The sequence below is a fragment of the Phyllobacterium bourgognense genome, from assembly GCF_003337575.1.
Lineage (GTDB): Bacteria > Pseudomonadota > Alphaproteobacteria > Rhizobiales > Rhizobiaceae > Phyllobacterium > Phyllobacterium bourgognense.
On sequence record NZ_QPJM01000009.1, the window covers coordinates 1 to 115,064 of the forward strand.

Sequence of the window (115,064 nt, forward strand, 5' to 3'; positions counted from 1 at the left end):
TCCCAGCCCCGCCAGCTGCATCCGGCGGGAACAAACAGGATTGCGCCGGGCTTTCGGGGTACAAACCCGGCGTTCCTGCCATCTATGAAGTATTCGCCGCGCTCGCAGTTGCCCTGTACATTGAGAAGGACGACATGATGGCTGGAGGTGATCGCTGTCTCCTCTTTCTTAAGCCCGCTACGCCGGACGAGGTCGGCCTCCAGGCGGTGCCAGGTTCTCTGCTCACGGGAGGTTGTCCGGCAGTCACCGACCTTGAAGGCAGGTTGCGGCACAGCCATCGTCATGCCCGGCCCCGATCCTCATCGGATGCAGAACCCGTCCGCCCTGCCCCATATGTATCCGGTGCCCCGCCGTACCCGTTTTCTGTCTTCGGCACAGGGCATGCCATGGCGCCGTTCAGAGCGGCCAATTCCTCGCCTAACGCGGCGATGAATGCGGATACGCGGCGGCTTGTGCGGGGAGGCAGCCGCATCACCCCTTCAACGAGGCGGCGCCCCTCGCTGCTTGCTATGAATGTGATCCGCTCGTCGGCGGGAAGCGATGCCACCTCGCCGCTTTGCTTCTCATTTCCCGGCAGACCTTCGAAAAAGCGACTGACAGGCACGCCGAGGAATGTCGCGATTTCAAACAGCATGGACGCACTGATGCGGTTCTTGCCGTTCTCATATTTTTGCAGTTGCTGGGGGCTTACCCGGACAGCGCGGGCGAGCGCAGCTTGCGTCACGTCGTATTGAAGGCGGACTACGACAACCTGACGCCCGACATACAGATCAGCAGCATGTGGGCATTCGCACATAGGTGCTTGCGGGTAACGCGAGCGCGATGGCGTTTCTGGCTGCTGGACATTTCGGCGGAGCATCTATCAATCCCCGTGGAGCGAGTATGTCGCGGTACATCCCGCGAGAGCCATTAACAGCAAGCAACGATCGACTGAACTTGATCACCAAACGCACCTACCCGTTGGTCTGCCGCTACAATGCTCGGCCTATATAGCACATCGGAGACGAATAGGAACTATCGTTCCTAGAACGATGGTTCCGGTTCTGCTTCCCATCTGCCATGGACCTGAAGGAATCCATGGCGGTCAACCTGCGTCGCATTCGCCATGAAAAGAACCTGACGCAAGAGGATTTGGCAGCGCGGGCCGATTTGAGTATGCGCTATGTCGGCGCGATCGAACGCGGCAAAGTCTCGGCCAGCGTGACCGTACTTGGCCAAATAGCCGATGCGCTGGGCGTTGATCCGTGCGAGTTGTTGCGCCAAAAATCTTCGTGAAAATCGACCCCTCGTACTCATGAATTTCGATCCGGGCCACGGATAGGTGGTAAAACTGCCTAAAAGGCGGAAAGCCGTAGAGCCGGAAACCAGACTCTATGGCTTTCCGGGTCATCGCGTCTTGAGGCGCTGCATACCCTCGGCCAGCGTCCAGAGCGCGCGGTTGAGGGTCACATTCTGGTCGATGCCGTTAATGGCGCGAGTCTGACTGCGGCGAATGCGGCCCTCGGCGATGCGCCGCTGCCCGTTCAATCCGCCCCTTATCATATTCTCCTGAATGACATTGTAGGACATCCAGAGGCTTTGCGCGGCGTCCTCGCGACGACGCGGCTCGATGATCTGCTCGGGGCGGATGGGGCTTTCCTCCTCACCATAGCGGGCGACAAGGCTCGCCTCGGCCAGCACGCGGCGCTCGTCCGCCAACAGGGTGATTTCTTTCATGGTCTCACTGGCGTCGATCAGGTGCGGGAAATCCTCCGCGACGGTATAAACGCCTTCGATGATGTCATGCTGGATATTGCCTTTGTGCGGGACGCGAACGTCCTCGAACCGCTCGCCCGCAACCAGACTGTTGGTGCAGACGAAACGCAGCATCCGGCGAACATCTGGTAGCTGCTCGTTCCGTCATGCGAATTGACGATGATGACTTCAGCAGCCTCCGGCTTGCCGATGCCGTCGTCGCGGCGCAGGCGCAGCATGTGCTTGGCGTGTCCGTGACGGGTGCCGTCGCGCGGAACCGCCTGCACGGCGAAGAACGGGAACCATCCTTCCCGGCGAATACCAGAAATATTGTAGAGGGGTGTATTCCACCGGAAAACACTGCTCCGATTCCGAAAAGGACCAAACCGAGCAACATCCCGGTACAGTGCAAAGCGCCTTTTGCCCGCCCCAAGGTCGATCGTGGAACGCTTGATTGAAGAGTGACCTCAACGGCAACCCTGCCCAGATTGTAGAGTACGCCAAGTACAGCAAACGCGAGTGGCGCCCGCGGCAGATCCACCATTTTCAAAGCTGCAAACGAGAAAGCGGTAAGGGCGAGGATGATCAATTGCAAGATCGGAACCTCTATGATCCGGACCAGCGGTATAAGAAGTATAGCACCCAGAATGGAACCAGCGGACCAAGCGCTTTCAAGCTGTCCAAAATCTATTGCGCTGCCTTTAAGTTCTTCAAACACGAAGCTCGGGCCAATAACGCTTACCAACATGCCCCCGAGGTACAGAAGTGCGTAAATGGCGCCGAGTCGAAGCAGATGGCGGTCGATAAGCAGTTCTGAATCGTTTGTATTTCGTGCATCGCGAAGGGAGAGCGGTTCTCGCCGGACGAGACACATGCAGCATACAGATATCGCAAAAGCCGCAGCTATTGCTGCGAGCGTAAACGTCGGGATACAGACGTAGAGCAAGACACCAGTTAGCAATGCTGCCACCAAACTTCCTGATTGCGTCAAGAAACTCGCCATGCAGTTTGCCGTCGACAGGGGAAAACCAGCGCCAACGGATGGTATCATTGACTGAGACGCCGTAAGTGCAACGCAAACGCCGGGCTGTCTCATAATTTCCCTTTGCTTCCACTTTGCGCAAAGGAACGAGAATTTCGGCAGAGCTGATTTCTGAAATCGGCCTTGTGTGGAGGGCCGCTCTAACCTGATCAAGTAACCAGCGGTCAATGTCGCCGGGGCTTTGCCTTCGCGTTGATTTTGGCGAGAAATTCATCCGGCGATAGCGTTGAACCTGTTCGCGGCCAAAGCCCGTTTATGGATGTTGTCAAGTTTGGCCTGTTGAGAAGGATCGACCCCGCCGCCAATAGTTTTTTCGCGTCATCGCGCTCTTTGCGGGCGTCGGCGAGCGATACGGCGGGGTATACGCCAAACGAGAGCAGCTTTGCTTATTGTTATGTCGGTAAGAAAGCCGCCAGAGTTTCGAGCCGTTCGGCGTCACATTTGTGGGTGTGTTGAAGAATACCAGAAAATATACCAACAAAAATCTGGGATGTCTTGGTACTATCTGGAAGCCCATGAATGGCAAAAGCCCCACAAAACTGGGCTTTTGTGTCAATTATGGAAGCGAATGAGATGTCCTGAAATGGGTTCTTGGTGCCCCCGGACGTCGTCGCAATGCGCGGCCGCTCCCCAAAAGGTCTTAGTTGAACCAGCCAACGACTGCCGCCCAGGCCATTGTCAGCCCACGGTCGAACAATGCGATCCCCATGACAACGACAAACACGATGCCGAATGCCGTGTTACCGGTCTCGATCATCGTGATCGCCCGCTCTTTGTTCATCAGCTTCCCGTTGCAGTTCTTCCAGGCGCGGCACATGCTGCTTGGCGGGGTCGCTCTTTGTTGTATCGCCACTGGAACCTGCCATCTGCCCGGTATTCTGACCGTCTGCATCGCGGTTTTGGTCGTCACCTACCCGCGTTAACGCCGCGTTGGGAGCGCTCCCGACCGACAATCCGGTCACTTCGTTTGCCTCAGAGCCCGACGGGGATCGCTCACGCTCAGCCTTCAGCCGCTCACGTCCCACAGCCTGGAGCGCGTTCTTCAGATCCTCATCAATTTCGGCCACTTCCCGGATCAGGGCATTTCCGCTCGCGCCAAGCTCAGCGGTCTTGATCAGTTGTTTTTCGAGTTCCTGTTTCATCGCCGTGACGTTGCCCGGATCCTGGTTGTCCGCCTCAGCTCGGCTGATGGCTCCCCGGGATTGTTCGATCTCAACCAGGTGTCTGTTCGCCACCTCGGCGGCCGCAAACCCATGTCGCTCGACAGCATTATTCCATCGCAGCTTCTCGTCTTCCCGCTCATTGACGCCTAGGCTGCGGCCCGGCGCGTCGCCAGCATCACGATCGCGCTGTTCCAACATGTCGACAATTTCGCGGCGCACATTGACGTGTTCCCTCGCCGCCTTGGCAATTTCCTCAAACCCATCCTGTTCATGCGGTGGCAAAGAGCGCGCCGCCTGGAAGAGTGCAGTCTCCACGCGTCTTTCGTAGGCTTCGAATTCAGGCCGGGTCATGGGGCCAGAATTTGACGGCTGGCCTTGCCAGACCGCCTTTCTTTCGGCTCGCGCGGGGTGGGCTTCAAACCGGATTACCTGAGCCCCGGCAAAGTCTTTCTGCGTAGGCAATAGCGCGGAACTGCCGATAGAATGCCACTCCTGCTGCGCCGTTCGGGCATAGGCCTTGCTGCGAGGCGTGCGCGGGAAGCTGTCCTTATCCGAGCGTTTTGTGTCGTATCGGCGTTGCGCGGAGGCGCTTGTACCTTCGTGTTGCGTGCGACCGATCATGTTCATCGGTCGGACCTGGTTTTTCGAGTAAGCAGGGGGGCTCGCGCGATCACGGCGATCGGTCATCTCCATGTTGATGCCGTGCGCGCGCGCCTTTTCGGCCATTGTCAGCCGCCACTCCCGAAAGGCCGGGATTGTCGTCTCGATCCTGTCACCTGCGTCCGATCGCATGGCGATGATGGCGTGGACGTGAACGTGCGGCCGCTTGCCGCCTGTTTCCTCCGCCTTCGGGTCACTTGCAGCATCGTGAAGTGAGAACACATAACGGTGCCCGGCAAACTGCGTCCCCAGGAAATCCCGCGCCGCTTCTCGAAAGGCCGGCGCATCGGTTCCGGCGCGCGCCGACAGGACAAGATGCATGACATCGCGCGGTTTGCGGCTATGGAGCTGACCGCGCCATTCAAGCTGAACAAGGTCTCCCGCCCGCTTGCGGTCACCGATCTCGCGCCCCTGCTCATCGCACACCTTGCCCTTGTGTGCTTCCACCAGCGAACGCAGACGACCGCTGCCGTAATCCGTTCCATTACCATAAGCGGTGAACCGGAAGCTTGCGCTGCCGGCCACTCCGCTACGCGCGTCGTCAAGACGTCGTTGAACGATCGCCGTTGCCTTCTCGTCGGCACTCAATCGCTCGCCCCGGGCACTTCGAAGCACGGCGATACCTTCAATATCGAACCCGCTGCCATCGGGCCGCATGGTCACTGCCAAAGCGAAAGCGCGATCGCCCAGGCCCTGTCTCACGATCGCGCGCGCCCGTTCGATACCCTCCTCACCGTCACGGCGCCCTTCCGTGACGGAAATCTCGAACAACCCGATGTCACGGCTCGCGGCACGGTTCTTTAGAAGGTGATCCCACTCGCTTCCCACAGCAGACAGTTGATCGCGTCCGCGGAGGTGATCGCCACGCTCGTTCTCGACCACGACTTCGCCATTGCGGGAAACGTAATTAATCATGGCGCCCAGCCGCGAACCACCGCCGAACGAAGCCATTTTCACCACGGCCGACTGACTACCGGCGGCAAGGCCCTCAAAGCGCGCGCGCATTGGCCTTTCGGCAACAAATGGAGCGCGACCTGTCCCCGGTCGCCAAGACCTCGCCCCTCGCAACCGGCTGCCGGTCTTCGCGCCGACGGGAACTAGCGTCGCCGCGACACCTCCGCGGCGGCGCTCCTCGTCATCATCCGGCTTTCTTCGCCCGAGCGAGAGATCGTGGAGCAAGGCTGCCCGCCGCCGCTCCCATTCGGCCGTGAAGGCTCCAAGAAAGAACTCCACTACGCTCCCCGCTTTCGCAATCTCGCGCCGCGATCGGCAAAGAAGCCGATCTCGTACAGGAGTGCCGCCATGACCCGCTGAACATCATCGATCACCGCGCGCTCCTCATCCGTGCGCGGCTTTTTTTGGTTCAAGGCGCGGGCATGCTGATTGAGATTGATGCCAACTGCCCTGAGGTCAGCCAGAAGCGCGCTGAGAATGACGCGATCCTCCTTCGTGAAAAAGGGGCGAACGCCGGCGCCCTCAAGGGTCAGCGACCGCATGAAGGCGGAGACCGTCAGCTCCGCAGCCTGTGCGGCGTCCTCGATCTTTACCATTTCCATGGCGCTGAATCGGGCGTGGACGACCTTGGTCTTACGATCCGCCATGGGAACTTGGTCATTCTTATCCGATGCGGACCCGTTCACCTGACCTTCCTCAAAATCTCGCCGCAGGCCGCATCGACGGCTTGTCCGTCGATCGTCAGCAAATTTGTATCACAAATTTGCGTATCCTGCCAAAACAAACTGTACCGATTCAGTAACAATTTTTCAAGTCATCGCCTTAGATTCATCGCTGTGACTTGCTAATCGAGACCTTCCATCCGCCCGGTCTGACCGAAGCGGATTGCGCAAGCAGCACCTTACGCCAAATGCCTTACCGCTAGACAAACTCGCGCTAAGCAGTTGCTTTGTCTCTCTATATAGAGTGAAAATACATCCACTCTGTATGTGAACTCCATGCATTTGACCCGTGTATTTATGCGGTGTGGAACATATTCCACATTGTATTCCGCAAATGATTGCCGAAAGCGCTCACCCCTAAGGAGGAACATAATATATTCAGTTTTGACTTGCGCCGATCGGTCATTTCGATGCATGATGGGTTTATCGTTAGCACGAATATGGACGCGACCATGGCAAGAACCTACGCGGCGGTGAGCAACAAAGGCGGAGCGGGAAAGACAACGCTTGTCACGCTACTCCATGCATCCGACGTTCCTAGTCGTCGCCACTGCAAAAATCCGAGCCGAAGCGAATCCGTTTGATCCGATGTGGGACAGCTAATTCGCTGCAAGGCGCTGTCTGCCATCGGAAATTACGGATCGACCCGGTGAATCCGCATACTCTACCAATACACAAGAACTGGCGGCTCGGGTCAAACAGGGCTTAGCGGAGGCTTGAGCTGTAGGCGGGGAAACTCGCACGTACAGTTCTTAGGGAGGAGCGACCCGGCAACGGATCGTTCCTACCCGACAGGCAACACCGGAGCGTGAAGGCCGCAACCCATCGACGGGCGAGAAGATAAAGATCGCAGCGGCAAACAAGCTCACCTTTATCGCGGCCAAAGCCCTAAAGGATGCGCTGAACAAGTAAGTACTGCCCAGACACGAGAAGAACCGCGCCGGTACGCACTTTTTTCGAAGCTCGGCCCCCGTTTGGCCGGAACGAGATGAGTTGGTGGCCTCCTCGCCTTTCCACCTCGGTCAGTTCGACATCAATCTGGCCGGGAAAGCTCGTAGCCGCATTTAGTCATGAGCAAGCGCAAACGGGGAGAACTTTGGACCTGTCTTGCTTGTCGCCCCTTCTGGAGATCGACGGGACCAAGGAGGCCCAAGCGCGGGAAGCCCCCGCTTGGTAAGCGGGGGCCCGTCCGGCTGATCAGTCCCTCCAGGGGATGATGGCTAGCAGCGTTTCGTCATCCTGTCCGGGGTAGCGGCCGAGGTTGGCATTGAGCTTGGCGTGGCCGGTGTTGACGCTCATGGTCAGGTAGGGCTTGCCGAGCTGACTTTCTTTTTCCCAGATGCCACCGATTTCGATGTGGCGGCCCCTTGGTGTCATGCCGTAGATGCGGAAGATGGGTGCCTTTTCATTGTCGCTGGCGAAGGCCTCGCCGGTGATCTCGATGTCGAATGCCAGGGAGGCAATGTTGCCGGTGAGTGTCTTGTTGGCTTCATCGAACTTGATGTAGTTGATCAGGGTGTTCGTCATCGCTTTATCTCCTTTGTTTGCGGTGTCGATGGACACGGATAAGGACCGGCAAAGGGCCGGGATGCACCCGAAGGGCCGAAGCAAGGCGGAAGACGGGGCAGACAAAGCACAGCGGATGATTTTGTCTCGCGAGGAATGGCGACAAGCCAGGGGAAAATCATTTGTCGGCGCCGTTGCACGTCGGACAGCCGGCCTAGTGCCCAATCGATCGACACCCACAACGACAAAGGGATTGTCCAGGCTAGATGACGAAGATCTTGGTCAACGTCTCATCGTTCGATCGACACCACGAAACCATGTCGATGAGTTCGCGAACTGTGCCAGGAGGCATCTTCTAGAAAAGCGGCCGACAGTCGTAGTCTCGGAGCGACGGAACCGGACAGTCATCGGGTCGTTTTGACAATGAAGCGATCTCGATGCGATGGAGAAAAATCGTGACAGTTTACAAGTTTGCCCTCGCGGATGTGTCTTTCGAGCGTTCACCAGGGCAGCAGGCCGACATCTTTACCGGCAATGTCCTGGACCAACACCATGGTGGGCCGGTAACCGTCGGCTTTGGGCGATACGGACCCAACCAAATCCTTGAAACGACTATTGCAGTACATGACACGATGGTAATCCTGGAAGGGGGAGTATCGGTCACCAGCAATGGGGAAACGTTCAATGCAGGACCAGGCGAAATTATCGCCATGCAGGACGGGGATCGAGTAACCATCCGTTCGCACGAGGAGGGAGCAGTGACCGCTTACGTTACCTACCCCCATTGGCAGGAAGCCGAATCTTAGCCCAGGCACGTAGCGAAGTTCACTATCCACTGGTATCCGAGACTATTGTCCTTGGCCGCGACAGCGACGGCGTTAGCCCATGGCCACGCTCTCGCTTATCGTGGATGCGGTGCGCTCTCGCGCCAGCGCGGCATCGGCCCCGATCGGCCTCGTAAGCCTGGCGATACAGGTCTCCACAAGCAGCGCAAGCATGCCCATGTCCGTCTCTGTCACAGCCGGATGATGTTTGCCCGGGCCTACAAGCGCGAAAGCTAGGAGATGGTGTTCGATGCGTATCACCGGGCTTTCGCGTCGGCCCTTCAGGGTGAGTCGTTGAGCGAAGGGCAACGTGTGAGTTACGATTTGGGGCAAGATCGCAAGACTGGAAAATCGAAAGCCGAAAACGTCCGCATACTTTGAGTCGATGTTGGCCTCGAATCGAGTGGGCCCGACACGGTCTGCGGCAGCACACCGAACTTACCATAGACGTCGTGTCTGGCACCTTTTGACCCTAATGTGGCGCTTTACTTTTTGGGTATTCCATACGAGACCTTATGCGATTTTCGAAGCACGGACGTTACGATAAAGATTCATCTTAATGATTTGTGCCCGTGGGAGATGCGAGAAGCTGATGACGAGAACGGCACGGGATCGAACAGACCCGGATAGGGAAAACCAGAACAGATCTTGGGGCTCACGAACAAGATCTGGATGCAATCCGCGGATCGCCACACGGATTGGCGTCCCTCGAAATGCCGCTCAAAGGCATCACAGACGAGCGTACCTCATTCACGCAAAAGACTTGTTAACAACGGGCGGCAACCAAGGGCGGTCATTTCAGGTGCATTGTCCGGCGGATTGGCGGCCGGAAGAGCCACCCGGATTTGTACCGGGTCCAGTCGAATAAGGCCCACTTATAGCCAAACCGCCATCATTGCAATTGTTCGGCCAGTAATCGGTACTACGATCAGTGTACGATTTAGCTTCGCTCGGGGACGTCGTACTTCACCCATGTTTTCGGCCGGAACATCCACAGATTGATATTGGATAGCCTTATGTCTTTACCGACGAAACTCGTTGTCGTCATGGCGTTTGACCTTGCCGACAACGGAGAACTTGCTCCTGCCTTCGACGCTGTGCAATTTGACAGCGAAGAGCGGGCGCTGCGTAGCGCTCGCGACCTTTCCAGAAAGCATCACGGCGTGATTGCATGGTCGCGCGACGCCGAGCCAAACATTGGCGAATATGGCCCGCCAACCACCATCTTTCAGTCAGGAGAAATACCGGATATGGAATGATCTTGTCGCGAGGACCTGGTATTGTGCATCGGTTGATGACAAGCGCGCCGACGCTGGCAGCATTGTCACGGGAGGAACAGCAATCCTTGCTTAGAGAGGCCGCAACACAAATCGAGGCGTATCAAAGCCTGTTAGCTTCTTACGGTTCCGCGGCGTATGAAATCGATGAAGATATTTGTGGCAGGCTGACTACATATGCCGACCAAATTGATTTCAGCTATCTCGATGAAACGCGACTAATCCTTGTGGAGGCCGCCGTTGCGATCAGGCGGCTCAGGCTGATGCTGGGGATCCAACCTGAAAGCTCCTCGCCATGAGGAAACGGAGGCCAAGGGAAAACCAAGCTACGTGAGCGCTTGCATCCAAGGTACTGAGCTTTTTTTGTCAATCTTGCGCGAAGTCATCTGGCGCATAAGCGCGACATCAGTAAGGTTCAAAATCTGCAAACGAAACCGCTAAGCTGAAGGGCATTGCGTTCCCGGGTGCAAGTGAAGTCCCGTCCTGGTTGATACGATATTCACGAGCAGAAGTTACCGGCTCAATTCCGATCACCTGACTGTAGGGACGAAGATCGTGCCAAACTTGAGCATGGGGCAAAGTGGAAGTCTCCCAGCTCACGATTGCCTCGGTCCCGCGTCTCAAACCGCTTTTCTCGCGCCGGATCACACATCTCGCTTGGCTTTGATCACCAACTTCAAAACACCTCACGGTCGGCTGGGCCTCAAGGTCAACGTCATGGAGCGGCCCGAGCAGAGGAGTGTCGTTCAATGACACGGTTGTTCCGGAACCCACAATAGGGAAACCGAAGTTCATATGGTACAGCATAGAAACCGTTTCATGACGCCCGCCAATATTGAGGACCTCATCAGTGATCCTCAATACCGCTCCTCCAATTGGGGCCTCGATCCGGCGTTTTAACCGCAATCTTTCGCCGTTAAGCCGTGCTTGCGTAGTCTCACCTTCACAGAAAATGACCGGCTCGGCAGCATCCCAATCCTCACCATGAGACAGCAGTCTGCCAGGTGTGAAAGGCAGGTGACCGTGCAGCGGTTTCCCGTCAGCCGGTTGACGGATGTGTTCCAGTCCGCACGTCACCAGAAAACCCGAAAACAACCGTTCAAAGCCGAACCCGCCATCCCCGTGGGGATCGCGCAGGTAGGGCGAAGCAAAACCGGATGGGCTCTGCCAGGCGATCGGCGTGCCTCGCCACCACAGGGGACCGATATCAAAGCTTCGATCGCACAGCACCCAGAAATCCAGGCCGCCACCGGTGGAAAACGCCAGCGCCTGAACGCCACGTTCAGGTCCTTCATCGAGGATTATCCGACGGACAGATGCAAGCTGCCGCAAGTCCCCGACAAGGGGGCGCAGATCTTTTCCGCCTCGCACTGCCTGCCACATGGGTCAGATATCCACGGATTCAATAACGGGGACGGTGATCTCCAAGCGTCGATATGCTTCGGGAGGCGCTTCGTTTGCGAGCATGAGGGAGGCCATCAAAGTGGACATCTCGGCCTCCATTGCGGAATCATCAAGGGGACTGTTTTGTCCGGGATCCGCAACCAGATCATAAAGTCTCGTGTCATTCTCAATCATTGCGCCCGGTCCATAGTGTTCATTCATCGGCGAGCGTTCGATGACGGGGATTTTAAGAAGCGGAATGCCTTTGCTGAACTCGAACGGTTTTGACAAGGATGCATTGGACAGTTCTTCCGTGGTGAAGAAACTGGAGATGTGCGTAGGCATCAGCGTGTATTGGTTGATTTCCTGCCGTTTAAGATCTGCTGGATAGCAGTGATAACTGTATCTACCGTCCGTGACGTTGACTGCACCACCGAAATATCCAAACAACAATCCGTCCCGCGTCGGCTTGTTCAACGAGGCAAACAAGGATGGAGCCGTCATTTCGTCCGCAGGCTCCATACCAAAGAAGTCGAGAAAAGTGGCCGCGAAGTCGGTGGTTTGGGTTAGGTTACCGCACCGGGTTCCGTCAAGGGACTGTTTGCGCGGGTCATGCACGAACAATGGAATATGAACGATCTCCTGATACATGTTCATGCGGTTCTTGGCCCAGAAATCGTGTTCTCCCAGCAAGAAACCGTGGTCGGTGGTCACGACCAACGCGGTGTCCTTCCACATGTCGTGCTGATCGAAATAATCCAGCAGATCGCCCAGTAAGGAATCGCATAGGGCTACTGTTGCATAGTAGTTGGCGCGCAGTTCCTCGCATTCCTCCGGCAGTTCATCCACTCGTCCGTATCGCGGCCAATCGCGGATGGGTCCGTTCCACCCGGCGTCGAATTTGTCCTTGAACCGCTTTGGCGCATAGAAGGGCTCATGTGGATCGAAGGTTTCTATCTGCACGATCCAATCGTCAGCTTCGCGGTTCAGGTCGAGAAAATCGAACCCGGCCTTGAATACCTGCACCGACGGGAAATCTTCTTCTTCTTTGATAAACCCGCGGTTGATGATGTGTTGAGACTTGTAGTCCCGCCTCTTGGCCGAGAATTGGCGCTCATGGTACATTTCGCGGAGCCGGTCCCAATGCGGTTGCACCATTGCTTTCCAGCGGTCACCTTCCTGCCCGCGCACGAAATCATAAGAGTCATACCGGTTGTGATATGTCGCACCACCATCCTCGAAGTAATGATAGTGATCTGTGATGAGATGGCTGTAGACGCCGGAGGCAGCAAGCAGCTCCGGGAACGAATTGTCGTAAGGCTCCATCGGGCCCCAACTGCGATGAAGGAAACTCAGACGCCCGGTTAGCATGTCGCGTCGGGCTGGCATACAAGGCATGCTTCCAACGTAGTGATTGTCAAAGGTAATCGTACGTTGGGCAAGACGGTCAAAGTTCGGTGTCGGGATGCGCGTACCGCCATAGGGACCAAGCATATGGCGGTTCAGCGAATCGAAAAGCGCGAAAACAACTTTCATGATGTCATTCCTTCGGTCGGTTACTTCACCGCGCCCGTTGTCAGGCCGCGGACAATGAAACGTTGGGCAATGAGTAGCAGGAGCACGGCAGGCATCATCGAAAGTACGGATGCGGCTGCCATCTCGGTGTAGGCGATGGTATTCTCCTGGGCATATTTGCCGATGGCGACTGGCACTGTGGCGGTCTGCCGCTGGCTCAGGGTCAGCACGACGGCAAACTCATTCCAGCTGAAGATGAACGATAATATGCCGGCTGCTGCGAGACCCGGACGGACAAGCGGCACAATGACATGGCGCAGGATGCGTGGCGTTCCGGCACCATCGATTTTTGCCGCTTCGATCAGTTCCTTTGGAACGTCGCGAACAAAGACTCCCATCATCCAGAGGGCCATGGGCAGATTAAGTGTCGTATGTGCGAGAATGAGTCCCGTATAGGTATTATCGAGCCCAATTGTCCGGAACATCGAGTACCATGCACCTGCCAGGGTGATCGGAGGTACCATATGGAATATCACGGACCAGCCCAGCATGGAGTGTAGCACCCACGAGGGCCACTGCATGCACTGGAGCGAATAGGCAGCTAGCGTCGCCACCACGAGAACAAGTACCGTACTGGCACTCGCGATCACCAAACTGTTGCTGAAGTTACGGACATAGTCGGACGTGCTGGAGAAAAGCACATTCACGAAATTTGCCAACGTGGGCTGAAAGAGAAGCTGGCCCGTCAGTAGGGAGATCTGCGTCTTGAAGGCGGCTGCCACAATCCACAGGAATGGGAACAGGACTAGGGCTGCGGCTATAACCAGAAGCCCGTGTCGGAAGAGCGTCGAACGGAGGGGGGCACTGTAAGCCGCACTCATGACGTGCTCCCTTTCCGGCGCGTCACGGCAGAGACGACTATGATCATCAGCGCAATGAAGGCGAACGTCGTGATCGACATCGCCGATCCATAGCCCGGCCGGTCTTCCGTAAAAAAGCGGCGGAAAATGGTAAAGCTAACCACTTCGGTCGATGTCCCCGGCCCCCCGCCCGTCAGCAGATAGACTTCATCGAAGACCTTGAATGCGAGGATCAGACGGAAAACGAAAGTTACGGCAATTGCGGGGAGCATCAGGGGGATTGTGATGTACCAGAGACTTTGCCAGCGAGTTGCGCCGTCGATGTCGCTTGCTTCATAAACATCCTGAGGCAGGGTCTCGAGTGACGCGAGCAGAAGCAGGAAACAGAACGGCGTCCAGTGCCAGATGTCGACGACAATGATCGAAGCAAGGGAATAAGTGGCGTCCCCCAGCCAGTCACGCGGCATAATGCCAATCGCGCCTGCCATCTGATTCAGCACGCCGAAATCGAAGCTGAACATCAACTTCCAGATAGCACCGATAATGATACCCGGGACAAGTATCGGCAACAGGAATACCGTTCGGTAGAACAGCCGCCCATGGACAATTGAACTGGTCAGCAAGGCAAGGGCAAAGCCAAGAACCATCTGGACGGAAACGGCCACGGTGGAAAAGACCAATGTATTGAGGATACTTGCCTTAAAAAGTGAATCCGCAGCGAGAGATGCGTAATGCTTGAGGCCAACATAGGTCCAGCTTGAGAGCCCTTGCGCCCAATCGATGTCGTGCAGGCTGAGGACTGCCAGATTGACCATCGGCAAGATCGTCAGCGCGAGGAACAACAGGATCGCAGGCGCTAGCGTAAGATTTCTCCAAAAGCGGTCACGGTTAAGGGGCTGCAAGCTGCCATTCTCCACCAGACCTTCCGGACTGGCGGAGCGAGCATTTTCCGTAGAGGAAAGATACACTTTCAATCCTTCAGGTCAGGAAGGAGCGGAGCCTTATATCCGGCTGCAGTCATCACTTTCTCCATCTCTTTCGCCATATTGTTCAGGCCGTCGTTAACGGTTGTTTGGCCGGAGATGATTTGATTGAACCCGAGTTCGGTGATTGCCAGTATTTGAGCGGATTCGGGAATGAAAAATGGCAGTCTGGCTGTAGTCAAACCCTTGGAGAGCGCCTTCATCCATCGGTATTTTGGTTGATTTCCAAGGTCCGATTCCAGTACGGCCCGGCTGACGGGTGGCGATCCTGCCTCGGCATAAGCCATCTGTGCGTCCTTGGACTGGAACCAATTCAGAAAGGCTAGCGCAGCCTTTTGACGATCTCCGGGGATGTTCTTCGGGATGCCTCCGAGCCAATGCCCGAGCCCGGGCGATGACTGAAAGCCCGGTGCATGCGGCGGGGGAGCGAACCCGACCTTGTCAACCACGGCAGACTGGTTCGGATCGTCAAATATAGAAGCGGCCAGAACAGCAATGATGTTGCCTGCCTTGCCCGTAGCCATATTCTGGAGCACGTTGGCTTGCGTCTGGCCGGCGGTTGACGGATGTCCGGCTTCCTTGGCCAGCTTCAGGTACATCTCCATCCCCGCCTTAGTCTCCGGGCTATTGACGATAATGGTGTAGTCGCCTGCCTTCTGATCCTTCAACAGACCGCCGCCATAGCTCCAAATATATGGGAGAACGTCGTACGTGACGTCGAACGTTCCGCGCGCGCCACGTTGAACAATGCCGTACATGCTCGGGGGATTATTCAGTGCCTTGGCATTGGCAAGAAGATCGTCCCAGGTCTCCGGGACTTTCAATCCTTTCTCCGCATACAAATCGGAGCGGTAGTGAAGGATCGGAATGAACGGGTTGATCGGGACCGACATCAGCTTGCCAGTCTTCGCGTCGATCTTGTTGGTCGATGGGTCCCAGTAGACAGAATCGTCAAACGTATAGAGATCCTTGTCGAGAGCGAACTTTGGGTCGATGTCGTTCAGCGGAGACAAAAAGCCGCCCTTATACATCTCGATAAAGAAGCCGGCATTCATGATGAGAATGTCGTAGGGGCTCTCTTTCGAACGAACCGCACTCCGCTGCTTTTCCAGACTTCCTGCAAACGGATTGACGTCGAGCGAGACCGTATTGCCGGTCTTTTCCTGATATTGTCCCACAACGGTCTGAAACCCTGCGAACCAGGGTGACTGATTGATAACAATCGTAATGGGCACTTGGTCTTGCGCGTGGGATACACTCATGAACGCAAGGGGCAAGGTAAAGACCGCAATCAATGCCCCGCGTATTTTCGCACTGAAGTTCATTCTTCTCTCCTCTCGCAAGGCGCAACCACCACCCGTCTCGTATCGTTGGACACGGGGCCTCCCAGCCTATAAGTGTGGTTCACCGCACGGAGACTTGCATTTTCAGTTTTTTGTAACAACTAACTTCGAGTACAAAACCCATAGCTAAAAGTAATGGCAGACCTAGTTGTGTGGGTCTTCGACGCTGATTGTCCTGAGGGCTTGGATGACAACCGAGGCGGCTGGCGAAACCCAAGAATCCTTGCGTCTGATTATGCCTGCCGCGCGCTCGGACGTCAGCCCGGTCATCGGGAGGACAACCAGCCCCTCTCCCTCCGGGTTGGTAACGGCCGTGCTGGTTGTATAGCTGAGCGCGTCTGAACATCGGACCAAACTGATCATGAAAGCAAGCGATTCAGTTTCGACAGTGGGTTCGGGCGGCGAGACATTGCGCGACACGAACTGGGCATCGAGCCTTTGTCGCGCGCGCGTTATTCTGTTTGGCAAGACCCACGGATAAGCCAGCAGTTCCTGCAAACTGATGGAACCCTTGAATGACAGGGGATGTCCCTTTCGTGCGACGACACAAAGGTCGATAGATGTCAGGACCTCAACATCGAGGTCACTGGCATTCTGCGACCACGGTGTTTCCGATACCACGAAGTCAACTTCACCTCGGCGTAACTTCCGAAAAAGAGCTTCATCGAAACCTTCGGAAATGAAGATCTTCAACTCCGGCCGCGTTGAGATCGCCCGAGCGATAGCCTCCGGCAAATGCCTGCGCAACCATGCCGGTCCAGCCCCAATGGTCACTGTTCCGCTGTCGCCTTTTTGCAGGGCATTGAGTTCCGAGCGCGCTTCCGCCATCTGGACTTTGATACCTTGGGCGTGGCGAACGAGGTGTTTGCCGGCTTCGGTAAGTTCGACTCCTCTCGGAAAACGGTTAAAGAGCGGACTGCCAAGTTCCTCCTCGAGCAGCTTCATGCTCTTCGTGAGGGTTGGCTGCGCCACGTTAAGTTCCGCCGCGGCAAGAGTGATGCTCTTGCGCTCCGCTACCCGAAGAAAGTACGTCAACTGTCGCAGGTCCACGGGCACCTCGTACGGGATTAGCAGTTTCGCCAAAATTTCCACACTGCAGATTTATTCACTTACGTAAAGCGATCCGAATGCTGTGCAGGTCCCACCGTTGCAAGCTTCCCCCCTCGTTGCAATCAACGCCCTTGGCTGTCGGGCACGGACGCACCGGACTACGTGGCTAGACGGCAGTACGGGCCGCAGAACTATGTCCGCCAATACGTAGCAAGTCAGGAGTAGACGTGGTCGATGGTCCGTGGCCATCTCCTGAATAAGGTCCGTGAGTCGCGGCGCAAACAGCTCTCGTTTAAGAAAGTTGACTGAGCGGCTTTGCGCCCGCAATCCAGCCGTTCAGCCTGCTGCAAAAATTCCTGAAAGCTGCCGGTGACCTTATGCAGGCTGAATGTCCAGCTTTGGCGATGCTGATTTTGGCTCAGTGTCCGAAATTAGATCGATCGCGAATGGTAGCTTGTCGACGGTTCTCGCCAAAACAGGACCGTCCGCAAACGGCCCCAAGTTTGCCCGAACGACTACAATCTAGTGGTCGGGAAAAGTCCTCAGTTCCGTCGAATCCTGTGTGTCTCACATGGGCCGAGGTTGTCGAGGTTTCCCAACCTTGCACTCGAGCGCAGCCCTGTCCCAATTACCAAGTTCAGCAGCGGCGCGATACGTGCTTTCCAAAAAGGTCATGAGCATGTCTTCTGGATTGTTGGCAAGCCGGACCGCATCATACGGCAGCAGAAATTCTCCGAGGTTTTCATCGTAATATGCGGCTTCGGGAGAAATTCTTGCAGCTGCAAAACCGGTCGGCATCGGGTATGCATAGGAATAGAATGCGGGAAAGTCGATTGCACCCCCACCTGGCCAGAAGCCAGCTGACGAGACTTCGTGGCTGTAGGCCTCGCGGGTGATCTCGTCAGGCAGGGCCGGAATACCACCTGGATGTAAGGGCGCGTGGCGACCGGAGAAGCGTGTCACGGCAATGTCAAAACTTCCCCAGAAGAGATGCACAGGGCTCACCTTGCCGAGATACGCCGTACGGAAGATCTGGAGCACGTTCGTCACTGCCACACACGCCTTGAAGAACCGTGTCACAGCATTGGCATCGTAGGGGCGTTCCATCTTGTCTTCGGCGAACGGAATAGCCTCCGGAATCTCGTTCGGCCTGCCATGGAACTCCGGCGTCCCACCGAGAGTACGAATGAGATCCACCGCGCGCCCATGAAAGTAGGCGACCGACATCGGCTCAAGCGAGAACCGGGCAATGCGTCCATCGGTTGCTCGTCCGACCACCTCATGGTCGATCAGATCGAGGCTCAATTCGATCCCGCCCGGTCCATCTGGTACTAGGCCGGTCGTGAAACCGCGAGCGTCAGTGTAAAGGGTCGCATGCCAGGAATGGTTCACCCACGGTGAGCGGGCGAGCCGATATTTCCCTATGATCTGAAGATAAAGATGCAGCGCGGAACACGTACTGCGCCAAGGACCGTACGGTATATCCGGCCACGTTTCCTGGATACATTCATTCATTGGGCCAACCTAACTCGATGGATCTTGAATAGAACTTCCTTACCGCCCGTATCCATATCACCATAGATGCTGGCAAAGAGGAAGCTTCTTGCTGGCGGCGACGGCGTGAGGGCAAGGGGAGACGACCTCTGAAGGTCAGCTTGCGGAAACCGGCAAAGAGCCAGCCAGCGACTGACATTGAGTCGTTTGCCGAATATCCGCTTTAGCCAAATGTATTTCGAAAGCGGACCGGCAGATTTCGGCCCCATTCCGGTCATTCAAGAGCACTAACTCAATGATTGCTATAGGGCACTTTGACTCCCCCGCCTTGAAAGAATTCGAACCGAAGACCCACCGATTCCCTTCCAATTTTACGCTTCAATACTCTGCCTCAGCAAAGTTCGCCATTTCGCGCTGACGGCCTCGAAAGCGCCCTAGATTTGGCTTCAAACATCCTCGTGGTGAGCCTTGCCGCAACAGCAGAATCCGCCCAGTATGATACGACTAGATTCGGCAGAAAGGTCGACCTCGCTCAAGATCCCACATTGGTATGGTTCGGCGATCTCGTTCTGCCGAAGCTCGGTTAGACTGCATAAAGATAATCCCGGCTATCCAGATGACGAAGCATTTGGACGGATAAGCGCGGAGTGGATCTGGCAATCATCAGAGATTGGATCTCGCAGGCATCCTGTAGTTGAATCAACACCAACCTGCCGGTAGCATATTTTCTATTGATTGAGCATATTACAGGATAACAGTTTCGCTCTCACCTGGAAGAGAGGATGTGATTGCTCGTGGCAACTGAGAGGCTCCACTAGGTTCTTGGTCGAACAAAGGAGCCCGGAATGTCGCCCACCAAACTCACCAAATTACTCTTCGGACTTGCTCTCTCAATCTCCGCACTAACGTCGACGCAGGCGTCCGCGGATGCCACGCTGGACCGCATCAAGGGACGCGGCACGCTGACCGTCGGCGTGATCCTGTCCGGCGCGCCCTTTGGCTATATTGACCCTAAGACGCAGGCGCAGAAGGGCTTCAATCTCGACATCGCCCAGGCGCTGGCCGATGATCTCGGCGTCAAACTCGAGACGGTGACGGTGACGCCGCCGAACCGCGTGCAATTCCTGCAGCAAGGAAAGGTCGACATCCTGATCGCCAACATGCAATACACCGAGGACCGCGCCAAGATTCTCGATCACGTGCCGACGCCCTATGACCGCAGTGGTGGCGCGGCTGTAGTGCGCAAGGACAGCGGCCTGAAGGACTGGGCCGACCTGAAGGGCAAGCCAGTCTGCGTGTCGCAGGGCTCCAACTACACGCAGCCTCTGATGGAAGAATATGGTGCAGTTGTTAAGGCGCTTCCGAGCCAGCCGGAATCGCTGCTCGCGCTTCAGGGTGGCAATTGCGTTGCGGCCGTGCATGTCGGCGCAACAGTCGGCCTCCTGCTTCAGGATCGATCAGAAGAATGGAAGGACTATGCCATTCCCTTCCCCACCGAGCTGATCCCATCGGATTCGGTGATCTGGTTGCGCAAGGGCGAGAAGGATACGCAGGCTGCCCTGGATGCTGGCGTCAAGAAGCTGCACACGTCCGGTAAGCTGCTGGAATTCGCCAAGGCCAACCGGCTTTTAAACACCGAGTACCTGCAGCGGGCAAACAAGACGCTTTCCGCTAGCAAGTAAGCGGCGGCACCGGCAGAGCACATGCAGGACATCAATCTCACCGACCTGTTCGTTAGTCTGACGGGCAGGCTCGGCCTGAATTACGAATTCCTCGCGACGGGATACGAGGCGCAGATCTGGCGTGATGGCTTCATCACCACGCTCTATCTGATCGCTTTGCTCATACCTGTCAGCTTGGTGGCCGGCCTGCTCTTTGCCGCCTGCCTGACATCGGGCCGGGTCTGGCTGTCGACGCCGGTGCGGGCCTTCGTGGAAATCACCCGTAACACGCCGACGCTGGTGCAGCTGATGTTCAGCTTCCTCGTCCTCAACACCTTCGTGTCCGATCTGGTCGGCGGCGCCCAGAACAATCCGCTGTCGCCGTTCTTCTGGGTGGTCGCCGTGGTCGGCCTGCATATCGCGGCGCTGCACGCGGAGGCCATCCGCGCCGGCATCGAGGCGGTGCCGGCCTCCACCGTAGAAGCGGCGCGTGGTGTGGGCTTCAGCCAACTGCAGATCCTACAATATGTCCAGGTGCCGCTGGCCTTTCGGGCTTCTTTACCGGCGATCGTCAACAATCTGATCAATCTTGTAAAGCTGACGACGGTGGGGAATGCGATCGCGGTGAGCGAGATCACCTATGCCTCGATCATGGTCTGGACGCAGCGCGACAATGTCGTGTCGATGATGATCGTCATCCTCGCCTTCTTCAGCCTTATCAATCTGGTCGTCGCCCGTATCGGCCTGTGGGTGGAGCGCAGGCTCGCCGTTCCGGGATACGGCCTATGACGGCCGCGACGCTCTTCCAACCGCGCAGGAGCAGCAAGATCCTGCGCAATGTCGGCTTTGTAGCGCTGCCGCTCCTCGTCCTCGTCTGGTCGCTCGCCGACCTGACGCTCGGCCGCGAACTGCTCGAATGGATTCCCTATCTTGCTTCCGGCTTCGCGATGAACATCCTCATCGCCCTGTGCGCCATGGTGCTGGGCACGCTGGTCGGGGTATTGTTCGGCATTCTCGAACTGGTGCCCTACCGGCTGTTGCGCTATCCGGTCGTCGCCTATGTCCAGATTTTCCGCAACGCGCCGCATCTCGTGCTGATCTTCGCTACGACCTATATCTTTCCCTTCGAAATCGTCGTGTTCGGCAACTATTTGCCCTTCCCCGACTGGGTGAAGGCGGTAATCGGCCTTGCCATTCCGGCCAGCGCCTATATCGCCGAAATCACCCGCGGCGCTATCCTCTCCATCCCGACCACCCAGTGGGAGGCGGCCAAAGGCCTCGGTTTCTCGCGCAATCAGACGCTGCGCCGGATCATACTGCCGCAATGCCTGCGCCGTTCGCTACCGCCCTGGATGAACGTGGCCGCCTCGATCACCATGGGCACGGCGCTGGCCTCGCTGGTTGGTGTGCACGAACTACTGCATGCAGCGACCGATGCCAGCACTGCCGTGCGCCGGCTCGATTTCACTGTCATCGCCTATATCGTTGTGATGGCCGCCTTCTTCACGCTTTGCTACCCGATCGCCCGCCTGACGCGACGCCTGGAACGTCGCTTCAACGCGGCCTAAGGAATTGAGACGATGAACATATCCGCCGACAATGCGATCGTCCGCCTGGAAGACGTGCATTTGTCTTTCGGCCAGACAGAGGTGCTGAAGGGAATAGACCTCACCGTCAACAGGGGTGACGCGGTCTCCATCATCGGCCCGTCCGGCTCTGGCAAGTCGACCATCCTGCGCTGTATCAACGCGCTGGTGCAGCCGCAGAGCGGCCGCATCACCGTCAACCGCACTCGCGTCGACCAGCTGACCAGGGAGAGCGAGCGCATCGCGCTGCGCAAGCGTGTCGGCATCGTCTTCCAGCAATACAATCTGTTTCCGCACTTGACCGTCCTCGACAATATCGTGCTGGCGCCGACCCGCATTCTTGGCACCGACAGGCGCGAGGCCGAAAAGCTCGCCCGCGAACTGCTGGAAAAGGTGCGGCTTGCCGAAAAGGCAAATGCCTACCCCGGCCAGCTGTCTGGTGGCCAACAGCAGCGCGTGGCGATTGCCCGGGCGCTGGCAATGAAACCGGAACTCGTCCTGTTCGACGAGGTGACATCGGCGCTCGACCCGGAGACTGTCGGCGAAGTATTGTGGGTGATCCGCGATCTCATTCGCGACGGCATGACCAGCATTCTCGTGACGCATGAAATGCGCTTTGCCGAGGAGATCAGCGACACCGTCGTCTTTACCGAGAACGGCCGCATCATTGACCAGGGCTCGCCGGAGCAAATCTTCCACAGCGCAGACAATCCTCGTGTGCGCCAGTTCGTCAGCGGACTTTCCGGGCGTGGCCCAGTGCGCGACGGCGAAGGCATCTAGGATTTCTTCATGACCACGACAACCGCACCGCTGACCCATGCCTTTGCCGAGGCGATCGTCGCCTCCTCCCCGACGAGCAATGCCGCCGCAATTGAAGCGGCACGCACGGCAATCGTCGATTTCCTCGCCTGCACGATCGCCGGCGCGGCCGATCGCACCACCGCCGTCCTGGCCGACGCGGTCGGCGCCAACCTGCCGGGGGAAGCAATCCTGGTCGGAGCCAAGCGCCGCACCGATCCGCTGGTTGCCGCGGTAGTGAACGGTTATGCCGGTCATGTTCTAGACTATGACGACGTGCACGCCAGCGTGCGCGGCCATCCGACCACGGTGATCGTCCCCGCCCTGCTGGCGCTTGCCGCCGAGCGTGAGTTTACCGCGGACGCGCTGATCGCCTCCTATGTAGTCGGACTCGAGGCTATGGCGCGGCTCGGTCTATCCATCGGCTCCAAGCATTACGAGCACGGCTTTCATGCCACGGCGACGCTCGGCACGGTCGGCGCCGCAGCGGCGATCGCACATCTGACGCGGGCCTCGACGCAGGAAGCCGCCATTGCGCTCGGCCTCGCTGCGACGCAGTCCTCCGGGCTGCGGCTGCAGTTCGGTTATGATGCGAAACCCTATCATGCCGGCATGGCGGCGAGGTCCGGCCTGCTGTCGGCACGCTTGGCGGCGGCCGCTTTCGGCGGCGCGCCGGATTTCCTCGACAATCCAATCGGTTTCCACTCGGCCTATGCCTTCGGTGCCGAGCTCCCTGCCGCCGTGACCGAGAACTGGGGGACCCCTTGGCAGATCGTGGCGCCGGGGCTGACCCTGAAAGCCTATCCCTGCTGCACTGCCAGCCATCCCGTCGCCTCGCTCGGCATCGATCTGCATCGCGAAGGGCTTGTGGTGGACGCGATCGAAAGCATCACCTTCACCTATCCACCTGGCGCCGATGCTGCGCTGGTGGTGAGCAAGCCGACAAACGGCATCGAGGCTCGCTTCAGCCCGGAATACGTATTCTCCGCGGCGCTGATCGACGGCGCCCTGCGGCTCGACCATTTTGACGACCGGCCGGTGCAGCCGCATCTGATGGCGCTGGCCGGTCGCGCCGGCCGTCGCCATGACGAGACTGCGCCGCGCATGTCCAGCGATCCGAAGACCCGGTTCGTGATCCTCGATATTGCGCTTCGCGACGGTAGCACGGTCACCCGCCGTTTCGACGGTCTGCCGGGCGTGGCCGATCCAACCGAAAAGTTCCGCGACGTGACTGCCGGCAGCCCGGCCTTCGCCGAGATCCCCTCGCTCGTCCGCACGATGAGCAGCGCCGCCGATCTGAACCGGCTGCTGGCACTGCTCAACCAGGACACCATCTGAAAAACCAATCGACGAAAGATTTTGCCATGAGCGTCAAGAGAAAAATCCATCTCGGCCTGTTCCTGCAGGGGGCTGGCCACCACGTATCCGGCTGGCGGCATCCGCATGCCGAGGCAGGCAGCGAGAATTTCGACCTCCTGCGGCGCGTCTCGCAGATCGCCGAGGCAGCGAAGTTCGACATGGTCTTCCTGGCCGACGGGCTAACGAGCGGTGTTGATGCGCATCCTTCGACGATCGCCCGTTTCGAACCGCTGACACTGCTGTCGGCGCTGGCGCTGGTGACCGACAAGATCGGACTTGCGGCGACATCATCGACGACCTATGGCGAGCCCTATCATACCGCCCGCGCTTTCTCCTCGATCGACCACCTGAGCCAGGGGCGCGCCGCCTGGAACATCGTCACAACCTCCTACGCTCGCACCGCCAACAATTTTTCGAAGGCGCATCCAAAGCATGACGAGCGTTATGCCGTCGCGGAAGAGTTCGTCGACGTGGTGCGCGGGCTGTGGGACAGTTGGGACGACGATGCCTTCGTCAAGGACAAGGAGAGCGGTGTCTATGCCGATCCGAGCAAAGTCCACGTGCTCGAACACAAGGGCAAGTATTTCTCGGTCAAGGGACCGCTCAACATCCCGCGTTCGCCGCAGGGCTATCCGATCCTGATCCAGGCCGGTTCCTCCGGGCCTGGCCAAGACCTCGCCGCGCGAACAGCTGACGTCGTCTTCACCGCGCAGCAGAGCCTCCAAGAAGCACAGGCCTTCTACAAGAGCCTCAAGGAACGCGTCGCGCGTTTCGGGCGGCAGGGGGACGACGTCGCTGTCATGCCGGGCTTCCTGCCAGTGATCGGCCGTACGGCGAAGGAAGCTAAGGACAAGTTGGCCGAACTCGACCAATGGACGGATCTCAAGAGCGCCATGCCGCTGCTCGAAGAACGTATTGGCCACAATCTCGCCGAGTGCGATCCCGATGGCCCGTTGCCTAACCTGCCGATCTCCGACCAGCTGCGCAGCCGCGCCGAACTCTTGACGGCTCTTGCCTGGCGGGAGAACCTGACCATTCGCCAGTTGGCCCTGCGGGTCGCGGCGGGCCGTGGCCACCACATCGTACTTGGAACACCCGCGGAGATTGCGGACCGCATGCAACAGTGGTTCGAAGGCCGCGCTGCCGACGGCTTCAACGTCATGCCGCCCTTCTTCCCTGAGGGGCTGGAGGACTTTACTCAGCTGGTGGTACCGATTCTGCAGGAACGTGGTCTGTTCCGCACCGAATACAGTGGTTCGACGCTACGTGACCACCTCGGACTCGTCAGGCCTGCTTTGCTTTCAGTCTAGCTGCGAACCACCGCTCTTGAACTGAATCGAACCGCAGACTTATGAAATACGGCATTGCGAGATTGTAGTTCCGGAGGAGACCTTATGCGATTTTTGAAGTACAGATCAGGAACAAGTTGTTGAGAGACCATCTGCAATATGCCCAGTTCTGGACGTTGCACCGTTCGCAAAGAGCCCGGCGAACCCACCGACGTGCAAACCCCGCGCTAAACACAGCAGCCGTGTTTCTGAAAGAGCGGTCAAGTGTGGTCGGTTGCCGTCAACAACCAATGCGGGATCGGAGTTCTGAAAGAATCCATAGGAGCGTCAGCAACCCGATCGGCGGTCTGGCGAAGGCGTTAGTGCCGATCGGAGGGTTTGCGATCCGCTCGACGAAAAGCGGGCGTAGCCGGTCGGCATCCATGAAATCGGTGGACGTGAAATTCCCTTGGCGCCGATTTCTTCCTTCGGGAAGAAGCCGACAATCTGACAGCGTCGGGTATCTCGGGTCTTTCCAAGAATCATAAATACTTTCTCTGTTGCTCCTGACAAGACCGAGGCGGAACTCGGTTCCTACATGCTCTCAGCATGTTTGTGCACCGCTAGGTCAGTACTTGTTTTATTTGATTCAGGTCCTGGACAAATTTCATTCGTTCCGCGTTCGCAGCGGCCCTGTCGCGAATTCTGAGGATGTATGATGGGTGAATGGTAACGAGCACCGGCGGCAGATTCTCTGGATGGAAGATCATGCCGCGGTCCTTGGTAATCCGAACGTCTTACCTCTTAAATGCGCTGCAGCCGTCCCTCCGAGTGCAACGATAATCTTGGGCTCGATCAGTTTGAGTTCGCTGCGTAGCCACCAGGAGCAGCGTTGTATTTCGCCGGCATTGGGCTTCGAATGGAGCCGACGCTTGCCGCGCTGTGTGGACTTGAAATGTTTGACCGTATTGGTGATATAACAGCGATCCCGATCAATGCCAGCCATGATCAAGGATGCATTCAAAATAGCGCCCGCAGGCCCGACAAATGGGCGCCCGACGACGTCTTCCCTGTCGCCCGGTTGCTCGCCGACCAGAACGACATCTGCCTGTTCTGGCCCCTCGCCAAAGACCGTCTGAGTGGCATGCTTGTAGAGATCGCATCGTTTGCAATGTTGTGCTTGGCCGTTGAGTTCGCCCAATGATTTGGCGCTTGCTGTTTCGCCTTCTATAAGATCAGGCTTGTTCATGGCGGTTACATCGTAGTGGTGAGCAATTCTGAGTTCTAACGCGGCAGGCCTGCGCAGGTTCCCCTCGACTGTCCGGGCACAGCGGGACCTTCACGATTGCACTAGAAAATCTGCTGGTGGAGCAATTGAGACCGCAAACGCGATGCCGCGAAATTAGAAGAGCCGAAAAGATCACGACAAATGTAGTGACCTTAGTATCGAAAGCCCAGCATCATTCGCTGTCGCTTTCGCTACGGCACATGCGAATTTTCCGCCCGGTTGTTAAGACGTTCAGCATGACCTAACGCTTTGCCGCTCCGTAGGCGCGCAACTTATCGGTGATCCTGCCTTTGGCGCGGGACCCTCCTTCTTCAGGAGACGCATCATGTCTAAACAATGTCGTCCAGCACATGCTGGTCGACCGCTCGCCCGGGCCAGTGAGGACCGTTACGGGCTTTGCGTTGGGGCCGCTCACCGTGGCCTTCGTCGGAACGCACGGTTCACCGCCTTTCCAAGTGGGTATCACGGCTTTCGTACTGTACAGACTTTGTCTGCTCAGGGTGTTGCCGAAACTACTCGAATTCGACAGTGGCCATGCTCAGCGGGCTTCTGTCAGCGTTTCGTACTGCAGGCACCGCCGCTTCTGTTTGCGGTGTTTACCGCCGCAGCGTTCGAGCAAGTAACGCTGGCGCCGATGTCAGCCTATGGCGAAGGCTACGGGAGTCCGGAAGCCAGGATATCAACACTGCTCGCTGTCTTTGTCGCCGGCAATATCGCGCTGCAGATCCCCACTCGGCATGTTGGCTGAAAGACAGGAAAATCACTGGCTCCAATGAACTTCTTATTGTGGTGGTTGTGGCGATAGTTTTGACTGGCGTGCTCTTTCGTTGCTGAAAGGTACCTTCGCGCGCAAACAATACAGCGACCGCCCGGCCTATACCGGAATCGCCTCCGCTTATCAGAGCGATCTTGCCATCGAGTTTTTTGAGCCGAGATAGAACGGTGCGTCGAACATCGGAGCCGGATCAAGCGAGGCTTCAAGCCCCGGTTTTTTCAGATGCTGCTTGCGGAATGGTGGAACAGGATATATCCGAGCTCTGGTTTGAGGCGCTTTAGTCGTGGGTTTGCTTGCGCTTTTCTCGCGTTGGTCGGTTTTTGTTTGAATAGTGCGCTGACGCTTTGCCGTCGCTTCTCCTGCCCGACTGCGGGTCGCCGCTGGTTGTGTCATAGCTCATCCCTCGCATAGCTCGGTTCCGGTGATTGCTTGGTAAAGGCTCAAATCTCAAATCGGTTCCACTGCGTCCGAATAACATCAATTCGCCGGGGGTTTATTACAGCTGCCTGAGTTGCATGTTCGAGAGCTTTCCATTCAACCGGCGACCGCGCATTAGGACGATACCGATTGGTCCTCCTTCAGCGCCCGGCAAACTCACTATCCATTCTGTCAGTAGTACTCGGAACCCATCGCGACCCCTCCCATTAAGCTTCTGATGTTCTCAATGAGGAAGGAAAACCATGACAAACGGGCTTGTACATCACAGAGAACTGAACCTGGACGGCATGAAGATTTTCTATCGCGAAGCTGGGTCGACAGACGCCCCCGCCATTCTGTTGCCCCATGGCTATCCATGTTCGTCTTATGAGTTTCGCAACTACATGCCTCCGCTGGCTGACAGGTGGCGGCTAATTGCGCCGGATTTTCCTGGCTGCGGTTACAGTGATACGCCAGAGGAATTCGACTACACGTTTGACGGCTACACCGATTTTCTGGAACGTTTCACGGCGAAACTCGGACTTAGAAAATTCACGCTGTATCTCCATGACTTCGGATCACAGATTGGTTTACGGCTCGCCATTCGTCGCCCCGATTTAATAGCATCATTGATCATCCAGAATGGTGACATTTACGAGGATGTTCTGGGGCCAAAATATTCATCTTTAAAAGCAATTTGGGAAAAAACCCCTGAGCATAGCTTTGCAGAAATCAGGCAGGGCATCTCCCAGGAAGAGTTCCAACGTGAATTCCTCAACGATGTTCGACCAGAACTAGCGGCCACGATTCCTCCCGATCTTTGGACGCTGCATTGGTCGTTCATGACCGATCGACGCAAAGAAATATCAGCCCGTATCATCGCTGGATTGAAGGACAATCTGGAGTGGTTTCCTCGATATCAAAATTATCTTCGAGACCATCGGCCGCCAACGCTGATAATTTGGGGGCCACAAGATGGCTATATGCCTGAAGCCTCAGCGAAAGCATATCTACGAGACTTGCCTGATGCGGAATTGCATTTATTGGACGGCGGCCATTGGCTGCTGGAAACAAATCTCGATGAAGCTGTAAGTTTGACGCGAAGCTTTTTAATTCGCCACAGTTAGTTGCCGACTGAAGCTTTGAAATCACCATAATCTCCCGCCGTCGACGGAGCGGACGATGGGCGCGCGACCGCCTACCATTTTGCTAAAGCCCAAACTCTTTGTTCAAAATCGACGTTCGATAGAAAACCTTCCTTTGAAAATGCCGATAATACGCGAGTTTCGAACAGTTTGGATTGTAGCTTAAATGTCTGCAATCCATCTCAAGGCGGCCATTTTTCCCCAATTCGCTTTATGATAACGTCCCGAAAAGATATCAGCTGCAGACCCATTCCCTTCTCATGGTTGTACTTTGCCACTACGCAATCTTTCTGGCCAAACGGGAATGAAGGATTATTCCGGCATCGTGTGCCGGGGCTTGGTATCCAAGCGATAAGCGCGTGGGAAACGGTTGTAATCGTCAACCCATTCGGCGATGGCGCTGCGGGGAGGATCGAGGCCACAAAACAGGTTTGTTAAAGAGCTCGTCGCGCATGCGGCCGTTGAAGGACTCCACATCGCTCCAGTAGTTAAGCGAATGCCAAATGACAAGCTGAACCATATCAGACGTCCTAAGATATAGGATCATCCGGCTGCTTCTCTTAATCTTGAAGCTCTGTTTCGATGAGCCGGACCCAATAGGCGACACCGTCGGGGATGATGGTGTCGTTGAAATCGAAGAGCGGCGAATGCAGACCGGGATTGACCCCATCCTTGCCGCTGCCGATCCATCCATACGCACCAGGTACGGCCTCCAGCATGAATGCGAAATCCTCGGATGCCATGCTGGGTGCTGCCTCGATGACGCGCAGTCCCGCCCGCCCGGCAGCAAGGCGCGCCGTACCGGCTGCGAGCGCCTCGTTCGAGGTTACAGGGTAGCGGCGTTCGTAGCTGATGGTGGCAACGCAATCATGGGCGGCGGCGATGTTGTTGGCGACCGTCCTCAGGCGTGCCTCCAGTTTGTCGCCGGCGTCCTTGGAGAACCAGCGACCGGTGCCGCGGATTACCGCCCGTTCTGGAATGACGTTGTAGGCATCGCCGGCATGGATTTGCGTGACGGACAGTACCGCCGTATCCAGCGGCGAAACATTGCGGCTGACCACACTCTGCAGCGCTGAAACGACGGCGCATCCAGCCACGATCGGGTCGATTCCTTCATGCGGCATGGCGCCATGTGCTCCCCTGCCGCGGATTTCGATGTCGAAGATCGAGAAGGCGGCCATGATTGGCCCCGGCCCGGCTACGAACTCGCCCGGCGGCAGTTGCGGCCAATTGTGCAGACCGTAGATTGCCTCCACCGGAAGCCTTTCCAAAATCCCGTCCTCGATCATCCGCCGCGCGCCACCCTCGTTTTCCTCGGCGGGCTGGAAGATGAAGCGCACCGTGCCATCGAAATCGATCCCCTCGGCAAGCGATGCCGTTGTGAGCAGCATCGCCATGTGGCCGTCGTGACCGCAGGCATGCATCGTTCCGAGCCGCGTCGAGCGATAGGCTAGATCGGCCGTCTCGTTGATCGGCAGCGCATCCATGTCGGCGCGCAGGCCGATGGTCCTGCCGGAGCTTCCCTTCGTCAGCGAGGCAACGACGCCCGTGCCCGCGAAACCGGCCTCGACCGATAGTCCGAAACCGGAAAGTTTTTCGGCCACGAAGGCCGAAGTCTGCAGTTCTTTATAGGCAAGCTCAGGAATAGAATGAAGGAAATGCCGCCACTCCACGGCTTTTTGGATCGTCTCCACTGGGATCGTTAAGCGTTGCATGCGCTTATCTCCGTTTGAATATGCGCATCAATCAGAGGCTGCCAGCGGACTGAAGCACGGTGTGCCCCTCCGCCACGGTCATAAAGGTGTCGCCGTCGCTATGCTGCGGCAGACGGACGGGAACGGGCTTCTGCCCTGTGCGCCGCCGGCCAAAGCGCGGCACTGCATCCAGCAGGTTGCGGGTGTAAGGATGTTGAGGATTTTCGATAACGGCCCTGACAGGCCCGCATTCGACGATCCGCCCACGGTGCATGACGGCGATGCGGTCGCAGAGGCGCGCGACCACCGCCATGTCATGCGAAATGAAAAGATACGAAAGATTTCCGTCCTTCTTCAGGTCGGCAAGGAGATCGAGTATCTGCGCCTGGATGCTGACGTCGAGCGCGGAAACAGGCTCATCCGCGACTACGATTTGCGGATTTGGCGCCAGGGCCCGGGCGACCGCAATGCGCTGCCGCTGACCGCCTGAGAATTCGTGCGGATAGCGTTCCGCGAACTCCCGCTTTAGCCCGACCCGCTCGAGCAGATTGGCGACCGTCATGTTGATCGCCTGCCAGTCGCGTTCGCCCCGCGCGAACAGCCCTTCGCCAATCTGCCGACCGACTGTCAATCGCGGATTGAGCGAGGAATAAGGGTCCTGAAAAATCATTTGGCACTGCCGTAGCTTCTCGCGGCGCACCGGTGGCGGCAAGGTATCGATGCGCATACCCTCGATATGGAGCTCGCCCGCGGTCGGCGTATCGAGCCCGACGGCGATGCGCCCGAGCGTCGATTTGCCGGAACCACTTTCGCCGATGATCCCGAGCGTCTCGCTTCGATGGAGCACAAGGGAAACACCGTTTAGCGCATGCACGGTGCGCCGGTTGGCCGTGAAGGATTTGCGCAGGCCTTCGATCTTCAGCACGGGGTTGGACATCATGGCCGGGCCCCTTCGACTTCCGCGTCGCGCTGCTTCAACCCCTTGTCCACCGTCAGGTGCGAGGCAAGCAGCGCCTTGGTATAGTCGTGCTGCGGCGAGCGGAGCACCTCATCCACCGTACCTGTCTCCAGGATGCGCCCGCCGCGCATGACGGCGACGCGATCGGCGGTCTCGGCGACAACACCGATGTCGTGAGTGATCAGCAGGATGCCGGAGCCTGAGCGCGACTTGAGGTCGACCAGCAGGTCGAGCACCTGCGACTGCACGGTGACGTCGAGCGCGGTAGTCGGTTCGTCGGCGATCAGGATACCCGGCCGAAGCGCCAGCGCTGCAGCAATCATGATACGCTGGCGCATGCCGCCCGAAAGCTGATGCGGATATTGCGCAAGAACGCGATCCGGTTCGGGAATGCCGACATCTTCGAGCGAAGTATACGCAGTCGCCAGCGCTTCGCGCCGAGAGATGCCGTTGTGGCGCATCGGCCCCTCCGTCATTTGCCGCGCGATCGTCAGGACCGGATTAAGCGAGGTCATCGGCTCCTGGAAGATCATTCCGATCCTGGCGCCGCGCACATCCTCCATCTGCCTGCGGCCGAACGCCGAAATATCCTGCCCCTCGATCTCAATGCGGCCGCTCATTTGCGCCACCGTTGGGAGCAGCTTCATGATCGACAGCGAGGTCATGCTCTTGCCGCTGCCAGATTCCCCGACGAGAGCGAGGATTTCGCCACGAGCGAGATCGAAGCTGATGCCGTCGATCGCGTAGAAGGCGCCTGTCCCGGTTAGAAAGCTGACGGAGAGGTCCCTGACACTGAGATAGGGAATGCTCATGATCGACCCTTTCGACGGGGATCGACGAGGTCGCGCAGGCTGTCACCGATCAGGTTGAAGGAAAGCACGGTCAGGCAAATGGCGACGCCCGGGAAGATCAGGATCCACGGCGCCTTGTTGATGTAATTGCGGCCGGAGGCAAGAATCGCGCCCCATTCCGGAGACGGCGGCTGCACGCCGAGGCCGAGGAAAGAAAGGCCGGCGGCCGACAGGATCGCCGAAGAGAATCCCAGCGTTCCCATGACGATCAGGCTCTGGCCGATGTTCGGCATGACGTGCACGCGGACCAGTCGGCCGGAGCGGATGCCTGCAAGCTTTGCCGCCTCGATGTAGGGCTTGGCCCTTTCCGCCGCCGCGAGCCCGTAAGTAACTCGGGCGTAGAAGGGGACGAGGCTGATGGCGATGGCAAGCGTGGCGTTCTCGATGCCCGGCCCGAGGAAAGCGACGAGCGCCAGCGCGATCAGTGTGTCGGGGAAGGAATAGAGCACGTCGATGAGACGCAGCAGCACCGCCTCTACGAACCGGCCGGAAAAGGCGGCGATGAGCCCCATCAGCCCGCCGATCGCGAGGCCGCTGACCACGGCGGTGATGCCGATACCGAGGGACAAACGGCCGCCGACCAGCACCCGGCTCAAAAGGTCACGGCCGAATTCGTCCGTGCCGAACAGATGCTCGCCCGAAGGCGCCGCAAGCCGTGGACCGGCTGCCATCCGCGTCGGATCGAATGGGGCCAAATAATGAGAAAGCAGCGATGCAGCGATGATGAAGGTCGCCAGTGCGAGGCCGAGAACGACGCTGAACGGCGGGCGCCGACTCCATACGGAAATCTCTGTCGTCGTGCTCATTTCTGCCTCATACGCGGATCGAGAAAACTGTAGAGAATGTCGATCAGCATCGAGACGATAACCACAGAGATGGCGAAGACGACGATAAAGCCCTGGATCATCGGGTAATCCCGCTCCAGCATGGCCTGAACCGCCAGGCGGCCGATGCCGTTCCAGGAGAAGACGTTCTCGATGATAACCTGGCCGCCGAGCAGATAAGCGAAGACAAGGCCGACGACGGTGACGATGCTGATCAGCGCCGGTCTCAGCGCATGTACGAACAATACCTCGTGTTCACGCAGTCCCTTTGCACGGGCGGTGCGGATATAGTCCTCCTCCAGCACGTCAACCAGCGCCGAACGCGTCATGCGGGCGACAAGCGCGCAGTAGGTAAGGCCGAGCGTCAGGGCCGGCAGGAGGATGTTGCGCCAGCTCGACCCAGCGACGGGCAGCCAGCCGAGCTTCAGCGCGAAAACCTGGATCATGACGAGGCCGAGCCAGAAGGTCGGAATCGATACGCCGAGCACAGCAATGAACATGACGGCAGTATCAGCGATCCGGCCCCGGTTGACGGCCGCCAGGAATCCGAGCGGAATCCCGATCGCCAGCGCCAGCGCAAGGCCCGAGACGGCTAATGCAAAGGTGTTGGGCAGCCGTTGCAAAAGCAGCGTCAGGACAGGCTCATTGCCGCGGATGGTCGTGCCGAGGTCACCCTGCAGCACATGCGCGAGATAGAGCATCACCTGCTGCCAGACCGGCAGGTCGAGACCGAGGCGTGCACGCATCTCGGCCATCGCCTCCGGCGTCGCAGAGACGGACTGGGCCATCATGGCGGTTACGGGATCGCCCGGAACCACATGGATGAGCATGCCGGACAGCACGATCACCGCTATGACGGTAGAGCAGGCGACAAGCACTCGTTTTAATATCAGAAACGGCATCACAACCCTTCCGGTCATTGACCGCCCTGTCTAATGGCGACAGGGCGGTTCAAACCCACTATTGCTTGAGGGTCACGTCATTGAACAGAAGGGATACCATGAACCCTAGCTTGAAGCCTTCGACTTTTGCGCTCGACGCCATAAGCCAGTTCCAGCCCGGCGATACCAGCGGGACGTTATAGGCATTTTCCATGAGATATTTTTCGATGTCGTGGATCTTGGCAGCGCGAGCGTCGCCCGACAGCCTGCGCTGCTCGTCAAGCATGGTGTCGACCTGTTCATTCAGGCCCATGTTGACGAAGCCGGGACGCTTCCAAAGGAAGTTAAGATAATCCGGATCGACGCCCGACATGCCCATCGTCCAAACAAACGGCTCTCCGTCAGTGCGCTTATTCTCGCTCGTCATGTGATCGAAGTGCGATGCGACCTCACGCATTTCGATCTCTGCCTGGACGTTGATGGCAGCAAAGTCCTGCTGCATGATCTGATGCATCTGGTCCCAGCCGGACAATTTGTGAGCTATTAGCTTGATTTTAAGCGGCTTTTCGGCCGTGTAACCCGCCTCTTCCATAATCGCCTTGGCGCCATCAGGATCGTATTTCGCCCCCCAAGTGGCGCATAATTCCTCATCAGTCGAAAACAGATTTGGCGCGACGGGGCAATTGGAGGTGTGAACCAGACCTTCGAACGCAATGTTGGCATAGGCATCGCGATTCATCGCCATGCCGAGCGCCTTTCGAATTTCCGGGTTATCAAACGGCTTGACCTTCCAAGAGAATGCGGCCAACACCTGCTGGCCCGACAGCTCGGCGGCATAGACTTTGAAAGTGCTGTCAGTCTTCAGTTCCGCCGTTTCCTCCAACGATGGCTCAACCAGATCGGCCTCGCCGGAGCGTAGTGCCGCCATGCGGGCAACCGCTTCCGGAATTACCTTGAATGTTAATTTGTCAACATGCGGTTTGCCTGGGTTTTCGATAAGCGGACTAAAGTTTTTGTAGTCGGCATTGGCCTGAAGCTGAAGGGTATCGTTGCGCGTCCAATTGACGAACTTGAATGGACCGGTTCCGATCGGCTTGAAATCGGCGGTAGCAAATGAGGATGGGCAGATGAAGCCCGCCTGGATGCCGGTCAGGAATGAGAAAAACGGGCTGTAGGGTTCCGACAGCGACACCTTAAGCACTTTGCCTTCCACGCTGGCGCCTGTGATCGGCCCCCAGAGCGAACGGTCCGGGTTGATGGTGGCCGGATCGATAGCGCGATCAACTCTCGCCTTGGCGGCGGCGGCGTCGAAGGTGCTGCCGTCATGGCACTTCAATCCGTCACGGATGGTGAAGGAATAGGTCTTGCCATCCTCCGACATGGACCACTCGCTAGCGAGGCCCGGATGCAACGAGCCGTCCTTGTCCATGGTCAGCATGGTATCGAAGATCAGGTTGGTCATCTGCAGCGACTGAGTCGTGCTGGTCTTGTCGGGATCAAGACTGTCGGCGTCGACGGCGCGAGCGACAGTCAGGTCTGTGGCGGCGGCGACAGAGAGGCTCAGGCCGGTGCCGAACGCTGCTGCGGCGAGCAGTGCGGAGACGTATTGGCGGAGATGGTGCTTTTTCATAAGCTATGTTCCCTGTTTTTATGGTTGGACTGCAAGTGATGTTTAGGCGACCGATATCGGCGGACGTCTTCCCTCCCATGGTCTTGCCATTTCAAGCTGCGACGCGAGCCGAAAGAGCAGGCCTTCAGCGGCCGGAGCAGCGGCGAACTGGACGCCGATCGGCAGGCCTTCCGCATTCCAGACGAGTGGTACCGACATAGCTGGTGAGCCGTTGACGTTGAAGATATGCGTGAAGGGCATCCAGGAGAGGTAGAACTCGTAGTGCTCCCGCATCGACGTCGCCGGCGGGAAGGCCTCGTGTGGAAGCGGCGGCTGCGCAAGCGTCGGCGACAGAAAGACATCATAGCGGTTGAACGTGGAGGTGACGGCAGAGGCGACCGCGTGCAGGCGTGTCGTTGCGACATTGACGTCGACCGCCGAGATGCGGTTGCCGGCATCGATCATTTCCCACAGCATGGACGGGAAATCGTCTGCCGTCAGCTTGCGTCTTAAAACGTCTTCCTCAAGCCGCATGTCGGTCGCGTATTCCGCCAGGATGAAGGTTTCGAACGCACTCCAGCCATCTTCCGGCAGTTCGATGTCATGGGGCTCGCAGATATGGCCTAGGCCTTCGAGCAACTTGACAGTCTCTTCGACCGCCATGACACAATCGGGATGGGTCGGAGCGCCATAGGGCGCTTTGGTCGAGACGCCTACGCGCAATTTCCCGGGATCGCGGCCGACTTCGCTTGCGAAATCGTCGCCGGGCGGGCTGTTGAAGAACTGGCCGACATGCAGACCTTGCGTCGCGTCCAGCATGCCGGCGCTGTCGCGCACAGAGCGGGAAAGCACGTGCTCGACCAGCATGCCCTGCCAGGTGCTGCCCGATGGGGCGACCGGGTTGCGACCACGGCTCGGCTTCAGACCGAAGCAACCGCAGGCCGACGATGGTACACGGATCGAACCGCCGCCATCATTGCCGTGCGCCATCGGTACCACGCCGGCCGCAACCGCCGCCGCCGTACCCCCACTCGACGTACCGGCCGTGCGTGTGGTGTCCCAAGGATTGTTGGTTACCCCATGGGCACGCGAGCGTGTCGTCCAGTCCATGGCAAGCTCGGGAACCGAGGTTTTGCCGAAGATCACAACGCCCGACTTTTTGAAGCGACGGACAAGCTCGGAATCTTCGGCGGGCTTGATGGCAGCGCGTGGCGGCCACCCTGCGCCGGTCGGCTGTCCACCATAGTGCGCCGTGAGGTCCTTCAGCAGAAAGGGGACGCCCTTGAACGGACCGTCTGAAAGCTCCTGCGCGATGAAGCGTCGGGCTTCCTCTTCGAAGGTGGCGACCACCGCATTGAGCTTGCCATTGACAGCCGCAACGCCCTCTAGCGCCGCATCAAATAATTCGCTAGGCGTCACCTCTTGCTTGGCTACGAGTTCGGCCAGTCCTGTGGCGTCGAAGTTCCGGTATTCGCTGAGCTGCAACTTAGAAGACCCCCAATTCAGGTAAGGGTCTGAGACTAAATCACGCCCAAATTCTTCGCATGATCCCGAAGGGTGATTTCAAGAAATATTTTTGTGTCACCCTAAAGAGTGATACGCTTGCATGTGACCAACTGAATGTGGATGTCTCTTGTCGCAGCAATCGAACCTCATCAATCGCTACACGTCCCCACCCCGCGCTCCGCAAGGGGTAATTAACCGGCCACGGCTGACGACTATGTCGGACTTGCTGCAGCAGCGCCGGCTCTGCCTCGTACATGCCCCCGCCGGTTCGGGCAAGACCACGCTGCTAGCGCAGTGGTATGAGTCTCTGGTAGGGGCCGGTTCCAAAACAGTTTGGTATTCGGCCAGGGAGGCTGACCGCGATCCGCTCTTCTTCGCCGACGCTTTGTATTTCGCTGTCGAAGCAAGCTTCATTCAGGTCGGAGGGCTCGTAAAGTCTCGTGACGAGTCAAATGGCTTAGCTCGCCTATTGGCAACCACGGCGCGATATGCCGCAATCGCGCCCCTAGCCCTGTTCGTCGATGATTATCATTTTGTAGAAGGTGGAGATGGCGGCGATACGATAAGTAGCATTCTTGCGGCTCGCATCCCGAATCTGACTATCGTGCTGGCGAGCCGCATCCGTCCCTCGATCCCGATCGGCCGCCTGCGGGTTAGTGGTGAAATTCTCGAAGTACCTGTTGGGGAGCTGTTTTTCGACGAGAGTGAGACAGAGGCCTTCTTCCAGGCATCGCCAGGCCTATCGATGTCCTCTGAAGAGAGCCGACAGATGCACGGTTATACTGAAGGGTGGGCAGCGGGTCTCCGGCTGGCGTCGCTCGTCCTCGGTCGCGTGCCGGGCGCATTTACCAATACGCCTCCGACGGGAAGCCATCGCGCTTTTGTAGAATATTTTCTTGAGGAAGTGATCCTTGGCCTGCCGGAAAAGGTCTGCAGCTTCCTGACTATGACCTCGATCCTCGACTCGTTGAGTGCTGGCCTCTGCGACGCCGTGACGAGGCGCAACGACAGTAACGAGATCCTGTCTTTCCTCGAAGAAGCCCAGCTTTTCGTGGTCGCCCTGCCGGGAGCGCAGCAATGGTATAAGTATCACCACCTGTTCCAAGAGTTTCTGCAGGCTCGGCTTCATTCCGAAACAGGCACCGACCTCACTGATCTTCATGCGCGCGCCGCCCGATGGTTCATCGAGAGCGGCTCCCCAATGGATGCCGTGCGGCACGCCTTCCTTGCGCGCCGTCCCGAATGGGCAGCGGAGATGATCGAAAGCTATTGCCTCTTCGACTATCTAAGCCACGGGCGGTTCGAAGTCTTTTCCCGCTGGATGCAGCAGCTGCCGCGCGATGCGCGCGAAGAACGGCCGCTGCTCCTGTTCCTGCAGGTTTGGCGCTCCATCAACATGCGGCGCTTTCTGCAGGCAGAGCAGACGCTTCGCACGATCGAAACCCTCGCTGCTGCCAAGACAAGTCGAATGTCGGTCATTGCCCGTGAAACCGGACTTGATATTGATGGTCGCTTGCATCTGATGCGTGCCCTCATCGGCGCCTACGGCGGCGATCTCACAAGCGGCTTTTCCCATATCGACGAGCTTGATGGCCACGAGCTCGACCAATTTGCCTTCGGCCAAGTGGATCTTGATTCTATCCACAGTTACCTTGCCCTACAAGCTGGTGCCCTTGAGCTTGCTGAAAGGCTGACCTGGCGGGCCAAAGGGATATACGACGAGATGGCCGTGCACTGGGGCGGCCTCCATTCCCGCTCCATCGCTGCCATGTGCTATATTGCACGTGGCCACATGAGGGAGGCAGAGAGCGTGGCGGAAGATGCGCTACGAATAGCGCGCAGCAATTTCGGCGAACATTCCTACATGGTTGCGCTGCCCTCAGTGCTTTTGGGCGTCGTTGCTTTCGATCGAGGTGAGTTCGAAAAAGCCGAACAGCTCTGGCTCCGCGCCACTCCGTCCGAAAATACTACCGATGTCTCCGGCCTCTGCGAGCGCGTACTGATCGCGACGGTCGGCCTTGCCCGTGTCTACGATGCGACGGGCCGATCGGGCGAGGCAACCAACGTGTTGGTGCGGGCCAGCCGCCGCGCCTACGAAACCGAGGATTTCCGGTTCGAATTCCAGCTCGCCGTCGAGCGGGCTAGCCGGGCGTTCCGCCTCGGCAATACAGTCGAGGGGTTGCGCGAGTGGGAGCGCCTCTCTCTCCATTTGCCAGAGGCTCAGCGTCGCTATCCGCCACAAGCATGGCAGATTTGGGATGCGTACCATGTCGTTGAAGCGCGGACATTGATCGAAACTGGCCAGAGAGCCCTTGCTCTGGAAAAATTGCGCGCTGTCGAGGCTACGGCGGCCCAGCAAGGCCGCACGTTGAGCGCCCTTCAAGTCGCCCGCCTAATGACGCGCCTGGGAGGCGGCAACAGTTCGGTGTTGGCGCTGCAATATCCGGAACTCGGCAATACACTGGACATCTATCTGGACATCCCACACGCGAGTCTCCCTACTCGTGCGAACCGGAGACCTGCAAGCCCAGCAGATCTTTTCGCAAACACTCTGACGCAACGGGAAGAGGAAGTGCTGGAACTGTTGCGTTGGGGCCTTTCCAACAGCGAGATCGCTAATAAGCTCAATATCAATATCAACACTGTCAAATCTCATACCAAAAATGTTTTCTCTAAGCTTGGCGTCAAAAGCCGCACCCAGGCCGTATTAAGAACGATGTCCTAAACAAAGACCAAGATTAGCCGACTACCTTTTGACATTCGCCATCACGTAGAGGGTTTCAATTTGCGTTCCGCTCTTTACTCGAGTGGTGCGGACTTTTCCCGTCGATCCCGATCCGCCACTTCGAGCCCACCGCTCTCTATCACTACATCGTATTTTGGCCAAAGGGGCGCCACCTTGGCCCTATCTTGCAGGATGCTGTGAACGTGCTCGTCGAGTTGGCGAAGAACGAACAACGTTTTTAGGGGTGAGAGCACAATCTCCTCGTTCCTGAAGGAACAAAACCGGAAACTCCCTCAATGCGGTTTGGAGTTCCACTCGAGCCCTTATGCAATTTTCGAAGCACAGATCGAGAACACCCGTAGCAGTTTTACAACATAGTGGCGCCAGCGATGGGGGATAAATGACCATGGACATCGGCATAATACTCGAGGCGCATCCAACAGAGCATTCTGAACGTTTCGTCGGCGACCCCAAAACGGACCATCGCCCAGCCTGAGATTGACAGGCAACAGACCTTGTGCGCAAAATTAGTCCTCGGTGGATACGACCTGCTGCTTGCGCCCCCTCGGGTACGGTGAATGTATCGAGCCGCTTATGGCTCCCTTTGCCCGAACGAACGGGTCAGCAACGCAAGCCCCTGACGCTTTCCGTTCGTTTATGCAAAGGACCATCCCATGCGCGATTTCCGCGATGCCAAGGCTATGGCGAAAACCCTACGTGAAGCGCTTCACGCCAAATCTGTCACCTTCACCAACAGTGAGAGTCAGGAGCTCGTTGCTCGAATTCTTGGCTTTCGAGATTGGAACGTATTGGCCGCAACGATCCAGACGGCGCAGCCGACGGCAAAATCAGTAAGTGCCGAAACCTCTATTCCAGCGGGGGCGGAGATCCCCCTCATTCCTATGCGGGACTTGGTCCTATTTCCGCACATGATCTCGCGGATTTTCGTGGCACGCGAGAAAACCCGACAGGCCGTGGAACACGCTCTTGCCAGCAACCGGCGCGTTCTCCTTGTCGCCCAAAGGCATGGCGGCGACGATCATCCCAGCACTCTTGAAGCCCTCTATCCAGTGGGAGTCATAGCAAACGTGGTCGATCGCCAGACACAGGTGGACGGAGCCCTCAAGGTTACCGTCTGCGGACTCCAGCGCACAGGCATGGTCCGGCTGACCGATGACGGGTTCCTGGCGGCGGAGGTTACGCCGATTGACGACGAACGCGGCCAGTCGACGGAGGCAGCCGCTCTGTCGAGTGCGGTTCTCGATGCGTACCAGATCTACGCCGAGGTCGATTTTTCTGCACTACCGCCGGGATCCAAAGCCAGGTTCGGCCTACCTTCGATCGGAAACCCCAGCCTGTTAGCCGACACAGTCGCCCCTTTGCTATCGATCAGTATCGAACAGAAGCAGCAACTCTTGGAAACCAATAACGTGGTGGCTCGTCTCCAAAGACTCATCGAGCTGATGAGCAATGGCCGACCCAAAGCTGTCGCATAAACACCTGAGTTCAACATTAGATCGCTTGACGCTGAAAACGCGAGAAACTTCTGGCGCAAACCTCTTTTGGAAAGTCGAGCTTCTGCGACTGAGTTTTGCAGCACGTCTAACATCGGGTTTGCGCCAACACCGACATTGAACGTTAGCCCGAGACCTGTCCCGCCACGAGAAAGGCCTGATCCCAGACGATCGTGCCGCGGAAAGCGCGATGTTCGTCCTCAATCCGTTGTGCGAGAGTATCGGGCTGAACCTCTTCCGTCGAGGCCACACCATGTTGGATTAAGCGTGGCAGCATGATCCGCATGAGGGTCGGGAGAAAGGAAGGTTCACCGGGCTGGATCCGAACGCCTTCGTTGCGTGCCTGAGCGATCGAAAGCCCCAGTGAACGCATCTGGTCAACGAGGCGTAGACCGAGGGTCACGTCACCGCCCTCGGCCGCAACTGTGTCCCACACCCAGTCGTAAAGAAGTCGATGCAGAGGAAGGGTTGCGAGACCGAAGGGAAGACTGGCGCGCGCGTGTTCCTGAAAGGCCAGTATCGCCCCAGGCTTCGCAAGTCCGGCCAGCCCAGCGAGCGTGGCGGAAGCGTCTGGGAGATACATCAGAACACGGCGTCCGACGATCACATCGAAGCGACCGAGATCGTGCAGATCGTCCGCCAGATCGACCGCGTGATAGGTGATCGGCGCCGCATCCGGTTCACCGCCTGCGGCACGCGCCAGTGCCAGCGCCGCTTCGCTACTGTCAACTGCAACAACCTCGCCCTGCGGCCCAGCCAGTCTCGCGACGAACCGGCTAAGGTCACCGTTCCCACAGCCGATATCGAGAACGCGCGATCCCGTTCTGATGCCAACGCTCTCAAAAAATCGGGGGCTTGCTGAATTGGCCGGTGCTGCACTAACTGATGGTAACATTGTTACATCATAAGGGAGGGGTGCTCTTCCGGCAAGAAGTGCTGGCAGCCAATCCGCACGACCGTCTCATGATCCACCAAGGGGTTATCGTACAGTGCGCATGGCTTCTGAATTAACGATTAGCTTAGTCCGCTCCGGGCCCAAAAGCAGCCGCGGTGGAATCTTGAAACCATCGGGGCGCAGCGGTACACTTATAAGGTGCTGCTGCGCGTGAGTTGCCTTGCAGGTTGTACCAGCTAGACGGGAGAAAGAGTTGGAGAAGGAGGTTACCAGAAAACGCGTCGCGCTGTACACTTTCGGGATCTTCCGTGCTCCTGCTACCGATCCAAGCAACCAGGGCTTTCACGATAGGAACGATGTGAATTTCCTTGCAGCCGAAAGCAGTGAAGGGTTCATTGCTCGATCTGGATATGCCGATGAACCTGGCCCTGAAAGTTGGGGCAAACAGGTTTACCCGCGCTTCTACGAAGAAAAAGGGGATGGTTGGTCTCCCTCCTCTCTTTCACTTTGGCGGGATCTCATTTCACCGATGGCCTTTTCATATTCTGGGATACATTCGGAAGCTCTCAAGCATGGCCGTAGCTGGTTCCTTAAGCCAGAATGGCCCCCCTATGTGCTTTGGTGGGAAGAGGAGACGCACACTCCAACCTGGGCTGAAGCAATTCAGCGGCATGAATATCTACATGATCACGGCCCAACCGCCTGGGCATTCGATTTCAAACAGCCATATGATGTAACAGGGCAGCGGACGGTCCTGAATCGAGAAGATTTGAAGCAATATGTTGAAAGCAATCAAGCGCGGCAGGCTCTGCTAAGCGAAGCTGATAGTGGAGCCGAAAATGACGATTAAAGGAATTGACCACATCCAACTGGCGATGCCTGCAGGACAGGAGATTGCCGCCAAAGCTTTCTACGAGGGAGCGCTAGGTTTGACCGAAGCGGCCAAACCACCAAACCTTGCTGCTCGAGGAGGATGCTGGTTCGAAACCGGTAGCGTCAAAGTACACCTCGGCGTAGACGCGAATTTTTCGCCTGCCAGAAAGGCTCATCCAGGATTCGTCGTTGATGACCTCTCCAATCTTTGCGCGACCTTAGAGAGGGCCGGCTTCCCAACCGTTTCGGACCAACCACTGGAAGGATACCTACGGAAGTACGTAAATGACCCTTTTGGCAATCGCATTGAACTCATGCAGGTCGTTGATGGCTAACGCGGTTTTTCAGACAGCCTGTTCAGGTGGGTTGTATCAGTCCGGTTCGCGGCGACCATCAAGTCTATGCATGGCTTGGAGGGTCGAAAGTTATTGCCCGATCAATCACAATCAGCGCCAGCCGTACAGTAATTGCGATAGAAGCAGACAGTCTGCCCAAGGCCAGAAGCGGTAATCACGAGAGCGGAGCGTCAATGGCTGGAATGAGGTCGAAAGCTGCTATTTCTACCCGTTGCAAGCTCAAATAGTCGAGACTCAAGCGTTGAGCTGCCCTGTCGCAAATTTTCGAAAATCCGTAATGACACTTGCGTTTGAGGCAAACTCTGGTCCGATACGACGTCCATTCGCCTAAAACGCACAAGGGTAATTTATCTTGGCAAAAGGACAAGCTTTTGACCAAAAAGGTAAATACCCTGGTCAGTGACATCTGGTGTCGATTGCGAAGGTAAATTACCTTTGAGATCAGTATAACCCATTGATAATTAAGGGGTTAAATTTAGAAGACATCAGCTGAATTACCTTTTTCGCCAAGGTACTTTATCCTCGAACGGCCGCAATTGGGTGGATAGTTGAACCTGCTGCTAACGGAAACTTCGCGCCAATACTGGACATTAAACGCTAGACCGTGACCTGTCCCTCCACGAGAAAGGCCAGATCCCAGACGATCGTGCCGCCGACAGCGCGATGTTCGTCCTCGATCCGTTGTGCGAGAGTATCGGGTTGAAATCTCTTCGGCCGAGGCAACACCATGTAACCGGTTTCCGGATGACCTTGCTGTCGACGGCTTGTATTCCGATGGCATCATGGAACGCTTATAGGCTGACGACGGTGAGGCAGCCACTAGAGCCCATGGTGCAGGAGGCGTTGAGCCTCATCGATGATCCTAACATCAAGGCAACTGACGACGGCATCACTCGAATGTTGACAGGCTCCCTGACGCTCAGAAACAGCGCCTGACCGCCTTCTGTCCAGTTGAGCTGTGCTGTGCGGCGAAATACGGCTGAGGTCCAGATCACAGCCATTCGCCAACATGTTTTTGTGCTTCCGTCAGCGATGACGCGCCTTCTCCCTTGCAATCTGCTGCACAAAATCGAGAAAAGCACGGACCTTTGCCGGGGGTAGATGGCGCGCCGGATGGTAGGCGTACAACGGATAGCGTTCGTCCGACCAATCTTTGAGAACCTGCCTGAGCTGACCCGCCTGCAGCCACGAATCGAGGCCAATCTCCAGGCTCTGGAAAACCCCCTGCCCCCGCAAGGGATCCGGCAAGTGCGATCAATCCTGGGAACAGCTCGACGTCATCAACGTCCACTGGTCGGGTTCATGGGCCCCCATAGGAACTCGAGTTAACTGGTACGAAAGCGGCGAGGTGAAGTACCGTCGGATCGATTGTGCCTGCGGCAGCAAGCACTTCCGGCTAAACCGCGTGGCTCCAGTTTTTTCCAAATGGCGCCTAGAATGCGTGTCCTGCGGAACGGCCCAACAGCTTCCCGTAGTCGCCGACGCTGAAAGCTTGAAGCTCTTGGGTGAAGGGATTAAAGGTTCGACGAACCAGCGCATCGAAGTCAACATGGAGCCCGTTTCCTACCGGGCGAACAGCGCGTATTACGCCCAGGGTGACCGCGTTCTCGCCTTCGAAGAGAGCCAGTTCTACGAGCTACTAAGGCATGGTAGAGACGCAGACTTGGCAAGTTTCATCGCCCAGGAATATCGATATCCCGTTCAGCAGCTCACCGATGCCGACATCGAGAAGGCACTCAAAGAAAAAAACCGGGACGCCGACTGGGACAAGTACGAGCGCCACAAGAAGATGATCGACATCTTCATTGGCATGAAGAATAACGAGATGGTCGACCAAGTCCGGGAGGACGTTCGCGACCAACTCGAAAAGCTGAGGGCCGAGAAGATTTTGCCCGACACATTTCGTGCGACGCCCCATTTACTAAGGGCCGTAAATCTCCGGCCTCTTTACGAGCGCAAGTTCGATCCGCTGCGTCAGGCAGTCGAACACAAGACGCTCGTAGCCGACATCCTCAACGACGCCTCGAAGTTCGCCAACGTTAGGGAACCGAAGGATCCTATTCTGCCGGACCTCTCGCAGGCAGAACTCGTCGACGTCAAGGACAGAGTCGCAGCGCAGTTGGAACTGCTTGGCATCGTCGATATGCGGCTGATCACGAAATTCCCGGTATGCGAGTTCACATTCGGTTACACGAGGGTCGAGTCGGGTCCGAGGGTGCAACGGAAGAAGAACCAGGATACATGGGATATCCGAATATTTCAGACGATCCCCCAAGCGCGGTAACGTCCCCTCCCCGTCATCTCGCGCACCCCAAGTTCACTAATGAGATTAAGCGCTCCGCGTTGGGAGATCTTCAATTCCTTGGAAATGAGGGCTGTTGATACCATGGGCCGTGATAAAATGAGGTCGATCATGCCGGGAAGGCTTGACGTGGAGCGTCGATCCTTCAATTTTCGTTCCATTTGCATCCGCGCAAGACTCAGCCGGTCGACTTCCTTCAGATTTGCCATGCTCGATATCTGAACCGCTTCCAGAAATGCAATAAGCCGTGTCGTATGATCGCGGGAACGGCGGCGGTCACGCGGAATGGAGCGCAATCCCGCATTGAAGGCTGCGAGATGCGATCTCGTCTTGCCCCGTTCTCTCAGCATGGCGGAGACGAGCATTGGACCCAGCCAGTGCTGATGTTGCAGCGGTTCGATATTCTCCCAAGCGTCCCAAACCACTGCAGCTGCAAGAAGTGGCGGCAAACCACGGCTCCGGTCATGAACTGCCAACCACCGCTCGATCCGCGCATCTTCATCCCAATCCGGGTCATATACCAAAGGGTCGCCATCCGGTGTGAGGTCCGTCGTCGAAGGTTTGCTCCCTCCCCTCCCCCCGCCAGCCTCTGCTGGTTGCGCAAGCAGCCGCGAGGCGTGGACCAGCAACGCATCCAATTTGGCCAATTCGTCTTCGAACGCGTTTTCGGCGTCAGATTTGACCTCGGGCTCATCATCCGCAACGGGTTCAACCGCTGGCACGTTTTCATGAGATGGCACGGTTAACTCGCTGGTGGCCCGCCCGCGCAGGCTAGCGAGACCTTTTGAACTGAATGACCAAGCAGGCGGGCTCGCAGCAATCTGGCGTCGCGTACGCAAAATGGCATGCGCCCTCGTCAGTTCATGCGTCGGAGTGCGGATGTCCATGCGTGCATCGTGCAGAACCAAATCTTCGACATGAACAAGCTCCCCTGCCAACCAGAGAGCATTACACGCCTCCACGAAATGCGAGCGTTCTATCCAGCCCTCATTTTCGCGCAGAAGCCCGTCGCGCGTCCGGCGTCCATTCGTCTCGCCGAGATCATTCTTGCGACCAACCCTGTCATCAAGTCGCGCCAACGCGTCTTCGGCAGCAACGACGGGTTGAAGTAGATCATTGAGGGATAACTCACCAGAATCATAAACCATTGAAACTATGGTAAACGATTGATTAAACAGACGCTATATACAATTTAGCTTCCGTTGGCGAGTTGCTGGATCCCGGCGGCAACACCGGATGAATCATTTTGAGGGGATGCTTTGAATTATTAACGCATTTGGAGCGTCTAGCCAACCACGACCGTCGCTTTTCCGGGGACCCGACTATAAAGATCGATTATGTCCTGATTGATCAGGCGCACGCAGCCGGATGACATCGACTGTCCGATCGACCACCATTCTGGCGATCCGTGAATCCGATAGCCGGTATCGACGCCGTCCTTGAAAATATAGAGAGCCCTGGCGCCCAGAGGATTTTGTGGACCCGGGTCCATGCCATTCTGATATTTGGCCAATTCCGGCTTGCGCTGAATCATTTCGCGTGGCGGCGTCCACCGTGGCCATTCTTTCTTATACTGGATATTGGCGCGCCCGCTCCAAAGGAAGCCGTCTTTGCCGATACCGACGCCATAACGAATGGCATCGCCGCCGGTTTGAACCAGATAAAGAAAACGCTCCTGCAGGCGGACGACAATTGTACCCGGCTGCTCGCCTGTGGGATCGACCACTATTTGACGCCGGAACTGCACTGGGACCTTCTGATATGGAACTGCGGGGAGCGAGTACGGCCCCTCCTGCACGGCAGCGTACATAACATCTGGAACAGTGACGGATTTATCAATACTGATTTGTGGCCGTACGCCGCTGGTCGGCATCGCGTCTATTTCCATAGATGGCAGTTCGAATGCCGTTTGGGTGCAGCCCGCTATTCCGAGCACGGCCATGGACCCAGCACCCGACAGGAGGTGGCGCCGAGAGATCGCCGGGATTGGCTGCTTGGTCGTGGGTGCCTGTTTACGCTGGGTCAATTTCTTACTCGCTTACAAATATTGGCAATCGTTCAAACTGTATGGAAATGTGGTTTACAAACGATGAATCGAATAGCAGCGTCTTAACCTTCTCAGAGATGCCGTTGCCAGCTGTCAACGCGTATCCAATAAGAAAAAGCGGGCTCGCATCTCGGTGAGCCCGTCAGCTGGGTTGACAGCTGTCAACGGAGCTTGCTCAGGAACGTTACACTAAGGTTCAATTTTCAAATCCCCGACTCTGAAGTATTTAGTGATGCAATCCTGCGTTTTACGCCTACAATTTTTCTACGCCAGATTGTACCCTACCCAGGTTTGGATCTCCTTCACGCTCGATCAGGTATTTCACAATGGCAGATGATACGGCTTACAGTTTCAGGCAGAGAGTTCTCAGCATCGAAGAATCGAGCGCGCAAGCGAACACTATTCCTGCGCAACATACGCTCAAGAATAGGCCCAGCTTTTCACGCGACACCTGCCACCAGTTGGTTCTGGCGGAAGAGTTTATCCAAAATAATATTTGCAATCCTGTCAGCATTTCAGACATCGCCGATGCCGCCGGCATCAACATCCGCGCCCTGCAGCGCCTGTTTCGCAAATACCGCGGAGCCACGCCAATCCAGGTTTTGCTGAATGGCCGCATTGCCGCAGCCCATGAGATCATTTGCAGCAGAAAAGCAACATCCGTGAGGGAGCTGGCGGCCAAGCTTCACTTCTCCAATCCGGGCCGGTTTTCCAAGCTTTATCGCAAAACGTATTCTGTCGTTCCCTCAGAACACATCCGCCTCTGCCAGAACGAAAAGGCGAATCTGCGCAATTAACCAGCGTAGTCGAGCGCATCAGCGATACGCGGCCGTTCGATCCAGAAAGTCGTGGAAGTGCGCAATGACGCTGTCCCGATCGATGAAAATCACAGCATAGGCGGGCGGCTCGTGCGTAACAGCAATCCTGTCCGGTGAAAAATCCAGTGCCGACTGATGGTTGGTGCCGCGCAGGACGCTGACGGAAATACCTCGCCAGCTCCCGGCGATCGGCCGATGTGCATGGCCAGCAAAAATATGCCGGACATTGCCGTGTTCCTTCAGCAGTGCATAGAGCGCATCCGCTTCGATGATGCCCATCCGGTCCAAAAGCGGCATGTAAATAGGAAAAGGCGGATGGTGTGAGAACAGAAACACCGGACGGTCCCTGGCCTCCAGAAGGCGCTGCTGAAGCCAGCGCAATCGCGCTTCGTCCAGACGACCCTCGGGTCGGCCAGGAACCAGCGTATCGAGCATGATCAGCCTCCCTTCGCGAGTGTCTTCCACACTCTGGACAAAGCCGTCCTCCGCACGGACAGTATCAAAGACGTTCAGAAAAGCATTGCGCTCGTCATGGTTGCCGAGCATCAGACGGAAGGGCGGGAGCAGTTTCGCGAGTTCCTCCGCCAGGACCCGATACGTAATCACTTCCCCCGTGTCACTCAGATCGCCCGTAAAGATCACTAATTCGGCATCGCCGTGATTCTGGTTGATGTCGGTGATGCAAGCCCGCAGACGCGCCAAGGGGTCAAGACCACACAGGGTTGCGCCCGGCTTCACCAGATGCAGATCAGTCACTTGGATGATTTTCATGCAAGAAGTTCCAGGAGTTTTCTAGGATTTGTACGAACCAGGAATACGCGCGCTGCCGCGCAGGATAAGACGTGTATTCAAGCGTTCATGAGCAGGCGGGCGGTCAGGTTCCGCCTGGCGGCGATCGAGAAGTGCCACTGCATGCGCCGCCATAGTGCTCGCGTCCTGCTGAAAGGTCGTGAGATTGTAGGCATCCCATGACGCCTCCGGAATATCGTCGAATCCTACGATGGAAAGATCTTCCGGGATCGAGAGTTTTGTGTGTTTTCTTACATAATCAATCAAGCCGAATGCCACCAGATCATTGACACAAAACACTGCGTCCGGGCGGTCGCTTTCAACAGCGAAAAGCTGCTGAGCGGCTTCCTGCCCACCCGCATAATCCGAATTCTGGCCATTTCCGGTCAGCACCGTAGCACCATGCAGTTCGGCTTCATGCCGGAAACCATATTCGCGTTCGATCGTCGTGGGTGTGCCTGAAAGAGCCCCGGCAAACCCCAACTTCTTGATACCATCGGCGAGAAAAAACCGTGCGGCCTCGCGGCCGGCGCCTTCATTGTCTATATTGACGTCATCTGCTCCCGTTTCCGAGCGGCCGAGAACAATCAATGGCTGGCCATTGCGGCGGGCGAGATCAACGAAAGACGAGGGCGGTGAACCGGAGAGGATAATCGTCGCTTCCGCACGATAGCCAAAGAGCGTCTTTTGTGCTGCAACCAGTTCTTCTTCGGTGCGGCCGGTATTGATCACTATGGGAACACTGCCCCGATGAATGAGCGCCTTGGTCAGCGCCGCAACCAGATGTGAGCGATAGCCGAGTTCGGGATTGGTAACGACCAAACCCACGAGACGGCTCTTTCGAGCCAGAAGACCACGCGCTAGATCGTTGACCTGATAGCCAAGCGCTTCCGCGGCCTCCATGATCTTCTCGCGCTTTTTTGCCGAGACGCTTGCCCCTGGTGTAAAAGCCCTCGACACCGCCGAGCGGGATACACCCGCGTGTTTCGCAACCTGCAGCGCACTGACGTACTGCTTGTCGTCATTGGAAGCGTGCTTGTTTTTAGATTTCATGTTTCAATGTCCGACCTTGGAAAGCACATCTGCCCGCAAGAATCGCTCCACCACCAGCATGAAGCCAATCGAGGGTACGAGTAACAGCAGGGCGGTGATTGACGCAATCTGATAATTTCCACCTGAACTCGCAGTGTATAGCAATAGAGGCAGGGTATTCACGACAGGCGCGCCGACAAAATAGCTGCCGGTAAATTCGTCGAGCGATTCGAGAAAAACGAAGATAGCGCTGGCCAAGAGACCGGGAGCGGCAAGGGGGAGCGTGACGTCGCGAAACGCGCGAAGCGGCCCGGCACCAATCGAACGCGCCGCTTCTTCAAGATCGATATCCACTGCCGAAAATGCCGCCGTAGCAATCCATACCGCATACACCAGGCCATGCGTAACGTGCACCATGACGACGCCGGCAATGGTTCCGTTAAGGCCGATCTCGTAAAAAAACCGGGCAATGTTTACGTAGACCGGAAGGTTAGGGAAAGCCTGAGGGATAAGAAATGCGAGAAGGATCAAACCGCGAAACGGCAATTTCAGCCGCGATAGAGCGTAGCCTGCAGGAATGGCCAAAGCCAGCGACGCGATGACGGTGAGCGTCGCGACGACGATACTGGTCATCAACGATGCCATGGCATTCCCGCGCGGAGAGAATACCCTCTGCCAGAAAGTGAACCCGTATTCCAACGGCAGCATATGCGGGAAATACCATTTCTCCGCCACCGTCCACAAAAGCAGATTGGTCAATGGCCCGAAAATGATGAAGGCAAGGAGCCCAAGAATGAAGGCCCGCGGCAGCCACCAGAGATCGATATGAGCCGTCATAGGCGGTCCTTCATTGTCTGACGCAGATATATCAGTGCCACACCAGCTGTCAAAAGCAAAGAAATCACGCCGAGCGCATTGGCGACGCCGTAATCACCGTGGGCATTGATCCGAAAAGCGATATCGGCGGTCAGCATCGTCGGCGACTGGGCGTTGATCATCAGCGGGACGGACAGAACGGACATCATGGTGACGAAGGAAAGGATCAGACCGACGAGCAACGTGCCGGAGATCTGCGGCACGACAATTTCGATGAGAATACGCAGGCGCGAAGCCCCAAGATTGCGTGCGGCTTCAATGGTGCTGCGATCGAGCGATGCCATGGCCCCGGCAACAAGCAGCGTCACGAACGGCGTCTGTTTCCAGACAAAAGCAATCACAATGCCGCGCCAGTCGAGAAACCCGGTCGTCTGCAAAGGGGTCAATATTCCGAGACTGACCAGGATATTGTTCATCAGCCCGTTCTTGGCGAGAAAGGTGCGCAAGACCTGACCGACAACAATAAAGGGAATGAACATGGGCCAGCGATAAAGCCAGCGCAGGATCGCAACAGAGCGTGGATTTTCGCCAAGGGTAAGATATCCGCCAATCGCGATAGACAAAAGTCCGATAAGCACGGTCGAAATGGAGACGATGACCACGGTGAAAATCATGTCCCTCGAATAGAGATCGAACGATTTGCTGAAATTGCCAAGCCCGAAACTGTCGCCAACCTCGAATGCACCGAGGATGGACGCAAACAGCGGTACAATGAAAAACAGCACGATCACGATCAGTGCCGGAAGAACCAGGAGAAGTGCGAGAAAGCGCGTCTGCATCAAAATGTTCCGGGAAGGGGAGGGGGCCATCGACAGATGTCAACAGCCCAAAAACGAGATATTAGTTGGCTACATTCTTTTCATAAGCCTCGAGGATGGCCGAGTTATATGGTGCGATCGGGAAAGGCTTGGCCTTGGTTGCAAGATCAGCAGGGGAAATGTCGACGAAGAGCTTGTCCCAGCTGGCTTTGTCCAGTTCCGGCTGCACGAACTTCGCATCGATCCCGGGGTACCAGTTGAACCGCTTGACGATTCCATCGGCCTGAACTTTCGGGCTTGTCGCCAGCGCGACGAATTTCTCTGCCAGTTCCGTGTTCGGGCTCTTGGACGGAATGACATAGTGCATCGGTTGCCCTGGCATACCCGGCGCAGGCAGGAACAACTTCATCTCCGGTGGCAATTTGCCATCTGCTTGCCACGAATAGAACATGTCGACCCAAACCGGCCCCATGGCAATTTCGCCGCGGCTGAGCATATCCAATGTGCCAGCATTGCCCGGGGTAAGGGTGGCGTTGGTTGTGAAATCCTTCAAACTTGCAAAAGCCTTGTCCCACTTTTTGGACTCGGCTTCCTCGAATGGACCATTCATGAGTTTGTTGGCGTCGCCGTCACCGAAGGCATAGATCCAGCCCATGACGAAACTGACGCCTGATGCTCCACCCTTGATACCGTTATAGCCGAACTGCTTCGGATTCTGTTTGGCCCAGGCGACGAGTTCCTCATAGCTCTTGGGCGGGTTGGGTATGAGCGCAGGGTTGTAGGCGATCGCAGTCTGGCTTGAAAACATCGGCATGACATAACCATCGACATTTGCGCCAAGCGCCATCTTTGCTTTTTCGCTGGTGACCATCTCGCCGGATGGTATCTTCGACCGGTATGATTCAAGATAGCCATTCTTGACCAGTGGCCCGGCGAATTTCTCATGCACAACGGCAACGTCCGCGTCCCATTTATCCATATTGGCTTTCGCCTGCGCGTCGAATCGCTCGACGATCTTCTGCGACCCGGCATCGCCGGGGCCGGTGCCAACGACCCGCACTGTCGTCCCCGGATTTTCCTTCTCGAAGAGAGGGCCGAGATAGTCATTGATGTAGTCGACCATGTTCTGGTCACCAGCGGTCAAAACCGTAAGATCAGCCGCAGCAGCAGGGGTCGCGGCCAATCCGAGGATGAGAGAGGCCTGTAGAAGTGTTTTCATTTGTTATCTCCCTTGAGAAAAGTAAATAATTGCAGTGTCGCGTTGGCGGCCGGCTTCCGGCATCCAATTTTGTCTAGTCGGACCGTGCATCGGCCAAGCCTTCAACAAGGTTGAACATAAAAAGCGACTTGGCTGGAATGCACACTCTTACTGTCTCGCCCTGATTGAACGGGGTATCAGCGTCGACAAGGATCTCGTTCTCACCCAGCCTGATTGCGTGACGCCAATGACCACCCGGATAGCTGACGCTTGTAACCTGACCACGTAACTCCAGCGTACCAGGTTGCAGAACCGTCTTATCCTCAGAACGTGCAAGACGTGCCGCCTCGGCACGGAAACGCAGTTCAATCGGGCCGGTTGCCAATGTCCGTCCGGCAAGTGCTGTTACGATCGACGGGTTGAACGAACCTTCCATGAGTTCGACCTGCTCGCCATGGACTCGGGCCTGCATCGACAGGAGATTCTCAGCCCCCATGAATGCAGCCACGAAAGGGGAGGCGGGCTTGTTGTAGACATCTTCCGGTGACCCCTCCTGTTCAATACGACCTGCATTCATGATGATGATGCGGTCTGCCATCACCATCGCTTCTTCGCGGTCGTGGGTGACATGGATCGCAGTGATGCCGAGCCGCTTCTGCAGAGAGCGAATTTCATGTCGCACCGTAAGGCGAATGCGCGCATCGAGATTGGAAAGTGGCTCATCAAGCAGCAGGATTTCCGGATCGATTGCCAGGGCCCGGCCGAGCGCGACGCGCTGCCGCTGTCCCCCCGAAAGCTGTCCAGGTTTGCGATCGCCAAGCCCCGCAAGGCCGAGCAGATTCTGCATCTCGTTGACCCGCGCGTCGATGTTCTCTCGCGACTGCCTCTGCAACTTCAACCCGTAGCCGATATTCTGGGCAACAGTCATGTGCGGCCACAGCGCATAGGACTGGAAAACCAGCGCCATGCCGCGTTTGTCCGGCGGCATTTGCGTAACGTCGCGATCCGCCACCCGGATCGAACCGGAATATGGTTTGGTAAATCCGGCGATCGTGCGCAATAGCGTTGTCTTGCCACAGCCCGACGAGCCCAGCAGAGCGACGAATTCGCCCTTATGAATACCGAGGTCAAGCTTATCGAGAACGGTCGTTGTGCCATAGCCAACGCTCATCGTCTCGACCGAGAGAAATGGCCGCATACTTCAGTTCCACCCTATTGCGCAGCTGTGCAATTTTTCCTTGTACTGTCTGTTCATAACAGCCACGTGACAAGCGAAAAATATTGAAGCTGCAAATGCACAATTGCGCCAGCCTGATGATATCCGACAGCGAAAGTGCGACTTTCGTGTATATGTCATAGAATCGTTATCCGGCTTGTATAAGGGTGGCCAGTCCGTATGTGCCCGCATAAAAGAGAAGCGGGCTTGTCTCGTTTAATAAAGGGAATCATCGTGCGTCAAATTCTCGCCGCTGCAATTTTACTGGCCGCCGGGCTGCATCCGGCCTTCGCCGCTGATGGTAAACTCGTTCTCTATACAAGTCAGCCCAACACCGATGCACAAAAGACGACGGACGCCTTTATGGCAAAGAACCCCGGCATCAAGGTCGAATGGGTTCGTGACGGAACGCCTAAGATCATGGCCAAGCTGCGGGCCGAGATCGAAGCGGGCAATCCCCAACCCGATGTTCTTTTGATTTCAGATGTTGTGACAATGGAAGGTTTGAAGAAAGAGGGCCGACTTCTCGCGTTCAAGGATGCCGATACCAACGGCATCGACCCGGCGCTGCTGGACAAGGACGGAACCTATTTCTCCACCAAACTCATCACGACCGGCATCGTCTACAACACGAAGGCGCCTTTCGTTCCCGCGAGCTGGAGCGACCTGACCAAGCCCGAGGCCAAGAATCTGGTCAGTATGCCAAGCCCGCTGACATCGGGTGCAGCGATGATCCATACGGTGACGTTGACGGAAAACCTGCCACAGGGCTGGGATTTCTATGCCGAGCTCGCCAGGAATGGTGCGCAGGCCGCAGGCGGCAATGGCGATGTCCTCAAAGCTGTCAGCGGTGGCGACAAGCTTTTCGGCATGATCGTCGATTACATGCCAATCCGCGAAAAGGCCAAAGGCGCGCCGGTCGAGTTCGTATTTCCGAAGGAAGGCGTCTCGGCCGTAACCGAACCGGTCGCCATTCTCTCTACGGCTAAAAACCCCGAGGCAGCAAAAGCCTTCGTCAACTTCCTTCTATCTGAAGAAGGACAGAAGCTGGCCGTCACCATGGGGTATATCCCTGCGCGTCCCGATGCCGGCCTTCCGGCCGGCTATCCGGATCGTTCTGCCATCAAGGTGCTGGCGTTCGATGCAGCCGGCGCGTTGGCGAACGACACGGCGAACAAAGAAAAATTCAGCGAAGTCATGGGGCAGTAAAGCTCTTTGGCTGTTACCCAATTTCTCCGCCGAGGCGAAAGACCCGCGTCACGCGACGCGGGTTTTATCCCAATCCTGTGGCGAAAGCTTCGCTACTATACGCGGCTTTCGAGTCTGGCCGTTCTGATAGTCATTTTTCTGCTGAGCCTCGTCCCCGTGCTGCGCCTCGTGTCGACGGCCATTGCTCCCGGCGGCGAAGTTGATTTGGCCACTTTCGCAAGCCGTCTTTCAAGCCCGGCGGTCATCCGCGCAACGTTCAATACGCTTGACACGTCCTTCTTCGGTGCGTTGCTGGCACTCATGATCGGTGCGCCCTTTGCCGTTGCGCTATCGATGACCGATTTGCCGGGACGGCGGACACTAAGTTTTCTATTGCTGCTGCCGTTGATGATCGCGCCGCAAGTCATGGCGCTGTCGTGGCTGCATCTGTTCGGACCATCGAGCACCTTGCTCGGAGCGCTCAATCTCTCGCCCCTCCCAGGCACCGTCAATCCTCTGCTCGGCCGCAAGGGCATTATCCTGCTTTACGCCATTCAACACGCGCCGATCATCTTCATCACGCTGCGTGCAGGGCTCACGCGCATCCCGCGGGATCTTATTGAAGCGGCGCGTTCATCGGGCTCTTCGCCGCTCCGTGTCGTTCTCACCATTATCCTGCCGATGGTTCGGCCATATCTAGTCGCCGCAACGGCGCTTGCCTTCGTCTCTGGCGTCGGCAATTTCGGCATACCCGCGCTGCTCGGCATGCCGGTCAATTATCTGACGTTGACAACGCTGATCTATCAGCGAATTTCCAGCTTCGGCCCAAGCGTATTGCCGCAAGTTGCGGCGCTCTCCGTCCTGATTGCCACCCTGGCGCTGCTCGGTGTCACGTTGCAGGCGCTGGCCCTGCGCCGCGCTGGCCATCGTTACACGGCCGGAACACCTGCGCGTTTCACTTTGGGACGTTGGCGGTTGCCGCTCGCACTGCTGGGCTGGATCGCTATATTGTTCATGCTCATCCTCCCTGTTCTCGCCTTGGTAACGACTGCGCTTATTCCGTCATTCGGTGTACCGCTTAACTGGGCTACGTTGACCTTTTCCAACTTCGAGGAAGTGCTGTTTCGTCAGGCTTCGACCAATCGCGCTTTCCGCAATTCCACAATCCTGGCTGGTGGTGCGGCTTTGATCCTCGCCGTCGGCGCCATTCCTTTGGCGAGCGGCCTCGAGCGCTTTTCGCGCCTGTCGCAACGCGTATTGCATGGGATGATCGAATTGCCCTATGCGCTGCCGGGCATCGTCCTCGCTATCGCCTGCATTCTGCTGTTCCTGCGGCCGCTGCCATTCATCGGTAGCCTCTACGCTACGCCATGGATCATCCTCGCGGCTTATCTCATGCGGTTCTTCGCACTCGCCATGAAACCGGTCACCGCTGCTATTGGCCAGATGTCGCGAGATCTGGACGAGGCCGCAGCGGTGTCGGGTGCTTACCCCCTGCGCCGGATGATGACGATCACCGCGCCGCTGGCCGCACCAGCCGCCGTCGCAGGCGCGCTCCTGGTGTTCATGAGCGCTTTCAACGAGCTGACAGTCTCCGCATTGTTGTGGTCAAGCGGCAACGAAACCCTGGGCGTCGTGCTGTTCAGCCTGGAAGAGGCCGGGCTCGGGACCCAGGCGGCGGCAATCGCAGTCACGACCATTGTCATCGTCCTGGTATTGCTTCTCGTCCTTGACCGGCTTGGCCGGAAGCTCCCCGCGGGCGTCTTACCCTGGCGTTGAGAGCAATTCCAGGAAAAGTGGGAACCGGTTTTTCCGTCCGGAATTGCGTGAAAACTAAGAGTTAGAGCAACTCCGTGTTTCGAAGAAAGTTGCTCTAAGGAATGATCCAGGCGTCGCTAACGCCGAGATGAACCTTGCTTCCAGGGGGGAGGGGATGCGGGCTATCGAGCGTCAGCCGCTCGCCATTGGCTAGTTCGAGCCACGTTTCGTGCACCGGTCCGCGATAGGTGCTCTGCTGAACGACAGCAGCGAGACCCTGATCGGAAGGAGTGACGGCCTCTGGACGCAGCAGGACCTGCACATTATCCGTACCGTTGGCCTGTCCACGTGCGGTGACTTGTGTGCCCCCGATATCGACGATTGTTGATTGGCCGTTCCTGCGCACGACTGTGCCGGAGACAACCGTCCCGCGGCCGATAAACCCCGCCACTCTTCGGTCGGCTGGCGAATGATAGACTTGCGCAGGGGAGGCGATCTGCAGGATATTTCCCGAACTCATGACCGCGACACGATCGGACAGCGCGAGTGCTTCCGATTGATCATGCGTCACATAGACGATTGTCGCGCGCGTGCGACGGTGGATCTCGCGAAATGCTTCGACCATCGAAGCCCGCAAATGCATGTCGAGATTGGCGAGCGGCTCATCGAAAAGAATAGTCTTTGCATCCGCGACGAGGCAGCGTGCGAGAGCAACCCGCTGACGCTGACCACCGGAAAGCTCCTCGATCCCACGCTTGGCGTAGCCATCCAGGCCCACACTGTCGAGGACGGCAGCGACGCGCCTCGCAATCTCGTCCTTACCCACCTTTCGCGTCTTCAAGGGATAGGCGACATTTGCAGCCACATCCATGTGCGGCCAAAGGGCATACGACTGAAAGACGACACCGACACCGCGCTCCTCCGGCTTCTTTTGGCTCTTCGCATCGGCGATCAGCTCGTCACCAAACGACAGCTGCCCGCCATCCGGTGCTTCAAAGCCTGCGATCAGCCGCAGCAACGTGGTCTTGCCGCAACCGGATGGGCCGAGCAATGAGGTGAACGACCCGGCTGGAAAATCGATCGAGATATCATTGAGCGCGGTGACGTCGCCAAAGCGTTTTGTCAGGTTCTGGATGCGGATTTCGGTCATGCGCAGATTTTACAATCCTTTCTGCAATTAGACACCGGCTATGCTGCGTTTGCGTAACAATTGTGTGACGAGCAGTTGATGTCGGACATGCGTATTAGAAAAAACCCAGATAGCGTCTGTGATTAACGCCGGAAGCACTGCCACGAAGGTTCCAATCATTACGAAACTATAATTTGAAATGGCCTTCGGAGTCGTTAGTGCTTGCGCATTAGGGGAAGGCGGGCTCCCACGGCGTACCGCCACGAAAGAGATGTCGTCATGAAGCGTATCGGCCTTTTGCTAGGTGCAGCACTCATTGCCGGTATTGGCTATTTTGTCGTCTATCCCGAACTATACCAACACGCATCTCCACCGGCACAGAGCACATCATCAGGCGATACATCGCCCGCTAGCGGCAAGGTTCGTAAAGGGGGAGGAACGGCCTCTGTTGTGGTTGCATCTGCCAAATCGGAGGATGTACCTGTCACCAAGACAATCGTTGCCACGATGGAGCCGATCGACACAGTCGCCGTAAAGCCACAGATCGACGGCGTTGTCGTCGCAACCGAAGTCACCGACGGTCAAATGGTCAAGACAGGAGACGTGCTTTTCCAACTTGATGATCGTGCAATCCGCGCCATGATCGACAAGGATCAAGCACTGCTTGCCAAGGACCAGGCAAGTCTGGTCGCTGCAAATCTCGATCTGACAAGTGCCCAAGACCTGCAAAAACGCAACGTCGATACCAATCAGCAGGTCTATCAGTTCGAAGCCGCCGTAAAGGTGCTGGAAGCAACGATCAATATGGACAAGGCGCAGATTGCGGCTGATCAGGTGCAACTATCTTATATGACGATCACGGCGCCGATCGACGGGCGCGTGGGCGTCGTCAACACATCCGTCGGCAACTTTGTGCGCAACAACGATACGAACGCCCTTCTCACTATTACCAAAATGGCGCCGCTGCGTGTTGCCTTTGTCATTGCCGAACGTGACCTGCCCGCGCTCCGATCAGCGGTGGCAGATCATCCGACGCCGGTCCAGGTCAAACTTCCCGGCAGCAACGATACGGTCGCGACAGGTACTTTGAATTTCATCGATTCGAGTGTCGACACATCTTCCGGCACGGTGGTTCTGAAGGCAGATATCGCCAATATGGACGGTGCGCTTTGGCCGGGACAGTATGTTACGGCTGTAGTGGAACTCACAGTTCACAAGAATGCCACGACTGTGCCGCTTGTCGCCATTCAGCAGGGTAATGACGGCTCGTTCGTTTTCCTCGTTCATTCCAACAAGACAGTCGCAAAACAGAACATCACACTGACTGACATGGTGGGCGACACCGCAGTTGTCGCTTCCGGCATAGCGCCTGGCGATCAGGTTGTGGTCGATGGCCAGCTTCACTTGCAAGACGGCTCACCCGTCCAGACGAGCACACAGGCGGCGGATATAGCATCGTCGATCATTAGCCCGGTTTCCGGAGCTTTAGAGGCTGCTAAATGAATATTTCATCGGTCTTCATCCGCCGGCCAATTGCAACAATTCTGCTTTCCATCGCGCTCGCGGCATCGGGCCTTTTTGCTTACAATTTCATTCCGGTCGCCGCGCTGCCTGAAGTCGATTTTCCGATCATAACGGTTTCCGCCCAGCTTCCTGGCGCAGCACCGGATACCATGGCAAGCTCCGTCGCGACGCCACTGATCAAACAGTTCTCGACGATACAGGCCATCTCGACGATCAGTTCCACGAGCACTGAGGGCGCGACGCATATCACGCTCGAATTCGATCTGAACCGCAACATTGATCAGGCCGCCGCCGACGTTCAGGCGGCAATCGCAAGCACTCTGCGCCAGCTCCCAGCCAACATGACGACTCCCCCGAGCTATCGAAAGAGCAATCCCGCCGATGCACCGGTCGTTCTCGTGGCGTTGCAAAGCGATACGATGCAGCTTTCGAAACTCGACGACTACGCCGAGAACGTCATGTCTCCCGCGTTTTCGACGATCAACGGCGTCGGAGAAGTCCAGGTCTTTGGCACCAAGCAATATGCCGTGCGCGTCGAGGTCGATCCGGAGGCGGTGACCGCACGCGGCATTGGCCTCGATGAACTGACGGCTGCCGTCGCCAGCAAGAATTCGATCGCTCCTGTTGGAACGATCTCCAGCCCGACACAGCAGATGGCGATTGAAGCCGATACGCAGGCGCAAAACGCCGACACGTTCCGCCAGATCATCGTCAAATCGGCGAATGGCAAGCTGGTTCGCCTGGGCGATGTGGCCCGCGTCATCGATTCCGTTGCCACCACGCAGACCGAGAGCCGATATGATGGCAAGCCATCGCTTGTTCTCGGCGTTTTTCGCCAGCCGGGTGCCAACACCGTCGACGTGGTGGACCGCGTCAAGGCGATCCTCCCGCAATTCGAGCAGGACCTTGGACCTTCGGCAAGCATCCACATCTTGAATGACCGCTCGGCTTCTATCCGGCAGGCGGTGTCGGACGTGCAATTCACACTGCTTTTGACGATTGGCCTCGTTATCCTCGTGATCTTCATCTTCTTGCGGCGGGTGAGCGCAACGATGATCCCGATCGTCGCTGTCCCGCTTTCGTTGATCGCCACACTTGGCGCGATGTATGTGCTCGGGTTTTCGATCGACAACATCTCGTTGCTTGGTTTGACCCTGTCTGTCGGACTGGTCGTCGATGATGCGATCGTCATGCTGGAAAACATAGCTCGCCATATAGAAAATGGCATGGCTCCGCTCGAGGCGGCACTAAAGGGTAGCGAGGAGATCGGCTTTACCATCATCTCGATCACCACGTCGCTGGTTGCCGTGTTCATCCCGATCCTGCTGATGGGCGGCGTCGTCGGGCGTATCTTCAACGAATTCGCCGTCGTTGTGACAGTGGCCATCGTTGCCTCGGCGCTGATATCCCTCACGCTGACGCCGATGCTCTGCAGCCATCTGCCTCCCGAAAAGCATACCGATGGCGAAAAGAAGAAACCGCTCACCGAGCGCATTTTCGACGCGGTGCAGTCGGGTTACGGCCGCGTTCTTGACCTTTGCCTGCGCGCACGCCCCGTCGTCCTTGGCGTATTCCTGCTGACCGTCGTCGCAACCGGCTATCTCTTCGCAACGATTAACAAGGGTTTTCTGCCGACTGAGGATATCGGGCAGTTATCCATCTCGACCGAGGCACGCCAGGACATCTCGTTCGATGCCATGGTGGTGCTGCAGAAAAAGGTCGCGGATGCGATTTCAAGCAAGCCCTATGTTGCGCATGTCGTATCCACGGTTGGCGGCGGCTTCAACTCCGCCAGTCTCAATCAGGGGCGAATGTTCGTCGAGCTGAAACCAAAAGCCGAGCGACTGGCGCTTGAACCGCTTCTCCGCGATCTGCGCCAGACCTTGTCCAAGATTCCCGGGATTACCAGCTATCCTGTCGCGGTGCAGAACCTGCGTATCGGCGGCGTCTCCTCCAATGCGCAATATCAATACAATCTTCAAAGTGTCACTTCGACGGACCTCTATCCATGTTCGCAGAAAATCCTGCTGGCGATGCAGCAGGAACGCCAGACCTTCGTCGACGTATCAAGCAATCTGCAGAACAACGCGCTTCAGGCGAATCTGGTGATCGATGAGGACAAGGCGCAGATGCTCGGTATCAATGCCGATCAGTTGCGCAATACGTTCTACTACGCTTTCGGTACCAATCAGGCATCTACTATATTCTCGACGGCTGATAGCTATCAGGTCATTCTCGAGCTGGATCCAGACATTCCCTGGACGACCGACAAGCTTGACCAGATGCAGATCCGCTCGCCAACCACAGGCAAGCTGATACCGCTCTCAGCCTTCGCCCATGTCGAGCGCAAGACGGGGCTGCTGGCTGTCAGCCAATTGGGACAGTTGCCTGCTGTCACGATTTCCTTCAATCTGCCGCAGGGTGTCTCTCTCGGTCAGGCGGTACAGAAGCTTGATGCTTTAAAAACGCAATTAGGTGTACCTGAAACCATCACGTCGAGCTTTACCGGTACCGCCCAGGTGTTCCAGCAATCCCTCGCCAACCAGGGTCTGCTTGTCGGTGCGGCAATCCTGACGATCTATATCGTCCTCGGCATCCTCTACGAAAGCTTCGTCCACCCGCTCACCATTTTGACAGGACTGCCTGCGGCCGCTGCAGGCGCACTCGCTACGCTGGAGTTGTTCGGTTACGATCTCAGCGTCATTGCGATCATCGGCATCCTGATGCTGATCGGCATCGTCAAGAAGAACGCAATCATGATGGTCGACTTTGCGCTTGTTCGCCAAAGAGCCGGTGAAACCTCGTTTGATGCCATTCGCGAAGCCTGTCTCGTGCGTTTCCGGCCAATCATGATGACGACCCTCGCTGCCCTCATGGGTACGATTCCCATCGCCATTGGCGCAGGAGCAAGCTCCGAGCTTCGCCAACCGCTTGGTGTGGCAGTGGTCGGCGGTCTCGTGGTCTCCCAGATCCTCACGCTGTTCATCACACCGGTCATTTTCCTTTACATGGAGGATTTGTCTCGCGCCTTGAGCAAGATCGGACGCCGACTGCGCGGCACACACGCGCCGGCACCAGCTGAATAATCAGGCGACGGCCGAACACACCGCCGCAAAATGAATACTCGCTGCGACCAAGACGAACCCGTGCCATATCGCATTGTGAAAGGGCAACCTCTCCAGAATATGGAAAATAACCCCGAGCGAATAGACCACGCCGCCGGCAAGAATGAGCCAGACGATCGTGGCGGAGAGCGCACCGGAAAATTCCTGATAGGCCGCGGCGCCGCTCCAGCCGAGCCCAAGATAGAGTCCGATCGACAGCCTGTCGAAGCGGTCTGGCTTCAGGAATTTCAGAAGCACGCCAACAATGGCAATTGCCCATACGCCTGCCAGCAGCCACCACGTTCCGCTCTTGGCCATGAAGGGCGTATAGGTTCCGGCAATCAGGAGATAGATCGCCGAATGGTCGAAACGCCGCAGAAACCGCTTAATCGGCGAGATCGGCCAGATATTATACGCGGCCGACAGCGACATCGATAAAACCAGAGTAACAAGGTAGACCGTCGTTGCTACATAAGGACCCATCGCTGTCCGATCTAACATGAATGACAGCAGCGCGACCGACCCTCCCATCGCCAGAACAACGCCGATGACATGCACAGCGCCGTCGGCACGCAATTCGGCCAGCGTGTAGTTCCGGTAGATTACGGCAGGCGCCGTTGAAGTATCGGATTTGGACATGGTCTTCCTATTCCCTCCAGCATCGACGCTTGGGGGCAACTTGTCCAGCTCCTGCCGCTACTTTCGATCGATCTCGCCGCGCCCGTATGCGAGCAGCATCACTAGAATAACCACGCCATAGATGATCTGCCGGCCGGCTTCCGGCATCTGCATCACCGCGAGGATCGATTGCAGCAGGGTGATCAGGATAACGCCGGCAATCGTACCGAGGTAATTGCCGCGCCCGCCGAGAATATTGGTACCGCCGAGAACAACTGCAGCGATGGCCGGCAGCAAATACGGGTCCCCCATGGCCTGATAAGCCTTGGTCGAATAACCCGCAAGCAGCACACCGGCGAACGCAGCAGCCGCCCCCGACAGAACAAAACACCAGATGATCACTGCATTGGTGTTGACGCCGGAGAGGTAGGCCGCAGCCTCGCGATTGCCCACCGCATAGACACGGCGGCCGAACGCGGTACGGGTCAAAAGGAAGATGGTGAACGCACCGACGACGACCCATATCAGCAGGGCATTCGGGATACCGAAGATCGGGCGTCCGACAGCCAGGAAATGCATCGCATCGGTGGCATGGTCCTGCGGCGCAAAACCGCCCGTATGCAACACCATCAGCCCTTGCACCACAGCGTTCATGCCAAGTGTAAAAATCATCGACGGCAACCGCAAATAGGCCACCCCGAGGCCATTCAGCAATCCGACCATCGCACCACAAAGTATCCCGACCGGAATGGCGATAAGATTACCGGTCTCGCCGAACCAGCCGGCAACGGCCGTCGCCATCATCGCGCCGAGCGTCACCGTCCACGGGATCGAAAGATCGATGTGACCGATCAGGATGACCATCATTGCGCCCGAGGCGATGATACCGAGAAAGGCGCTGATTTGCAGTTGCTGCAAGAGATATTCCGGTGAGAGGAACTCGCGGGAATAAAGTGCGCCGCCAAGCAGCATCAGGATTATGCAAGCAAAGGCAATGACAAGCGAGCGGTCGAAGGCAAACCGCAGGGCAGGGATGGTGCTGACCGGAAGTTTCGACTCGCTCATGCGAAAAGCTCCAGGCGGTTGCGGATACGCAGGACGCGCAATGCGCCGAGACTTACGGCCGCAAGCAGAACAACCCCTTGGAACAGCGGCTGCCACAACGGATCGAGATCAAACACGAAAAGCAGATCTTCGATAGTGCGAAGCACGAACGCACCAAAGATCGATCCGACCGCCGAGCCCCAGCCACCGAACAACGACGTTCCCCCTATCACCACGGCCGCGATGGAATTGAGGGTATAGGTGCTGGCAATCGGAGCCGAGGCCTCGCCTGAATAGGTGTTGAAGGTCAGCATCAGTCCGCCGATGGCGGCAAGCAGACCTGCAAGCGTGTAGGCCAGGAGCTTCGCCCGCTGTACGGGCACGCCGGACATATAGGCGGCCTGCTCGTTAGACCCCACCGCATAGGCCGCGCGTCCGAGCACTGAATTCCGGTAGGGTAGCCAGACGATCAGCACAATTGCAAGGAGTACAACGAGTGCTGTCGGTATGATGCCGAAGAGCTGGCCCGTTGCAAAGTCGGCGATATCAGATTGTACGTCGCCTCCAGGTCCCGGACGCACATAGAGCGCGATGCCGTAATATACGGCGCCAGTTGCAAGCGTCGTGATGATCGGCTGCAGTCGCCCCCAGACAATGATTGCCCCGTTGATGAATCCGGCCAGCGCACCCACCCCCAATACGAGCGCGATACCCGCAAACCCTTCGCCGATCGTTCCAACCACGAGGACGGATGCAAGACAATTGGCAAGGATGAAGACCATTCCCACCGAAAGGTCGAGACCGCGCGTCAACACCGGCAATGTCTGCGCCATGGCGACCAGCGCGAGCAGAACCGCCTTGTTGGACGCTGTGGTCGCCACCGCCGCTGTCAGCCCGACCGGATGATTGCTGACATAGATGATGAACATCACGATGAAGAGACCGATGGCTGCGAGCAACCCGCCATTGTGATGGATGCGATGGCGAAGGTCGTTCATGCCGCCTGTTCCTTGTCATCGACATTCAATGCCGTTTCGATGATAGTGCGCTCATTGAGATGCTGGCCCTTCAGTTCCCGTGCGATGCTGCCGTTATACATGACGAGAACGCGGTCACAGCAGCCGATCAGCTCTGCATAGTCTGTGGAATAGAAGAGTACCGCCACTCCTTTGTCGGCAAGGTCACGAAGCAGCTGATACACCTCCTGTTTGGTGCCTACGTCGATACCGCGCGTTGGATCGTTGAGAAGGATGATGCCGGGAGCAGTCATCAACCATTTAGCCAGCACGACCTTTTGCTGGTTGCCACCCGACAGGGTGGAGACTGCGGCGGAAAGATCGGAAATCTTGATCTTCAGGCTGTCGATCATCCTTTCGACAGCGGAATGTTCTTTACCGCCATCCAGTCTCAATCCCTTCTGGAACCGCGACAACGAAGCCAGACTGATATTGTCGCGAATATTCATCGGCAGCATCAAGCCTTCGGTCTTGCGGTCTTCAGGAATAAGCGCCAATGGCAGGGAAGCGCGCATTGCCGAACGGGGGCCCGAGAGACGGTGCGGTTTGCCCATTATCTCCACAGTACCTGAAACACCTTTGAGCACACCGAAAAGCGCCAACAGCAGGGAACGCTGTCCCTGACCGTCCAATCCTCCCAGTCCGACGATTTCGCCCTTGCGAATATCAAGTGAGATATCGCGCAACTGGGTACCCCAAGCAAGGTTTTTGGCAGACAGTGCTACCGGTTCCGCCGGCTTCGGCGCTGGCTTGTCAGGATAGTGATGCGTTAATTCACGCCCAATCATCATCTGGACGATGGCGCTGACCGAGCGTTCGCCCTTCCGGAACGTTTCGATCCTCCTTCCATTGCGGAAAACGGTTGCAACATCGGCAAGAGCCTCGATCTCATGCATCCGGTGCGAAACGTAGAGAATACCCAAGCCTTCAGATCGGAGCTTGCGGATGATCGCGTAGACACGTTCAACATCGGCGGCTGTCAACGCTGAAGTCGCCTCGTCCAGAATGAGCAGCTTCGGCTTTTTGCCGAGCGCCTTGGCGATTTCCACCATCTGACGCCGTGACAGCGGCAGGTCGCGTACGAGTTCGAGCGGATGCACATCCTCACAGCCGATCGACGCAAGGAGCTCCCGCGCGCGTTGACGCTGTGCAGCACTGTCGATCAACCCGCCGCGAAGGGGAGGGGAGACGATCGAGAGATTATCCGCAACCGTCAGGTCAGGCAGCAACGAAAGCTCCTGGAAAACGCAGACCACGCCTGCGGCCATCGCCTCCGTTGGGTTGCGAAAATTTACGCGCCGGCCCTCGACGAAGACCTCGCCATCGCTCGGGTCGGTCACTCCGGCGGCAATTTTGATCAGGGTCGATTTGCCAGCGCCGTTCTCGCCAAGAATCGCATGAATCTCGCCTGGGTAGGCGACGAAATCCACCTCGTTCAGCGCAGCGATACCGCCATAGCGCTTCGAGACATGTTTCATTTCCAGAATTGGTGCAGCGTCCGACACGAAAACCCCTCCCAAAGAGAACCGGGGCGCACATCTAGCGCCCCGGCATTGAAGATTTACTGATCGGCTTTGGTCTGACCCATGATTTCCTGTGCACTGAAATTTATGCCGCAGGTCGGGAAGGAATTGCCAACGAAGAAGTTGTCGGTTTCTTTTGAATAGAAGCTGTCGCCGTCCTTGAAATTCGGATCTTCGACAATGGACAGCGGCAGCGAAATCGATTGCGGGACGACCTCTCCTTCGAGCGCCGCAATAGCAGTCTTGATGGCAACCGCAACCTGCGCAGGGCCGGTACCGGCGGAGGTGCATTTCAATCCATCCTTGGAATATTGCGCGCAGAGCTTGCGGAAACCATTCTCCGTTTCACCGCCCACCGGAACGAAAGGATGTTTCGCGTCGATCATGGCACGCACTGTTCCGGTCGAGCCTCCCTGAACGGAAACCCCATCGAAGTGCTTGTGCACGGCAATGGCATCAGCCACGACCTTCTGCGCGGTGCCGTCATCCCAGCGGCCGACGACCTCGACGGTTTCCCACTGTCCACCAGACTTTTTCAGGACTTCCTGAATGCCCTCATGACGATCGCGATCGACGGAAGTGCCGGTAACGCCGCGTACTTCAAGCAGCTTGCCTTTGTTGCCAGGCACATTCTTGACAAGCCAGTTGCCCCACAATTCGCCAAGCCCCTTCTGGTCGACATTCACATTGACGGCTTCATCGGTATCGAGGGTGTTGTCGAAAGCGATGAGGACAACACCAGCGGCATTGGCACGCTTGATTACCGGCTTGAATGCCGTCGGATTCTGCGCGTTGACGACGATGGCGTCATAGCCGGAATTGATGAAATTATCCACTGCCGCGATCTGCGCAGCGACATCGTCGCCAGTCGAGACCACCTTGAATTCCTTGAGCTTGGCCTTCACCTCTGGCAAGGCAGCATAGGCTTTGGCGGTCTGAATCATCTGGATACGCCAGGTGTTGCCAATGAAACCGTTAGCAAGCGCTATGCGGTATGGACCTTCCTTCTTGGGCCATTGGAAAAACTTCGTTTCTGCCGTCAGCGGCTTGAAGCATTCTGCATCCTTGCTCGGACCTTTGACGATTTCGGGGCCCGCCGCATGGGCAGATACCGTCATCACGAGAGTGGCAGCTGTCGCGGCCAACAGATACTTAAGTGTCGTTTTCATTTCAGTTCCTCCTCCTTGTTAGTTATTGTTTTGTATTCGCAGTTTTTACGGGGTTTGCGCGCCCCGTCGCGTCGTCTCCAATGCGTAGACAGAGCTTGTGGCGGTGATGTACAGCCGCGACTTTTCCGGCCCGCCAAAGGTGAGATTGGCGACGACCTCGGGTACGAGAATCCGGCCAAGCCTTGTTCCATCAGGCGTGTAACAGTGAATGCCGTCCTCGGCGGAGATCCACAACAGCCCCTCGGTGTCGACGCGCAGTCCGTCCGGGACCATGTCGATCTCCGCAACCACGCGGCTGTTCCCAAGTTTTCTCCCGTCGATCACCTCGAGAGCGCGTACGTTATGCGGACGCGAGTTGTCAAAACCGAAGCCATGGCCGCGAGCACGACCGGAATCGGCGATGTAGAGCACTGTTTCGTTGGGGGAGAAGGCGAGACCGTTCGGCCGGTCGAAATCATCCGCAACCACCTCGACGAGGTGCGTCTCCGGATCGATCCGGTAAACCTGATTGCTGCCGATTTCGCTCGGCGCGCGAATGCCCTCATGATCGGAAATGATGCCGTAGGGCGGATCGGTAAACCAGATCGAACCATCGGATTTGACCACCACATCATTGGGAGAATTCAGGCGTTTGCCCTTCCAGTGCGTGGCGAGAACCTCGTAGCTGCCATCCTTGCCGGTGCGGCTGACACAGCGTCCGCCATGTTCGCAGGAGATCATCGCGCCGGTCCGGTCCAGCGTATTGCCATTGGTTCGTTGTGACGGCTGCCGGAACACCTGCAAGCCTTTATCCTGTGACCAGGACATCATCCGGTTGTTGGGAATGTCGGAAAAGCGCAGTTCATGCGTTTCGTTTATCCAGACCGGCCCTTCGGCCCAGATAAAGCCGGTCGCGATCCGCTCCAGCCTGGCGCCGTTCGGAAAAAAAGACGCGAACTGTTCATCGTCCGATGAAAGAAAATCCTCTTCCGTTCCCAATGATGGCCCTCCCCAAGTCGATCCGTCATGCTTTTTCACGCCGCCGAATACGGCTACTATCGTTGCACGGCTTTCAGCCGCCGCTCACTATTGCGCGTTGGTCTGTTGTAGGCTGCAGGCATCCCCAGCAATTCAATGTAAGACGAACGTGTCCATTCAATATGCCAGGCCAGCAATTCCACAACCTTCTCATTGTCGTTCTTCGTAACCAGCTCCAGCAGCCGCTTGTGCTCTCCATGCGACTTTTCATTGAGCGCAGGATCGAGTGACAGCCGGTTGCGCAAGGCCTGGATGCGGAACGCGATAACGGTGAACGTCTCGGACAGAAACTGATTTTCTGCGAGATCGAACATTGCTTGATGGAACATCCCGTCGAGAACGCGATAATCCTGCGTGTTTCCAATTGCCATCGCCACATCCATGTCGGCGACAAGTTCGGCCCAACGGCGGCGCAGGGCATCCCGATTGCGTTCCATGGCCAGACGAAGGGCGGCGAGTTCGAGTATGGAACGCATCTCGGCGAGCTGCACAACCTGGACTGAACTCATTTCGAAGACGAAGGTACCACGCTGAGGGTGTATCTCGACAAGGCCCTGGCGCTTCAATTCCAGAAGCGCCTCGCGCACCGGAGTCTTGCTTACCCCAAGCTCCTGAGCCAGCGCCAGTTCCGACAAGGGTTCGCCGCACTGCAGCGTTCCGTGTACAATGCGGCTGCGAATATGCGCGGCGGCCTGTTCCGTCAATGAAGGACCTCTGGCAAGCGTTAGAGTCACAAAGACATCTCCTGTCGTGCTTATATCTGAGATATCATATATTAGCGGCACAGACATCTAGATACTTGTAGGGATGGTAGAGCAGATGGCGGAAATTCTCGTTAAGGTGGATGAGCTTGCAAAACGCCTTCTGGCTGCGCTTGTGGCCGAAGGCGTTCATGATGAGGCGGCAGCCGCAACGACAAAAGCCCTGATGCACGCATCCCTTCTTGGCATCGACAGTCATGGCGCGCGCTTGATCACGCATTACTGCAAGGTCCTTCGCGGCGGGCGCGTCAATCCGCGAGCTGCTGTTTCATGCCACCGCACTGGTCCTGCCACAGCCATGGTCGACGGCGATAACGGGCTCGGTCATCTAACCGCATATCGCGCTGTGGCCGTCGCCATCGAGATCGCCCGCGAAAGCGGCATAGGTGCCGTTGGCGCGACTCGTTCCTCACATTTAGGGGCTGCAGGCCCCTATGCCCTCGCCATTGCGGAAGCGGGCATGATCGGCTTTGCCACCACCAATACCGACTCGATCGTGGGGCTTTTCGATGGTGCCGAACCATTTCACGGAACCAACCCGCTCGCCTTTGCCGCACCGGTAACGGGCGAAAAGCCATGGCTGCTGGACATGGCGACCTCGTCCATCCCGCTCAACCGCGTCCTGCTCTATCGTTCCTTGGACAAAGAGTTACCTGAGGGCGTTGCGGCGGACGCTGCGGGTGCACCTACGCGAGATCCGGATGTAGCGCAGATGCTGTTGCCACTAGGCGGCGCAGGCTTCGGTTTCAAGGGTGCCGGACTTGCCGGTGTGGCGACACTCCTTTCCGCTGTCCTCACAGGCACGACGCTCGATCCTGATTTTATCCCCATGGTCAATAGCGACGACATATCGACGCCGCGCAATATGGGACATTTCTTTCTGGCTATCGATCCTGCACGCTTTGCAGGCGCGAACATCTTTGCCGCAGGTATGCGCGCCTACCTCGATCAGCTCCGGGCAGTTCCCGCCATCGATGGCGGGAAGGTCATGGCGCCGGGCGATCGCGAATGGGCCGTGAAACAGCAGCGTCTGCGGGACGGCATACCGCTCGATAGCGATACAGCAGCGTTCCTCAATTTCTAGCGGTCAAGCTGCATTTTCTTGACCGGAACGGGAACTCCTCTGACGGGCGATGCGTTCGATAGCATCGATCAACCCCAAAAGAGGGAGTGGAAAAATGTCTTCGACGCAATCAACGACAGACCACAAGCTCATTCGTAAATGGGTGGAGGCGCGGGATGGCCGGCCATCCAAGGTTGCAGGACGCGATGAGGGGGGTATCTTGCGGATCGATTTCGGCGAACGGGAAGAAACCCTCGAGAAGATGTCATGGGACGATTTTTTCGAAGTTTTCGATGATCGCCAGCTCGCCTTTCTCTATCAGGAAAAAACCGAGGACGGAAAACCGAGCCGGTTCAACAAATTCGTCTCGCGCAAAGACAACTGATCGCGGAATCCCGCGCCCCGCAGCAAGGAAACGCCCGGTCTCGAAACTTGCCGAAGCTGAATTTCGCGCGCAGTTCCTCAGGAATTCAAATACGGAGCGTACGATCGCACGTTCGGGTTGAAGCAGTAGTCGCGACCTTCTGGTTCTGGATGGAACTTCGAAAGACCCTTACATCCAGCTGGTCGAGGCGTCCGAGAGCGATATCGTCGCCGTACCGAGCGAGGTCGGGCGGAGGGTGGCGGCAGTGCCAAGGTCCAGGATCGGCCTTGAGCAGCCATTGCCCGAACGGCGTGCAGCCAATTGATCGCACCTCGACTATCGGGACCGCGGTCGATGATGTCGCCGAGAAATATGAACTTCGGAATAAATTCGTTCCTATCGGCATGCACTGTGATTGCAGCGACCAAAGTTCCTAGCAAGTCGGCACGACCATGGACGTCGCCGATGGCATACGTGCAGATGGCTTGAGTGGGATGCGTGACCATACTGATTTTCTAGTAGGAGTTGAGGGACAGAGTGCCTGTAACATGACCAGCAAATCTTTATTAAGAGTTGAATAGCGGTGTTCTTTACAAGCTCGGAAACAATTTTCTGGTCGAGAAATCATCGCAACCTAGTTTAAGTTAACTGTGAAACGCTATGTAATATTACTGACAAACCACTGTCGCGCGGCTACTTTTTGTTCAGAATATAGCGAATGATTCTGGATGTCGCTGCTGAAAATTTTCTAACGCTGCTTCACATCGATAGACATTGAAGACGACTGCCGCTGGCCATTATCTCGGCACTCGTTGCAACAGCTGCGACTATGCGTCGACCGTGTCATCCTCCATGACCGAAAACCGTTCAACCTATACGCAAGGTTAGATTGCCCTCGCTTCTGGCGCGAGTACGTTGGCATGGAAGGTCGCGATGACCCACTTTGAACATGGATCCGGGCCGCGGCTGCGGTTGTCTGGCTGCTGTCATTTTATCGAGAGAATGGCGAATGAGAAAAGATGCCTCCGACGTAGTACAGCAGCGAGGCCAGTCGTTCACAATGCTTCGCGGTAATTACCCACGGAAGGTTAGCTCAGGAATGGAATCCGAATTATGGAAGATCTGACCGTAGCGCAGTGTTGAGAGACCCATTGATCCGGCAAATGATGACGGCCGACGGCGTGACACTTACAGAATTAGCAAGTTTGCTGGAGGAAGCCGCCGCGAAGAGGAACCTAAGCTTCGGGGTCCATCTACCAAGAAACATCGTTTCGAATCTCGGCATGGGCGATGGTCTGGGGCGGGAACCGGCGGCGTTCGTAGCCGGCGGCGGAATGGTTCATCCCCATCGTTTATGCCAAAGTCACTCAGCCCAAGTATAACGTGATAAGCCCTCACTCGGAAGCGTGATAGAACCATCGTTTCGATCGTTGAAATAGCCCAAATGAGCAGGCATCGAGTGCATCGAAACGATCGGTTGGAAATAAGAAAACGAGATTAAAATGTCATCTACGAAGGCGTCACACGTATCATCGATAAATGCTTCCGGCTTGGAAGCGGTGATGCTTGTCGACAAGCGGCAGCGCAGATTGGCGGCTGGCCAGGATCCGGCCAAGCGCCAGCAGATCCTTGAAGGCGCAAACCGCGTTTTTTCGCATTTGGGTTTCGATGCCGCGAGCATGAATGACATAACGCGCGAAGCCGGCGTGTCGAAGGGGACGATCTACGTCTATTTCGATAGCAAAGAAGAGCTTTTCATGGAGCTCTGCAACCATTACCGCGAAGTCCTTTTCGTGAACATCTATAATTTTCTGGAGGACGATGGGGATTTGCGGGAAGCGCTGATCGGTTTCGGATCAGCCTTGGCGGAACTAATCACCTCCGATGTGGTCATTAGCGCGCAGCGTGGGGTGATCGGCGTTGCCGAGCGCATGCCGTCGATCAGCCGTGAGTTCTACGAGCGGGGCCCCAAGCGCGGTCAGGCCAAACTCAGGGGGCTACTGGACAGGAATGTCGCGACTGGAGTTCTGGACATCCCGGACACCGAGCTAGCGACCTACCAGTTGGTTGACCTGTTCATGTCGGGCATGTTCAAGAAACGCCTGTATGGTTGTATGGAAGGTCCGCCTTCGCAGGAACTGATCCGCAGGACCGTGACGGCTGGGGTTGATGTGTTCCTGCGAGCTTACCGACCGTCCTGATAGTCCGCCGTGGCGATCGTGCCGGGTATTCTAGAAGCGCTAAATTTTCCAACTCCAAACCGTCCCCTAACCGTCGATCTGACATAGAGGCGAACCCGATGAAAATTCTTGTTGTAGGTGCAGGTGGCATAGGCGGTTATTTCGGAGGTAGACTTCTGGCTGCTGGTCGCGACATAACTTTCTCGTACAATGATGATCGAAAAACTACAATCAAATCCAACCTCTCAGGTCTATGTCGTTGATGATGACGTGCATATGCGGGAAGCTGTTCTTGGCATGCTTCGATCATTGAACATCTCCGCTCGTGCTTCGAAACTGCCTCTGGCTTTTCTCGAGAATGTCCCGCCAGGCCCCGGATGCATCGTGCTTGATGTCAGAATGCCCGGTATCAACGGTCTGGATTTTCAAGATGAATTGGTCGTGATGCAATGCAGTTAAGACGGGCCTTTTTCATCTTGGCGGCTGATGGCCATTCGCGAAACAATACGGCGCTCAACCTGTTTCCGAGGAGCGCCGTATTACCCGGAGAAAGCGAGCGTCATTGCTGGCTGCTCAACAATCTCGATGACGGGTGGACAGCACGAATGGGAACGATGCGAAGCATTTGCAAGTCCCGGGATGACCTTCGATTATCACTATGTAAGCCACGGCTTTATTCTTGACTCCTTGGTCCAGAATAACTATTTTCGTTTTATGGCCAGACCCAAAGAATTTGATCGCGATGCAGCCCTTGCCGGAGCACTCCAGGTGTTCTGGGCCAAGGGCTATGAAGGAGCTTCGACTGGTGATCTCCTGAAGGGAATGAAGATCGGTCGGCAGTCAATGTACGACACATTCGGTGACAAGCAGGCGCTTTATCTCGAATGCCTGCACTGCTACCACAAGCTCGATAACAAGAACTTCTTCGACCATCTGAGCGACAATCCTTCGCCGCTTGAGGTCCTACATGGTTTCCTTGCGATCTTCACTCGCCGGAGCGAAGCGGAGAACGCCATGGGTTGTATGGGCATTAATGCCATTACTGCCTACGGCCAAACGAAGCCGGAAGTAAAGGCGTTGGCACTTAACACTGCCGCTAGAGTCGAAGCTATGCTTGCCCGGTTGATCGAGGCGGCGCAGAAAACTGGGGAATTAGCCAACTCCGTGGATGCCGATGTCGCCTCAAGCTTTGTGTATGCTGCTCTGCAGGGCCTCACTGTTCGCGCCCAAGCCGGCGCTAGCCGAGGTGAACTGGCTGACGTCGCAGATTTCACCATAAAGGCGCTTAAAGCTATGCGGTGAACACCTCATGCCTAAAAGTCACTACCGTGGTCAATTTTGGATTACTCAGTCCAAAACCCAACTTTGTGTTCATGAAAGGAACCAATATGTCGGCATCTCTCACACTTCTCAACAAGCGCGCCATCGTCACTGGGGGCTCACGCGGTATTGGCGCTGCTATCGTCCGCCGACTTTCGGCCGACGGAGCAAGCGTCGCTTTCACCTATTTGGCCAACTCCGATGCGGCCGATAGCCTTGTCGATGAAATTGCTGTCAATGGCGGCAAAGCTTTTGCCTTTAGAGCTGACAGCTCCGATGTAGAAGGCTTGCAAGGCGCGATCCGCCAGGCAGCAGAAAAACTGGGAGGACTCGACATCTTGGTCAACAATGCCGGTGTCCTGACCCATGCCGTGATCGAGGACGTAACACTTGCCGATTTCGACAAAACAATCGCCGTCAATGTGCGCGCTCCCTTCTTTGCCATGCAAGAAGCAGCAAGGCACATGCAGGCGGGCGGGCGTATCATCAATGTGTCGAGCAACACTGCGGTCCGCGTTGCAGTGCCAGGGGCCAGTGTCTACGCCATGTCCAAAGCCGCAGTCACCTCAATGACACGCGCCCTGGCTCATGAGTTCGCCCCCTTGGGTATCGCCGTTAATGCCATCCAACCTGGTCCGACGACAACCGACATGACTGATCGTGGAGAAGAGATGAAGGCATTTATCACCGGCATGGTTCCGGCAGGCCGTATGGCCGATGTCTCGGAGCCTGCAGCGCTGGTCGCCTATCTTGCTGGGCCCGCCGCGGGCTTTATCAATGGCGCAGCAATAACCATCGACGGAGCGATGACGGCCTGACGAATTGCAATGACCAACACAGTTGGTCTCATCGGATGCAAACGTGCGAAATGCCGTTCTGGCTCGATGAGACCAACCATGCGAACCTTCAATATTGTAGTCAAGTCGGCCATCGGCATTTCGCACGTTTGCATCCGGCGATTACTTCTCGGCTACACACTAAGTATACTTATGGCATCGGGCATTTCGTCCTATGAACGCCTTCGACTTGCACTAGGAGTTGAAGCATCCCATGGACACCAATAAGCAAACGATAGCCAGTGTAGTGGTTCCCGACACCGAGCTGATCCGGAAAGCCCTCGACTACGCGAAAACCGTCTACGAACCCTACCTGTACAACCACGTGCTTCGGTCATGGTTATTCGCCGCAACCTTGGCTGACATGAAAAATGTCCAACACGACGGAGAGATTCTCGCCGTTGGAACGCTTCTGCATGATGTCACTTTAAATACATCGTTTCGTGGCCCACGGCGCTTCGAGGTAGAGGGTGCTGATATAGCTCGCTCGTTCGCAAAGGATAGCGGCGTTGATGATAGGCGCGCTCAGCTAATTTGGGACAGCGTTGCCCTCAATTCAACCCCATCAATTGGTCTCTACAAGGAACCAGAGGTGGCCTTATGCACAGCAGGGATTTGCCTCGACGTAGTCGGCTTGGATTATACCCAAATTCCAACAGACCGGCGGAAAGTCATCACCGACGCATATCCGAGATTGGGAATGAAAGAGAAGATGACGCGTTGTTTCTGCCACATGGTGAAAGCCGCGCCGGAAACAACGTATGATAACTTTCTCAGAGATTTTGGGCTGCGATGTGTTCCCGGTTACTCGACACCATCGTCTGTAGACTTCGTTCAGGATGCTCCGTTCGAGAGCTAATCCTCTGACTTCGTTCAAGATAGTCCTCATCGGGGAGCGAGGTTAGTGACTAAAGATAAACTCAGTACAGCAGCACCTGTGTCGAGAATTGTGGATGGCATCGGGATGAACCGTCGATCATTCGTGTTGTGCTTTGTGGCGGCAGTCACAGCAGCGCGGCCGGTTGTTGCGGTGAGTGCCCCAAGGGGAAATGAGAAGATGTGGCCCAATGCGCCAAAACATGTTGAATCTGGTGTCCTTAACATCGGCTTTTACGAACTCGGGTCTCCTGCCGCGCCGGCGGTTTTTTTGCTGCATGGTTTTCCCTACGATATACATAGCTATGTTGAAGTGGCTCCTTTACTCGCCCAAAAAGGTTTCCGTGTTATTGTGCCGCATCTTCGGGGCCACGGCACCACATCATTCCTTGAACTCTCCACCGCTCGTTCAGGTCAGCAAGCCGCTATTGGCAAAGACTTAATTGATCTGATGGATACGTTAATGATCGATCAGGCAATTTTTGCTGGATATGATTGGGGCGGTCGAGCAGCTGCGTCGCAGCTGCGCTTTGGCCTGAACGGTGCAAAGGTCTGGTTTCAGTTAATAGTTATCTGATTCAGGACATTTCTCGCGCGAACCAGCCCGCCCCTGCGAGAGTCGAGCGCGGTTTTTGGTACCAGTTTTACTTTCAGACTGAGCGTGGACGTCGTGGCTTGGACCAATACAGAAGTGACATTGCCCGCATTATGTGGCGAGACAACTCGCCGACCTGGAATTTTGACGAGGCGACGTTCAATCGCTCCGCGGCCTCTTTTGAAAACCCCGATTATGTTGACGTCGTCATTCACTCATATCGTCATCGATTGGGTGGCGCACCGGGCTATCCTGAATATGCAGCGCTGGAATCGGCGTTGGCGGATCTGCCGAAAATTAAAGTTCCCGCAGTCACACTCGATGGTGATTCCGATGGGGTTGTTGCTGCAACCGATGGGAAGACCACAGCTGCAAACTTCTCAGGCAAGCGTGTCCATCACGTTGTTCCCGGAGTTGGCCATAACCTTCCACAGGAGGCTCCTGCGGCGTTTGTGGATGCAATAGTCGAGGTAAGCTTGATGTAAACGCGGCGCTCGGCTTGATTACTGTACCTGCACACTGCGGGTGCGCGTGAAGCCACGTCAGACAACATCGCCGCTGCCAATCGTACTTTCATATAGGTTGATCGCGGATTCAATTGGTAGCGTAAAAGAGAAGGTTGCCCCGGTTTGCGCCCTTTCTGCGACCCAGAGACGACCACCGTGAGAGTCGATAATTGAACGGCAAATAGCGAGCCCCATCCCCATACCTTGATCACCCTTCGTCGTGAAGAATGGTTCAAAAATCTTTTCCGGGAATTCAACACCTGGACCGGCGTCACTGATATCGATTTGAACAGCACCTTCAAGAAGTCGCGCTCGGATCTTGAGCAGCTTTTCGTTCATGGATCCATCCATAGCATCGATGCCATTGCGCATAAGGTTGGTCAACACCTGCTGAACCTGAACACGATCCATTGCCACAAGCGGAAGATGCTGTTCAACTTCCAGCGATATTGTCACGCCGCGCTTAAGGGCCTCTTCAGCCAGCAACTCGCGTGCCTCCGTTATCACGTCTTTCACCGCTTCAGATTGGTGGGTTTCTGCGGCCCGCTTGAATAACGCGCGCACCCGCTTGACCGTATCGACCGCTGTCGCAGCGCTTCGGACGATCCTCTCCAAGGCTGCGCGTGCTCGTTCAATGTTAGGTGGCTCAGTGGAAAGCCAGCGTTGGCACGCATCCGAACTCGACACCAATGCCGCCAAAGGCTGACCTACCTCGTGTGCGATAGAAGCAGACAACTCCGAGAGGCTGGCAGCTTGGCTGGCCCGTGCGTATCTCTCCTGAGCGCGGCGCAACTCCTCTTGTGACCGCTCCTGATCTTCAACATCGAAGCATACACCATTCCACTGCACGATAGTGCCGTCAGCTTTCTTCATGGCCGCGACGCGCATTTCGACCCAACGAAAATTGTCCATCGAAGCGACGTAGTCGATGCTTGAACGAAAACGGCTCACCAGTTTGCAACGCGTCGAAGAAAGTCTCAGTTAAACGCTGACGATAATCAGGATGGACGATTTCCTCGAGAACTACAGACAGGCGGGTTCTTCCAACGACATCCTTCGCGTCGACGTCAAAACCAAGGAAATCACGAAACTGCTGACTGAAGTATATCGGTTCACCATCAGCCGAGGTACACCAGATGAGGGCTGGCACAGTTTCGATCAACTGCCGTAGCGAACCCTCGCTTTCGCGCAGGGCCATCTCGGTTCTCTTGTAAACATCGATGTCTACTGAAGTGCCATACCATCCCGTGATGCGGCCGGTGGCGTCCGCCGTAGGTCGAGCCGCAATCCTGTGCCATACGTATTGGCCGGTGGTCCGGAGCATCCTGTATTCGACATGCCAATGTTCGCCCGTTCTGAGCGAATGTCGAAAAGCCTCTGCCGCTTGTGGATAATCGTCAGGATGAACGCCGAGACTCCAGCCATTATCTCCACCATCGAGAAACGGTCTGCCATTCAATGGCCTGTTGAGGTCTTCGAGCGTCATACCGATTGCAATCTGACCGGAAGGCGTCACGTAGGTGAACTGTCCCTCAGCGTTGAGCGCCCAGGCTTTGCCATATAAACTTTCGATAACTTTTGCAGCACGAATTGCATCCGCCGTCTCGCCAACGGGACCCATCTTAAGCCAGCGCTCATTACAATCCGATACCATCGGATCGACGTTCACGCTCACGCTGTAGCCAGGCTCGGCGCGCATTTCGGCCACCGAGTATTTGCCATCTGCCTGCCGTTGTCTGTATTTGACTACCTGAGGTACCCCAGTCCAAAACGCATATGCGACGGCGTGCGAGGCCAAAAGGCGATCTTCGGGATGAATCACGCTGAGTGAAGGTGGAACATCTTCGTCACGATCATCCATGAAGGCAGTAACAAGTGAGTTTGAGTTCGGCACTTCCTCATTCGACGCCCTTATTACTTCACCAATCAAAAATGAGAGGCCGAACAATACAGCGATAGAGATCACTGTCGGCTCACTGCCTTCCACAACTGCCACAATGGCCGAAATCAGGAAGCCCGCAACCAGCACTGCTCGAAACTGTGACCTGAGACGGCCGTTCAAGAGCACGAACGCCGCAACGATCGGGCAGAGCAGTCCCAGCACTGATCCTGCTAGCCAACAAGCCGCTGCGCCGGCAATCACAGAGGCGAGCGCGAGGAAAATCTTGTTTCGAAGAAAAGCACCCATGATGTGAATCAATCCGCCAAAATGTCGAACCTGCCGAGTGTCGCGTACATACTGTCGTTGCATTTCGGGCGGCTTGGATCAGATATGGCACTTCTCTTGGCATAAACCAATATCGTGGCAGATGGGCGAGTATCAAGCCTGACGGCATCCAAACGTTAGCATGCCCCCAAACGTTCGGTTAGGTACCAGAAGCATACGTTTCTTTTTATGCTCGAGCATTCTGAACGATGGAGAAAGACGTGTTCGACACCAACAACCTTAGGAATTCTCGGCCCTTTGACATCCCGGGTTCGTTGACGGCAGAAGCCGTCGAGAAAATCGCAACTGGACTGAATGGCCTGCTAGCGGATGTATTCACCCTATATATGAAAACAAAGAACTTTCACTGGCACATTTCTGGGCGCAATTTCCGTGATTATCACCTTCTTTTGGATGAGCAGGGCGACCAGCTTCTGGCAATGACAGACCCTATCGCGGAACGCGTGCGGAAAATTGGGGCAACAACTTTGCGCTCAATTTCACACATCGAAAAACTTCAGCGCATCAACGACAGTAATGATACTGACCTCACACCAGAGGAGATGTTGAAACAGCTTCTCGAGGATAACGGCCATCTCGTCCAGATTCTAAGGGACGTGCACGACTTAACGTCGGAACTTGGCGATGTCGCTACCACGAGCGTGCTCGAGAACTGGATAGACGAAGGCGAGCGCCGTATTTGGTTCCTTTACGAAACCCAGCATTGAGAAAAAACCAACTTAATTCGCTTTGACTTCATGGAACGACCGTAAGCGATGAGCAGTGGTTGAATATGCACATATTATGATGGCGGCGGGTGTCGCCATCAGCATTCAGACCCAAAAATACAATATTGGAACAGAGGAAAGTCCGGTTCCGCGTTACGGTGCGGACTTTCCTCTGGAGTGAGCTCCCCAGTTCCGACTAGACCTGTTTGTTCAGTGGATTCCTTCGGCCGCCATTGCCACCTTCACCGCTTCCCGGTTTCTTACCCTTTCGCGGAAGGCGACGAGCACTTGCGGCGTGCCAATTTTGAAACGCTCAGCCCACAGCAGCATCACAAAGAGATAAAAATCAGCAACCGTGGCAGCATCGCCGAATAAATAGTCACTCTTGAAGTCCTGCGCCATGAATTCAAACCTCTTTTGGATTTCAACTCGTGCTTGGGTTTTTTCCTGATCGCTGCCGGCGTGGAATATTCCTCTAAAGCTACCATGCACTTCAGTAGATATATAGGTGAGGGCCTCGAGCAGGCGGCTTCTGCCCAGGTTACCCGATACACCCAATTGCGGAAAACGCGATGCGACCCAATCGAGGATCGCAATGTTTTCAGTCAGTACCTCCCCATCGTCTAACTCCAACGCGGGGACATACCCCTTCGCCGTTATATCTTTGAAATTTTGACCTGTGGCCGTGATTTTCGTTGAAAGGTCTACGCGTTCGACTTCAAATTCGATACCAGCTTCCTGGAGAGCGATGTGATCGGCAAGGCTGCATGCCATTGGGTAATAGAAGAGCTTCATTATGGTACTTTCAGTTGGAGGACGTCTCTTGATTGGCTCACGCCAACCCTCATCTTTGACTGAAGGTTAAGGACGGATCCCAGAAATTGGAATAAAACGAGTGGTTAGCTTGTTTTTTGTTTCAAGCAGTAGCCGCGCAGCTCCGCCGAAATTTATGGATACCACCCACGCTATTATCCCCTGACCCAAGCAGGTTCCTGCATACCTATGTTTGGGTTGCATGATTGTCTTACCTGCATCCAAGCTGAACCGTTACATCGCTTAACAGGGTCGGGGGATATAACGCTTGGGATTCTTTCCGACCTGCTCAGAAGAAGCATGGCCAGGCAATTTTCAAAGAAACAAAGGAATGATCATGAAAAAAATCGCTAAATTCGTCTTTGCTGCAGGATTTTACGCAGCATCGACGCTGGCAGGTTTCGCTACCACAAGTAAACCGACAATCGTGCTGGTCCATGGGGCTTTCGCAGATTCATCGAGCTGGAACCACGTCGTGTCCCGTTTGGAAAAAGATGGTTATCCAGTCCTGGCGGTGGCCAATCCTCTCCGCGGAGTGAAGAGCGATGGTGAGTATGTCGCCCGGATTCTAAAAAGTGTGAAGACGCCGTTGGTGCTGGTCGGACATTCCTATGGCGGTTCGGTTATTAGTAGTGCAGCGGCGAACGTTTCGAATGTCAAAGCCCTAGTGTTTGTCTCGGCATTTGCGCCTGAACTGGGAGAATCAGCGGCAACGCTTTCTGGCAAGAATCCAGGCAGTACGCTCGGGCCGACACTTGATGAGCCGGTTGTGCTGCCCGACGGTACCAAGGACCTTTATATCAATCAGCGGAAGTTCCCGGAACAGTTCGCTGCTGACGTTCCGTTGGCAACTGCAAGATTAATGGCAGTCGGGCAGCGGCCAATCACCGACGCTGCCTTAGCGGAGCCGGCTTCCAATGCCGCATGGGAGAAAATTCCGTCGTGGTTCGTTTATGGAGAGGCCGACAAGAACATTCCGCCTCAAACCCTTAAATGGATGGCAGATCGCGCCAAATCGAAGAAGACTGTAGCCATCCAAGGTGCCTCCCACGTAGTAATGATTTCTCATCCAGACGAAGTCACTAAGTTGATTGAAGCAGCCGCATCAGAACAGTAAGATTCGACTTACCGAAGGCGGGCCGCCCGGCTTCGGTTTTCGGATAGAACCTTCGTATAGGTAGGGACGCGTGGCTGCAGTGTTATGATTGCTTGCCGGGCGAGTATACGAGCGGCGATATGCAACCGAGGGAGGACGGACAGCATGATGCGGATTTTCGTTAGCGACGATTCCGCCGCCCGACAGCTTGACCACCATGCGGGACGATCAATACCTATCGTCACTAAGCGCATGCGTTCGGCAATCTTGATGGGCAGACAGTCAATGGGTCACGGTGCTGGTCGTCTTGTCCGAAACACGTTGGCAAGAGCGTGAGCCGAGGATGACCCTTTATCCGCCTCGGCAAGTTTGATCTTCAGGATAAAGGAAATGGGGCGAGCCAATGGCTGCATAAGCAGATTGACGAACTGTCGTTAATCGAGATGATAGGAACTGTCGGAGCAATGATGAGTTATAGTCTGTTGCCTTGCCGATTTGTTATGAAATTAGAATGGGCGTCCGAGACTTCCGACCTGTACCAGTAGAAAAGATATCAGCTGCGGACAGCTAAGATTTTTTCTAGAAAGAGTTCGCTCACGCCAATGTCAGCCGTAAACACGAAGATCCTAGCAATTATCGACGACGACCGGCACCTTCGGGAGTCGCTTCAGGATTTATTGGAGACGGAAGGCGTTAAAAGCAATCTCTATGGATCGGCAGAGGAATTCCTGGCGGGCAACGGTCATGAACTCGTGCATTGCATCCTGGCCGATGTAAGAATGACTGGAATGTCTGGCATCGAGTTGCTGCGGATTTTGCGTCAAAAGGACGGATGTCCTCCCATCCTGATCATGACTTCTTATACCGATAATGGAATGCAGGCGACAGCGCTGCGGTGTGGGGCAAGCGCATTTCTCGCCAAACCTATTGACAGTCGCCAGTTAATGGCTTGCATCGAAAAAGCTACTTCCTAAAGAATACCTCCCTTATCGGCAGCGCCAGTGACTCATTGCGCCACCGGGAAGGCCCTTATCCCGACATCCGATGATTAGCGTGCTTTTACGTGTCCGGAGCACGGAAGCCAGCGCCAATTCCGCCGGGATATTCCAACCCGACGACCACATCAGGGACGATCCGGACCGCCTTAAGTCCCGCTCTATCCTAAACCTTCGTTTGGGAGGTGTGTTGGCCCACGTGGTGTTAATTTCTTCGTAATCAAACGAAGGAGATAAGAAATGGCAGTACGCAAATATTCGGTATTAGCGATGGTATGGTTCAACATCGTGCTGGCCGCCTGGCTTTCTGTCTACATGCTCTATGACCCCGAGAGTTGGTACTATTTCATACCCGGTGTGACGGACACCGGCCTCTTCAATCAACATTTTATTCGGGATATCGGGATCATTCAGGGTTTCATCGCCTTGGCTTTTTTGATCGGGGTACGCCGCCCGGAGCGTCGAACAGAGTTGTGGGGCGCAGCGACGCTTTGGCTAATTGCTCACGCCGTATTCCACTTGTGGGAAGTTGCCGTAGGCATATGCTCTGCTTCTGTTATTGTCCGTGACTTTCCGGCGGTAAGTTTGCCAGCATTGTTCGGCATCGTTGCTACAATGTGGGCCTGGAACCAACAGAACGCACCCGCCGGAGGAGGCACATTCATGCGGGGAAGTAATGGTGGCTCAGGCAAAGACCGTGCAGGTAAGCCAATCGCCGAAAATTAGTTTTTCAAATGCCGTTATTCGCGTGGGAAGAAGGTTATCGGTTCGAGCGAACCCGGTCGAACTTTGGCAGCACACGAGCAACCATCGTTTTTCGCATCTTAAGCGACTAGGAGATCAGATAGCAGTCCGTTTATCTAATACCGGAGAAGTAATTCGAATCCACCAGAACAAACGATTTCAAGTTTGATCGTCAATGCGCCCCGGCAGGTCCTGCTATCGGTTTAACGGTGCAATAATTTGCACGATGTTCAAGAGCGAAGCGGCGAGGCTGAAGGACACCACGTGGATTCGTCCGGATGCGTCCGAGAATTCTTGGTCTTAGTCGAGCTAGCTTTCGCACTGAGAAATCCGCATTGCTTCGCAGCATCCAAGTTCCCGTTGCTCGTCCCCTATGCGAATCTGATAGATCTGAAACTCGATGCGCCAGATGGCTCAAAGCCAGTTGATTACTGACCGCAAGCGTGTTTTGTGGCGATTGATGAGATGCCTGCTTTGGCGCGTTCAATCCTGAAGTGATAGGTGGCAAAAAGCAAAACGATGACTACCAATCAAAGTGAAAACAGCGATCGATCCGTGCAGACAATCCTGCAGATGACTGCCGCGTTGTCGGGAGTGATAGTATATACTTCGGCCAACGGTTTCATGACGGGCGGACTCGCGGTAGCTGGCCGTGAAGTAGGACTTTCGGAAGTTGTAATTGGTTTCGTGCTCGGCATCGGCGCATTTATTGGAGTGATTGCCGCTCCACTTTGGGGCTATGCCGCAGAAATCTGGAGCCGACGAAAGCTAATGCTTCTTGCGGTTCCAATGGTTGCGTTGGGACCGGCGGCGATGGCAGTAATCACTGCTCAGTCGATATTGATATCGTCGGTCGTAGCAGCTGCAGCACTGACGGTTGCTCGTCTCGTACAGGCCATGTTCGGCGCGGCACTGATCCCAGTCGCGCAGGCGTATATGGCTGACTTGACGAACCCGAACCACCGCATCCGGGGGATGGGAGGTTTAAGCGCAGTTATAAGCTTTGGAACATTGATAGGATCAGTCTTGCTGTGGGGCACAGGTCGACACGGCGTGGCTACCGGATTTGCTATTGTTGCTCTGCTTGGCGTAGTCGCCACGTTATTGGTTTTCATCTTTTTACCAGAGGCTCAGTCCCGCACTAACCTTCCCGTTGCCGAACGCACGTTGCCTCTTACACGTATTGCTCCCTACATAGCGATAACCTTGGTGGGTTTTACTTCTTACACAGTTGTGCCACCGATCCTTGCATTGAGGCTCATGGATAAATTTGGCTTCGCTGGGGGCGAGGCTGCTGCTACGGCAGGGCTAATCCTAACTGTTGGGGTTGTAGCCGTTTGTCTTGCCCAGGTATTGATAGCAGCTCGGCAGAACTGGAATCCATCAATTATGTTACGCGTTGGAAGTGCTTCAATTTTAGGCGGTTTGGCAATGCTGCTTGTCGCTGATGATGTGATAAGCATGTGTATTGCGATGATCACCATTGGCTTTGCCGTTGGTTTCATCGCTCCTGCAAATCTGGGGGCGATCAGTCTGCACGCTGGGCAAGGGTCCCAAGCTAAAGTAGCAGGGCTGAATATGGCCGCCCGGGGATTGGGTTCGGCCATCGGACCGATAATCGGGACGATAATGTATAAAATGGACGTAGATGCTCCAATCTATGGTTCCATGATATTGGTTAGCGCACTTCTGCTGCTCACTGTCGTCGTTCGCACTCCAAGTGTGACCTGCTCGATCCGTAATGCCAATTTCTAATTCGATAAATAACCTGTTCTTAAATAGAAATTGCAGGTGAGACCGTGATCATAGTGGTTCAATCGTTACTTCGTAGAAGTCTCAACCTGAGCCGCCCCGAGTTTGCCGGAGCCCCAACTTCTGAGAAAGTGGAGCCATGACAAGCAAGACAGCGAACGAGTTTTCACCTGAAGTCCTTAACCGAGCCATCCGCATAGTGCTAGATCACGAAGCCGAGCATCCGTAACGGTCGCTGCTGTTTCATCTAGCGCGGCCAAGATCGGCAGCTTGCCGGCTGGACTGGCTTCCGGATAGCCAGAACCGAACCGGAGCTTGTCGAAATAGACACTGACACTGGCTCGCGCCGCGTCACAAATCTTGTATTGGCAAGCAAAGCCGTTGCGACCGATGGACAAATTCGAGAATGTGGTCAGATAATGTACGACCAAAAGCGCTATTTAAGCTGGCGCTATTGCTCCTATTACCCGTCTCCTTTCCTTCGACACGGTCCATATTGGAATTGTACACCGGAGCTACCAATGACCCGTCGATTCAGGAATGGCAGTCGGCTTTCCAAGACGGAAATAGCGGAACTCGAGAAAATCCATCGAGTTTTTCAACGATATTCATTGGGGGCGAAATTATGATGCAGCGTTTGCTCCAATTCTGCAGCCATAATTTCGCTCAAAGACAGAAGCGGTCAGTAGAGCAACGTTCTTGAGTATTCACCAATAATTCAATCAGTGGGAAAGAAAATGCAGAGCACTCTTGTTCTCAAGTCATGGACTACTGAAGGATTTGAGATCTTGCGGCAAAATAATACCCCTGATCAAACACTTTACATTGGAGGGCCCGAGTCAGAAGAAAAGCTGGCTGACCGCCAGCGCAGATATATGCAAAATTCTCCCGGCATTACATCCATGCAAATGATCGAATTCGGCGGCGTATTGGTTGGATCGATTGGCTATTGGGAGACGGTCTGGAATAACATGGAGGTGTACGAAACTGGTTGGGCCATCGTGCCTGAATTCCGCGGTCGCGGAATTGCCCGTGGAGCTCTAGTTGCTCTCGTGGAGCATCTGAGGCCGATAGCGCGGCATTCCAAGCTGCAAGCATATCCTTCAATAGACAATATAGCTTCGAATGCACTGTGCCGGCGATGCGGTTTTAAATTTTTGGGAGAGTATAAAGTCGAGTATCCACCTGGCCGCTTCTTTCGAGGCAATGCTTGGGAGCTGGAATTAATCTGAATCTTCCCCTGGCCGGCCCTCGACTTTGAATGCGTGCTTGTGTCCCCGAACGAACTCCTATCTAGGAAGCCCGCATTGCTTCGAGGCAGCTAAGTTCGCGGGCTTAATCGTCCTCAGATGCACCCCTTCCTACTAAAACGACTCAATGCCGATACAACTCAAAGCCAGTTGATTGCTGCAAGAAACCGTGTTTTGTGACAATTTATGAGATGTCTACTTTAGCGCACTTTTGCTGCACACTATCCTCGTTCGCACTCCAAGCATGGGCAGTTCGACCCCGTAATGCCAATATCTAATCCGATAGATAACCTGTTCTCAATTGAACAATGCAGGAAAGACCATAGTCATGGTAGTTCACTCGTTACTTCTTAGAAATTTCACATTCGACGGATGAAAAAACAGCTATGAAAGACATGCCGACGCTCATAGCAGCCACGTTTTCAATTGCGGGTCTGATCACATATTTATTGACGGAGATGAAGATCGCTCTAATCCTCTTGGTTGTCGCAGCCGTTCAAGTAACTCCTGCCAATTGGATAATGACAGTTCGCTGGGGCCTGGTAATCGGATTTTTAAGTGCTGTAGCCCTCTCACTGCCCATCCTAAGTATTCTAAGTGACACAGCGTTTTCCTGGGCACTTTTCTTCGCGGTGGCAATCGCCATCAGCGTTACTGGTAGTCCAAACCGTTCAACAACATCTTCAAAAACTGGTTCTGCAGATAACCGTGACGGTGCCCGTTCTGATTATTCCAACCGCAGCGATCTAGATTTCATTCATCCTGACGATCGAGATGCGATCACTCAAGCAGAGGGCCGAGCATTATGGAGCGGCTTTCCCCAAGTCGTAAAATATCGACATATCCAGCCCGATGGAAGCTTCATTTGGACGGATTTTAGAGCCGAGCCCACCTATCGCATAGCTGATACCATCGCTCCCAAAATTTCCGCCCAACACTTACCGTGGACGGTTGCTGACTCGCTTGGAGAGACAGCAGACGCGGCGCGAATGGCAATGACTCTCGAGACAATTTTCGGAGGTGGGTGGGCGCTGGATCCGACGGGAAGATTCACGTACGCGACACCTAACGCCCAGACTACAGTCGGTCTGACGCTCGAACAAATGAACGAACCTTTGGATGGCAAATTGTTCGTGGATGGCGGCAACCTGGGATGGAAACGTATGTTCCATCCTGACGAGTATGAGCGTGTGGCGACTTGGTTTCGCCATTGCCTCAAAACGGGTCAGAATTGGAACGACGAATATCGTTTGAGAAGAGCCAGCACCGGCGAGTATGGATGGTACCGGGTGGCGGCACGGCCTACTCGTGACAGCCACAATCGCATTACCGGCTGGTACGGCACATCGATCGACATAACCGTTCTCAAGCAAACAGAGGAGGCCTTGCGTAGTCGTGAACGCGAGCTCTCCCAGCTAGTGGACATGGTTCCAATTCACATTATCCGGCTCACCGCTGACGGCAAACCCACCTTCATGAGCAAGGGCACGGCAGATTTTTTTGCCTTGGAAAATCAACTACTCGAAGAACCAGACAAGGTTATGGCTGTAATGCGGGAAGCGTTACACCCCGACGACGCAGCAAAAGTCACCGCGGTGCTTAAACGAGCGTCGAGGGAGGGGGAACGTTTCGCGTTGACCTATCGCGTCCGAAGGGGAGATGGCATGTATCGCTGGATGAACGGCCGGGGAGAACCCCTCAGAGATGAAGCCGGAGGAATAGTCCAATGGTACGCTGTTTCTCTCGACATTGACGATCAGGTGCGCACGCAAGAGGAGCTTCGACTTGCGCAAGAGAATCTGGCGCGCGCTAGCCAAGCCGCTAGCCTCGCTGAACTCTCCGCGTCGATTGCACACGAGGTGGGTCAACCTTTGGCGGCGCTTCTATCGAGTGCAGAAGCAAGTCAACGGTGGCTGTTAAACAATCCACCCAACATCGAAAGGGCGCAGCAGGCGCTGGAGCGAGTGGTGCGGGGGGGGAACTCGGCCGCGGAAATCATCAACCGCATACGCGCCCTGTTTAAACACTCAACTGCGTCCAGAGAACCCATATATCTGCAATCTATCGTTGCAGAGGCACGCGATTTGATGGCTGAGGAATGTTCACAGCACGGCGTTCAGCTTGAAGTGAATGTTGATGATGATCTTCCTGCAATCTCACTGGATCGTGTGCAGATTCAGCAGGTTCTAATAAACCTTCTCCGAAATGGTGTTGATGCCATGAAGGCAAGCAACGATGCGAAGTTACTTCGTGTTTGGATTTTACTAAAACAGGAAGTCATCGAAATTGGCGTTAGCGACACTGGGCACGGGGTGGAAGTGCCTACGCTGATCTTTGAACCGTTTTTTACTACCAAAGAACAGGGGATGGGAATGGGACTGGCAATTTGTCGTTCGATCGTTGACCGCCATGGCGGTCGACTTTGGACAGAAAAAAACCTGCCAAAGGGAGCAACATTCCTCTTTACATTGCCCCTTGATAGCGAAGGCCATCGACTTGACCCAACTCTCTCCTGATCAGCTTAAGGCACATGTCGTGCAAGACCCGAACCTTGGATTACAAGTTATGGTGCGAGATTCACAACATCAATCATCGGCTGGACGGACATGCCGACACGCAAGCGACTAGCAGCTGCCTGGCCGGGGTCAATACTAATACGAACGGGCAAGCGCTGAACAATCTTGGTAAAATTACCTGTGGCGTTGTGCGGCGCAATCGGCGAGTAACTCACCCCGCTTGCAGGTCCCATGCTCGCAACCCTGCCTGTCAGCACCTCATTAGGCAGTGCGTCGATTCTTATTTTTACTATTTGGCCAATGTGAACGCGTGCCAATTGTGTCTCGCGAAAATTGGCATCAATGTAGACAGCATCGAGAGGAACGACCGACAAAAGAGGTTGGCCGGGATTAACGTAAGCACCGACACGTATTGATTTTTGTCCAATGGTCCCGTCAATTGGTGCTTTGATGTCGGTATAGGACAGTTTCAGTTCGGCTGTAGATTGCGCGGTTTCCGCCCGAACCAACTCTGCCCGCAATTTTTCGAGATCGGCACTGATAATATCAATTTGTTGTTCTGCCGCCTTTATCCCCGCGAGATTCTTTTCTCTGGTGGCAATTTGAATGCCAAGCTGAGCTTCCGCCTGCTGCATGGCTTTAACAGTACCAGATCCGTTCGATGCCAATTGCTGGTAACGCTTTTGCTCAGCTTGTGCGAATTTCAACGCAGCATCATCCGCAGCGAGTTCAGCGTACGCTTTCCGTATCAATGACTCTTGCAAAACCAATTGAGAATTAAGACTTCGAACAGAAGCCTCAGCACTGCCAACCTGCGCTTTTGCGGCATCTACTGCGATGACGAAGTCTCTGTCGTCAATCTTTGCCAACATGTCGCCGGCCTTTACGAGTTGGTTTTCCTCGATGAAAACTTTTTCCACCGTTCCCGCAACCTGTGGGGCAACCGTCGTAAAGTCCGCCTGAACATAGGCATCGTCGGTTGATTGAATAGACGCGTCGGACTCCGGGGTGTTGAAAAATACTATCATGCCCCCAGCTGCGGCAAGCATTAAAGTGAACAACACGATTCGTGATTGCTTAGACATAGTCATTTTGTACTGCCTATAGAACGAGGATTTGTACCAGTCCCTGCACTGGGAGATGGGATGTATGAAAGACCCAAAACCAGTGGGATAAGGAGAATTCCGAGACTGCCCAACAGCCGATAGGCGTCTGCGGTAGCCAAGACGAGCGCCTGATCGGCGATGAGGTTTTGTAACGTCGGAAGGTCAATTGGATTTGCCGGAGAGCTACCAACCAGACCGGCATTGTTAAGTAGCATTTCGGAGTGAAAACGCCCGCGAACTGTAACAAACTGTCCGACTACCGCAGCACCGCTCAAGGTACTGAAAACACGCAAAGTATTGATAGTTCCGGAAACGTACGGGCCCTCTGACGGATGGACAACGCTTGTGATGAGAAACAGCATGGGTACGATTGCCATCGGTTGGCCGAGACCCTGGAGGACCTGCGCTTTTATGAACTGGTCTCCATTCCAGTCAGAGTTGACGAACGACGCGTCCAAACATGCGAGCGAAATCAGACACAGCCCAATCACAAATATGATTCTGGCGTCGATCCATTTTTGATAAAGGATCAGAGCAACAATCGACCCGAGGAACAGTTGTGGGAGAGCAATGATGAGGCCAAGTGGTGCTCCCTGGAGAGCTTTGTACCCCTGGATCTGGCCAAGGAAGGTCGACGGCAACATCGATCCAGAAAGGAGAACCACTAACAAACAAGCGAAGATCACGAGCCCCAACCCAAGGTTGCGGCGACTGAGCATTTGCAATTTTAAGAAGGGTTGCGGATGATGCCATTCACTCAGAAAGAAACTGATGAGAAGCACGGAACCGACCGTTACCGTCGTGGTGATCAATGGGGAGTTGAACCAATCCAGCCGACTGCCCTGATCAAGGCCGATTGTGAGAAGGCATAGCGAGGGAATGGCGAATGCCATGCCGAACCAATTAGCATGCCGAAAACGAGCGATTTGGATCGGCTCTTTTGGCAGTCCCCACCCCACAAGCAGGCTAGAAAATGCAGCCATGGGAATGACCTGCCAGTAGACAAACCGCCAATCGACGAGAACGTCAGTCCATTGCCCAGTCAACCAAATCGCCACGTTCGGAGCAAATGTTGAGGTTAGGGCAAATAGTGCTAAGCCGTGAAGCCGGATGGACAGGGGCAGAAATTTCAGCGCAGCCATCATCAAAATCGGTATCATCCCTCCGCAACTGATGCCTTGCGCGAAACGTAAAACCAACAGAAGGTTCAGGTTCTGTATGTAGGGAAGTATCGTCGCGAGAATTGTACAAGAAACAAGCAGGCACAGGTGAAATCGGCGTATTGAAAGAGTAATCGCGAACCAGGCCGCGAATGGCATGATGGCGAGCTCTCCAGCACTATAAGCCGTATTGATCCAAGAACCTTGATCAATACCGTAGCCCAGCTGGCCACGAAGATCAGCAAGCGCTAGCGCGCTCACGCGTGCGTTCAACCCCGCCATAATAGCAGCCAGCAATATTCCCACCAGAGCCGCGATAGTCCGTTTTGTCGGGTTCGATCCGGTCGCTGATGGAGCGCCGGTTGCGGGAAAAGACGAAGGAATTGCTATCACTTCACGCACCGCTCGGTGTCCTGCATCGGGGAGAGTAGACCACTGCAAGTTCCATGGACGCCACACTCTCCTTGTTTTGTTATCAATGACGATGATTGAATATAATGGGCGTGGTAATGATCATTACCACCGATTGACGTGTATGGTAATTCCAATTACCAGTCAACTAATTCTCATGGAGCATTTGATGCACGATCAAGAAAATCAGCAAACTTTGTCACGTGCGGAGCGGCGAGCTGTCATACTTGATGCTGCGGCGTCAGTATTTTTTGAACGCGGGTTCGCGGCTACGAGTATCGATGCTGTGATCGAGCGATCCGGAGGTTCCAAACGAAATATTTATGACGAGTTTGGAAACAAGCAGGGGCTTCTGATCGCACTAATTACTGAGACAGCCGACAAGGCACTTGCAGTTTTGACCGTTGATCATTTGCGGACACCAAACCTGCACGACACGCTGCTGGAATTCGCCCAACGCCTCTTTACGAATTACATGTCCCCTCCATTACTTGGAATTTTCAGGATAATCATGGCGGAGTCGTCTCGCTTCCCGGAGCTGGCAAAAGCGTTTCACGAGAAGGGACCAGGACGGGCAGTTAAACGTCTTGCTGAGCTATTAGAGGATGCGTCTAACCGCGGCGAAATCGAAACAGTGAATTTTAAGGTTGCAGCTGATCAATTCCTTGGTTTACTACGTGGCAATCTTCATTTGGAGGTTATGCTGGGCTTGCGCCCAGTGCCAGATAAGGCGGAAGCTGAGATGTTTGTAAGATCCGCTGTAGGCATGTTCGTAAAGGGTCTTAGGGTTGAAAATCGAAACTGAACGATTTCTTCCCCAATCCAGTTCGTTGTATAAACTGCTCAGACGGTCGTCACGTTGAACCGTCAATTGTTACGACTGTTATCGTTTGGCTTCACAACGCCGTAACGATGTGCCGTTTTGTATCTCGTATTCCTGACCTCAATAATGCCTCCTGCCAACACCTCGTATATGACTTCTCCATTTTTTGAAGTAGCGACGTCTCCTACTTTACCCTCGCCGCGTATTATTTGATTTACTGTAATCCGGGGAGGCGGGTCATCTGCTGCAACTGCGGCTGCGCCAAAGAAAAGGAAGCCCAAAAAAGGGGATACTGCAGCAGCCAGCACTAATTTGTTCTTCACCACGCAGTCTCCGGATTATGGAATGCCGACTTTGGTATTCATCTAAGGTTTGCATCAATTGTCATCAGCATGAGGTCCCTGGACCATGTGTAAGTATTTGCCAGCAAGCCATCATCCCGCAGTTCCGGATGCCAGGTCGCCTCCGAGAAGGCGACCTGGTTGCGGATCGTGGGAGGATCCACTTGCGGACCGGATGTCGTCCGCCGAGTCGCTCTTCGAGGGGTAAGAAGAGGCTGACCAGAAGACGATACTCCAACCCGTTACCTGTCGTTAGTATACTTTAGTATGGTGAGGACATGTATTCTTCATTCAGGATTACATGCACTCAAAGCAAACAGCGTCTTTTACAAGTGTATCGGACATACCCATCGCAACGTTTGTTAAATCACGTCAAAGCCATTCCGCCATCAACCAGAAGTTCGATGCCATTTACAAAGCTTCCGGATTGGCTGGCGAGGAAGAGTGCTGCGTTGGCAATTTCTTCGGCCTGGCCAAGTCTACCTGCTGGTATCATTCCGGCCATCATGTCGACGAAGCCTGGAAGCTCCGCTTCGCCTATACCCAGCTTCGAAAGAATAGCTGTTTCGACTGGCCCAGGGCTCAAAACATTGACACGAATCTTCCGGTCCCTAAGTTCGAGAGTCCAGTTGCGTGCAAATGCAGCCACTGCAGCTTTTGAACCGGCGTAAGCAGCATGTCCGTCGAGGACCTTGGTGGCGGCCATCGAACTGGTGAGGATAATACTGCCACCTTCACTGAGGAGGGGGACAATAGCCTGGACGCCAAAAAATACCCCTCGTGTATTAATCGCGAAGTGGCGATCATAATCCTCCACCGTTACCTCGTTCGATCCCGTTAAGTTTATGTATCCGGCGTTTGCCATGTAAACATCCAATCGGCCGAACCTTCGTTGCACTTCATCGGCAACTGCTTGGTGGTGGGCGATGTCGGCCACGTCCCCACTAATAGCGATCGCGCCCGAACCGATCTCCTGCAGCGCTGAATCCAAGACGCTCTGACGGCGTCCTGTAATCACAACTTGCGCTCCTTCCTTCGCAAACAGCTTCGCTGTCGCTTTCCCGATTCCGCTATTGCCTCCAGTGATCACCACAATCTTATCAGCAAGCTTTTTCATCACAGTTCTCCTTTGATGTTGCTTGAAGTAAACATTTGTGGCTCCCACTATTAGGCCGTGCGCGAGAACAATATAATTTCCGGAGAAGCATGAATGGCGAGATTATTGAATGAAGCACCGGGTCTGTTGGCATTCATTCGAACAGTTGAGGCTGGCTCGTTCACGGCAGCTGCACGGGATCTAAAGACTTCGCCTTCAGCGGTGTCGAAGGCTGTGGCACGACTAGAAAACTTGGTCGGAGTTAGATTGTTCTTGAGAACAACCAGAGCGCTAAAGTTAACGCCGGACGGGCACTTATTCTTCGCGCGCATTGCTCCACTTTTGAGGGAAATTGATGAGTCCGCCGAATTGCTGCGTCCATCGAAAGAGCCAACCGGAAGACTGAGGATGAGTATGCCAAGTGAGATCGCGCGCTTCCTAATGGCACCCCTTATGACAAAATTCGCCAATGATTATCCGTTACTGCAGCTCGATATCGGTATAACCGATCGTTATGTGGATTTAGTCAGAGAGGACTATGATGTTGTGTTCCGGGTCGGCCACGTCAGCCAAGGAAATCTTATGGTCAGGCGTCTGATGGACGTTGAAATGGTGCTGGTGGCATCCCCCTCTTTTACGTCACAGTGGGGACACCCGCACACCGTAGCTGAACTTAGCAAACTTCCCTTTGCACGGTACGTTGCCGGGCGCACCCAAACCATCCACTTTCAAAACGGAGAGAGTATCGTTACGAGCGGTCGTGTCGATTGTGATACCGGATATGGTCTGCAAGTTGCAGCCCAGGAAGGTATGGGCATAGCACATCTCATGCGGTGGGTGGTCGCAGACGACCTCCGCGCTGGGCGTTTGGTACAGATCCTGGCGGATGTACCGTTGCCCTCACTACCCTTTAACGCTGTTCACGCCTTCAGAGAAAATATCCCCGCCAGAGTCCGACTGCTGTGTGATTTCATGCGTGACGAAGCGAGGCGGTCATCAGTTGATCACTCTTCAATCCATAGTTGAGCACAGAACTGTTGCTTCTTGTGACGTCTTTCTTGGAAGACGGCAGAGGCAACGCTCGATATAAAGGAGACGTGGCAATCGAGCCGTTTCGGTGAACACTGAAGAGCGGTGGAGGAATGCCTATATGTGTCTTGCCCCAAACCTGGAACGAATGGCTTGGATAAGATGTATTCCCGAGCCACCAGATGCGATTGTTGGCGGGGCTCCCGATTCTTGTTGTGTCCCACGGTTCGAAAGGCTGGCAACGAGATCGTCGGCCAATGTGGGCCTCTCAGCGACCAGTTGCTCAAATGCCTCTTTGTTGAGTTCGTAGAGCTTGGCAGGTGTGAGAGTTGTAGCCTCATAAATCTCTGGAGTTCCGGCAAAGAGACCTTTCTCACCCAGATAATCGCCCGGAGCCAGTCTCGCTACATCCTCGTCATTCTTATGAAGAAGTATTATCCCAACGCTGATGATTAAAAGTCTGCTTGAGACCTCGCCCTCGTCCAATATTTTCTCCCCAGCGGCCAAGCGATGAGTGGTGGCTGAAGCAGCCAGCCGTGACCGTTCCTCAGCGGTGAGTTCCGAGAACATCGGTATAGTTTCCAGGAGGGCTTCGACCGATGGCAGAGGCATCGGGGTTGAAGTCTCCTGCAGGGTGGTCTGACTTCCTGGCGGCTTCGCGAGGACCAGACCATTGGCTAGACAATGCCTGTATACGAGGTCGATAACTTCGTTTCGCGCAAGACTGCGCTCTGCAGGGCTCGTTACTCTAAAGTATAATTCCATATCTATCGCTGCCGCGTCGATGTTCACAAGCGAAACACTGGGAGCTGGATCATGGACGATGCCGTTACAACTATTCAGCGCATCAAGCATTACGTTGAGAATGAACTTCGGGCCCCGCGTGGGGACGACCCGAACCCCTAACATTATCTGATGGTTTTCGTCGGGTTTGCTAACGTTGGTTATACTTTGTTTGGCGAGAACGCTGTTTGGCAACACCACAAGATTGTGAGCGCCGGTAAGCAGATATGTTGATCGCCAATTGCTTGCGATCACCCGGCCCTCAGTAGCGTCGCTCAGCAATATCCAGTCACCAATCGTGTACGGTCGACCGAGAGTCAGAGCTATTCCCGAAAACAGGTCACCCAAAGTGTTCTGGAGGGCCAAACCTAGAATAATCGCGAAAATGCCCGATGTTGCGAGTAGGGTTCCGATCGGCACGCCAAAGACGAACGCCATAACTGAAAGTACCACACCCAGATATACGACCGCTACGAGCAGATCCTGAATCAACCTAGCTTGCCTCGGCCTTCCATCGAGGACGATGTATATTCGGACAAAACCGATGGTCGCCCAAGAAAGATGCGTCCACCAAAGAATCTTCGCTGTCACCACCAGGGCAGCACTGCCTTCCAAGTGCGGCGCATCGAATCGAAAAGGCATCACGTTCGCAAATATCAGCGAGATCGTCATTGCAATGAAGAAAATGATCTGGGCAACCAATCGTTGTGTTGGTCTGGACCTTCCCTGAAGATGCCAAACGACGATGCCGAGCACTCCGAGGACATTAATCAAAATCATCAGCTGGAAGGCGTGCTCAGACATAAATAGCTCACGTTTTGTCGATCCCGCATAATCCGCCTTGTGGTTTGAATGCGGCGAACAACGATTGAGGATGAATGACCCGATCGAAGCTTATCCATTGTTCGGTCCGACGTATATTAAACGTTCTGGTAGGTGCCTATTTGAACGCTTGGTTAACGGAACAGGCACTTGGAAACAGCCGGTTGTCGACGTTAATGCATGGATCGTCCCATTCTAATTGCCGCGATATGGCAAACGTTGGTTTACTTGTGCCAAACCGGAACGTTGATAAAATAGGCAGCTGTGAATAAATGCCCATTAATATCGGTTGGAGGACCCACTATGGCGGACGCTGCCGATTTTCCCGAATCCATCCCCTCGTTCAGCCAGATAGTCCACATAGTTGAAGACGATGAGCAATTCCGTCTGTCGCTACTTGATCTTTTTGAGTCACTCGACATCAAAGCTGAAGCATTCGAAGATGCCGGTGCTTTTTTGGAGCGATCATCAAAAAACGCCGCAGGATGCATCCTCTTGGATGTTCGCTTACCCGGGACAAGCGGTATTGAGTTTCAGCAAGAATTAGTGAAAGCCGGCTACGATCTCCCTATCGTCTTCATGACTGCACACGGCGACGTCTCTACCAGCGTACATGCCATGAAGGCGGGCGCAGTAGATTTTCTTGAGAAGCCACTTCGCACATATGAACTGCTCGATGCCATACGTGCTGCATTTGACCTTCACGTCGGGCAACAGAAAAAACGCGCGCTCCGTCAGATGATGCAAGAACGCGCTGCAGGGCTAACGCCCAGGCAAATGCAGGTTTTTAGTTTGGTCGCCAGCGGACTGATGAACAAGCAAATCGCCTACGAACTAGGGATCAGTGAGATAATGGTTAAGCTTCACCGTGGCCACGTCATGCGAAAGATGCGGGCTTCGTCGCTCGCCGAGCTCGTTCGGCAGCACGAGCTTCTTGAATGAGTCAGTTACTCCGGCATCCGGTGCCAGAAAGACCGTTCCATCACGACGAGGTGCCTATTGGGTATCAGAACGGAAATACAGGAGATGATATGACCGACGGATTTCACCAACACCGACTGTCAATCATCAGCTGGCTCTCGACTGGACTGAGAGAAGAACAATCTTTAGAGAAAATTTTCGCCCAGCTTTGCGCCCGCTTCGTCGAATGCGGCGTCAATCTAAGCCGCTCCACGTTGCATCTACGTGTCCATCATCCCCAATGGTTAGGAACACGGATCTTGTGGGCTCGAGGTCAGAGCGAGACGGAAGTGCAGACAGTGGCTTACGACGTAGAGGGGACAGACGTGTTTCGACGAAGCCCCTTTCGTTTGGTCATCGACACCGGCCGAGTTGTTCGCCAGCGGATACTGATATGCGGGCCGCATGTGTTTCCGGTTTACGAAGAGCTGCGGAATAATGGTCATACTGACTATATCGCATGGCCGTTGGATCACACGCAAGGTCGACGCCACCTGATTACCTTCGCGACTGATAAGATCGGCGGGTTCGATGACCAAGAAATTAAGTTGATCGAAGAAACCTTACCATTTGTATCTTTGGTCACAGAGATCCGCCTGAAAAACCAATTGGCGCGCACCCTTTTGCAAACCTATGTTGGGCCACATGCCAGCGAGCAGATACTGGACGGTGCAACGACGCGGGGAAGTGGGGTAACTTTAAGAGCAGCCGTGATGATGTGCGACTTAAGGAATTTCACACACCTCTCGGATCGCCGTAGACGCGATGACGTTATCAAAATTCTAAACCAGTATTTCGACCTCATAGCCGATCCAATCGAGAAATATGGAGGAGAGATATTGAAGTTTGTTGGTGATGGCCTTCTCGCAGTATTTCCATTAGATCGCTCTGACGCTTGCACGCGTTTGTTGAAGGCCGTACGCGAAGCTCAGGAAGCAGCTGCAGCCGAGGATCAGGCACGCGACTTTCGTATTGAATTTGGCACCGGAATACACGTTGGGGAGGTCATGTACGGAAACATCGGATCCAAGCGAAGACTCGATTTTACAGTCATCGGCCCGGCCGTTAATTTGGCTTCCCGTCTTGAGAGTCTTACGAAGTCGCTTCAACGCTCTGTTTTGATTTCGGGGGAATTCGTGACTGCCGCTGACTGCATGTCGGAGACGGAGTGTCTTGGTCGACATAATATCCGGGGGTTTGACGCCGAGACCGAAGTTTACGCCCTGCGCACGGCATGAGCCGCACCGCTTTTAATGTTTCCACGGACAGTGCTTTTAGAGAGAACGGGAGGGTTGTGATTCAACCCCCCGCTCTAATCGGAACAGGATTTGTCCAGTTATCTCTTGGGCAACCATTTAAAGTGACCATTCTCCCGTTCGATCCATCCTACACCGGGGAAAGGAAAATGGGGGGCAAAGACAAGTTGACGGCTCTGAGAAAGTTCATCCAACATTCGACGGCGGCTCGTCTTCCCGCCTTCTGCATCATTGTCATAACCCATGGTCCATTCCGGCTCCACGAGAGAGATTATCGAGCTGTGGGCTGTGTCGCCAATATCCAAGAGGCTCTCACCTTTGGAGCTGATCATATACCCCACATGGCCAGGGGTGTGCCCAGCGATTGGCACAGAAGTAATCCCGGCAGCGACGTCCTGACCAGGATCAAAAACCTTGACTTGATGACTGATCGCCGAGGAGAGTTGCTTCATCTCGGGCTGCTTTTGAAGCCAAATCCAATCCGGATTGGCGATTTTGATTTCTGCATTGCGGAACACGCTATTCCCATCGGCCGTTATCAACCCACCAATGTGGTCACCATGAACATGGGTAATCAAGACTGTGGAAATATCTTCAGGCTTCACGCCTGCTTCCGCAAGGCTAGCACCTAACGAGCCCGGAATTGCAGGACCAAGCCCCGTATCTATCAAAACAGCGGATTATCGGAGCGGACAAGCAACGCATCTACTGACAATGATATTCTATCGGTTCGCAGCCCGACACCACGCAGTAGTGCCGCAACGGCATTTGAACCGACATCCTTGCCGAACACTGATCCGTCATTTGGCACCACGTTAACTGAGTCGCGCAGCGCCGTGACGCGAAGCGCGCCAACAGTAAAACTGTGGGCAGCGGGTGGAGCTGGCATTGGGCCTGTCTCCCCAGCGAGGACGTCACCTGAGGCAAGTGAGGCAATGATTGTGAGTATCTTAAGCGCTTTCATTGTTTCTCTCTGTGATCGGAAAATGGCGTGGGCAATTCTGGTTTTACTCAGGGCCGTCGACAGACGATGCTCCGCCTAAAAGCGTTTTGCCTAGACTAACTTAGGTATACCGATGACTGTGAAATGCTTCCGTATCGGTCCGCGAATTGAAGTTTCTGGCCGTGAGCGCGACGGTCAACCCCTATCTTCGTTTTATCGATCCTCACTTGCTAACAAGGTTATGGTCCATGGCGGAACGCCGGGGAGTAAGGTGATGATTGATCCTGCGATAGCGCATCAGGCGGATGATTTGACGACGGCAGAAGCACCTGGCGAGTGTGCGGAAGCTGTACGCGCAGCCATGGTTGTCGAAAACCTTTACGGGTGCGCGTGGGCCCTGGATGCTTCCGGCCAGTTCACATACGCAACAGCGACGGCGCAAACTTTAATGGCAATGACGCTGAGCGAGTTGAATCTCTTGTTGGATGAGCGGCCATTTTTAGACGGAGGCGAACAAGGGTGGCAAAGGAGTGCGCACCCTCAGGACCGCGAGAAAGTCGGCGATTCATTACGTCGTGCCCTTCGTTCAGGGCAAGATTGGAATTGTGAATATCGCGTTCTTCGTGCGGACGGATCCTACGTTTGGCATCGTGCTGCGGCGAGACCGACACGCGATAGCCAAGGGCGAATTACTGGATGGTATGGGTCAACCCTGGACATTGACGTCTATATGCGAACGGAACCGGCTCTAGTCGAACGAGAGCGTTTGCTACAGCAGCTCATCGATACAGTGCCGGCGCTATTTTGGAGCACGAATGCTAACGGCACTCCCGCCTACATTAACAAGCCCTTTACTCAGGTGACAGGAGCGAGCTTGGCGGCAATGACCGCCGACGATGGCTCACCAACACTTAGCATAGTCCACCCGGAAGATAGGGAGGCGGCTCGGCAGGCGTTTCATACGTCCCTCACGACTGGGATTCCCTACATCCGAAGATATCGCCAAATCCGAAAAGATGGCAGCTACCGCTGGACAGAATCGAGAGCCAAACCACTGCGAGATGAACATGGCACAATCGTGCAGTGGTATGGTGTCAGTACGGACATACACGATCTAGTAACTGCACAAGACACGATCGAGAAACGCGAGCGTTTCTTGTGGCAGCTTGTTGCAAAGCTTCCCGCCATGATCGACTGCGCCGACGCAAATGGTGAACCAATCTTTCGCAGTCAGCAGCTTCAGGAATTTCTGGGATACGATCTCGAAGAGCTGAATGCGAGAAAATCACGCTTGGCTGCAACATTGGACGCGGCGGTGCATCCTGATGATCTGGCAAGCGTCAAGGAACTTTACGCTCATTCTCTCGCTACGGGCGAGCCATACTTAAAAAAGCATCGGTTACGACGCTTTGACGGCGTTTATCGTTGGGTGGAAACGCGCGCTGCTCCCATGCGCGATACTGACGGCACTATCGTACAATGGAACGTCATATGCTTGGATATTGATGGAGAAGTCCGCGCTCAAGAAAACTTACTCAAGGCCCAGCAGCGACTTGCCAGCGCCAGCCAAGCTACGCGACTTGCGGAACTATCAGCATCCATTGCCCATGAGGTAAACCAGCCTCTCTCCGCTGTCATTAATTATTCGGTTGCATGTCAGCGTTGGCTGGCTGCAGATCCCCCCAATTTTAGCCGCGCGCAACGGTCGTTGGAACAGATCATTCACAGTGCAAACTCTGCGGTCAACGTAGTCGGGCGAATAAGAGCTTTGTTCGAACAGGCGACGGATCAGCGTGACTGTACCGCGCTGACAGAAGTTGTACACGAGGTAAAGGACCTTTTGACCGAGGAAGGTCACCTTCACGGCGCTCGTATTGCGGTCACTTGCGAGGCTCATTTGCGTCCGCTGCCTTTCGATAGAGTGCAAATTCAGCAGGTTCTCTTCAACCTCATGCGAAATGGGTTGGATGCGATGGTTGCAAGCGTAAACGACAAGTTGCTCGAAATTCGAATCCACCATGCAGCCGGCAACATCCAAGTGGAGATAAGCGACCGCGGGAAGGGAATTGCCTTCCCCGAAAAGATCTTCGAACCGTTTTTTACTACCAAAGAACAGGGCATGGGCATGGGACTAGCTATCTGCCGCACCATTATCGAAGCTCATGGTGGAGAACTTTGGGCCGAAAGAAACGAGCCCGAAGGCGCAAGGTTCATTTTCACCCTGCCAGTCGAGAAATAATTACTTTTTCCCGTAAATGGAACCGTTTGGATACAAACCTGATGGTGAGGGATACGGGCCGAGAGTGACCTCTGTATCTGTCACAACGCAGTTGTGATGCCCGGGACACGGAGATCGGTGCGTGGCCATAGCGGCGGCGGCATCTGTCCCGATACGGGACCAATTATTGCACCGACATATGCGGAAGTATGGGGTTATGCAGATGCGCGACAGCAAGACTGTGCCGCGCATCGTGGAATGCTTGCTCAATGTGAAGAAGCCGGTTCCGAGCCGGCCGAGGTTGTCAGTAGTCCCAGATGACAGGCACCCAGCGGAAGGCCTCGCCCGCAGCTGCAACACGGCCGACGGATGGGAATGCCAGATGCGTTGCCACCAGCAATTCGCCGGTTGAGGCCAGATCACGTAGAAGATCAACCCGAACACGAGCAGCTTCCTTCGGATCATGTTCAAAGCCGTTGTACCAATCAGGCTGTTCGAAGCCGACTTGAAACACTGCGTCGCCTGCAAAGGTAAGCGCGTCCCCTTCGGAGGCCACACGGATAACGCAATGCCCCGGAGTGTGTCCGCCAGTGCGACGGGCAATCACGCCTGGTGCAATTTCAGATTCCTCATCGAACAACTGTAGATAGTTTCGATATTCTTTCAGGAACTGTTTGGACGCCGCCCGAAGCGCATCAGGAAACCCCTGAGGCATGTTGGTCTGGGTGAAATCTGGGGCTTCCCAGAACTTAACCTCTGCTGCCGCGACGTGGATCTTGAGGTCCGGACGGAGCTGTTCTTTAACGCCCTCTACCAGAAGACCGCCTATGTGATCCATGTGCAGGTGGGTGAACACGATGTCGGTCACTGATGCAAGATCAATCTCAGCTGCTTCCAGTCGCTTGATCAACTGTCCAGCCCGCGGCAAGTGCAAGTCCGGATCAAGGCCAAGCCCAGCATCGAGAAGTATTGTCTGGTCACCGCTACGTACAACCACCGCATTCAGAGGCCAGTCGAACGCATCCGTGGGAAGAAACATGTTCTCCATCCACCTTGCCCGTACCTTCGGGTCTGCGTTGTGCCCCAACATTACTGTTGGCAGTGGTAGCACCCCATCACTGACCACCATAACATCGATATTGCCTATGCGCAGGGCGTAGCGTGAAGGAACCAGTTCGCCCTTACTCGGCTTTCCGGGATGAAAGGTATTTTCCGATGGTATGCTTGGCTGATGCATACCTGAGGTAGGGGTTTTTGTTTCTGACTGCGACATGACGCACTCCTATGTTGCTTTGACAGTGGCCAGCCACCCTCAGTTCAGCTTGCGCTAAATGTAGAATGCCAGGATCTGACGCTCAAAGCCCTAAAGACCTTGAGAGCTTGGTGACGGCTCCCAACAGCTTTACAATTGTCGTGAGACGCTCGTAATCCAAACTTAAGTTTAGTGTGGCAGTTGATCGCTGCGACGTTGATGTGCCCCGCTTTAAGAGCAGCACACAGTCAAATTGTCTGATCCGATGTAGGCAACATAACGACGATCGTGCCGACGTGCGTGCACACGACGAACAAGTAAAACCTAAGTATACTTACAGGGGTTCTATATTCAATTTAAAAGTAACTGATACAAGTCCGGCATTTTTGCGATGGCCATAACAACTTGTTTTTATTTTCCAACCAGGAGATTCAACTTGAACAATTCTTCGATGACCGCCACAAGGCGCAACGTCATGGCTGGCACGCTCTCGCTTGCGGCTGCGGCAGCAGCAAGTGCCACCCGTCCCGCAGAAGCTGCCAACAAAAAGAAGGCAGCGCAAGGTACACTCCCAACTGGTCCTGGTTATGTGACCTCCAGTGACGGTACTCGCATTTTCTTTAAGGATTGGGGTCCCAAGGACGCGCAACCCATCATGTTCCACCACGGCTGGCCACTAAGCGGTGATGACTGGGACAATCAAATGCTCTTCTTCCTTGGGAAAGGCTATCGGGTAATCGCGCATGATCGTCGCGGACACGGCCGGTCATCCCAAGTGAGTGAGGGGCACGACATGGATCACTACGCGGCGGATGTGGCCGCGGTCGTCAAACATCTCGACCTCCAAAATGCTATTCACATCGGCCACTCAACCGGAGGCGGTGAGGCAACTCGCTACGTGGCTCGTCATGGCAAGAACCGTGTGTCCAAGCTGGTACTTATCGGAGCGGTTCCGCCCATCATGGTGAAGACCGCATCCAATCCTGGTGGTATGCCCATAGGCGCATTCGATGGATTAAGGGCAGCACTAGCTGCTAACCGCTCGCAATTCTACTATGATCTGGCCAGTGGTCCATTCTACGGTTTCAATCGAACTGGCGTGAAAGCTTCGGACGCTATCATCAACAATTGGTGGCGGCAGGGTATGTCTGGTGCGGCAAACGCCCACTATCTCGGGATTAAAGCGTTCTCCGAGACAGACTTCACCGATGATCTGAGGATGATTGAAGTTCCTACGCTGGTGCTGCACGGCGATGACGATCAGATCGTGCCGGTTGCTGATTCCGCAGAACTCTCAGCGAAGATTCTTAAGAAGGCCACCCTCAAGATCTACAAGGGTTTTCCGCACGGTATGGCGACAACGCATTCCGATGTGATCAATGAGGATATCCTCAGTTTCATCAAAGGATGAATAAATCTCAGAAGGTGCTCATCGAGCACCTTCTGACTTTGCCGCTGCAAGAAGCGCTTGAACTGAACAATATCGGCGATATCGTAACCGACGTTCAAATGACGGTCAGGTGGTATGAAGGACCCGTTTGAACGAGGCCCTTCGCGTGGCGCTCTTTAGCGCTCTCTATCGTGCAGGTGGTGGGGTTGCCGTCTTCACCCATTCCGAAAATGCGACTTTGCCCAAGCGGGCACCTGCAGCCGGAACGAGGCTGCTGTCGTTTAGCACGGCACCAAAGTAACGTGTCTGGCTATCAACCAATATCTCACGGGAATCGCCGATCTGACGCAGATACGCCCCAACCGCATCGGCCATCCGAATTTTTTCCGGTCCGGCGATCTCAACAGTCCTGTTAAGCGGAGCACCAAGCACGTAGTCGGTCAGAGCATCTGCAACGTCGTCTGAGAAAATCGGCTGCATCATACCCGGTGACAGATGAATCTTATCGCCTTGGACGCCGGACTGGGCAATGCCGAACATAAATTCAAAGAACTGCGTCGAGTGCACAATCGTATACGGGATGCCTGATGCCTTGATAATTTGCTCTTGAGCCATCTTTGCTCGGAGGTATCCGCTTTCAGGGAGACGTTCTGTTCCGACGATGGAAAGAGCAAGATGATGTTTCACGCCTGCTGCTGTTTCCGCTGCCATCAAATTCCGGCCGGATTTCTCGAAGAACTCCATAACAGCCTTGTCTTCAAAATTTGGAGAATTAGCGAGATCAACGACCACATTCGCCCCAGTAAGAGTCTCGGCAAGACCTTCACCCGTGACGGTGTTTACGCCGGAAGCCGGCGATGCGGCGACCACCTCGTGACCCTTTGCTTGAAGGCGTTTCACCAACTTGGAACCGATTAATCCAGTTCCGCCAATTACGACGATCTTCATTGTACTGCTCCTTGAATGAGAACCTTTTGTTGGATGACTGCAACCTATGGACAAGTGCAATGACTATGCTCCAGTGCGAGTTTCTCTGTCAGCCAAAAGAAGACTGGGCTTTATGTCCTGTGTCAAAGTCAGGTGAGAGTTCCTCCCGTCGCTGGTGGCACATTTCGAGCGTAAGCAAATATATTGGCAGGCATAGATAAACGTAGGTTGGGGGCAGCCACGTCGGAACGTTCCTGGGTTCACAACCTTCTGGTGACCGTGATCTAGTTTCTTTGCAGGTGCTCTGTTTTGCGGACCAAATCTGCGAGCGATCTGCTCTGCATCTTCCGCATCACACTCATGCGGTGTAGCTTCACCGTCATCTCGCTTATGCCGAGTTCGTAAGCGACCTGCTTATTCATTAATCCACTAACGACGGCGAACATTACCTCCTGCTCGCGTGGAGTCAGGGTTTTGGCAAGCTCCCGGATACGGATTTGCTCCGCGTCACATTTTCGTCGCTCCGTGTCCAATTGTAGGGCGTGGTCGACTGCTTCCAAGAGCTCCTGATTGACGAAGGGTTTCGTGATAAAGTCCGTCGCCCCAGCTTTCATCGCTTTCACGCTCGTTGGAATATCGGCATAGGCAGTGAGGAAAATCACCGGCAACCTGCTACCAATCGAATTTAACTCATTTTGCAGATCCAATCCTGTTCCACCAGGCATGCGAAGATCGACGACGACACAACCCGGGACGCTTATGTCAGCTGATCGGAGGAATTCGCCGCTGTTGGGAAAGGCGCATGCCCGCTTCTTTGTAACCATGAAGAGGTCTAGCAAGGCGCATCGCATTTCTTCATCGTCGTCAACCACGTATATGATTGGCTCGACCGACGTTTCCACTTTAACTTGTGTGTTTTGCGTCATTGAATCGTCTCAATCAAACTAAATTCGCGCTGACAATGCCGATGGTCACACAGACTGCTCGTCATCATCGCTGAAATTGTAGTTTACCCTTCTCGGCAACCATAGCCGAAACTCGGATGCGAAAGAGCGTATACTTTAGTTTAGGTCTTGGACTCGAAATCCTACGGTTATACTCGCGGCGGTTCGTCAATCTTCTACAAATTCCGGCGCGTACCGTGCTTGTCGCAACTCAACATCCCGTTTGTAACCAGAAAACGATTTGGCAACCTCGGCGGTACAAGCCGCAATGAAACGATTGGCGGCGGCGTCAACCTAAAACTTCGTTTAGTCGACCAGTGATGCGAAACGCCTACAATGTCGCGTTAAACCTACGGAGCTTGTCATGAGAGGAATGGTGGTGCGTCGCGATCTGCAGCATAGGCTGTGCCAGTATCGGAGGTTGAAATGAACATATTTACAGGCACCCCCATTAGCGCTCAGCAAAAGCAAGCGCGTTCTGAACAAAAGCCTATCGTGTTGGTGGTTGATGATGACGAATCGCTACGACTATCCATATGCGATCTGTTGGAATCTGTCGGGATTCAAGCGGCCGGATACGGATCTACACAAGCGCTCATGGACGCCAACGTCCTCAACCGACCGGGTTGCATAATCCTCGATGTTCGCATGCCGGGCTTGAGCGGTCTTGACTTTCAGGCCCGGCTGGCCGCAAGCGGCATTTCCGCAACGATTGTTTTCCTTACGGGGTACGGCGACATTCCGATGACAGTGCAGGCGATGAAGGCCGGCGCAGTCGAGTTCCTCACCAAGCCGTTTCGTGACCAAACATTGCTGGACGCGGTAAGCAAAGCTATCGAAATCGACAGGGAAAAACGCGCCGAACAGCTCGAAAGCGACACTAACGTGGCACGATATCTCACGCTCACTCCTCGTGAGCGCCAGGTAATGGAGGCCGTTGTACGAGGAAAGCTAAGCAAGCAAATCGCGTTCGATCTCAACATAACGGAAATCACAGTCAAGCTACACCGGAGCAACCTGATGCGCAAAATGCAGACACCTTTTGTCACCCAATTGCTTCGAGCCTGGCAGTCGATTCCCAAGGATATACGTCACGACAATCCGCGGTGATCAAATGATGTTCATCTCTCAATGAACCCAACTCAAAATAGGATATCACTCTTTGCCACAATAGGTTGCAGGTCGTTTGACTCGCCCATCATGCCCCGCATTGCTATCTCGATTCTCCGTGCGATGGACGAAATTGGTACATCGTTGGCATTGCCCTCAAATGGGTTCGATGAGTTCTCTCCGACTTTTTCCAACGAAACGAAAACCCAACCGACAGCAACGCTGAATGGGACGTTCAGCCAAGCCGTCCAATCCGCGATGCCGGCAGACTTTCCCAATTCATAGGCAAACGGAAATAGGCCAAAAGGAATGATGGCGACAAACATTTTTACCAAAATAACGGCTATCGAATAGTAGTTGCGGGGGTAGGGATAGTTTTTGATTAGCTTCAGTCCGCCCTGCAATCGGGAAAGATCATCAAGTCGGGCTATCAGCCCAATGAACATGTACTCGCTGATAAGATTTTGCTTGCGTAGTTTTCTGAGTGCTTCGTATTGCCAGTCAAGAATGAGGCTTTCTTTGTCACCCGAACACGCCATTATTTTCTGCACTTCGTCATCCGACAAGTAGTTTTTCAGTTCGTCGTCAAGTGCGGAAGTGCTTTCAGGGCTTGGGATTTTGGCAAGGAAACGAATGTTGCCGGCATCGAACCTATTCTCCCAAGATCTACTGTCTCGCAAATAAAAGCGTAGAGAAGTGAGCCAAGCGAAATGGCGATAGAACATATCTTCCAATCGTGCACCCGAAGGAACATCACCCAGCTCGCACGTTGCAGAGATCAGCCTTTCGGCCAGGATGAAGCTACTGCCATTGAGTTGCTCCGATAGCGTCAGGGCGTTGGTGCATCGTGCAAAACATTGCTGACTCTTAAATGCGAGGCTAATCGCTAGTGCCGCCCCGACGATTGTCAGTATCGGCGCTGGCACTGTCAGGAAATTCAATGTCGAAACGTGAAGGAACAAAGTTGCAAACAAAGCCCAGCCAATTAACCATTGGGTCTCCTTTCTCGTCCAAGCAAGGAAGTCGTTGACGCTATATTGCCGGCCTATATGCATGGATTAGCCATTTTTTTGTTTTCGAGACGATAGAGCGGAGTCAACGAGGTCATTATATTCTGGATGCGTTTGCAAGAAACTGTGCATGAACGAGCATCTTATGACTGCTTTCTTGCCTTCCTCACGGAGTATATCGAACACCCCCTCGATTAATGCCGCGCCTATACCCTGACTGGCAAATTCGGGAACTTCGACCTTAAAGAACACAAACTGTTCGTCCTCCAGTCGGTAGTATGCAGCTGCCCACATCCCATCATGTATCTGGCGTTCAAAGCGATGCTTTTCCCGGTTGTCTCTGACTTGGGCATCCATTGCAGTTATCTCCTTGCTCAATTGGCCATAGAGCGGGTTAGCCAATCGATGTACTGCAACGAACCCACGCGTGCTCCCTTGAACGGCAGCAGCGTGTCGTCATTGAGTTCGACGCCGTAGTACCGGGCGCTGTCGTCGGTTATCACCTGGCGGGTATCTTCATTAGCTGCGAGATGCATTCGGGCGATTTCGTCGAGGCCGAACTGGTCGCGTCCGCCAATCTCTACGGTATCGTTCTTTGGTGCTTTCACCGCTAATTCAGCCAACATTTCTGCGACATTTTCAGCAGCTATCGGTCTGACCGCCGCCGAAGGAAGCCGAAAGCCATCTCCGTCCGCGCCCATGTCGATCACGCCGCCGATGAACTCAAAAAATTGCGTTGAACGAAGAATGGTATAGGGCCGTCTCGCTGCCCGAATGAGGTTTTCCTGCACCATCTTCGCGCGGAAATAGTCACTCTCGACAAGGCGCGGTGTTCCTACCACTGAAAGCGCAACGTAGTGTTTGACACCAGCATCTCTTGAGGCGGCCAGAAGATTCCTGGTAGATGCCCTGAAAAAGTCAAGCGCAGAGTTGTCACCAAAGGACGCCGCGTTGGTGACGTCGATAACGACATCAGCCCCTGAAATAACGTCCCCAAGGCCTTCCCCCGTCGCGCTGTTAATCCCCAGTGAAGTGGAGGCGGCGACAACGTCGACACCTCCCTTTTCAAGTTTTTCTACGAGATGGGTTCCAATTTGCCCAGTCGCCCCCATGACGGTGATTTTCATCGTTTCCTCCCTGCGAAATGTCACTTCACCGGAATGACAGCTGGAGCGTTCTTGTTCTTAAGCAGCACAACGATGAATTTCGCCGGTTTGGTCTTACTCGCATTTCGGCTCACCAAGTGAATGTCGGAAGGACTTTCGTAATAGGTTTCCCCAGGCGACAAGGTGACTGCTTTTTCTCCTTTGACCTGCATCACGATCGAGCCCTCCAAAACATAGACAAACGCATTTGCTTCGTGTTTGTGAATGGGTGAAGAACCTCCCGGCCCATACTCGACTGATATCATCAGCCCCTCCTTGCCGGGATAATTCGGAAGGTCCTTTCGTGTGAGCGGGGTGACCTTTGCGGTATCTTCGGCGGCAAACGCAATACCGCCATGCAGGCAAGTGGCCGCAGATACAAAAAGTGTTAGCAAAACTGCCTTCATCGTAGAAATCCTTTTTTGAATAATGTGAACAAAGCTTCTGGCTGGGGAACTTCATCCTAATGACCGCTCAGACGGGTCACCGGATGAATTGAATCACTTCGGCTGTTGAGACTGGCGGAACCAGTCTTCGAAGCCGATCTTCCCGATCCGCGCACCGTTGCCCGGCACGATCGATTGATCGTTGAGCTCAGATCCAAAATAACGAGCATGGACATCTGCCTCGACCGTACGCGGGTCGTTGGCCGCTTTCAGATAGCGGGCAATGATTACATTCATGGGAGCACGCTCAGGACCCGCTATCTCGATCATACCGTTGAGCGGGTTCCCCAAGGCGACTTCTGCCATTGTATCGGCAACATCGTCCGATGCGATGGGCTGGAACGCTGCAGGAGACAACCGGGTGATTGTGCCGACCGTTGCTTCATCAGCAATGCCCTTCAGGAACTCAAAAAACTGGGTTGAATGGACGATCGTGTAGGGGATCGGCGATTCCTTGATGAGGCGTTCCTGGGCAAGTTTTGCTCTGAAGTAGCCATTCTCCGGCAGTCGGTCGGTTCCCACAATTGACAGGGCAATGTGGAGTTTCACGCCAGCATCGGCTTCGGCGGCAAGCAGATTGCGGCCCGATGTTTCGAAAAATTCGAGAACGGCCTTATCTTCCCAAGAGGGCGCATTTGCCAGGTCAATGACGACTTGCGCACCGACTAATGCTTCAGTCAGACCCTCGCCGGTGATGGTGTTGACCCCCGTGTTTGGTGACGCGGCAACAACCTCGTGGCCTTTATTGCGCAGACGTACAGCGGTTTTTGACCCGATAAGCCCTGTTCCACCGATGATCACGATTTTCATAACATTTCTCCTTCTTTCGGCCCTCGCGGCCGATGATCAACTAGATTTCTCGACCGCATTGCTCTTCGCAAGGACTGCTTCTGTAATCGAGTTCGGCAACCGCCGCGGCTTCTCGATCAGCCCCAGAAGCGGCATGATGACGATGAAAAATGCGAAATAATAAAGCGTCGCCAACTGGGACAGGACGATGTAGGTGCCTTCCGCGGGCCGCGATCCGAGCCAGCCGAGGAAAAGGCCATTGGCAACGAAAAGCGTGAAAAAAAGCCTGTATAATGGTCGATAGACCGCCGAACGTACCTTCGTGGTATCGAGCCACGGCGCGAAAAACAAAACGGCAATGGCGGCGAACATGGCCAATACCCCGCCGAGCTTGGAGTCGATCGGTCCGACGCTGAAAGTGATCGCACGCAGAATCGCGTAAAAGGGAAGGAAGTACCATTCAGGCACAATGTGCGCAGGCGTCTTCAGCGGGTCAGCTACAGTATAATTGTCGGGGTGGCCGAGAAAGTTCGGCATGTAAAAGACGAAATAGGCCAGAACGAGCAAGAAGACGACAATTCCAAGCGCGTCTTTGACCGTTGCGTGGGGGGTGAAGTCAACGACGTCCGTGGGCAATTTGACGTCAATGCCAATAGGATTGTTCTGGCCCACCACGTGCAATGCCCAGATATGCAAGGCCACCACGCCAGTAAGCATGAATGGCAGAAGATAGTGCAGCGCAAAGAAGCGATTGAGCGTCGGATTGTTGACTGAAAAACCACCCAGGAGCAATTGCTGAATCCAGTCGCCGACCACCGGAATGGCGGTGAAGAAGTTGGTGATGACGGTGGCACCCCAAAACGACATCTGTCCCCAAGGCAGGACGTAGCCCATGAATGCAGTCGCCATCATCAACAAAAAATTCATGCAGCCGAGCACCCAGAGAAGCTCTCGCGGCGACTTGAACGAGCCGTAATAGAGGCCCCTTCCGATGTGGATATAGACGGCAATGAAGAAGAAAGACGCTCCGTTCGAATGCAGGTAGCGAAGCAGCCAGCCGGAGTTCACGTCACGCATGATCTTCTCGACTGAAATAAAGGCCAGTCCCGTATCGGGAGCAAAATGCATCGCCAGCACGACGCCTGTCAGTATCTGAGAAACCAGCATGACGGTGAGGATGCCGCCGAATGAGTAGGCGTAGTTCAGGTTACGCGGAACCGGGTAGACTATGAAGGAATCGTACACCATCCTCGGCAGCGGCATGCGGGTGTCAAACCAGCGTTCAACGCCCGTCTTTGGCGTATAGATCGGACGTTCGCGTCTCAACGGGTTTCTCCCTGCTGCCCGATTTCCGGCATACGGTCGCGGCACTTTTCGGACGAGATGAATCTTCGGCGGCTGCGCGCATTGGCTAGCCGAGCCGCCGCAAATGTTAAGTCGTCCGAAAGCTCCCGTCTTTCCGGCGTCAGCGCTGCATCAACGCCCCAAAGCCTCAAGATCAACGTCATTAAACTTGAAAGCGCGAAATGGGTGGTCATCTTCGATCTTCCTCGTACCGGGTTGCGGGTTTTCACTTTGCAAAACTCAAGGGGTCTCGACCATCGTGCGCAGGACGTGTGCGTTCTATACTCTGGTATAGGGATACCTGAGTGTAGGGCTATGGCGTTTCGTCGGTGCCGAGCGCCTCGTCTATGATGCGGCGGATGGTGCGGGCGCAGCGGCCGCAACGAGCGCTGCAGCCGAGACAGCCGTAAACCTTACTGATCGAGCGTGTCCGCTCCACCTCGATAGCGAAGCGGACATCCTGATCAGTGAATACGTTGCATGAACAGACAATCATGATGTGATGGCCAACCTAACAGCGGTCAGTAGTCCCACCAGGCTGGAACCCAACGAAACAAATCACCATGGGCCGCCACGCGACCGACAGACGGAAAGGGTATGTGCGTCGATACCAGCCACGAGCCAGTCTCTGCCAGCTCGCGCATCAGACGGAGCCGAACGCGGGTTGCCTCCTCCGGATCGTGTTCGAATCCATTGTGCCACTCGGGGTGCTCAAACGACACAGGAAATATGGCGTCGCCGCCGAACATTAGCCGTTCGCCGCCGGATGCCATGCGGACAACGCTGTGTCCGGGAGTGTGGCCGCCAGTGCGGGTGACGACTATGCCTGGTGCCACCTCGGACTCTTGATCAAACGTATGGAGCTGGCTGCGATACTCGTCGAGGAATTGCAGTGACGCTCGTCTTGCCAACTCCGCAAGTTCAGGTGGCATTCCGGTACGAGAGAAATCGGGGGCCTTCCAGAACTCGGCCTCGGCCGCCGATACGTGGATTCGCAGGTCCGGACGCAGTTGATCCTTCACGCCGTCTACGAGCAGTCCGCCTACGTGGTCAAAGTGCATATGGGTCAACACCACATCGGTCACGGCCGCCAGATCAACCCCGGCCGCCTTCAGTCGATGGCCGAGCTGCCCGGCGCGCGGGAAGTCGGGGTATTCCTCACCTATCCCACTGTCAATAAGGATGGTCTGGTCGCCGATGCGCACTACGACTGCATTTAGCGGCCAGTCGAACGCGTCGTGAGCAAGGAGTCTTTCGTCCAGCCAGGCACCGCGGATTGCTGGGTCAGCGTTGGTTGCCATGGATTCAGCTGGCGGCGTTAATACTCCATCGCTGATCACCATTACGTCAATGTCGCCGACCTGTACCGCGTAGCGCGATGGAACCGACTCGTCGATTCCCGCCTTGCCGGCGAGTGGGGTGTTGTCGAAGCTCATGTCAATCTCCTGCTGAGTAGCGTTTCGTGATTGCATTAGTCGTCGATTTGAGATGGAGGCGGAATCGGCCTGTGGTATAGGCTTCTTATGCCCGACGAATAGG

At 55.3% G+C, this 115,064-nt stretch carries 109 protein-coding genes, 9 pseudogenes and 1 other annotated feature; of the genes and pseudogenes, 50 read left to right on the plus strand and 68 right to left on the minus strand.

Features of this window, described 5'->3' with window-relative positions; translation table 11 throughout:
- Positions 1–284: pseudogene (locus tag C7476_RS15790) on the minus strand (hypothetical protein); the annotation flags it as partial.
- On the minus strand, positions 281–859 hold the full coding sequence (locus tag C7476_RS15795) for a helix-turn-helix transcriptional regulator (RefSeq protein ID WP_114430877.1): 579 nt from the start codon (positions 857–859) through the stop codon (positions 281–283). The pseudogene C7476_RS15790 and the gene C7476_RS15795, both read right to left, overlap by 4 nt.
- Before the next feature lie 200 nt (positions 860–1,059).
- On the opposite strand from C7476_RS15795, the gene C7476_RS15800 reads away from it, so the two are divergent.
- Positions 1,060–1,275 (plus strand): helix-turn-helix domain-containing protein, encoded by a 216-nt coding sequence (locus tag C7476_RS15800; RefSeq protein WP_112532534.1) that lies wholly within the window; start codon positions 1,060–1,062, stop codon positions 1,273–1,275.
- Positions 1,276–1,386: 111 nt separating this feature from the next.
- On the opposite strand, the pseudogene C7476_RS15805 reads toward C7476_RS15800, so the two are convergent.
- A pseudogene (locus C7476_RS15805) lies at positions 1,387–2,057 on the minus strand (DUF932 domain-containing protein); the annotation flags it as partial.
- 131 nt (positions 2,058–2,188) lie between these two features.
- Between C7476_RS15805 and C7476_RS15810 the strand changes: the two are divergent.
- Positions 2,189–2,551, plus strand: coding sequence for a hypothetical protein (locus C7476_RS15810; protein ID WP_114430878.1), 363 nt, complete (start codon positions 2,189–2,191; stop codon positions 2,549–2,551).
- Here C7476_RS15810 and C7476_RS29410 read toward each other — a convergent pair.
- From C7476_RS29410 to C7476_RS15825, 4 genes are all read right to left on the minus strand, one after another.
- Entirely contained in the window at positions 2,445–2,990 is a 546-nt protein-coding gene (locus tag C7476_RS29410) for a phage integrase central domain-containing protein (RefSeq protein WP_425373993.1), read from the minus strand. The genes C7476_RS15810 and C7476_RS29410 overlap by 107 nt on opposite strands.
- Positions 2,941–3,156: an Arm DNA-binding domain-containing protein gene (locus C7476_RS29415; RefSeq protein ID WP_425373997.1), complete on the minus strand. Its 216-nt coding sequence runs from the start codon at positions 3,154–3,156 to the stop codon at positions 2,941–2,943. Before C7476_RS29415 ends, C7476_RS29410 begins: the two co-directional genes overlap by 50 nt.
- 360 nt (positions 3,157–3,516) lie before the next feature.
- Complete coding sequence (locus C7476_RS15820; RefSeq protein ID WP_114430879.1) at positions 3,517–5,832, minus strand: conjugal transfer protein TraA; 2,316 nt, start codon at positions 5,830–5,832, stop codon at positions 3,517–3,519.
- On the minus strand, positions 5,832–6,239 hold the full coding sequence (locus tag C7476_RS15825; RefSeq protein ID WP_245426379.1) for a plasmid mobilization protein: 408 nt from the start codon (positions 6,237–6,239) through the stop codon (positions 5,832–5,834). Before C7476_RS15825 ends, C7476_RS15820 begins: the two co-directional genes overlap by 1 nt.
- Before the next feature lie 834 nt (positions 6,240–7,073).
- On the opposite strand from C7476_RS15825, the pseudogene C7476_RS15835 reads away from it, so the two are divergent.
- A pseudogene (locus C7476_RS15835) lies at positions 7,074–7,187 on the plus strand (HU family DNA-binding protein); the annotation flags it as partial.
- 285 nt (positions 7,188–7,472) lie between these two features.
- On the opposite strand, the gene C7476_RS15840 reads toward C7476_RS15835, so the two are convergent.
- Entirely contained in the window at positions 7,473–7,802 is a 330-nt protein-coding gene (locus C7476_RS15840) for a DUF736 domain-containing protein (protein ID WP_114430880.1), read from the minus strand.
- Between the two features lie 434 nt (positions 7,803–8,236).
- Here C7476_RS15840 and C7476_RS15845 point away from each other — a divergent pair, with 434 nt between their 5' ends.
- Entirely contained in the window at positions 8,237–8,587 is a 351-nt protein-coding gene (locus C7476_RS15845) for an AraC family ligand binding domain-containing protein (protein WP_114430881.1), read from the plus strand.
- A 72-nt stretch (positions 8,588–8,659) separates the two neighbouring features.
- Here the strand turns inward: C7476_RS15845 and C7476_RS28175 are convergent, their stop codons facing one another.
- Positions 8,660–8,866 (minus strand): hypothetical protein, encoded by a 207-nt coding sequence (locus C7476_RS28175; protein WP_181872478.1) that lies wholly within the window; start codon positions 8,864–8,866, stop codon positions 8,660–8,662.
- A 12-nt stretch (positions 8,867–8,878) separates the two neighbouring features.
- Here C7476_RS28175 and C7476_RS28710 point away from each other — a divergent pair.
- From C7476_RS28710 to C7476_RS15865, 3 genes and pseudogenes are all read left to right on the plus strand, one after another.
- Positions 8,879–8,986 (plus strand): annotated as a pseudogene (locus C7476_RS28710) (cold-shock protein); the annotation flags it as partial.
- Between the two features lie 424 nt (positions 8,987–9,410).
- Positions 9,411–9,466, minus strand: a sequence feature (sul1 is cis-regulatory element that is thought to sense ions involved in sulfur or methionine metabolism; They are found in Alphaproteobacteria).
- A 155-nt stretch (positions 9,467–9,621) separates the two neighbouring features.
- Positions 9,622–9,864 carry a hypothetical protein gene (locus tag C7476_RS15860; RefSeq protein WP_114430883.1) on the plus strand — a complete coding sequence of 81 codons (243 nt, stop codon included), beginning with the start codon at positions 9,622–9,624 and terminating at the stop codon, positions 9,862–9,864.
- Positions 9,861–10,181 carry a hypothetical protein gene (locus tag C7476_RS15865; RefSeq protein WP_114430884.1) on the plus strand — a complete coding sequence of 107 codons (321 nt, stop codon included), beginning with the start codon at positions 9,861–9,863 and terminating at the stop codon, positions 10,179–10,181. Before C7476_RS15860 ends, C7476_RS15865 begins: the two co-directional genes overlap by 4 nt.
- A 106-nt stretch (positions 10,182–10,287) precedes the next feature.
- Here C7476_RS15865 and C7476_RS15870 read toward each other — a convergent pair whose 3' ends face one another.
- The 7 genes from C7476_RS15870 to C7476_RS15900 form a co-directional block, all read right to left on the minus strand.
- Positions 10,288–11,265 carry a DUF4432 family protein gene (locus tag C7476_RS15870; RefSeq protein WP_114430885.1) on the minus strand — a complete coding sequence of 326 codons (978 nt, stop codon included), beginning with the start codon at positions 11,263–11,265 and terminating at the stop codon, positions 10,288–10,290.
- A 3-nt stretch (positions 11,266–11,268) separates the two neighbouring features.
- On the minus strand, positions 11,269–12,801 hold the full coding sequence (locus C7476_RS15875; protein ID WP_114430886.1) for a sulfatase: 1,533 nt from the start codon (positions 12,799–12,801) through the stop codon (positions 11,269–11,271).
- A gap of 20 nt (positions 12,802–12,821) precedes the next feature.
- On the minus strand, positions 12,822–13,661 hold the full coding sequence (locus tag C7476_RS15880; RefSeq protein ID WP_114430887.1) for a carbohydrate ABC transporter permease: 840 nt from the start codon (positions 13,659–13,661) through the stop codon (positions 12,822–12,824).
- Entirely contained in the window at positions 13,658–14,608 is a 951-nt protein-coding gene (locus C7476_RS15885; protein ID WP_210207797.1) for a carbohydrate ABC transporter permease, read from the minus strand. Before C7476_RS15885 ends, C7476_RS15880 begins: the two co-directional genes overlap by 4 nt.
- 2 nt (positions 14,609–14,610) lie before the next feature.
- Positions 14,611–15,948, minus strand: a complete 1,338-nt coding sequence (locus tag C7476_RS15890) for an ABC transporter substrate-binding protein (RefSeq protein ID WP_114430888.1) — start codon at positions 15,946–15,948, stop codon at positions 14,611–14,613.
- 162 nt (positions 15,949–16,110) lie between these two features.
- Entirely contained in the window at positions 16,111–17,001 is an 891-nt protein-coding gene (locus tag C7476_RS15895) for a LysR family transcriptional regulator (protein ID WP_181872461.1), read from the minus strand.
- 582 nt (positions 17,002–17,583) lie between these two features.
- Positions 17,584–18,531, minus strand: a complete 948-nt coding sequence (locus C7476_RS15900) for a DUF5996 family protein (RefSeq protein ID WP_114430890.1) — start codon at positions 18,529–18,531, stop codon at positions 17,584–17,586.
- An 824-nt stretch (positions 18,532–19,355) separates the two neighbouring features.
- Between C7476_RS15900 and C7476_RS15910 the strand changes: the two genes are divergently transcribed.
- From C7476_RS15910 to C7476_RS15935, 6 genes are read left to right on the plus strand one after another with little or no spacing between them, the layout of a single operon-like run.
- Complete coding sequence (locus C7476_RS15910; protein WP_114430892.1) at positions 19,356–20,192, plus strand: transporter substrate-binding domain-containing protein; 837 nt, start codon at positions 19,356–19,358, stop codon at positions 20,190–20,192.
- A gap of 21 nt (positions 20,193–20,213) precedes the next feature.
- Positions 20,214–20,960: an amino acid ABC transporter permease gene (locus C7476_RS15915; RefSeq protein WP_114430893.1), complete on the plus strand. Its 747-nt coding sequence runs from the start codon at positions 20,214–20,216 to the stop codon at positions 20,958–20,960.
- Positions 20,957–21,739 (plus strand): amino acid ABC transporter permease, encoded by a 783-nt coding sequence (locus tag C7476_RS15920; protein WP_114430894.1) that lies wholly within the window; start codon positions 20,957–20,959, stop codon positions 21,737–21,739. The genes C7476_RS15915 and C7476_RS15920 overlap by 4 nt, the downstream gene beginning before the upstream one ends.
- Positions 21,740–21,751: 12 nt before the next feature.
- Positions 21,752–22,537 carry an amino acid ABC transporter ATP-binding protein gene (locus C7476_RS15925; RefSeq protein WP_114430895.1) on the plus strand — a complete coding sequence of 262 codons (786 nt, stop codon included), beginning with the start codon at positions 21,752–21,754 and terminating at the stop codon, positions 22,535–22,537.
- Between the two features lie 9 nt (positions 22,538–22,546).
- The gene (locus C7476_RS15930; RefSeq protein ID WP_114430896.1) at positions 22,547–23,893 is read left to right on the plus strand and encodes an MmgE/PrpD family protein; all 1,347 of its coding nucleotides are present in this window, start codon (positions 22,547–22,549) and stop codon (positions 23,891–23,893) included.
- 26 nt (positions 23,894–23,919) lie between these two features.
- Positions 23,920–25,224 (plus strand): LLM class flavin-dependent oxidoreductase, encoded by a 1,305-nt coding sequence (locus C7476_RS15935; RefSeq protein ID WP_114430897.1) that lies wholly within the window; start codon positions 23,920–23,922, stop codon positions 25,222–25,224.
- Positions 25,225–25,805: 581 nt separating this feature from the next.
- Here the strand turns inward: C7476_RS15935 and C7476_RS15940 are convergent.
- Positions 25,806–26,431 (minus strand): annotated as a pseudogene (locus tag C7476_RS15940) (UdgX family uracil-DNA binding protein).
- Between the two features lie 364 nt (positions 26,432–26,795).
- On the opposite strand from C7476_RS15940, the gene C7476_RS28180 reads away from it, so the two are divergent.
- On the plus strand, positions 26,796–27,218 hold the full coding sequence (locus C7476_RS28180; protein WP_181872462.1) for a hypothetical protein: 423 nt from the start codon (positions 26,796–26,798) through the stop codon (positions 27,216–27,218).
- 91 nt (positions 27,219–27,309) lie between these two features.
- Here the strand turns inward: C7476_RS28180 and C7476_RS28715 are convergent.
- Positions 27,310–27,638: pseudogene (locus C7476_RS28715) on the minus strand (short-chain dehydrogenase); the annotation flags it as partial.
- 287 nt (positions 27,639–27,925) lie between these two features.
- On the opposite strand from C7476_RS28715, the gene C7476_RS15950 reads away from it, so the two are divergent.
- Entirely contained in the window at positions 27,926–28,789 is an 864-nt protein-coding gene (locus C7476_RS15950; protein ID WP_114430898.1) for an alpha/beta fold hydrolase, read from the plus strand.
- Positions 28,790–29,117: 328 nt separating this feature from the next.
- On the opposite strand, the pseudogene C7476_RS29420 reads toward C7476_RS15950, so the two are convergent.
- The 8 genes and pseudogenes from C7476_RS29420 to C7476_RS15985 all read right to left on the minus strand — a co-directional run.
- Positions 29,118–29,282: pseudogene (locus tag C7476_RS29420) on the minus strand (integrase core domain-containing protein); the annotation flags it as partial.
- An 85-nt stretch (positions 29,283–29,367) separates the two neighbouring features.
- The gene (locus tag C7476_RS15955; protein WP_114430899.1) at positions 29,368–30,522 is read right to left on the minus strand and encodes a M20 aminoacylase family protein; all 1,155 of its coding nucleotides are present in this window, start codon (positions 30,520–30,522) and stop codon (positions 29,368–29,370) included.
- Positions 30,523–30,553: 31 nt separating this feature from the next.
- On the minus strand, positions 30,554–31,441 hold the full coding sequence (locus tag C7476_RS15960) for an ATP-binding cassette domain-containing protein (RefSeq protein ID WP_114430900.1): 888 nt from the start codon (positions 31,439–31,441) through the stop codon (positions 30,554–30,556).
- Positions 31,438–32,271: an ABC transporter ATP-binding protein gene (locus C7476_RS15965; protein ID WP_114430901.1), complete on the minus strand. Its 834-nt coding sequence runs from the start codon at positions 32,269–32,271 to the stop codon at positions 31,438–31,440. Before C7476_RS15965 ends, C7476_RS15960 begins: the two co-directional genes overlap by 4 nt.
- The gene (locus C7476_RS15970; RefSeq protein WP_114430902.1) at positions 32,268–33,116 is read right to left on the minus strand and encodes an ABC transporter permease; all 849 of its coding nucleotides are present in this window, start codon (positions 33,114–33,116) and stop codon (positions 32,268–32,270) included. The genes C7476_RS15965 and C7476_RS15970 overlap by 4 nt, the downstream gene beginning before the upstream one ends.
- Positions 33,113–34,054: an ABC transporter permease gene (locus C7476_RS15975; RefSeq protein ID WP_245426380.1), complete on the minus strand. Its 942-nt coding sequence runs from the start codon at positions 34,052–34,054 to the stop codon at positions 33,113–33,115. Before C7476_RS15975 ends, C7476_RS15970 begins: the two co-directional genes overlap by 4 nt.
- A 40-nt stretch (positions 34,055–34,094) precedes the next feature.
- A complete protein-coding gene (locus C7476_RS15980) occupies positions 34,095–35,645 on the minus strand; it encodes an ABC transporter substrate-binding protein (protein ID WP_114430904.1) in 1,551 nt (516 codons plus the stop codon).
- Between the two features lie 42 nt (positions 35,646–35,687).
- A complete protein-coding gene (locus C7476_RS15985; RefSeq protein ID WP_114430905.1) occupies positions 35,688–37,109 on the minus strand; it encodes an amidase in 1,422 nt (473 codons plus the stop codon).
- A gap of 148 nt (positions 37,110–37,257) precedes the next feature.
- Between C7476_RS15985 and C7476_RS29135 the strand changes: the two genes are divergently transcribed.
- Together C7476_RS29135 and C7476_RS16000 are read left to right on the plus strand one after the other, a co-directional pair.
- Positions 37,258–39,855, plus strand: a complete 2,598-nt coding sequence (locus C7476_RS29135; protein WP_181872463.1) for a winged helix-turn-helix domain-containing protein — start codon at positions 37,258–37,260, stop codon at positions 39,853–39,855.
- Positions 39,856–40,529: 674 nt separating this feature from the next.
- A complete protein-coding gene (locus C7476_RS16000; protein ID WP_114430908.1) occupies positions 40,530–41,351 on the plus strand; it encodes an LON peptidase substrate-binding domain-containing protein in 822 nt (273 codons plus the stop codon).
- A 142-nt stretch (positions 41,352–41,493) separates the two neighbouring features.
- Here the strand turns inward: C7476_RS16000 and C7476_RS16005 are convergent, their stop codons facing one another.
- A complete protein-coding gene (locus C7476_RS16005) occupies positions 41,494–42,264 on the minus strand; it encodes a class I SAM-dependent methyltransferase (protein WP_114430909.1) in 771 nt (256 codons plus the stop codon).
- Between the two features lie 253 nt (positions 42,265–42,517).
- On the opposite strand from C7476_RS16005, the gene C7476_RS16010 reads away from it, so the two are divergent.
- Together C7476_RS16010 and C7476_RS16015 are read left to right on the plus strand one after the other, a co-directional pair.
- On the plus strand, positions 42,518–43,114 hold the full coding sequence (locus tag C7476_RS16010) for a DUF3291 domain-containing protein (protein ID WP_114430910.1): 597 nt from the start codon (positions 42,518–42,520) through the stop codon (positions 43,112–43,114).
- The gene (locus tag C7476_RS16015) at positions 43,104–43,472 is read left to right on the plus strand and encodes a VOC family protein (RefSeq protein WP_114430911.1); all 369 of its coding nucleotides are present in this window, start codon (positions 43,104–43,106) and stop codon (positions 43,470–43,472) included. Before C7476_RS16010 ends, C7476_RS16015 begins: the two co-directional genes overlap by 11 nt.
- 618 nt (positions 43,473–44,090) lie before the next feature.
- Here the strand turns inward: C7476_RS16015 and C7476_RS29140 are convergent.
- The gene (locus C7476_RS29140) at positions 44,091–44,222 is read right to left on the minus strand and encodes a hypothetical protein (RefSeq protein ID WP_281032710.1); all 132 of its coding nucleotides are present in this window, start codon (positions 44,220–44,222) and stop codon (positions 44,091–44,093) included.
- A gap of 297 nt (positions 44,223–44,519) precedes the next feature.
- Positions 44,520–44,741: a type 2 periplasmic-binding domain-containing protein gene (locus C7476_RS16025; RefSeq protein ID WP_245426381.1), complete on the minus strand. Its 222-nt coding sequence runs from the start codon at positions 44,739–44,741 to the stop codon at positions 44,520–44,522.
- A 193-nt stretch (positions 44,742–44,934) separates the two neighbouring features.
- On the opposite strand from C7476_RS16025, the gene C7476_RS16030 reads away from it, so the two are divergent.
- Positions 44,935–45,777, plus strand: a complete 843-nt coding sequence (locus C7476_RS16030) for a hypothetical protein (RefSeq protein WP_147274665.1) — start codon at positions 44,935–44,937, stop codon at positions 45,775–45,777.
- Here C7476_RS16030 and C7476_RS16035 read toward each other — a convergent pair.
- Positions 45,753–46,943 (minus strand): RHE_PE00001 family protein, encoded by a 1,191-nt coding sequence (locus C7476_RS16035; RefSeq protein ID WP_114430913.1) that lies wholly within the window; start codon positions 46,941–46,943, stop codon positions 45,753–45,755. The genes C7476_RS16030 and C7476_RS16035 overlap by 25 nt on opposite strands.
- Positions 46,944–47,080: 137 nt before the next feature.
- Positions 47,081–47,737, minus strand: a complete 657-nt coding sequence (locus C7476_RS16040) for a L,D-transpeptidase (protein ID WP_114430914.1) — start codon at positions 47,735–47,737, stop codon at positions 47,081–47,083.
- A gap of 431 nt (positions 47,738–48,168) precedes the next feature.
- Here C7476_RS16040 and C7476_RS16045 point away from each other — a divergent pair, with 431 nt between their 5' ends.
- Positions 48,169–48,639 carry a helix-turn-helix transcriptional regulator gene (locus tag C7476_RS16045; RefSeq protein ID WP_114430915.1) on the plus strand — a complete coding sequence of 157 codons (471 nt, stop codon included), beginning with the start codon at positions 48,169–48,171 and terminating at the stop codon, positions 48,637–48,639.
- Between the two features lie 18 nt (positions 48,640–48,657).
- Here C7476_RS16045 and C7476_RS16050 read toward each other — a convergent pair whose 3' ends face one another.
- The 6 genes from C7476_RS16050 to C7476_RS16075 all read right to left on the minus strand — a co-directional run bounded on the left by C7476_RS16050 (position 48,658) and on the right by C7476_RS16075 (position 54,511).
- Positions 48,658–49,431 carry a phosphodiesterase gene (locus C7476_RS16050; RefSeq protein WP_114430916.1) on the minus strand — a complete coding sequence of 258 codons (774 nt, stop codon included), beginning with the start codon at positions 49,429–49,431 and terminating at the stop codon, positions 48,658–48,660.
- Between the two features lie 21 nt (positions 49,432–49,452).
- Entirely contained in the window at positions 49,453–50,502 is a 1,050-nt protein-coding gene (locus tag C7476_RS16055; protein ID WP_114430917.1) for a LacI family DNA-binding transcriptional regulator, read from the minus strand.
- Between the two features lie 3 nt (positions 50,503–50,505).
- Complete coding sequence (locus C7476_RS16060) at positions 50,506–51,318, minus strand: ABC transporter permease (RefSeq protein ID WP_114430918.1); 813 nt, start codon at positions 51,316–51,318, stop codon at positions 50,506–50,508.
- Entirely contained in the window at positions 51,315–52,136 is an 822-nt protein-coding gene (locus C7476_RS16065) for an ABC transporter permease (RefSeq protein WP_114430919.1), read from the minus strand. Before C7476_RS16065 ends, C7476_RS16060 begins: the two co-directional genes overlap by 4 nt.
- Before the next feature lie 61 nt (positions 52,137–52,197).
- Positions 52,198–53,334, minus strand: coding sequence for an ABC transporter substrate-binding protein (locus C7476_RS16070; protein WP_114430920.1), 1,137 nt, complete (start codon positions 53,332–53,334; stop codon positions 52,198–52,200).
- Positions 53,335–53,407: 73 nt separating this feature from the next.
- Complete coding sequence (locus tag C7476_RS16075; protein WP_114430921.1) at positions 53,408–54,511, minus strand: ABC transporter ATP-binding protein; 1,104 nt, start codon at positions 54,509–54,511, stop codon at positions 53,408–53,410.
- Positions 54,512–54,763: 252 nt separating this feature from the next.
- On the opposite strand from C7476_RS16075, the gene C7476_RS16080 reads away from it, so the two are divergent.
- Positions 54,764–55,738, plus strand: coding sequence for an ABC transporter substrate-binding protein (locus C7476_RS16080; RefSeq protein WP_114430922.1), 975 nt, complete (start codon positions 54,764–54,766; stop codon positions 55,736–55,738).
- 6 nt (positions 55,739–55,744) lie between these two features.
- The gene (locus C7476_RS16085; protein ID WP_342633346.1) at positions 55,745–57,496 is read left to right on the plus strand and encodes an ABC transporter permease; all 1,752 of its coding nucleotides are present in this window, start codon (positions 55,745–55,747) and stop codon (positions 57,494–57,496) included.
- Positions 57,497–57,590: 94 nt separating this feature from the next.
- Here C7476_RS16085 and C7476_RS16090 read toward each other — a convergent pair whose 3' ends face one another.
- Positions 57,591–58,625, minus strand: a complete 1,035-nt coding sequence (locus C7476_RS16090) for an ABC transporter ATP-binding protein (RefSeq protein WP_114430923.1) — start codon at positions 58,623–58,625, stop codon at positions 57,591–57,593.
- Between the two features lie 258 nt (positions 58,626–58,883).
- Between C7476_RS16090 and C7476_RS16095 the strand changes: the two genes are divergently transcribed.
- Both C7476_RS16095 and C7476_RS16100 read left to right on the plus strand, forming a co-directional pair.
- A complete protein-coding gene (locus C7476_RS16095) occupies positions 58,884–60,107 on the plus strand; it encodes an efflux RND transporter periplasmic adaptor subunit (RefSeq protein WP_114430924.1) in 1,224 nt (407 codons plus the stop codon).
- Entirely contained in the window at positions 60,104–63,214 is a 3,111-nt protein-coding gene (locus C7476_RS16100) for an efflux RND transporter permease subunit (protein ID WP_114430925.1), read from the plus strand. The genes C7476_RS16095 and C7476_RS16100 overlap by 4 nt, the downstream gene beginning before the upstream one ends.
- Here C7476_RS16100 and trhA read toward each other — a convergent pair whose 3' ends face one another.
- From trhA to C7476_RS16135, 7 genes are read right to left on the minus strand one after another with little or no spacing between them, the layout of a single operon-like run.
- On the minus strand, positions 63,215–63,871 hold the full coding sequence (gene trhA, locus C7476_RS16105) for a PAQR family membrane homeostasis protein TrhA (RefSeq protein ID WP_114430926.1): 657 nt from the start codon (positions 63,869–63,871) through the stop codon (positions 63,215–63,217).
- A gap of 57 nt (positions 63,872–63,928) precedes the next feature.
- Positions 63,929–64,915: an ABC transporter permease gene (locus C7476_RS16110; RefSeq protein WP_114430927.1), complete on the minus strand. Its 987-nt coding sequence runs from the start codon at positions 64,913–64,915 to the stop codon at positions 63,929–63,931.
- Positions 64,912–65,892: an ABC transporter permease gene (locus tag C7476_RS16115; protein WP_114430928.1), complete on the minus strand. Its 981-nt coding sequence runs from the start codon at positions 65,890–65,892 to the stop codon at positions 64,912–64,914. Before C7476_RS16115 ends, C7476_RS16110 begins: the two co-directional genes overlap by 4 nt.
- Positions 65,889–67,415: a sugar ABC transporter ATP-binding protein gene (locus C7476_RS16120; protein ID WP_425373994.1), complete on the minus strand. Its 1,527-nt coding sequence runs from the start codon at positions 67,413–67,415 to the stop codon at positions 65,889–65,891. Before C7476_RS16120 ends, C7476_RS16115 begins: the two co-directional genes overlap by 4 nt.
- 56 nt (positions 67,416–67,471) lie before the next feature.
- Positions 67,472–68,602: a sugar ABC transporter substrate-binding protein gene (locus C7476_RS16125; protein WP_114430929.1), complete on the minus strand. Its 1,131-nt coding sequence runs from the start codon at positions 68,600–68,602 to the stop codon at positions 67,472–67,474.
- Between the two features lie 45 nt (positions 68,603–68,647).
- Complete coding sequence (locus tag C7476_RS16130; RefSeq protein WP_114430930.1) at positions 68,648–69,580, minus strand: SMP-30/gluconolactonase/LRE family protein; 933 nt, start codon at positions 69,578–69,580, stop codon at positions 68,648–68,650.
- 56 nt (positions 69,581–69,636) lie between these two features.
- Positions 69,637–70,353: a GntR family transcriptional regulator gene (locus C7476_RS16135; protein WP_181872465.1), complete on the minus strand. Its 717-nt coding sequence runs from the start codon at positions 70,351–70,353 to the stop codon at positions 69,637–69,639.
- An 85-nt stretch (positions 70,354–70,438) separates the two neighbouring features.
- Between C7476_RS16135 and C7476_RS16140 the strand changes: the two genes are divergently transcribed.
- The gene (locus tag C7476_RS16140; RefSeq protein ID WP_114431063.1) at positions 70,439–71,464 is read left to right on the plus strand and encodes an Ldh family oxidoreductase; all 1,026 of its coding nucleotides are present in this window, start codon (positions 70,439–70,441) and stop codon (positions 71,462–71,464) included.
- A gap of 94 nt (positions 71,465–71,558) precedes the next feature.
- Positions 71,559–71,828: a hypothetical protein gene (locus tag C7476_RS16145; RefSeq protein ID WP_114430932.1), complete on the plus strand. Its 270-nt coding sequence runs from the start codon at positions 71,559–71,561 to the stop codon at positions 71,826–71,828.
- Positions 71,829–71,996: 168 nt separating this feature from the next.
- Here the strand turns inward: C7476_RS16145 and C7476_RS29145 are convergent, their stop codons facing one another.
- On the minus strand, positions 71,997–72,128 hold the full coding sequence (locus C7476_RS29145; RefSeq protein WP_281032711.1) for a hypothetical protein: 132 nt from the start codon (positions 72,126–72,128) through the stop codon (positions 71,997–71,999).
- Between the two features lie 1,181 nt (positions 72,129–73,309).
- Here C7476_RS29145 and C7476_RS16155 point away from each other — a divergent pair.
- The 8 genes and pseudogenes from C7476_RS16155 to C7476_RS29235 all read left to right on the plus strand — a co-directional run bounded on the left by C7476_RS16155 (position 73,310) and on the right by C7476_RS29235 (position 78,099).
- On the plus strand, positions 73,310–74,008 hold the full coding sequence (locus tag C7476_RS16155; RefSeq protein ID WP_114430934.1) for a TetR/AcrR family transcriptional regulator: 699 nt from the start codon (positions 73,310–73,312) through the stop codon (positions 74,006–74,008).
- A 98-nt stretch (positions 74,009–74,106) separates the two neighbouring features.
- Positions 74,107–74,226, plus strand: a pseudogene (locus C7476_RS29150) (2-dehydropantoate 2-reductase N-terminal domain-containing protein); the annotation flags it as partial.
- A complete protein-coding gene (locus C7476_RS29425; RefSeq protein WP_425373998.1) occupies positions 74,201–74,446 on the plus strand; it encodes a response regulator in 246 nt (81 codons plus the stop codon). The pseudogene C7476_RS29150 and the gene C7476_RS29425, both read left to right, overlap by 26 nt.
- Positions 74,447–74,473: 27 nt before the next feature.
- A complete protein-coding gene (locus C7476_RS16170) occupies positions 74,474–75,289 on the plus strand; it encodes a TetR/AcrR family transcriptional regulator (RefSeq protein WP_114430936.1) in 816 nt (271 codons plus the stop codon).
- A gap of 86 nt (positions 75,290–75,375) precedes the next feature.
- Positions 75,376–76,125: an SDR family NAD(P)-dependent oxidoreductase gene (locus tag C7476_RS16175; protein ID WP_114430937.1), complete on the plus strand. Its 750-nt coding sequence runs from the start codon at positions 75,376–75,378 to the stop codon at positions 76,123–76,125.
- Between the two features lie 232 nt (positions 76,126–76,357).
- Entirely contained in the window at positions 76,358–77,002 is a 645-nt protein-coding gene (locus C7476_RS16180) for an HD domain-containing protein (protein WP_114430938.1), read from the plus strand.
- Between the two features lie 45 nt (positions 77,003–77,047).
- Positions 77,048–77,596 (plus strand): alpha/beta fold hydrolase, encoded by a 549-nt coding sequence (locus tag C7476_RS29230; RefSeq protein ID WP_342633347.1) that lies wholly within the window; start codon positions 77,048–77,050, stop codon positions 77,594–77,596.
- A 98-nt stretch (positions 77,597–77,694) separates the two neighbouring features.
- Positions 77,695–78,099: an alpha/beta fold hydrolase gene (locus tag C7476_RS29235; protein WP_342633348.1), complete on the plus strand. Its 405-nt coding sequence runs from the start codon at positions 77,695–77,697 to the stop codon at positions 78,097–78,099.
- A gap of 57 nt (positions 78,100–78,156) precedes the next feature.
- Here the strand turns inward: C7476_RS29235 and C7476_RS16190 are convergent, their stop codons facing one another.
- Together C7476_RS16190 and C7476_RS16195 are read right to left on the minus strand one after the other, a co-directional pair.
- Positions 78,157–78,993 (minus strand): sensor histidine kinase, encoded by an 837-nt coding sequence (locus C7476_RS16190; protein WP_181872467.1) that lies wholly within the window; start codon positions 78,991–78,993, stop codon positions 78,157–78,159.
- Positions 78,980–80,224 (minus strand): PAS domain-containing protein, encoded by a 1,245-nt coding sequence (locus C7476_RS16195; protein ID WP_210207798.1) that lies wholly within the window; start codon positions 80,222–80,224, stop codon positions 78,980–78,982. Before C7476_RS16195 ends, C7476_RS16190 begins: the two co-directional genes overlap by 14 nt.
- A 365-nt stretch (positions 80,225–80,589) precedes the next feature.
- Here C7476_RS16195 and C7476_RS16200 point away from each other — a divergent pair, with 365 nt between their 5' ends.
- Complete coding sequence (locus C7476_RS16200) at positions 80,590–81,054, plus strand: Dps family protein (RefSeq protein ID WP_245426393.1); 465 nt, start codon at positions 80,590–80,592, stop codon at positions 81,052–81,054.
- A gap of 210 nt (positions 81,055–81,264) precedes the next feature.
- Here C7476_RS16200 and C7476_RS16205 read toward each other — a convergent pair whose 3' ends face one another.
- A complete protein-coding gene (locus C7476_RS16205; RefSeq protein ID WP_114430942.1) occupies positions 81,265–81,849 on the minus strand; it encodes a glutathione binding-like protein in 585 nt (194 codons plus the stop codon).
- Positions 81,850–82,204: 355 nt separating this feature from the next.
- Here C7476_RS16205 and C7476_RS16210 point away from each other — a divergent pair, with 355 nt between their 5' ends.
- The 7 genes and pseudogenes from C7476_RS16210 to C7476_RS16235 all read left to right on the plus strand — a co-directional run bounded on the left by C7476_RS16210 (position 82,205) and on the right by C7476_RS16235 (position 90,220).
- Entirely contained in the window at positions 82,205–82,984 is a 780-nt protein-coding gene (locus C7476_RS16210; protein ID WP_114431064.1) for an alpha/beta fold hydrolase, read from the plus strand.
- A gap of 581 nt (positions 82,985–83,565) precedes the next feature.
- Positions 83,566–83,937, plus strand: a complete 372-nt coding sequence (locus tag C7476_RS16215) for a response regulator transcription factor (RefSeq protein WP_114430943.1) — start codon at positions 83,566–83,568, stop codon at positions 83,935–83,937.
- Positions 83,938–84,198: 261 nt separating this feature from the next.
- Positions 84,199–84,684 carry a hypothetical protein gene (locus C7476_RS16220; protein WP_245426382.1) on the plus strand — a complete coding sequence of 162 codons (486 nt, stop codon included), beginning with the start codon at positions 84,199–84,201 and terminating at the stop codon, positions 84,682–84,684.
- Between the two features lie 519 nt (positions 84,685–85,203).
- The gene (locus tag C7476_RS16225) at positions 85,204–86,457 is read left to right on the plus strand and encodes an MFS transporter (RefSeq protein ID WP_147274666.1); all 1,254 of its coding nucleotides are present in this window, start codon (positions 85,204–85,206) and stop codon (positions 86,455–86,457) included.
- A gap of 136 nt (positions 86,458–86,593) precedes the next feature.
- Positions 86,594–86,721, plus strand: a pseudogene (locus C7476_RS29430) (IS3 family transposase); the annotation flags it as partial.
- A 470-nt stretch (positions 86,722–87,191) separates the two neighbouring features.
- Positions 87,192–87,686, plus strand: coding sequence for a GNAT family N-acetyltransferase (locus C7476_RS16230; RefSeq protein ID WP_114430945.1), 495 nt, complete (start codon positions 87,192–87,194; stop codon positions 87,684–87,686).
- Positions 87,687–88,090: 404 nt separating this feature from the next.
- A complete protein-coding gene (locus tag C7476_RS16235) occupies positions 88,091–90,220 on the plus strand; it encodes a PAS domain-containing protein (RefSeq protein ID WP_245426383.1) in 2,130 nt (709 codons plus the stop codon).
- Positions 90,221–90,267: 47 nt separating this feature from the next.
- On the opposite strand, the gene C7476_RS16240 is transcribed toward C7476_RS16235, so the two are convergent.
- Positions 90,268–91,311, minus strand: a complete 1,044-nt coding sequence (locus tag C7476_RS16240) for an HlyD family secretion protein (RefSeq protein WP_114430946.1) — start codon at positions 91,309–91,311, stop codon at positions 90,268–90,270.
- On the minus strand, positions 91,308–92,888 hold the full coding sequence (locus C7476_RS16245) for an MFS transporter (protein ID WP_245426384.1): 1,581 nt from the start codon (positions 92,886–92,888) through the stop codon (positions 91,308–91,310). Before C7476_RS16245 ends, C7476_RS16240 begins: the two co-directional genes overlap by 4 nt.
- Before the next feature lie 178 nt (positions 92,889–93,066).
- On the opposite strand from C7476_RS16245, the gene C7476_RS16250 reads away from it, so the two are divergent.
- Positions 93,067–93,702: a TetR/AcrR family transcriptional regulator gene (locus tag C7476_RS16250; RefSeq protein ID WP_114430947.1), complete on the plus strand. Its 636-nt coding sequence runs from the start codon at positions 93,067–93,069 to the stop codon at positions 93,700–93,702.
- 62 nt (positions 93,703–93,764) lie between these two features.
- Here C7476_RS16250 and C7476_RS16255 read toward each other — a convergent pair whose 3' ends face one another.
- Together C7476_RS16255 and C7476_RS16260 are read right to left on the minus strand one after the other, a co-directional pair.
- Positions 93,765–94,043 carry a hypothetical protein gene (locus tag C7476_RS16255; RefSeq protein ID WP_114430948.1) on the minus strand — a complete coding sequence of 93 codons (279 nt, stop codon included), beginning with the start codon at positions 94,041–94,043 and terminating at the stop codon, positions 93,765–93,767.
- Between the two features lie 385 nt (positions 94,044–94,428).
- Positions 94,429–95,178, minus strand: a complete 750-nt coding sequence (locus tag C7476_RS16260; RefSeq protein ID WP_114430949.1) for an SDR family NAD(P)-dependent oxidoreductase — start codon at positions 95,176–95,178, stop codon at positions 94,429–94,431.
- Positions 95,179–95,271: 93 nt separating this feature from the next.
- On the opposite strand from C7476_RS16260, the gene C7476_RS16265 reads away from it, so the two are divergent.
- Positions 95,272–96,183 carry a LysR family transcriptional regulator gene (locus tag C7476_RS16265; RefSeq protein WP_114430950.1) on the plus strand — a complete coding sequence of 304 codons (912 nt, stop codon included), beginning with the start codon at positions 95,272–95,274 and terminating at the stop codon, positions 96,181–96,183.
- A 120-nt stretch (positions 96,184–96,303) separates the two neighbouring features.
- Here the strand turns inward: C7476_RS16265 and C7476_RS16270 are convergent, their stop codons facing one another.
- On the minus strand, positions 96,304–97,773 hold the full coding sequence (locus C7476_RS16270) for a mechanosensitive ion channel domain-containing protein (protein WP_114430951.1): 1,470 nt from the start codon (positions 97,771–97,773) through the stop codon (positions 96,304–96,306).
- 321 nt (positions 97,774–98,094) lie between these two features.
- Between C7476_RS16270 and C7476_RS16275 the strand changes: the two genes are divergently transcribed.
- On the plus strand, positions 98,095–98,733 hold the full coding sequence (locus tag C7476_RS16275) for a response regulator transcription factor (protein WP_114430952.1): 639 nt from the start codon (positions 98,095–98,097) through the stop codon (positions 98,731–98,733).
- A gap of 89 nt (positions 98,734–98,822) precedes the next feature.
- Positions 98,823–99,989 carry an adenylate/guanylate cyclase domain-containing protein gene (locus tag C7476_RS16280; RefSeq protein WP_114430953.1) on the plus strand — a complete coding sequence of 389 codons (1,167 nt, stop codon included), beginning with the start codon at positions 98,823–98,825 and terminating at the stop codon, positions 99,987–99,989.
- Positions 99,990–100,087: 98 nt separating this feature from the next.
- On the opposite strand, the gene C7476_RS16285 is transcribed toward C7476_RS16280, so the two are convergent.
- Both C7476_RS16285 and C7476_RS16290 read right to left on the minus strand, forming a co-directional pair.
- Positions 100,088–100,678, minus strand: coding sequence for an MBL fold metallo-hydrolase (locus C7476_RS16285; protein ID WP_114430954.1), 591 nt, complete (start codon positions 100,676–100,678; stop codon positions 100,088–100,090).
- Positions 100,675–100,896 carry a hypothetical protein gene (locus C7476_RS16290; RefSeq protein ID WP_114430955.1) on the minus strand — a complete coding sequence of 74 codons (222 nt, stop codon included), beginning with the start codon at positions 100,894–100,896 and terminating at the stop codon, positions 100,675–100,677. Before C7476_RS16290 ends, C7476_RS16285 begins: the two co-directional genes overlap by 4 nt.
- Before the next feature lie 328 nt (positions 100,897–101,224).
- Between C7476_RS16290 and C7476_RS16295 the strand changes: the two genes are divergently transcribed.
- Entirely contained in the window at positions 101,225–103,189 is a 1,965-nt protein-coding gene (locus tag C7476_RS16295) for a PAS domain-containing protein (protein WP_245426385.1), read from the plus strand.
- 283 nt (positions 103,190–103,472) lie between these two features.
- Here the strand turns inward: C7476_RS16295 and C7476_RS16300 are convergent, their stop codons facing one another.
- Positions 103,473–104,441, minus strand: coding sequence for an MBL fold metallo-hydrolase (locus C7476_RS16300; protein ID WP_425373995.1), 969 nt, complete (start codon positions 104,439–104,441; stop codon positions 103,473–103,475).
- A 415-nt stretch (positions 104,442–104,856) separates the two neighbouring features.
- On the opposite strand from C7476_RS16300, the gene C7476_RS16305 reads away from it, so the two are divergent.
- Positions 104,857–105,831: an alpha/beta fold hydrolase gene (locus C7476_RS16305; RefSeq protein WP_245426386.1), complete on the plus strand. Its 975-nt coding sequence runs from the start codon at positions 104,857–104,859 to the stop codon at positions 105,829–105,831.
- Positions 105,832–105,996: 165 nt separating this feature from the next.
- On the opposite strand, the gene C7476_RS16310 is transcribed toward C7476_RS16305, so the two are convergent.
- On the minus strand, positions 105,997–106,758 hold the full coding sequence (locus C7476_RS16310; protein ID WP_114430958.1) for an SDR family oxidoreductase: 762 nt from the start codon (positions 106,756–106,758) through the stop codon (positions 105,997–105,999).
- Between the two features lie 263 nt (positions 106,759–107,021).
- Positions 107,022–107,663, minus strand: a complete 642-nt coding sequence (locus C7476_RS16315) for a response regulator transcription factor (protein ID WP_114430959.1) — start codon at positions 107,661–107,663, stop codon at positions 107,022–107,024.
- Positions 107,664–108,107: 444 nt separating this feature from the next.
- On the opposite strand from C7476_RS16315, the gene C7476_RS16320 reads away from it, so the two are divergent.
- Complete coding sequence (locus C7476_RS16320) at positions 108,108–108,791, plus strand: response regulator transcription factor (RefSeq protein ID WP_114430960.1); 684 nt, start codon at positions 108,108–108,110, stop codon at positions 108,789–108,791.
- A gap of 32 nt (positions 108,792–108,823) precedes the next feature.
- Here the strand turns inward: C7476_RS16320 and C7476_RS16325 are convergent, their stop codons facing one another.
- The 9 genes from C7476_RS16325 to C7476_RS16365 all read right to left on the minus strand — a co-directional run bounded on the left by C7476_RS16325 (position 108,824) and on the right by C7476_RS16365 (position 114,961).
- A complete protein-coding gene (locus tag C7476_RS16325) occupies positions 108,824–109,846 on the minus strand; it encodes a bestrophin family protein (protein WP_114430961.1) in 1,023 nt (340 codons plus the stop codon).
- 3 nt (positions 109,847–109,849) lie between these two features.
- Positions 109,850–110,158: a GNAT family N-acetyltransferase gene (locus C7476_RS16330; RefSeq protein WP_114430962.1), complete on the minus strand. Its 309-nt coding sequence runs from the start codon at positions 110,156–110,158 to the stop codon at positions 109,850–109,852.
- Positions 110,159–110,175: 17 nt separating this feature from the next.
- Positions 110,176–110,928, minus strand: coding sequence for an SDR family oxidoreductase (locus C7476_RS16335; protein ID WP_114430963.1), 753 nt, complete (start codon positions 110,926–110,928; stop codon positions 110,176–110,178).
- A 20-nt stretch (positions 110,929–110,948) separates the two neighbouring features.
- Positions 110,949–111,353, minus strand: a complete 405-nt coding sequence (locus C7476_RS16340; protein ID WP_114430964.1) for a cupin domain-containing protein — start codon at positions 111,351–111,353, stop codon at positions 110,949–110,951.
- 93 nt (positions 111,354–111,446) lie between these two features.
- Entirely contained in the window at positions 111,447–112,202 is a 756-nt protein-coding gene (locus C7476_RS16345; protein ID WP_114430965.1) for an SDR family oxidoreductase, read from the minus strand.
- A 36-nt stretch (positions 112,203–112,238) separates the two neighbouring features.
- Positions 112,239–113,444 (minus strand): cytochrome b, encoded by a 1,206-nt coding sequence (locus tag C7476_RS16350; protein WP_114431068.1) that lies wholly within the window; start codon positions 113,442–113,444, stop codon positions 112,239–112,241.
- Positions 113,445–113,503: 59 nt separating this feature from the next.
- Positions 113,504–113,719, minus strand: a complete 216-nt coding sequence (locus tag C7476_RS16355) for a hypothetical protein (RefSeq protein ID WP_114430966.1) — start codon at positions 113,717–113,719, stop codon at positions 113,504–113,506.
- A gap of 119 nt (positions 113,720–113,838) precedes the next feature.
- A complete protein-coding gene (locus C7476_RS16360) occupies positions 113,839–114,021 on the minus strand; it encodes a (2Fe-2S)-binding protein (protein WP_114430967.1) in 183 nt (60 codons plus the stop codon).
- A gap of 25 nt (positions 114,022–114,046) precedes the next feature.
- Positions 114,047–114,961 carry an MBL fold metallo-hydrolase gene (locus C7476_RS16365; protein ID WP_181872469.1) on the minus strand — a complete coding sequence of 305 codons (915 nt, stop codon included), beginning with the start codon at positions 114,959–114,961 and terminating at the stop codon, positions 114,047–114,049.
- Between the last annotated feature and the right edge of the window lie 103 nt (positions 114,962–115,064).

What these genes read in the sequence shown, in the direction of transcription:
- C7476_RS16050 (WP_114430916.1), bottom strand. Translation starts at nt 49,431, where the DNA reads ATGAAAATCATCCAAGTGACTGATCTGCATCTGGTGAAGCCGGGCGCA.
- C7476_RS16190 (WP_181872467.1), bottom strand. Translation starts at nt 78,993, where the DNA reads ATGAAGAAAGCTGACGGCACTATCGTGCAGTGGAATGGTGTATGCTTC.
- C7476_RS16140 (WP_114431063.1), top strand. Translation starts at nt 70,439, where the DNA reads ATGGCGGAAATTCTCGTTAAGGTGGATGAGCTTGCAAAACGCCTTCTG.
- C7476_RS16295 (WP_245426385.1), top strand. Translation starts at nt 101,225, where the DNA reads ATGATTGATCCTGCGATAGCGCATCAGGCGGATGATTTGACGACGGCA.
- C7476_RS15950 (WP_114430898.1), top strand. Translation starts at nt 27,926, where the DNA reads ATGACAAACGGGCTTGTACATCACAGAGAACTGAACCTGGACGGCATG.
- C7476_RS16125 (WP_114430929.1), bottom strand. Translation starts at nt 68,602, where the DNA reads ATGAAAACGACACTTAAGTATCTGTTGGCCGCGACAGCTGCCACTCTC.
- C7476_RS16290 (WP_114430955.1), bottom strand. Translation starts at nt 100,896, where the DNA reads ATGCCAGCTCCACCCGCTGCCCACAGTTTTACTGTTGGCGCGCTTCGC.
- C7476_RS15870 (WP_114430885.1), bottom strand. Translation starts at nt 11,265, where the DNA reads ATGTGGCAGGCAGTGCGAGGCGGAAAAGATCTGCGCCCCCTTGTCGGG.
- C7476_RS15975 (WP_245426380.1), bottom strand. Translation starts at nt 34,054, where the DNA reads ATGACCGGAAGGGTTGTGATGCCGTTTCTGATATTAAAACGAGTGCTT.
- C7476_RS16095 (WP_114430924.1), top strand. Translation starts at nt 58,884, where the DNA reads ATGAAGCGTATCGGCCTTTTGCTAGGTGCAGCACTCATTGCCGGTATT.
- C7476_RS15875 (WP_114430886.1), bottom strand. Translation starts at nt 12,801, where the DNA reads ATGAAAGTTGTTTTCGCGCTTTTCGATTCGCTGAACCGCCATATGCTT.
- C7476_RS16205 (WP_114430942.1), bottom strand. Translation starts at nt 81,849, where the DNA reads ATGAAGCTCTTCTATTACCCAATGGCATGCAGCCTTGCCGATCACATC.
- C7476_RS16280 (WP_114430953.1), top strand. Translation starts at nt 98,823, where the DNA reads ATGACCGACGGATTTCACCAACACCGACTGTCAATCATCAGCTGGCTC.
- C7476_RS16005 (WP_114430909.1), bottom strand. Translation starts at nt 42,264, where the DNA reads ATGTTACCATCAGTTAGTGCAGCACCGGCCAATTCAGCAAGCCCCCGA.
- C7476_RS15795 (WP_114430877.1), bottom strand. Translation starts at nt 859, where the DNA reads ATGCTCCGCCGAAATGTCCAGCAGCCAGAAACGCCATCGCGCTCGCGT.
- C7476_RS16265 (WP_114430950.1), top strand. Translation starts at nt 95,272, where the DNA reads ATGGCGAGATTATTGAATGAAGCACCGGGTCTGTTGGCATTCATTCGA.
- C7476_RS16040 (WP_114430914.1), bottom strand. Translation starts at nt 47,737, where the DNA reads ATGGCCGTGCTCGGAATAGCGGGCTGCACCCAAACGGCATTCGAACTG.
- C7476_RS16250 (WP_114430947.1), top strand. Translation starts at nt 93,067, where the DNA reads ATGCACGATCAAGAAAATCAGCAAACTTTGTCACGTGCGGAGCGGCGA.
- C7476_RS15960 (WP_114430900.1), bottom strand. Translation starts at nt 31,441, where the DNA reads ATGATGTCCAACCCCGTGCTGAAGATCGAAGGCCTGCGCAAATCCTTC.
- C7476_RS16300 (WP_425373995.1), bottom strand. Translation starts at nt 104,441, where the DNA reads ATGTCGCAGTCAGAAACAAAAACCCCTACCTCAGGTATGCATCAGCCA.
- C7476_RS15865 (WP_114430884.1), top strand. Translation starts at nt 9,861, where the DNA reads ATGATCTTGTCGCGAGGACCTGGTATTGTGCATCGGTTGATGACAAGC.
- trhA (WP_114430926.1), bottom strand. Translation starts at nt 63,871, where the DNA reads ATGTCCAAATCCGATACTTCAACGGCGCCTGCCGTAATCTACCGGAAC.
- C7476_RS16055 (WP_114430917.1), bottom strand. Translation starts at nt 50,502, where the DNA reads ATGAAATCTAAAAACAAGCACGCTTCCAATGACGACAAGCAGTACGTC.
- C7476_RS15800 (WP_112532534.1), top strand. Translation starts at nt 1,060, where the DNA reads ATGGACCTGAAGGAATCCATGGCGGTCAACCTGCGTCGCATTCGCCAT.
- C7476_RS16360 (WP_114430967.1), bottom strand. Translation starts at nt 114,021, where the DNA reads ATGATTGTCTGTTCATGCAACGTATTCACTGATCAGGATGTCCGCTTC.
- C7476_RS16090 (WP_114430923.1), bottom strand. Translation starts at nt 58,625, where the DNA reads ATGACCGAAATCCGCATCCAGAACCTGACAAAACGCTTTGGCGACGTC.
- C7476_RS16145 (WP_114430932.1), top strand. Translation starts at nt 71,559, where the DNA reads ATGTCTTCGACGCAATCAACGACAGACCACAAGCTCATTCGTAAATGG.
- C7476_RS15935 (WP_114430897.1), top strand. Translation starts at nt 23,920, where the DNA reads ATGAGCGTCAAGAGAAAAATCCATCTCGGCCTGTTCCTGCAGGGGGCT.
- C7476_RS16110 (WP_114430927.1), bottom strand. Translation starts at nt 64,915, where the DNA reads ATGAGCGAGTCGAAACTTCCGGTCAGCACCATCCCTGCCCTGCGGTTT.
- C7476_RS16260 (WP_114430949.1), bottom strand. Translation starts at nt 95,178, where the DNA reads ATGAAAAAGCTTGCTGATAAGATTGTGGTGATCACTGGAGGCAATAGC.
- C7476_RS16350 (WP_114431068.1), bottom strand. Translation starts at nt 113,444, where the DNA reads ATGCCGCTGCCGAGGATGGTGTACGATTCCTTCATAGTCTACCCGGTT.
- C7476_RS16170 (WP_114430936.1), top strand. Translation starts at nt 74,474, where the DNA reads ATGGCCATTCGCGAAACAATACGGCGCTCAACCTGTTTCCGAGGAGCG.
- C7476_RS15955 (WP_114430899.1), bottom strand. Translation starts at nt 30,522, where the DNA reads ATGCAACGCTTAACGATCCCAGTGGAGACGATCCAAAAAGCCGTGGAG.
- C7476_RS15965 (WP_114430901.1), bottom strand. Translation starts at nt 32,271, where the DNA reads ATGAGCATTCCCTATCTCAGTGTCAGGGACCTCTCCGTCAGCTTTCTA.
- C7476_RS16065 (WP_114430919.1), bottom strand. Translation starts at nt 52,136, where the DNA reads ATGCAGACGCGCTTTCTCGCACTTCTCCTGGTTCTTCCGGCACTGATC.
- C7476_RS15860 (WP_114430883.1), top strand. Translation starts at nt 9,622, where the DNA reads ATGTCTTTACCGACGAAACTCGTTGTCGTCATGGCGTTTGACCTTGCC.
- C7476_RS16155 (WP_114430934.1), top strand. Translation starts at nt 73,310, where the DNA reads ATGTCATCTACGAAGGCGTCACACGTATCATCGATAAATGCTTCCGGC.
- C7476_RS16220 (WP_245426382.1), top strand. Translation starts at nt 84,199, where the DNA reads ATGGCAGTACGCAAATATTCGGTATTAGCGATGGTATGGTTCAACATC.
- C7476_RS16315 (WP_114430959.1), bottom strand. Translation starts at nt 107,663, where the DNA reads ATGACGCAAAACACACAAGTTAAAGTGGAAACGTCGGTCGAGCCAATC.
- C7476_RS15970 (WP_114430902.1), bottom strand. Translation starts at nt 33,116, where the DNA reads ATGAGCACGACGACAGAGATTTCCGTATGGAGTCGGCGCCCGCCGTTC.
- C7476_RS16070 (WP_114430920.1), bottom strand. Translation starts at nt 53,334, where the DNA reads ATGAAAACACTTCTACAGGCCTCTCTCATCCTCGGATTGGCCGCGACC.
- C7476_RS16230 (WP_114430945.1), top strand. Translation starts at nt 87,192, where the DNA reads ATGCAGAGCACTCTTGTTCTCAAGTCATGGACTACTGAAGGATTTGAG.
- C7476_RS16235 (WP_245426383.1), top strand. Translation starts at nt 88,091, where the DNA reads ATGAAAGACATGCCGACGCTCATAGCAGCCACGTTTTCAATTGCGGGT.
- C7476_RS16210 (WP_114431064.1), top strand. Translation starts at nt 82,205, where the DNA reads ATGAAAAAAATCGCTAAATTCGTCTTTGCTGCAGGATTTTACGCAGCA.
- C7476_RS29425 (WP_425373998.1), top strand. Translation starts at nt 74,201, where the DNA reads ATGATCGAAAAACTACAATCAAATCCAACCTCTCAGGTCTATGTCGTT.
- C7476_RS16330 (WP_114430962.1), bottom strand. Translation starts at nt 110,158, where the DNA reads ATGGATGCCCAAGTCAGAGACAACCGGGAAAAGCATCGCTTTGAACGC.
- C7476_RS29140 (WP_281032710.1), bottom strand. Translation starts at nt 44,222, where the DNA reads ATGGTGTTGCCTCGGCCGAAGAGATTTCAACCCGATACTCTCGCACAA.
- C7476_RS16045 (WP_114430915.1), top strand. Translation starts at nt 48,169, where the DNA reads ATGGCAGATGATACGGCTTACAGTTTCAGGCAGAGAGTTCTCAGCATC.
- C7476_RS16275 (WP_114430952.1), top strand. Translation starts at nt 98,095, where the DNA reads ATGGCGGACGCTGCCGATTTTCCCGAATCCATCCCCTCGTTCAGCCAG.
- C7476_RS16060 (WP_114430918.1), bottom strand. Translation starts at nt 51,318, where the DNA reads ATGACGGCTCATATCGATCTCTGGTGGCTGCCGCGGGCCTTCATTCTT.
- C7476_RS16365 (WP_181872469.1), bottom strand. Translation starts at nt 114,961, where the DNA reads ATGAGCTTCGACAACACCCCACTCGCCGGCAAGGCGGGAATCGACGAG.
- C7476_RS16345 (WP_114430965.1), bottom strand. Translation starts at nt 112,202, where the DNA reads ATGAAAATCGTGATCATCGGTGGAACAGGGCTTATCGGGTCAAAAACC.
- C7476_RS16180 (WP_114430938.1), top strand. Translation starts at nt 76,358, where the DNA reads ATGGACACCAATAAGCAAACGATAGCCAGTGTAGTGGTTCCCGACACC.
- C7476_RS15925 (WP_114430895.1), top strand. Translation starts at nt 21,752, where the DNA reads ATGAACATATCCGCCGACAATGCGATCGTCCGCCTGGAAGACGTGCAT.
- C7476_RS16320 (WP_114430960.1), top strand. Translation starts at nt 108,108, where the DNA reads ATGAACATATTTACAGGCACCCCCATTAGCGCTCAGCAAAAGCAAGCG.
- C7476_RS29410 (WP_425373993.1), bottom strand. Translation starts at nt 2,990, where the DNA reads ATGAATTTCTCGCCAAAATCAACGCGAAGGCAAAGCCCCGGCGACATT.
- C7476_RS15890 (WP_114430888.1), bottom strand. Translation starts at nt 15,948, where the DNA reads ATGAACTTCAGTGCGAAAATACGCGGGGCATTGATTGCGGTCTTTACC.
- C7476_RS16175 (WP_114430937.1), top strand. Translation starts at nt 75,376, where the DNA reads ATGTCGGCATCTCTCACACTTCTCAACAAGCGCGCCATCGTCACTGGG.
- C7476_RS15840 (WP_114430880.1), bottom strand. Translation starts at nt 7,802, where the DNA reads ATGACGAACACCCTGATCAACTACATCAAGTTCGATGAAGCCAACAAG.
- C7476_RS16035 (WP_114430913.1), bottom strand. Translation starts at nt 46,943, where the DNA reads ATGGTTTATGATTCTGGTGAGTTATCCCTCAATGATCTACTTCAACCC.
- C7476_RS16000 (WP_114430908.1), top strand. Translation starts at nt 40,530, where the DNA reads ATGCGCGATTTCCGCGATGCCAAGGCTATGGCGAAAACCCTACGTGAA.
- C7476_RS16115 (WP_114430928.1), bottom strand. Translation starts at nt 65,892, where the DNA reads ATGAACGACCTTCGCCATCGCATCCATCACAATGGCGGGTTGCTCGCA.
- C7476_RS15910 (WP_114430892.1), top strand. Translation starts at nt 19,356, where the DNA reads ATGTCGCCCACCAAACTCACCAAATTACTCTTCGGACTTGCTCTCTCA.
- C7476_RS16340 (WP_114430964.1), bottom strand. Translation starts at nt 111,353, where the DNA reads ATGAAGGCAGTTTTGCTAACACTTTTTGTATCTGCGGCCACTTGCCTG.
- C7476_RS15900 (WP_114430890.1), bottom strand. Translation starts at nt 18,531, where the DNA reads ATGAATGAATGTATCCAGGAAACGTGGCCGGATATACCGTACGGTCCT.
- C7476_RS15930 (WP_114430896.1), top strand. Translation starts at nt 22,547, where the DNA reads ATGACCACGACAACCGCACCGCTGACCCATGCCTTTGCCGAGGCGATC.
- C7476_RS15915 (WP_114430893.1), top strand. Translation starts at nt 20,214, where the DNA reads ATGCAGGACATCAATCTCACCGACCTGTTCGTTAGTCTGACGGGCAGG.
- C7476_RS16075 (WP_114430921.1), bottom strand. Translation starts at nt 54,511, where the DNA reads ATGCGGCCATTTCTCTCGGTCGAGACGATGAGCGTTGGCTATGGCACA.
- C7476_RS15980 (WP_114430904.1), bottom strand. Translation starts at nt 35,645, where the DNA reads ATGAAAAAGCACCATCTCCGCCAATACGTCTCCGCACTGCTCGCCGCA.
- C7476_RS28180 (WP_181872462.1), top strand. Translation starts at nt 26,796, where the DNA reads ATGTCTAAACAATGTCGTCCAGCACATGCTGGTCGACCGCTCGCCCGG.
- C7476_RS16215 (WP_114430943.1), top strand. Translation starts at nt 83,566, where the DNA reads ATGTCAGCCGTAAACACGAAGATCCTAGCAATTATCGACGACGACCGG.
- C7476_RS15920 (WP_114430894.1), top strand. Translation starts at nt 20,957, where the DNA reads ATGACGGCCGCGACGCTCTTCCAACCGCGCAGGAGCAGCAAGATCCTG.
- C7476_RS16325 (WP_114430961.1), bottom strand. Translation starts at nt 109,846, where the DNA reads ATGCATATAGGCCGGCAATATAGCGTCAACGACTTCCTTGCTTGGACG.
- C7476_RS15880 (WP_114430887.1), bottom strand. Translation starts at nt 13,661, where the DNA reads ATGAGTGCGGCTTACAGTGCCCCCCTCCGTTCGACGCTCTTCCGACAC.
- C7476_RS16270 (WP_114430951.1), bottom strand. Translation starts at nt 97,773, where the DNA reads ATGTCTGAGCACGCCTTCCAGCTGATGATTTTGATTAATGTCCTCGGA.
- C7476_RS16310 (WP_114430958.1), bottom strand. Translation starts at nt 106,758, where the DNA reads ATGAAGATCGTCGTAATTGGCGGAACTGGATTAATCGGTTCCAAGTTG.
- C7476_RS16335 (WP_114430963.1), bottom strand. Translation starts at nt 110,928, where the DNA reads ATGAAAATCACCGTCATGGGGGCGACTGGGCAAATTGGAACCCATCTC.
- C7476_RS16240 (WP_114430946.1), bottom strand. Translation starts at nt 91,311, where the DNA reads ATGACTATGTCTAAGCAATCACGAATCGTGTTGTTCACTTTAATGCTT.
- C7476_RS16015 (WP_114430911.1), top strand. Translation starts at nt 43,104, where the DNA reads ATGACGATTAAAGGAATTGACCACATCCAACTGGCGATGCCTGCAGGA.
- C7476_RS16355 (WP_114430966.1), bottom strand. Translation starts at nt 113,719, where the DNA reads ATGACCACCCATTTCGCGCTTTCAAGTTTAATGACGTTGATCTTGAGG.
- C7476_RS16100 (WP_114430925.1), top strand. Translation starts at nt 60,104, where the DNA reads ATGAATATTTCATCGGTCTTCATCCGCCGGCCAATTGCAACAATTCTG.